This is a genomic window from Vibrio sinensis (assembly GCF_003605645.1).
Lineage (GTDB): Bacteria > Pseudomonadota > Gammaproteobacteria > Enterobacterales > Vibrionaceae > Vibrio > Vibrio sinensis.
This window is the reverse complement of sequence record NZ_QVMU01000008.1, coordinates 1-115343: the sequence shown is the minus strand read 5'-3', so window position 1 is coordinate 115343 and position 115343 is coordinate 1. Positions and strand designations below refer to the sequence as shown.

At 42.2% G+C, this 115343-nt stretch carries 95 protein-coding genes and 1 tRNA gene (1 of these 96 running past the window's edge); 45 read left to right on the top strand and 51 right to left on the bottom strand.

What is annotated here, in order from left to right; all coding sequences use genetic code 11:
- The 3 genes in view from DZ860_RS10970 to DZ860_RS10960 are tightly spaced (at most 13 nt apart) and all read left to right on the top strand, a layout consistent with a single transcriptional unit that may run on beyond the window.
- Window positions 1-726: the 3' portion of an acetyl-CoA C-acyltransferase gene (locus DZ860_RS10970; protein ID WP_120031180.1), read on the top strand. The gene continues 480 nt to the left of window position 1, outside the view; the window shows 726 of its 1206 coding nt (coding positions 481-1206); its start codon lies off the left edge, out of view; it ends in the stop codon at window positions 724-726.
- Window positions 727-737: 11 nt separating this feature from the next.
- Complete coding sequence (locus tag DZ860_RS10965; RefSeq protein WP_120031179.1) at window positions 738-1568, top strand: enoyl-CoA hydratase/isomerase family protein; 831 nt, start codon at window positions 738-740, stop codon at window positions 1566-1568.
- Between the two features lie 13 nt (window positions 1569-1581).
- A complete protein-coding gene (locus tag DZ860_RS10960; RefSeq protein WP_120031177.1) occupies window positions 1582-3225 on the top strand; it encodes an electron transfer flavoprotein-ubiquinone oxidoreductase in 1644 nt (547 codons plus the stop codon).
- 206 nt (window positions 3226-3431) lie between these two features.
- Here the strand turns inward: DZ860_RS10960 and nirD are convergent, their stop codons facing one another.
- From nirD to DZ860_RS10905, 11 genes are all read right to left on the bottom strand, one after another.
- Window positions 3432-3767, bottom strand: coding sequence for a nitrite reductase small subunit NirD (gene nirD / locus DZ860_RS10955; protein WP_120031175.1), 336 nt, complete (start codon window positions 3765-3767; stop codon window positions 3432-3434).
- Entirely contained in the window at window positions 3768-6251 is a 2484-nt protein-coding gene (gene nirB, locus DZ860_RS10950; RefSeq protein ID WP_120031173.1) for a nitrite reductase large subunit NirB, read from the bottom strand.
- A gap of 9 nt (window positions 6252-6260) precedes the next feature.
- Entirely contained in the window at window positions 6261-7109 is an 849-nt protein-coding gene (locus tag DZ860_RS10945) for an ABC transporter ATP-binding protein (protein ID WP_243641847.1), read from the bottom strand.
- Window positions 7110-7120: 11 nt separating this feature from the next.
- Window positions 7121-8086 (bottom strand): ABC transporter permease, encoded by a 966-nt coding sequence (locus tag DZ860_RS10940; protein WP_120031171.1) that lies wholly within the window; start codon window positions 8084-8086, stop codon window positions 7121-7123.
- Between the two features lie 61 nt (window positions 8087-8147).
- Window positions 8148-9512 (bottom strand): CmpA/NrtA family ABC transporter substrate-binding protein, encoded by a 1365-nt coding sequence (locus DZ860_RS10935; RefSeq protein WP_120031169.1) that lies wholly within the window; start codon window positions 9510-9512, stop codon window positions 8148-8150.
- Window positions 9513-9769: 257 nt separating this feature from the next.
- A complete protein-coding gene (locus tag DZ860_RS10930; protein WP_120031167.1) occupies window positions 9770-10369 on the bottom strand; it encodes an ANTAR domain-containing response regulator in 600 nt (199 codons plus the stop codon).
- 106 nt (window positions 10370-10475) lie between these two features.
- The gene (locus DZ860_RS10925) at window positions 10476-11429 is read right to left on the bottom strand and encodes a glycosyl transferase family protein (protein WP_120031165.1); all 954 of its coding nucleotides are present in this window, start codon (window positions 11427-11429) and stop codon (window positions 10476-10478) included.
- Window positions 11426-12340 (bottom strand): uroporphyrinogen-III C-methyltransferase, encoded by a 915-nt coding sequence (gene cobA, locus DZ860_RS10920; RefSeq protein WP_120031163.1) that lies wholly within the window; start codon window positions 12338-12340, stop codon window positions 11426-11428. The genes DZ860_RS10925 and cobA overlap by 4 nt, the downstream gene beginning before the upstream one ends.
- A gap of 88 nt (window positions 12341-12428) precedes the next feature.
- Entirely contained in the window at window positions 12429-15083 is a 2655-nt protein-coding gene (locus DZ860_RS10915; protein ID WP_120031161.1) for a nitrate reductase, read from the bottom strand.
- Between the two features lie 338 nt (window positions 15084-15421).
- A complete protein-coding gene (locus DZ860_RS10910) occupies window positions 15422-16366 on the bottom strand; it encodes an FAD:protein FMN transferase (RefSeq protein WP_120031159.1) in 945 nt (314 codons plus the stop codon).
- 93 nt (window positions 16367-16459) lie between these two features.
- A complete protein-coding gene (locus tag DZ860_RS10905) occupies window positions 16460-19474 on the bottom strand; it encodes an NADH-dependent flavin oxidoreductase (protein WP_120031157.1) in 3015 nt (1004 codons plus the stop codon).
- Between the two features lie 686 nt (window positions 19475-20160).
- Here DZ860_RS10905 and gadC point away from each other — a divergent pair.
- From gadC to DZ860_RS10880, 5 genes are all read left to right on the top strand, one after another.
- On the top strand, window positions 20161-21681 hold the full coding sequence (gene gadC, locus DZ860_RS10900) for a glutamine/gamma-aminobutyrate antiporter GadC (protein WP_120031155.1): 1521 nt from the start codon (window positions 20161-20163) through the stop codon (window positions 21679-21681).
- 16 nt (window positions 21682-21697) lie between these two features.
- Window positions 21698-22648, top strand: a complete 951-nt coding sequence (gene glsA, locus DZ860_RS10895) for a glutaminase A (RefSeq protein ID WP_120031153.1) — start codon at window positions 21698-21700, stop codon at window positions 22646-22648.
- A 15-nt stretch (window positions 22649-22663) separates the two neighbouring features.
- The gene (gad, locus tag DZ860_RS10890) at window positions 22664-24058 is read left to right on the top strand and encodes a glutamate decarboxylase (protein WP_120031151.1); all 1395 of its coding nucleotides are present in this window, start codon (window positions 22664-22666) and stop codon (window positions 24056-24058) included.
- A 193-nt stretch (window positions 24059-24251) separates the two neighbouring features.
- Window positions 24252-24866 carry a trimeric intracellular cation channel family protein gene (locus tag DZ860_RS10885; RefSeq protein WP_120031149.1) on the top strand — a complete coding sequence of 205 codons (615 nt, stop codon included), beginning with the start codon at window positions 24252-24254 and terminating at the stop codon, window positions 24864-24866.
- A 233-nt stretch (window positions 24867-25099) separates the two neighbouring features.
- On the top strand, window positions 25100-25576 hold the full coding sequence (locus tag DZ860_RS10880; RefSeq protein ID WP_120031147.1) for an outer membrane lipoprotein: 477 nt from the start codon (window positions 25100-25102) through the stop codon (window positions 25574-25576).
- A 90-nt stretch (window positions 25577-25666) separates the two neighbouring features.
- Here the strand turns inward: DZ860_RS10880 and DZ860_RS10875 are convergent, their stop codons facing one another.
- The 8 genes from DZ860_RS10875 to DZ860_RS10840 all read right to left on the bottom strand — a co-directional run bounded on the left by DZ860_RS10875 (window position 25667) and on the right by DZ860_RS10840 (window position 34607).
- A complete protein-coding gene (locus DZ860_RS10875) occupies window positions 25667-27694 on the bottom strand; it encodes an EAL domain-containing protein (protein ID WP_120031145.1) in 2028 nt (675 codons plus the stop codon).
- A gap of 363 nt (window positions 27695-28057) precedes the next feature.
- Complete coding sequence (locus DZ860_RS10870) at window positions 28058-28753, bottom strand: tRNA (adenine(22)-N(1))-methyltransferase (protein ID WP_120031143.1); 696 nt, start codon at window positions 28751-28753, stop codon at window positions 28058-28060.
- Between the two features lie 145 nt (window positions 28754-28898).
- The gene (locus DZ860_RS10865; protein ID WP_120031141.1) at window positions 28899-29669 is read right to left on the bottom strand and encodes a slipin family protein; all 771 of its coding nucleotides are present in this window, start codon (window positions 29667-29669) and stop codon (window positions 28899-28901) included.
- Window positions 29670-29680: 11 nt separating this feature from the next.
- Window positions 29681-31165: an NfeD family protein gene (locus DZ860_RS10860; RefSeq protein ID WP_120031139.1), complete on the bottom strand. Its 1485-nt coding sequence runs from the start codon at window positions 31163-31165 to the stop codon at window positions 29681-29683.
- A 101-nt stretch (window positions 31166-31266) separates the two neighbouring features.
- A complete protein-coding gene (locus DZ860_RS10855; protein WP_243641846.1) occupies window positions 31267-32181 on the bottom strand; it encodes an amino acid ABC transporter permease in 915 nt (304 codons plus the stop codon).
- A 61-nt stretch (window positions 32182-32242) separates the two neighbouring features.
- Complete coding sequence (locus DZ860_RS10850; protein ID WP_439333124.1) at window positions 32243-33082, bottom strand: transporter substrate-binding domain-containing protein; 840 nt, start codon at window positions 33080-33082, stop codon at window positions 32243-32245.
- Window positions 33083-33093: 11 nt separating this feature from the next.
- Complete coding sequence (locus DZ860_RS10845) at window positions 33094-33891, bottom strand: amino acid ABC transporter permease (protein WP_120031137.1); 798 nt, start codon at window positions 33889-33891, stop codon at window positions 33094-33096.
- Complete coding sequence (locus DZ860_RS10840) at window positions 33888-34607, bottom strand: amino acid ABC transporter ATP-binding protein (RefSeq protein ID WP_120031135.1); 720 nt, start codon at window positions 34605-34607, stop codon at window positions 33888-33890. The genes DZ860_RS10845 and DZ860_RS10840 overlap by 4 nt, the downstream gene beginning before the upstream one ends.
- Before the next feature lie 398 nt (window positions 34608-35005).
- Here DZ860_RS10840 and DZ860_RS10835 point away from each other — a divergent pair, with 398 nt between their 5' ends.
- Together DZ860_RS10835 and DZ860_RS10830 are read left to right on the top strand one after the other, a co-directional pair.
- Complete coding sequence (locus DZ860_RS10835) at window positions 35006-36193, top strand: M24 family metallopeptidase (protein ID WP_120031133.1); 1188 nt, start codon at window positions 35006-35008, stop codon at window positions 36191-36193.
- Between the two features lie 146 nt (window positions 36194-36339).
- Window positions 36340-36819, top strand: a complete 480-nt coding sequence (locus tag DZ860_RS10830) for an Lrp/AsnC family transcriptional regulator (RefSeq protein WP_120031131.1) — start codon at window positions 36340-36342, stop codon at window positions 36817-36819.
- 26 nt (window positions 36820-36845) lie between these two features.
- On the opposite strand, the gene DZ860_RS24420 is transcribed toward DZ860_RS10830, so the two are convergent.
- Window positions 36846-37010: a hypothetical protein gene (locus DZ860_RS24420; protein ID WP_165862889.1), complete on the bottom strand. Its 165-nt coding sequence runs from the start codon at window positions 37008-37010 to the stop codon at window positions 36846-36848.
- A gap of 91 nt (window positions 37011-37101) precedes the next feature.
- On the opposite strand from DZ860_RS24420, the gene DZ860_RS10820 reads away from it, so the two are divergent.
- A complete protein-coding gene (locus tag DZ860_RS10820) occupies window positions 37102-38505 on the top strand; it encodes an aspartate aminotransferase family protein (RefSeq protein WP_120031127.1) in 1404 nt (467 codons plus the stop codon).
- A gap of 128 nt (window positions 38506-38633) precedes the next feature.
- Here the strand turns inward: DZ860_RS10820 and DZ860_RS10815 are convergent, their stop codons facing one another.
- From DZ860_RS10815 to ectA, 4 genes are all read right to left on the bottom strand, one after another.
- A complete protein-coding gene (locus DZ860_RS10815; protein WP_120031125.1) occupies window positions 38634-40052 on the bottom strand; it encodes an aspartate kinase in 1419 nt (472 codons plus the stop codon).
- A gap of 126 nt (window positions 40053-40178) precedes the next feature.
- Window positions 40179-40565, bottom strand: a complete 387-nt coding sequence (locus tag DZ860_RS10810) for an ectoine synthase (protein WP_120031123.1) — start codon at window positions 40563-40565, stop codon at window positions 40179-40181.
- Between the two features lie 11 nt (window positions 40566-40576).
- The gene (ectB, locus tag DZ860_RS10805; protein WP_120031121.1) at window positions 40577-41845 is read right to left on the bottom strand and encodes a diaminobutyrate--2-oxoglutarate transaminase; all 1269 of its coding nucleotides are present in this window, start codon (window positions 41843-41845) and stop codon (window positions 40577-40579) included.
- Window positions 41846-41869: 24 nt separating this feature from the next.
- The gene (gene ectA / locus DZ860_RS10800; RefSeq protein WP_120031119.1) at window positions 41870-42412 is read right to left on the bottom strand and encodes a diaminobutyrate acetyltransferase; all 543 of its coding nucleotides are present in this window, start codon (window positions 42410-42412) and stop codon (window positions 41870-41872) included.
- A 404-nt stretch (window positions 42413-42816) separates the two neighbouring features.
- Here ectA and DZ860_RS10795 point away from each other — a divergent pair, with 404 nt between their 5' ends.
- On the top strand, window positions 42817-44811 hold the full coding sequence (locus DZ860_RS10795; protein WP_120031117.1) for a peptidase U32 family protein: 1995 nt from the start codon (window positions 42817-42819) through the stop codon (window positions 44809-44811).
- A 185-nt stretch (window positions 44812-44996) separates the two neighbouring features.
- Here DZ860_RS10795 and proX read toward each other — a convergent pair whose 3' ends face one another.
- The 6 genes from proX to DZ860_RS10765 form a co-directional block, all read right to left on the bottom strand.
- Complete coding sequence (gene proX, locus DZ860_RS10790) at window positions 44997-46004, bottom strand: glycine betaine/L-proline ABC transporter substrate-binding protein ProX (protein WP_120031115.1); 1008 nt, start codon at window positions 46002-46004, stop codon at window positions 44997-44999.
- The gene (proW, locus tag DZ860_RS10785) at window positions 46001-47080 is read right to left on the bottom strand and encodes a glycine betaine/L-proline ABC transporter permease ProW (protein ID WP_120031113.1); all 1080 of its coding nucleotides are present in this window, start codon (window positions 47078-47080) and stop codon (window positions 46001-46003) included. Before proW ends, proX begins: the two co-directional genes overlap by 4 nt.
- 4 nt (window positions 47081-47084) lie before the next feature.
- Window positions 47085-48272: a glycine betaine/L-proline ABC transporter ATP-binding protein ProV gene (gene proV, locus DZ860_RS10780; protein WP_120031111.1), complete on the bottom strand. Its 1188-nt coding sequence runs from the start codon at window positions 48270-48272 to the stop codon at window positions 47085-47087.
- A 450-nt stretch (window positions 48273-48722) separates the two neighbouring features.
- Window positions 48723-50108, bottom strand: a complete 1386-nt coding sequence (locus DZ860_RS10775) for a TRAP transporter large permease (protein WP_120031109.1) — start codon at window positions 50106-50108, stop codon at window positions 48723-48725.
- Window positions 50095-50637 carry a TRAP transporter small permease subunit gene (locus tag DZ860_RS10770; RefSeq protein WP_120031107.1) on the bottom strand — a complete coding sequence of 181 codons (543 nt, stop codon included), beginning with the start codon at window positions 50635-50637 and terminating at the stop codon, window positions 50095-50097. The genes DZ860_RS10775 and DZ860_RS10770 overlap by 14 nt, the downstream gene beginning before the upstream one ends.
- A gap of 54 nt (window positions 50638-50691) precedes the next feature.
- The gene (locus DZ860_RS10765; protein WP_120031105.1) at window positions 50692-51759 is read right to left on the bottom strand and encodes a TRAP transporter substrate-binding protein; all 1068 of its coding nucleotides are present in this window, start codon (window positions 51757-51759) and stop codon (window positions 50692-50694) included.
- A gap of 229 nt (window positions 51760-51988) precedes the next feature.
- Between DZ860_RS10765 and DZ860_RS10760 the strand changes: the two genes are divergently transcribed.
- Complete coding sequence (locus DZ860_RS10760; protein WP_120031103.1) at window positions 51989-53377, top strand: cache domain-containing protein; 1389 nt, start codon at window positions 51989-51991, stop codon at window positions 53375-53377.
- A complete protein-coding gene (locus DZ860_RS10755; protein ID WP_120031102.1) occupies window positions 53374-54003 on the top strand; it encodes a response regulator in 630 nt (209 codons plus the stop codon). The genes DZ860_RS10760 and DZ860_RS10755 overlap by 4 nt, the downstream gene beginning before the upstream one ends.
- Window positions 54004-54022: 19 nt before the next feature.
- Here DZ860_RS10755 and DZ860_RS10750 read toward each other — a convergent pair whose 3' ends face one another.
- From DZ860_RS10750 to DZ860_RS10735, 4 genes are all read right to left on the bottom strand, one after another.
- Window positions 54023-55717, bottom strand: coding sequence for a response regulator (locus DZ860_RS10750; RefSeq protein ID WP_243641845.1), 1695 nt, complete (start codon window positions 55715-55717; stop codon window positions 54023-54025).
- Between the two features lie 62 nt (window positions 55718-55779).
- Entirely contained in the window at window positions 55780-57810 is a 2031-nt protein-coding gene (locus DZ860_RS10745; protein ID WP_120031098.1) for a transporter substrate-binding domain-containing protein, read from the bottom strand.
- 249 nt (window positions 57811-58059) lie between these two features.
- Entirely contained in the window at window positions 58060-60471 is a 2412-nt protein-coding gene (locus DZ860_RS10740) for an ATP-binding protein (RefSeq protein ID WP_120031096.1), read from the bottom strand.
- A gap of 76 nt (window positions 60472-60547) precedes the next feature.
- Window positions 60548-61981, bottom strand: coding sequence for a DUF3131 domain-containing protein (locus tag DZ860_RS10735; protein ID WP_120031094.1), 1434 nt, complete (start codon window positions 61979-61981; stop codon window positions 60548-60550).
- A 209-nt stretch (window positions 61982-62190) separates the two neighbouring features.
- Here DZ860_RS10735 and DZ860_RS10730 point away from each other — a divergent pair, with 209 nt between their 5' ends.
- The 5 genes from DZ860_RS10730 to DZ860_RS10710 all read left to right on the top strand — a co-directional run bounded on the left by DZ860_RS10730 (window position 62191) and on the right by DZ860_RS10710 (window position 67427).
- On the top strand, window positions 62191-62826 hold the full coding sequence (locus DZ860_RS10730) for a hypothetical protein (protein WP_120031092.1): 636 nt from the start codon (window positions 62191-62193) through the stop codon (window positions 62824-62826).
- Window positions 62827-62912: 86 nt separating this feature from the next.
- Window positions 62913-64610 carry a type I secretion system permease/ATPase gene (locus DZ860_RS10725; protein ID WP_120031090.1) on the top strand — a complete coding sequence of 566 codons (1698 nt, stop codon included), beginning with the start codon at window positions 62913-62915 and terminating at the stop codon, window positions 64608-64610.
- Between the two features lie 11 nt (window positions 64611-64621).
- On the top strand, window positions 64622-65935 hold the full coding sequence (locus tag DZ860_RS10720; RefSeq protein ID WP_120031088.1) for an HlyD family type I secretion periplasmic adaptor subunit: 1314 nt from the start codon (window positions 64622-64624) through the stop codon (window positions 65933-65935).
- Window positions 65935-66192 (top strand): hypothetical protein, encoded by a 258-nt coding sequence (locus DZ860_RS10715; RefSeq protein WP_243641844.1) that lies wholly within the window; start codon window positions 65935-65937, stop codon window positions 66190-66192. Before DZ860_RS10720 ends, DZ860_RS10715 begins: the two co-directional genes overlap by 1 nt.
- 155 nt (window positions 66193-66347) lie before the next feature.
- Window positions 66348-67427, top strand: a complete 1080-nt coding sequence (locus DZ860_RS10710) for a type I restriction enzyme HsdR N-terminal domain-containing protein (protein ID WP_120031086.1) — start codon at window positions 66348-66350, stop codon at window positions 67425-67427.
- Window positions 67428-67561: 134 nt separating this feature from the next.
- Here DZ860_RS10710 and DZ860_RS10705 read toward each other — a convergent pair whose 3' ends face one another.
- Window positions 67562-72337, bottom strand: coding sequence for a beta strand repeat-containing protein (locus tag DZ860_RS10705; protein WP_120031084.1), 4776 nt, complete (start codon window positions 72335-72337; stop codon window positions 67562-67564).
- 118 nt (window positions 72338-72455) lie between these two features.
- Window positions 72456-73481 (bottom strand): hypothetical protein, encoded by a 1026-nt coding sequence (locus tag DZ860_RS10700; protein WP_243641843.1) that lies wholly within the window; start codon window positions 73479-73481, stop codon window positions 72456-72458.
- Between the two features lie 177 nt (window positions 73482-73658).
- Between DZ860_RS10700 and DZ860_RS10695 the strand changes: the two genes are divergently transcribed.
- The 11 genes from DZ860_RS10695 to DZ860_RS10645 all read left to right on the top strand — a co-directional run bounded on the left by DZ860_RS10695 (window position 73659) and on the right by DZ860_RS10645 (window position 86207).
- Entirely contained in the window at window positions 73659-74912 is a 1254-nt protein-coding gene (locus DZ860_RS10695) for a PP2C family protein-serine/threonine phosphatase (RefSeq protein ID WP_120031071.1), read from the top strand.
- Window positions 74864-75196, top strand: a complete 333-nt coding sequence (locus DZ860_RS10690) for an STAS domain-containing protein (RefSeq protein WP_120031069.1) — start codon at window positions 74864-74866, stop codon at window positions 75194-75196. The genes DZ860_RS10695 and DZ860_RS10690 overlap by 49 nt, the downstream gene beginning before the upstream one ends.
- 8 nt (window positions 75197-75204) lie before the next feature.
- Window positions 75205-76329, top strand: a complete 1125-nt coding sequence (locus DZ860_RS10685; RefSeq protein ID WP_120031067.1) for a nucleotidyltransferase family protein — start codon at window positions 75205-75207, stop codon at window positions 76327-76329.
- Window positions 76330-76348: 19 nt separating this feature from the next.
- Entirely contained in the window at window positions 76349-76810 is a 462-nt protein-coding gene (locus DZ860_RS10680) for an ATP-binding protein (RefSeq protein WP_120031065.1), read from the top strand.
- Window positions 76811-76906: 96 nt separating this feature from the next.
- Window positions 76907-78766 (top strand): glycosyltransferase family 2 protein, encoded by a 1860-nt coding sequence (locus DZ860_RS10675; RefSeq protein ID WP_120031063.1) that lies wholly within the window; start codon window positions 76907-76909, stop codon window positions 78764-78766.
- Complete coding sequence (locus DZ860_RS10670; protein WP_120031061.1) at window positions 78756-80075, top strand: DUF3131 domain-containing protein; 1320 nt, start codon at window positions 78756-78758, stop codon at window positions 80073-80075. Before DZ860_RS10675 ends, DZ860_RS10670 begins: the two co-directional genes overlap by 11 nt.
- Window positions 80076-80190: 115 nt before the next feature.
- Window positions 80191-81591, top strand: a complete 1401-nt coding sequence (locus DZ860_RS10665; protein ID WP_120031059.1) for a DUF3131 domain-containing protein — start codon at window positions 80191-80193, stop codon at window positions 81589-81591.
- 9 nt (window positions 81592-81600) lie between these two features.
- Window positions 81601-82983: a DUF3131 domain-containing protein gene (locus DZ860_RS10660; RefSeq protein ID WP_120031057.1), complete on the top strand. Its 1383-nt coding sequence runs from the start codon at window positions 81601-81603 to the stop codon at window positions 82981-82983.
- Window positions 82980-83864 carry a hypothetical protein gene (locus tag DZ860_RS10655; protein ID WP_120031055.1) on the top strand — a complete coding sequence of 295 codons (885 nt, stop codon included), beginning with the start codon at window positions 82980-82982 and terminating at the stop codon, window positions 83862-83864. The genes DZ860_RS10660 and DZ860_RS10655 overlap by 4 nt, the downstream gene beginning before the upstream one ends.
- Window positions 83865-83958: 94 nt before the next feature.
- The gene (locus DZ860_RS10650) at window positions 83959-84756 is read left to right on the top strand and encodes a family 16 glycosylhydrolase (protein WP_243641842.1); all 798 of its coding nucleotides are present in this window, start codon (window positions 83959-83961) and stop codon (window positions 84754-84756) included.
- Window positions 84757-84884: 128 nt separating this feature from the next.
- Window positions 84885-86207 (top strand): glycosyltransferase family protein, encoded by a 1323-nt coding sequence (locus tag DZ860_RS10645; RefSeq protein WP_120031052.1) that lies wholly within the window; start codon window positions 84885-84887, stop codon window positions 86205-86207.
- 306 nt (window positions 86208-86513) lie between these two features.
- On the opposite strand, the gene DZ860_RS10640 is transcribed toward DZ860_RS10645, so the two are convergent.
- From DZ860_RS10640 to DZ860_RS10625, 4 genes are all read right to left on the bottom strand, one after another.
- Complete coding sequence (locus DZ860_RS10640; protein ID WP_120031050.1) at window positions 86514-86840, bottom strand: Hpt domain-containing protein; 327 nt, start codon at window positions 86838-86840, stop codon at window positions 86514-86516.
- Entirely contained in the window at window positions 86837-88468 is a 1632-nt protein-coding gene (locus DZ860_RS10635; RefSeq protein ID WP_165862887.1) for a response regulator, read from the bottom strand. Before DZ860_RS10635 ends, DZ860_RS10640 begins: the two co-directional genes overlap by 4 nt.
- Window positions 88469-88756: 288 nt before the next feature.
- Entirely contained in the window at window positions 88757-89656 is a 900-nt protein-coding gene (locus DZ860_RS10630; protein WP_120031046.1) for a cation diffusion facilitator family transporter, read from the bottom strand.
- Between the two features lie 204 nt (window positions 89657-89860).
- Window positions 89861-90739, bottom strand: coding sequence for a LysR family transcriptional regulator (locus DZ860_RS10625; protein ID WP_120031044.1), 879 nt, complete (start codon window positions 90737-90739; stop codon window positions 89861-89863).
- 161 nt (window positions 90740-90900) lie between these two features.
- On the opposite strand from DZ860_RS10625, the gene DZ860_RS10620 reads away from it, so the two are divergent.
- From DZ860_RS10620 to secF, 7 genes are all read left to right on the top strand, one after another.
- Entirely contained in the window at window positions 90901-91482 is a 582-nt protein-coding gene (locus DZ860_RS10620; RefSeq protein WP_120031285.1) for a class I SAM-dependent DNA methyltransferase, read from the top strand.
- 306 nt (window positions 91483-91788) lie between these two features.
- Window positions 91789-92583, top strand: a complete 795-nt coding sequence (phhA, locus tag DZ860_RS10615) for a phenylalanine 4-monooxygenase (protein ID WP_120031042.1) — start codon at window positions 91789-91791, stop codon at window positions 92581-92583.
- Complete coding sequence (locus DZ860_RS10610; RefSeq protein WP_120031040.1) at window positions 92573-92920, top strand: 4a-hydroxytetrahydrobiopterin dehydratase; 348 nt, start codon at window positions 92573-92575, stop codon at window positions 92918-92920. The genes phhA and DZ860_RS10610 overlap by 11 nt, the downstream gene beginning before the upstream one ends.
- Before the next feature lie 279 nt (window positions 92921-93199).
- Complete coding sequence (locus DZ860_RS10605) at window positions 93200-93877, top strand: SH3 domain-containing protein (protein WP_120031039.1); 678 nt, start codon at window positions 93200-93202, stop codon at window positions 93875-93877.
- Between the two features lie 99 nt (window positions 93878-93976).
- Entirely contained in the window at window positions 93977-94456 is a 480-nt protein-coding gene (locus tag DZ860_RS10600; RefSeq protein WP_120031037.1) for a hypothetical protein, read from the top strand.
- A gap of 116 nt (window positions 94457-94572) precedes the next feature.
- On the top strand, window positions 94573-96420 hold the full coding sequence (gene secD, locus DZ860_RS10595) for a protein translocase subunit SecD (RefSeq protein ID WP_120031035.1): 1848 nt from the start codon (window positions 94573-94575) through the stop codon (window positions 96418-96420).
- Window positions 96421-96423: 3 nt separating this feature from the next.
- Window positions 96424-97326 carry a protein translocase subunit SecF gene (secF, locus tag DZ860_RS10590; RefSeq protein WP_120031033.1) on the top strand — a complete coding sequence of 301 codons (903 nt, stop codon included), beginning with the start codon at window positions 96424-96426 and terminating at the stop codon, window positions 97324-97326.
- A gap of 87 nt (window positions 97327-97413) precedes the next feature.
- On the opposite strand, the gene elbB is transcribed toward secF, so the two are convergent.
- The gene (elbB, locus tag DZ860_RS10585) at window positions 97414-98064 is read right to left on the bottom strand and encodes an isoprenoid biosynthesis glyoxalase ElbB (protein ID WP_120031031.1); all 651 of its coding nucleotides are present in this window, start codon (window positions 98062-98064) and stop codon (window positions 97414-97416) included.
- A gap of 45 nt (window positions 98065-98109) precedes the next feature.
- Window positions 98110-98277, bottom strand: coding sequence for a hypothetical protein (locus DZ860_RS24415; protein WP_165862886.1), 168 nt, complete (start codon window positions 98275-98277; stop codon window positions 98110-98112).
- Window positions 98278-98532: 255 nt separating this feature from the next.
- Between DZ860_RS24415 and yjjG the strand changes: the two genes are divergently transcribed.
- The 3 genes from yjjG (at window position 98533) to DZ860_RS10570 (ending at window position 100888) form a co-directional block, all read left to right on the top strand.
- Window positions 98533-99207 carry a pyrimidine 5'-nucleotidase gene (yjjG, locus tag DZ860_RS10580; RefSeq protein WP_120031029.1) on the top strand — a complete coding sequence of 225 codons (675 nt, stop codon included), beginning with the start codon at window positions 98533-98535 and terminating at the stop codon, window positions 99205-99207.
- A gap of 359 nt (window positions 99208-99566) precedes the next feature.
- On the top strand, window positions 99567-100103 hold the full coding sequence (locus tag DZ860_RS10575; protein WP_120031027.1) for an NUDIX domain-containing protein: 537 nt from the start codon (window positions 99567-99569) through the stop codon (window positions 100101-100103).
- Window positions 100104-100537: 434 nt separating this feature from the next.
- Window positions 100538-100888, top strand: a complete 351-nt coding sequence (locus DZ860_RS10570; RefSeq protein WP_120031025.1) for a DUF3316 domain-containing protein — start codon at window positions 100538-100540, stop codon at window positions 100886-100888.
- Window positions 100889-100966: 78 nt separating this feature from the next.
- Here DZ860_RS10570 and DZ860_RS10565 read toward each other — a convergent pair whose 3' ends face one another.
- Window positions 100967-102439, bottom strand: a complete 1473-nt coding sequence (locus DZ860_RS10565) for a peptide MFS transporter (protein WP_120031023.1) — start codon at window positions 102437-102439, stop codon at window positions 100967-100969.
- Window positions 102440-102693: 254 nt separating this feature from the next.
- A complete protein-coding gene (locus DZ860_RS10560; RefSeq protein ID WP_120031021.1) occupies window positions 102694-104064 on the bottom strand; it encodes an L-serine ammonia-lyase in 1371 nt (456 codons plus the stop codon).
- Window positions 104065-104247: 183 nt separating this feature from the next.
- Here DZ860_RS10560 and DZ860_RS10555 point away from each other — a divergent pair, with 183 nt between their 5' ends.
- Window positions 104248-105102: a YdcF family protein gene (locus tag DZ860_RS10555; protein WP_165862885.1), complete on the top strand. Its 855-nt coding sequence runs from the start codon at window positions 104248-104250 to the stop codon at window positions 105100-105102.
- Here the strand turns inward: DZ860_RS10555 and DZ860_RS10550 are convergent.
- From DZ860_RS10550 to DZ860_RS10535, 4 genes are all read right to left on the bottom strand, one after another.
- Window positions 105071-105739, bottom strand: a complete 669-nt coding sequence (locus DZ860_RS10550; RefSeq protein ID WP_120031017.1) for a hypothetical protein — start codon at window positions 105737-105739, stop codon at window positions 105071-105073. The two genes, DZ860_RS10555 and DZ860_RS10550, sit on opposite strands and share 32 nt — an antisense overlap.
- 190 nt (window positions 105740-105929) lie before the next feature.
- Window positions 105930-106193 carry a putative hemolysin gene (locus DZ860_RS10545; RefSeq protein WP_120031015.1) on the bottom strand — a complete coding sequence of 88 codons (264 nt, stop codon included), beginning with the start codon at window positions 106191-106193 and terminating at the stop codon, window positions 105930-105932.
- 97 nt (window positions 106194-106290) lie between these two features.
- On the bottom strand, window positions 106291-107307 hold the full coding sequence (locus DZ860_RS10540; protein WP_120031283.1) for a GGDEF domain-containing protein: 1017 nt from the start codon (window positions 107305-107307) through the stop codon (window positions 106291-106293).
- Window positions 107308-107530: 223 nt separating this feature from the next.
- Window positions 107531-108457 (bottom strand): chemotaxis protein, encoded by a 927-nt coding sequence (locus DZ860_RS10535; RefSeq protein WP_120031013.1) that lies wholly within the window; start codon window positions 108455-108457, stop codon window positions 107531-107533.
- Window positions 108458-108646: 189 nt separating this feature from the next.
- Here DZ860_RS10535 and DZ860_RS10530 point away from each other — a divergent pair, with 189 nt between their 5' ends.
- Entirely contained in the window at window positions 108647-108925 is a 279-nt protein-coding gene (locus tag DZ860_RS10530; RefSeq protein WP_120031011.1) for a peptidylprolyl isomerase, read from the top strand.
- Window positions 108926-109023: 98 nt separating this feature from the next.
- Here the strand turns inward: DZ860_RS10530 and DZ860_RS10525 are convergent, their stop codons facing one another.
- The 3 genes from DZ860_RS10525 to DZ860_RS10515 all read right to left on the bottom strand — a co-directional run bounded on the left by DZ860_RS10525 (window position 109024) and on the right by DZ860_RS10515 (window position 111053).
- Window positions 109024-109344: a c-type cytochrome gene (locus DZ860_RS10525; protein ID WP_120031009.1), complete on the bottom strand. Its 321-nt coding sequence runs from the start codon at window positions 109342-109344 to the stop codon at window positions 109024-109026.
- Between the two features lie 155 nt (window positions 109345-109499).
- Window positions 109500-110507: a low-specificity L-threonine aldolase gene (gene ltaE, locus DZ860_RS10520; protein WP_120031007.1), complete on the bottom strand. Its 1008-nt coding sequence runs from the start codon at window positions 110505-110507 to the stop codon at window positions 109500-109502.
- A gap of 15 nt (window positions 110508-110522) precedes the next feature.
- Complete coding sequence (locus DZ860_RS10515) at window positions 110523-111053, bottom strand: NUDIX hydrolase (protein WP_120031005.1); 531 nt, start codon at window positions 111051-111053, stop codon at window positions 110523-110525.
- A 269-nt stretch (window positions 111054-111322) separates the two neighbouring features.
- On the opposite strand from DZ860_RS10515, the gene DZ860_RS10510 reads away from it, so the two are divergent.
- From DZ860_RS10510 to DZ860_RS10500, 3 genes are all read left to right on the top strand, one after another.
- Window positions 111323-112984 (top strand): ATPase RavA domain-containing protein, encoded by a 1662-nt coding sequence (locus DZ860_RS10510; protein WP_120031004.1) that lies wholly within the window; start codon window positions 111323-111325, stop codon window positions 112982-112984.
- Between the two features lie 9 nt (window positions 112985-112993).
- Window positions 112994-114439: an ATPase RavA stimulator ViaA gene (gene viaA, locus DZ860_RS10505; RefSeq protein ID WP_120031002.1), complete on the top strand. Its 1446-nt coding sequence runs from the start codon at window positions 112994-112996 to the stop codon at window positions 114437-114439.
- A gap of 220 nt (window positions 114440-114659) precedes the next feature.
- Window positions 114660-114733: transfer RNA gene (locus DZ860_RS10500), tRNA-Cys, on the top strand.
- Window positions 114734-115343: the final 610 nt, after the last annotated feature.

Here is a 115343-nt window from a genome sequence, read left to right as displayed (position 1 = left end):
GGCATTAGTCGCCAGTTACAAGACGAATATGCATTGCAAAGTCAACAACGTACGGCAGCAGCTCAAGAGGCAGGGTTATTTGACGATGAAATCGTGCCTCTTACCGTGAATAAACTGACGTTTGACGAAAATCGTAAGCCAGCAGGGCATGTTGAAGTGTGTGCTGATAAAGACGAGTGCAATCGTCCATCGACTGATTATCAAAGCCTTGCCAATCTTAAAGCGGTTTGGAGTGGTGGTGATTACATCGAACAAGGTCAACACATTACGGCGGGTAATGCTTCTCAGTTTGCTGATGGTGCCGCTGCAACCTTGGTAATGAGTGAGGAAAAAGCCAAGGAAAATGGCCTAGATATCATGGGCGTATACAAAGGTATGGCTGTGGCTGGTTGTAAACCTGAAGAGATGGGCATTGGCCCAATCTATGCGATTCCAAAACTACTTAACCGTTTTGGATTACAGGTTGATGATATCGGTTTATGGGAAATCAATGAAGCCTTTGCCAGCCAAGTACTTTATTGTCGCGATAAGTTGGAAATCCCGAATGACAGATTGAATGTTAATGGTGGCGCGATTTCGATTGGTCATCCATTTGGTATGTCGGGTGCGAGAATGGTGGGTCATGGTCTTCGCGAGGCGAAAAGACGTGGTGTTCGCTACCTAGTCGTTGCGATGTGTATTGGTGGCGGTATGGGCGCTGCTGCCCTATTTGAAGTGACAGAATAGGAGAGCGTAACTTGTCTATTCATGAGCAAGCCTCGGCTACCAAAAAGCAGGTGTTATTCAACATACCGCTACAGATGATAGATGTTGCGATATCTGGCCCTATTTGTCAGCTAACCTTGACTAGGCCAGCATGCCTAAATGCATTCAATCAACAAATGCGTCAAGAGTTGGTCGATGTGTTGACATTGATTAACGAAGATCAGCAGATAAAAACCGTGGTTTTATTGGCGCAAGGTAATTGTTTTTCTGCGGGTGCAGATTTGTCTGAGCTTGCCAATGAATGTGACAATCTAGAAGCTCAATTATTAGAAGAATACGCACCGATATTTCATAGTATTCGTCGCTCGGACAAAATTTTTATTGCCGGTGTTAATGGCGTTGCTGCCGGTATTGGCGCTGCGCTTGCGATGAGCTGTGATTTATTAGTGATGGCGGACGATGCGCGGTTATACCCAGCGTTTATGCTATTAGGTTTGGTGCCTGATGGTGGGACGAGCTGGCAGTTTGTCAAACGTCTTGGTTATCGAAAGGCGCTAGAAGTTTGTCTTGAAGCGAAAGCTATCGATGCCAATGATTGCTTAGGTTTTGGGTTAACCAATAAAGTCGTTGAGCTCGAGCAATTGCAACCCGCAGTGAATGCATGGGCGACTAAATTAGCGCAAGGCCCATTACCGGCCCAACGTCACCTTAAGCAGTTATTACAAAAAGTCGATCAAATGACGTTTAAAGATGCTTTTGTTGCAGAGGCGCAATTGCAACAACAATGTTTTACTAGTCGCGATTTTAATGAAGGTTTACGAGCCTTCTTTGAGAAGCGTCAGCCAAATTTTTCAGGGAAATAGCCACAAGGAGTAAATGATGCGTGAATCAATGGAATTTGATGTTGTGATCGTAGGAGCTGGCCCATCAGGTTTATCTTCTGCTTGTCGACTCATGCAATTGGCGAAAGAAGCTGAGCAAGAACTGTCAGTTTGTGTCGTAGAAAAAGGTGCTGAGGTTGGGGCACACATTCTCTCAGGTGCCATTGTTGAGCCGCGAGCGCTCAATGAGCTGTTTCCCGACTGGAAAGAAAACAATGCACCATTAACATGTGGTGTTTCACAAGACCAAGTCATTATCTTAAAAGATGATGCGACTAGCGTTCAGTTGCCCAACTTTGCGATTCCTAAACCAATGCACAACGAGGGCAACTATATTGCCAGTTTAGGTAACCTTTGTCGTTGGCTTGCTCAACAAGCAGAGGCGTTGGGTGTTGAAATTTTCCCTGGCTTTGCTGCGAGTGAAGTGCTCTATCACGAAGATGGTTCAGTCAAAGGGATTGCGACAGGTGATATGGGACTGGATAAGTCAGGTGAACAAAAATCTGGCTATATGATGGGGATGGAATTACACGCGAAATATACCCTATTTAGTGAGGGCGTTCGTGGACATTTAGGTAAGCAAATCATCAATCGTTTTGAATTAAACAAAGATTGTGATCCGCAGCATTACGGCTTAGGTATCAAAGAGCAGTGGGAAATTCCTGCTGAAAAACACACTCCAGGATTAGTGGTTCATGGCGCGGGTTGGCCGCTAGGAAGTCAGGCTTCTGGTGGGTTTTTCCTCTACCATGGCGACAATAATCAAGTCTCAGTGGGTTTGATTGTGGACCTTAACTATCGCAATCCATACGTCAATATTTATGAAGAGTTTCAACGTTTTAAACATCATCCCCAAATCGCTACTCATCTTGAGAGGGGAACGCGACTAGCTTATGGAGCTCGTGCTATTTCTAAAGGTGGGTTGAATGCACTTCCATCGATGGTTTTTCCTGGCGGGCTATTAATTGGTTGTAATGCCGGCACATTGAATGTGGCGAAGATTAAAGGGACACACACTGCAATGAAGTCAGGAATGCTTGCAGCCGAAGCGGTATTCTCAGCGTGTGTGAGTGAGCAATCACTTACTTCGAATGACTTTGAATCTCGCTTAAAAGAGTCGTGGCTATATGATGAATTGTATCGTAGCCGAAACTTTGGACCAGCTTTGCATAAATTTGGTTTGTGGACTGGTGGTGCTTTCAACTATGTTGACCAAAACATGTTGAACGGTAAGGTTCCTTTCACTCTTCGAGATCAACACGCGGATCATGCGATGTTAAAACCTGCAGAGGAATTTGAACCGATTGTCTACCCGAAACCAGATGGGGTATTGAGCTTTGATAAAAACTCATCAGTATTCTTGTCCAATACTAATCACGAAGAAGATCAGCCTTGTCACCTTAAGTTGACCGATTCAGAGATCTTCATCAACACCAATCTCCCCGTCTTTGCCGAGCCAGCGCAACGTTATTGCCCGGCAGGTGTCTATGAAGTGGTTGATGATGAGCAAGGGATGCGTTTACAAATAAACGCCCAAAACTGTCTCCACTGTAAGACGTGTGATATTAAAGATCCGAGCCAAAATATTACTTGGGTTGTACCTGAGGGTGGTGGTGGCCCCGGTTATCAGAATATGTAGCTAATTCGAATATATAGTTCAAAGTAGCGTTAACAGACGTAGAGAACGATTGTTGGTTGTTATATACCCAAGCATTTTAAGATGACTTGGGTATTTTTTATTGGGTGAATAGTAGGGGAGCGAGAGCAGCCAATATGGCTGCAACTCTAGGTCGAACAGAAATTTAGGTCGAACAGAAATTTGCCCGTCGCGGTCGGAGTCGGGATTTACTCCTCTAGTATTAAACAGACATGACCATGCTTAACGGTGATAGGCCAAACTCTTAATGAGTACTTATCATCCTCAAAACAACGCCCGGTTTTGAGGCTAAAGTGCTGCTTGTAGAGCGGGGAAGCGATACATAGTTCGCCGTCAATATCACCAACAATGCCTCGGCTCATCACATAGGCTTTACCAATCGGGTCCCAATCTTGAACGGCATAGATGCCACTATTTGGAATGTAAAATAGAGCGACTTGCTCGTTATTTACTAGTGCGGTAGCTCCAACCCATGGTGTCAATTGCTCTTGTTTACAAATGATTACGTTGGTTAATAGTGTCATTTAGACCTCCTGTTTCACGGGGATACGTTGGTTACGTACTTGTTGATAGGGCAGTGATTGACTTGGTTCACTACTGTTTAGATAAGGTCTGAATCGTTGTAATTTTAGTGGATTAGTTAGTGTACTTTTCCACTCACACTGATAGGTGTCGACGACATAGGCCATCTGTTCATCTAATGCTTCACACAAGCCGAGGGAGTCATCAATGATGACTTGCTGGAGATAGGCAATGCCTCCCTCCATGTTCTCCATCCAAACGGAAGTGCGCTGTAATCGATCGGCGGTTCTGACATAAAACATTAAAACTCGGTCAATCATGGCAATGAGTTCTTGTTTGGATAAATCAGATGCAAACAGGTCCGCGTGTCTTGGTTTCATACCTCCGTTACCACACACGTATAAGTTCCAGCCATTTTCGGTAGCAATGACACCAATATCTTTGCTTTGAGCTTCGGCACATTCTCGAGTACACCCTGACACGGCAAACTTTATCTTATGGGGGGCTCGCAAGCCTTTGTAGCGATTTTCTAATTCAATGGCGAGTCCGACAGAGTCGTCGACACCATAGCGACACCAGGTTGAGCCGACACAGGATTTAACCGTGCGAAGTGATTTGCCGTAGGCGTGTCCGGTTTCAAAACCAGCATTGATTAAGGTTTGCCATATATCAGGCAACTGCGAAAGTTGTGCGCCAAACAAGTCGACTCTTTGGCCTCCTGTGATTTTGGTATACAGATCGTATTGTTTGGCAACTTGGCCTAACGCGATCAGTTTATCTGGAGTGATTTCGCCGCCAGGAATACGGGGTACAACAGAGTAAGAGCCGTCTTTTTGCAGGTTAGCCATAAAAGCGTCGTTAGAATCTTGTAGTGACTGCAATTGGGGTTCCATGATGTGTTCATTCCATAACGAGGCGAAAATGGATGCGGCTGTAGGTTTACAAATATCGCAACCATGTCCATCACCATGAGCACTTAATAAGGTGGTGAAATCCTTTATTTGTTCGACTTGGCAAATATGGAATAACTCTTGTCGGCTCAACTTGAAGTGTTGACAAAGGTGGTTATTCACTTCAAGGCCCATGGCAGAGAGTTCTGTATCTAGAACCGATTTGACCATGTTGGTACATCCGCCACAGCCCGTGCCAGCTTTTGTCTTGGATTTTAAATCAGTCAGATTGGTTGTACCGGCTTGGATCTCTGCCACTAGGTCACCTTTGGTAACATTGTGGCAAGAACAAATAATGGCTGAATCGGTGATTTCGCCTTGTAGGATTCCAGTATCGAGCAGCAGGTTAGCAGCGTGATCGGGCAAAATGGTTTTATTTAAGTAGCACTGTAATAACGCATCGTAGTCTCTATTGTCCCCAACTAAAATAGCGCCGAGTAGCTGAGTCCCACTTTGATCGACCACCAGTTTTTTGTAAACACCAGCGACTGTATCTTGCAACACCAACTCTTGCGCGCCTTCGCTAGACATTTGCGCATCACCAATGGAAGCTACATCGACGCCGAGTAATTTGAGTTTGGTACTCATATCTGCGCCGCTAAAACCGCTGCTTTCTCTGCCTGTGATTGCATCAGCGGTGACTCTTGCCATGGTGTACCCAGGAGCCACCAAACCGAAGATTTTATCTTGCCACAATGCACATTCACCAATGGCGAAGATATTCTCATCGCTTGTTTGACATTGATTATTGATGACGATCCCACCGCGTTCACCGACGTCGAGCTGTGCCAATCGAGCCAGTTCATCTTGCGGGCGAATACCGGCTGAAAAAACCACCACATCCACTTCTAAAGGCGACTTATCTTTGAACACCATCCGATGCTTGGCCGTTTCTCCATCGCAAATTCGTTCTGTCGCCGTTGAGGTATGGACGGTTAAGCCGAGAGATTCAATTTTTTCTTTTAGAACAGCACTTGCTCCATCATCGAGTTGCACTGGCATCAAACGAGGGGCAAACTCAATCACGTGCGTTTCAACACCGAGTAATTTCAGCGCATTAGCTGCTTCCAACCCGAGTAAGCCACCGCCAATCACTGCACCAGTTTTTGCGCCCTCGCAAGCGCTTTTAATTTTTGATAAGTCATCTAATGTGCGATAGACAAAGATATTGTCTCGGTTGTTTCCCTCTATCGGGGGGACAAATGGATAAGATCCGGTTGCGAGTATGAGCTGGTCATAATGCAGGGTATTATCTTTGTTTAAAATTACATGTTGCTGTTCTCTGTCGATTCCGGTGACTTGATGACCAAGAAGCAAATTAATGCTGTGCATGGCATACCAATCTTCGCTACTTAGCATCAGATCTTGTTGTGATTTTCCTGCAAATACAGAAGACAATTGAACACGATCATAAGCGATATAATCTTCAGCACCAATGACGGTAATTCTGTGTTCTAAATGCGCACTTTTTTGCACTAATTGTTCAACGAGATGGTGCCCAACCATGCCATTCCCCACGACAACGATATGATTCATTTTTTCTCCTTAGGCTATCTTTGCCGTTGTATTAGGTTTTTTAGTCTCAGACTTGTTCGGATCCGTCGTTAAACCCACTTTCGATTGTTTCTCGTAAAGGAATTTGAGTACGGATTGACGGTATTTCTGGTACTGAGGGTTGTCAGCTAATGCGACTCTTTCTCTTGGTCTTGGCAAATCAATGTTGAGGACTTCGCCGATGGTGGCAGCTGGACCATTGGTCATCATGACGATTTTGTCAGAGAGCAACACCGCTTCGTCTACATCGTGAGTAATCATGATTACGGTGTTATTGAGTTCGGCTTGAATAGCCATGAGTGAATCTTGTAAGTGGGCGCGGGTCAGGGCATCGAGCGCACCAAATGGTTCATCCATCAACAGTACTTTGGGCTGAAGGGCAAGAGCACGTGCAATGCCGACACGTTGCTTCATTCCGCCGGAGATTTCGTCTGGTTTTTTATCAGCGGCATGCTCCATTTGAATCAGCTCTAGGTAATGATGAACTTGTTTTTTTATCCATGTTTTTCCTCGACCGTTCGCAATTTGCTTTACTGCCAGTTCAACGTTTTGAAATACGGTTAACCAAGGAAGAAGTGAGTGGTTTTGAAATACTACTGCGCGATCTGAGCCGGGGCCCGCGACTTCACGACCGTCGATAATTACGCCACCATCGGTTGGTATATGTAGCCCTGCGACCAAGTTTAATACGGTTGATTTTCCGCAGCCCGAGTGGCCAATAAGGGAAATGAATTCGCCTTTTTTTATTTGTATATCGACATTTTTTAATGCGATAAACTCGCCGTCTGGGGTCGGAAATCGCATTCCGAGTCGGGTTAAATTAAGTAATGGTTTTTCCATGAGGTAATCCTTTATCTTAGCGCTTGTTGTTTATTCCATGACAACCATTTCTGCAGTTGCAACATGCCTTTATCGAGCATCAAACCAATGAATCCAATGGTGAGTACTGCAACCATAATTCGGCCTAAAGAAGCGGAACTACCGTTTTGAAACTCATCCCATACGAACTTACCTAAGCCTGGGTTTTGAGCCAGCATTTCTGCAGCAATGAGCACCATCCATGCAATACCTAAAGAGAGACGTAAACCAGTGAATATCATTGGGATTGCGGAGGGGAGAACAATGGTTCGCAAGTGTTGCCACCAGGAAAGTTGTAATACTCGGCTTACGTTGATAAGGTCTTTATCGATGTTGGTAACCCCTACAGCGGTATTGATGAGCGTTGGCCATAAGCTACAAAGGGTGACGGTCAACAAAGAGGTGACAAATGATTTAGCCACAAGAGGATCATCACTGACGTAGGTGGCACTCACGACTATGGTGACGATGGGCAGCCAAGCTAGTGGTGATACAGGTTTAAGCAGTTGAATGATTGGATTGAACGTTTGATACAAACCTTGGTTAAGACCAAGGACAATGCCAAGTGGAATCGCAATAACGGTCGCTAATAGAAAGCCCGCAGCGACGGTCACTAAACTGGTCAATACTTGGTCAAAAAAGGTGGATTTACCTGTGTAAGGGCGGATTTTTACTTTGGCGTCCGGATTTAGGCTTAGTTTTTCAGCGTTACGTTTTACCTGACGTTCGATGAACGCTTGTTCTTTGTTTCGCTCTTGCCAATGGTCGTCAATTAAATGGTTAAACTGCTGGTAGGTTTGTACCGGGCCGGGCAAGGTACCAAGAGAAGTTTTGACCTCTCTCGCAGCTAAGTGCCAAAGGCTAAGAAAGATTAAAATACCAATCACAGGTAATAATACTAATCGACTTCGGCTTGCGACGATTTTTACTGGGAAAAGTGATATCACGTTACTAGACATACGTACTCCTAATGGATTGCGTTCTACAGCTTGTTATATGTGCTGTGATGGTTATTCGGTATTAGGTTTTGTCGCTCCCTTTTAAACCGATAGTGAATTTTTCTAGATATTGATTCGGCTTATGACCGTCATAAACGACGTTGTCGATAAAGTGAGTTTGGGGAGCGCGAAAGCCATTTTCATTATCAAAATCAGGAAACGCGTTTTGACTTAACTTACCGTCTTCAATCAACGCCTTAGCTGCTTGTTGGTATATCTCAGGTCGATACACTTCTTTAGCAATATTCATATACCACTCGTCGGGTTTTGGGGTCGATATTTGTCCCCATCGACGCATTTGGGTGAGGTACCAAATGGCATCGCTGTAATATGGATAAGTTGCGTTGTGGCGAAAGAACACATTGAAATCAGGCAAGTTGCGTTTGTCGCCTTTCTCATATTCAAATGTACCTGTCATCGAGCTAGCGATGACTTCAGCATCAGCACCTACGTATTGACTGTTAGCAAGTATTTTTACTGCTTCATCTCGATTTTCATTGTCATTTTCATCGAGCCAGTGCGCGGCACGGATTAACGCTTTTACGACCCGGATATGGGTATTGGGGTATTGTTCAGCCCAATGCTTCGACACACCAAAAACTTTCTCTGGGTTGTTTTTCCAAATTTCATAATCGGTGACAACAGGAGTACCGATACCTTTGAATACAGCTTGTTGGTTCCAAGGTTCTCCAACGCAGTAACCTTGTATCGTGCCAGCTTCCATCGTTGCGGGCATTTGGGGCGGGGGGGTAACACTAAGTAGAACATCGGCATCAATCTGACCGCTATTGTCTCCTGAATCTGGAGCGTAATATCCGGGATGAATACCACCAGCTGCTAGCCAATAACGCAGCTCATAGTTGTGAGTAGAGACAGGAAAGACCATGCCCATATTGAATGGTTTGCCCTCGTCAAGGTAACTTTCTACTACGGGTTTCAGAGCATCTGCTTTAATTGGATGGACAGGTTTACCATCATCTTGTTTAGGAATGTTCGGTTTCATTCTCTCCCAAGTATCGTTAGACACTGTGATGGCATTGCCATTGAGATCCATACTAAATGCGGTGATTATCTGTGCTTTTGTTCCAATTCCTATGGTTGCCCCCAATGGTTGGCCTGCGAGCATATGTGCACCATCAAGTTCACCATCAATTACTCTATCGAGGAGTATTTTCCAGTTCGCTTGCGCTTCGAGGCTGACATAGAGGCCCTCGTCTTCAAAAAAACCTTTCTCATAAGCCACCGCAAGAGGAGCCATATCGGTCAGTTTAATAAAACCAAACTTGAGATCTTCTATTTCTGGTTCGCCCAGTTTTGCGTTCGCACTGAACACGTTCAGTATTGATATCGCAATGACCGAACTTTTTAGCAGTAAAGTCCATTTCATTGATTTTCTCCCATAAAAAAACGCTACTACTCTAAAGAGCAGTAGCGCCGTTGCTAATTGGTTCCAATTACCGTCGTTGATAATGGACTTAATTTTATTTATTCACTCAATGATTACAGCAACTACTATGCCAAGTAAATTTTAACTTTAATTACAGTGAGTTAAGCGGTTAGCTTCGTTAGGCACCCCCTAATGTGCTTAACGATAGTGCAACGCGCACCATGTTTGCGATTAGAGTGGCCCTTAAAGATTGGCTGTTATGCCAATAGTTCCAACGTTGAAATGAGATTCTTAGCGACTTGAGTTAAAGTTTGACTCGATTGCATCGCAGAGTTTCGTAGTGCTTTATATGCATGATCCTCATCGACATTGTGTACTTTCATTAGTAAGCCTTTAGCTCTTTCAACCACTTTCCGCTCTTCAATTTTTAGAGTCAGAGTCATGATCTCAGATTCCATTTGCGCCCATTTTTGACGGACTTGTTTAGCATGTTCTAGCCATGGTTTTAATGCGTTCGCATCGTGAGATGGTACTAGAACGTAGCCGGAATTATCAGGTAACTTATTGATATTATTAACTGATAAGTGCCTGAGTATGATGATCAAAGGAATAAGCTTATGGCGGCAGAAATCCGCAATAAGGCGCAGTTCAGCCGTTGCATGCTGCCAACTAACGATAACGGTGGCATTTGGGTTAAGTTGTATCTGTTGTTCTAATTGTGCGAGTTGGCAGGTAATCGTATCGTCGTTAATTTGATCTTGGCTTGTGTTGTTGCTGAGAGAATCAGCTAAGCGAGTCTGTTCGTCTCGCTTGTCACTACAAATAATGATGGGGGATTTTGATGTGGGTTTAGTCATGAACATTCCTTGTTTTTTTCTCACAGATGGTAAGAAGTACAACAAGGAATGTGCCAACAATTCACGATGAGTGATGAATGCGAAAAAATGGGCGTCGTTTACGTAGTTACAACTGACTACAATAGTCTTGCCAATATGAAAATGATCTTTCAAATGCGCTTTCACGGTCTTGAGTTTCAGCGAACAAAACGACGGTCATTGTAGCGAGAACCGTATTGGCCATTTGATTTCTGTTTTCTGGCGTAGTATCGAAAAGGCAGGACAAAGGCATAGGGAGTTCTGAAAGCATTTGCTCCGTCCAGTAGTGAGAGGTCACCCCGATGGTTTGGCTTTGCCAGATGGTTTGGCTGACTTTGGGGTTGTATTCAGACTCACCGGACTGGCCTTTAAATGACACGACGGCGTGACGAGTTTGACCGATTTCATATTCAACTTCTGCATGCAGTTGTTGGAAGCCTGGGTGGAAACTACCACGAATACCTATCGTCGCTTGGCCGGGATTTAGAGCACGAACCACGGTGTTGATTGGCGTTCTTAAACCATATCGGTTCTTCCAACCAATCATTATTTCGGCTTGTGGAGCGAATGCACTTAAAGGTAGATAAGCGATATTCTGTGTTTCGAGTATTTGCTTGGCTTCTAATGCGGATTGCGCCTTTTTTATGCCAAATTTATCAAGGTAATCCTCTGCGTGTAAACGACCGGATTGACGGTCGTGGTAACCATGCATCAGTACCTTGTGACCATTGTCGGCAAGAATTTTGGCAGCGAGCAAGTGCCAAGGAGGACCCGCGGCTTCACGTTTCCCAGCGTAACATGGCCAGTCAATATCAGCACCAATCGCAGGCATTCTTGATTGAAAGGCTTTGACGAAACCGGCGATTTCCTGCTGAGTTTCATTTTGAACTCGGATCAGCATCAACAGCATCGCCATCTGATCATCATCGCATTCGCCGTTAAGGTATTCATCCATGACTCGGCAAGCTTGGTCGAAACTAAGAGGTTTTCTGCCTCGCTCTCCACGACCTACGGTTCTAATACACTCTAAGATACTGCTCATGTTACCTCGTACTCCGTTACTGACTGTACGGTATTGATTAACTGTTCACGCAGTTTGACAACTTCTCCCATCACAATCAATGTTGGGCTGATACCTTTAAGTGTTTTCGATAACTCTTTGAGTTGATTTAGTTGCGTAATCCGGATTTGCTGCTGCGGGCTACAGCCATGTGAAATAATGGCCACTGGAAAGTCATCAGGTAGCCCCGATGTGATGAGACCTTTTTGAATTTCTGAAGATTTTTCTAGCCCCATGTAAAACACCAGCGTTTGTCCGCTTTTCATTAATTGGCTCCACGCATCAAAAGCGCCAGTAACGACTTGTCCGGTGACAAAGGTGACGCTACGGGAGATACCTCGGTGTGTTAAGGGAATAAGGCTACTGGCAGAGCAACCTATTGCTGCGGTGATCCCTGGTATCACTTCATAAGGAATAGAGTGGCGCACCAGTTCTAATGCCTCTTCACCACCCCGACCAAACACAAAAGCATCTCCGCCTTTTAATCTCACAACGCGTTTGCCTTGTTGAGCGAGTTGAACCATCAAGTGGGAGATTTCACTTTGTTTGATGCTTGTTTCACCGCAGCGTTTGCCCACATATATCCAGTCGGAAGCGGATGAAGCCAATTCAAGAATGTCTTTATTCACTAAGCGGTCATAGAGCAATACATCTGCTCGCATGATGGCTTTGACCGCTTTTATCGTCAGTAATTCTGGATCGTGAGGGCCGGCCCCTACCATTGAAACGTAACCTTTGGACGAGTTTTCTATCTGGTTGGGATTATCTTTGAAAAAAGCATTCAATTTTGATGCTTGCTGATGGTTAGAAAATCGAGCTGACTGAGTTTGCTCTTCAGTTTTCTCTTTTGTTCGGCCTGTTTTTTTGAACCAATGTTGATAGAGTGCGTCCATATGTTCACCTTAAATTCTGTCCGTATTTAAAATTCTTCGCTCTTATTGTTAATTTGTGATGTGACGGTTTGGCATTGCTGCTATTACGTTAACTTAATGAGTGTTCGGTTGATTGTTGATGAGATGTCACTATTTGTTCTATCTGAGAGATGCATGAACCGCAGTTAGTGCCGCACTTGAGTCTATTTTGTAGCGCTGAAAGCGTCGTGCAATCGTGATTTTTGATGGCATCGTTGATTTGTAAGTCGGTGACCCGAAAGCAACTGCAGATGAGTTTTCCAGCACTTTCTGATTGCACGATTGTCAGCAATTGAGAGAGTTCCATGACGTATCCAACCATGGCAGAAAGATGGCTATAATCCATTTGGATTGGCTGATTAGATACCACTAATATCGAATTGACGACGAGATTTTCTCCCATCAAATTACAATCTACGGTTAGCCATCCTTGTGGGATATCGATAGTGATACGGCGGTGGGATGTTGAAAATGTAAAACTGTGTTTTTGTATCCATTGATTGTGAGCAAACCGCCAAATTCCAACCTGCTTGTCTGACTGAAAAGCTTGGTAGAGGAAGTTATTTTTATTTAAATAGGCATCAACATTGGCATCAAATGCGGATTTAATGAATAACCCGTAAGACTTTACATCGACCGGTTCAATTTCTATGAGCGATGATTTGAATGCCGGTTGCCCGGATAAGGGGTCTGTTTCGCTGTTTACGATCGCGTTAACAGCGCTGTTGCCACCATAACGCCCAGCCCAATGCATTGACATGAAGACCTCTTGGGCCGCAAGTCCGTCATCTATCGCAATTTTGGCATAGATACAGGCTTGGTGATTAGGTTTAATTAGCCTAGTAAGTTGACCGGATTTAAGATTTTGTCGACTTGCACTGAGTTCACTAATGTATATCGTCGGTTCTATTTCTGATGCGGCTAGATGAGGAATATGACCGGTTCGCGTCATCGTGTGCCATTGGTCTCGCTGTCTCCCCGTATTGAGTGTCCAAAGCTTATTGGATTGTCGTTCGGCTCCCGAATCACTCGTGACAATAAAGCGTGCTTTGCCATCAGCGTGGGAGTACTGACCATCTGAAAATGGATGTTGATCTCCCCAGCATGTGGGCTGCCAATCTTGATATTCCTGCTCAGTTAAGTTGGCATGTTGTGAGAGATCGAGCTTCAAGCTTGAGTTGCTATTTAGCCCAGTCATGGCTGCAAATTCGCAAAAAATTTCTCTTTCACTCATATAAGCAAATCCATTACTTGTTTGTTCTAGTTGGCACAGGGTCTGTCCAACTTGGCTGATAGCCCACCAATCTGGCTTCGCTTCTCCCGGTGGGGAAACGAATTGACGTTGACGTGATACTCTTCGCTCTGAGTTGGTAACCATACCTTGTTTCTCCCCCCAACCTGCCGCGGGTAAGAGTAGATCGGCGTACTGCGCCACGTCAGAATCCGCAGTAATATCAGAAACAATCACAAACGGACAAATGTCTAATGCTTGCTTAACCAGTGCGTTATTAGGCATTGATATCACAGGATTTGTTGCCATGATCCACAATACTTTAATATCGCCTCGTTCAACAGCTTCAAATAGCTCCACTGCTTTTAAGCCAGGATTGGAAGCAATTTCTGGTGAGTTCCAAAAGTTTTGAACGAGTTGGATTGATTCGTTATCAAAACCACGATGTACTGCAAGTTGATTTGCCAGTCCGCCAACCTCTCGACCACCCATTGCATTAGGTTGCCCTGTTATTGAAAAAGGCCCACAGCCAGATTTAGCGATTTTGCCTGTTGCTAGATGGGCATTAATGATGGAATTACCTTTATCAACCCCATTTTTAGCTTGATTAACCCCTTGGCAAAATAGAGTGATGGCTGTTGGGCTTCGAGCAAACCATTGGTAGAAAGTGGTCAGTTTTTGTTGAGGGATACCTAATGATGCTGTTAATTCAGTTACGCTGTAACGTTGAGCGGTGACCTCTGCCACTAAAGCCTTAAACCCAGAGGTATGAGATTGAATGTAATCATTATCAATACATTGTTCTTCTAGGAGAAATTTAAGTAGGCCATTAAATAAAATGACATCACTATCATTTTTTATTGCAAGATGTAAGTCCGCTTGTTTTGCTGTTACTGTCTCTCTTGGATCGATCACAACCACTTTGAGGTTTGGATTTTTCTGTCTTGCTCGTTGAATACGTTGGAACAGGATAGGATGAGTCCACGCGGTGTTTGCCCCGCATATGACGAGAAGTTCGGTGTCGTCTATGTCACTGTAATTAACGGGTACCAGGTCTTCACCAAACGCTCGTATATGTGCGGCTACCGCGGACGACATGCATAAACGCGAATTGGTATCGATGTTCGCGCTACCGATATACCCTTTCATTAATTTATTGGCGACGTAGTAGTCTTCGGTGAGCAATTGACCTGATACGTACATGGCGACGGAATCTGGTCCTGTCTCTTTTTTGGCTTGGTGGAGCTTTTCAGCAATCAAGGTTGTCGCATACTGCCAATCAACTTCACGTCCATTGAGTTTTGGGTAGAGTAGCCGAGAGGGCGTTTGTAAACTCTCTTCTAAAGCGACACCTTTAACACATAACGAACCTGAGTTGGCTGGATGGGAAGCATCTCCAACAATACCGTTTGAGTTAATTTCCACCCCACATCCTACACCGCAGTAAGGACAAGTGGTTTTTGTTCCGATGGTTGTTTTGCATCCTTGCGACATTTTCACCCCTAGCTCTTCTGTTTTGTCGTTTCAAAAACAAAAATGCCTCTCCCAATCTGAGAGAGGCATCATTGCCTTACTATGTTCAGCCCATTTTCTAATGAAGTGTCCCAGCGTTTAAATTGCCGAAAAAACAAAGCAGCGTATCAAATTAACGATGGGAATCATGTTCGTTCTACGTGGAAAGTGCAAGTGGGATGCCAGAAATTAATATGTTTATAAAACAATAAATTAGGTTGCATGGATGGATGTAATATGAAAATCCCGCACCGTAAAGGTGCGACCTTGAGCTATTACAGTGCCAGGATATTGTAGGGGACTAATGGGGTTATGAGGGGTTATGAGCAGCTAATAGAGCTTCCGTTATCCCTTAAGCCTTGAGTAATATGAACGTCACCCTGTTTTGATATGGCAACCGCTTCAATACCAGTTTGCTGATCTAAGTATGAAATTGCTGCATCAATAGAGGGTAAAAAACCAGCAGTACTCCAAATTTCGCCATCAACGGATTGCTGAGAAATGATCGTTAAACTCGCTATGTCAGTTATAATTGGCATTCCTGTTTGTGCATCAAGTAGATGATGATATCGCTGCCCGTTAGCATGGAAAAAACGCTCATTAATGCCGGATGTCACCATCGACATTCCTTGCAGTGGAACAACCCGCACAACGTTACCACGATTGCCTAACGGATTTTGGATCCCCACGTTCCATGCTCGATTCGCATTCTTTGGAGAGTGTCCAATAGTTACCACGTTTCCGCCTAAACTAATAAAGCCGCATTCAACGCCTGCGTTGATCCATAATTGTTTTACTTGATCGGCAAAATATCCTTTGGCTATGGCGCCAAGATCGATCTCCATATTGGTTTTGCTTAAGAATACCGAGTGATCATCATGATTGAGAATAATATTTTTCGGATCAATCAAAGGCAGTTTAGCGGTGATCTCATCTTGGCTCGGTACTTTGGCATCTTTAAAGCCAATGCGCCAGGTTTTCACCAGTGGCCCGATGGCAATATTGAACGGATTTTTTGTCTCTTCGCTGCTTTGTTTAGCGACGTTTATCAGTTGGAAAAGATCCGGTTGAACAACAACGGGAGCAATACCCGCGTGTTGATTCACACGCATCAACTCTGAGTCTGGCTGGTTGACGGTGAATCGCTGAGCATAGCATTCAAGTTGTAAGTAGGCTTCTTTGATCAACTGTTCCCCATTAGGGTGATAGACCACTAAGTCGATAAAAGTACCCATCATTTGAAATCGTGCACGATAGTTTGTCATTGATCTTTACTTATCTAGTCTTAGTAAGGGTAGAGAAGAGGGAAGTAGTGCTTCCCTCCGATACTCGATCTAATCGGTATAAGTGGTTACCTACTAAACTAGATTTGCAGCACTTTCGCCAGCGATACGACCATAGGTGAAGATATCAATCAAGGCGTTACCACCCAATCGATTACCTGCATGGATACCACCAGTGACTTCACCTGCTGCATATAAACCAGCGATGATGTTGCCATCTTTACCGATCACTCGTGCTTGAGTATCAATCTTCAATCCACCCATTGTATGGTGAACAGATGGTTGACGAGGCGTAGCGTAAAATGGTGCCTGTTCCACTTTCAACCCGAATGCACTCTTGTTGAATTCAGGATCATGGCCTTGATCGACATACGTATTGTATTGTGCGATGGTGCGAGTCAATTCAGCCGGAGCAATACCAATCTTATCAGCCAATTCTTCTAGAGTGTCGGCCTGAACAATAATGCCCTCTTTGATTTCTCGTTCGATGGTTTCATCAGAAGTATTCGCCGCGGTTTGACGGATCTTCTCATCAGCAATCATGTAGATTAGGCCACCATTGTCAAAGAATGCATCTGAAAGTACGTCACGACTTCCACATTCATCAGTAAAGCGTTGACCTTGCTGGTTAACAAAAACAAAGTTCTCTGGTGGTACGATCAAACCGGTGAGTAGTGCTCCTGATTTAGGATCGCCGATCGGCATTAGTTGCACGAAACCCATACCAACTAACTCTGCGCCGGCTTTTTCACCAATCTCGATACCATCACCAATTAGTGCTGGAGAGTTAGTGGTTTTGATATCATCCGCGATCTCTTTCCAGTAGGTGTTGTATTTTTTGATCATCTTGGTGTTGGCACCAAAACCACCAGACGCAAGCACCACGCCGTGATTGACACGTAAAACGAGTTTTGTGCCGTTTGCTTGTGTCGCTCTGATTCCGACTACTTTACCCTCTTCAAGGATCAGATCTGTTGCGCGAGTATCCGTGATGATTCGACCATTTTGCTCTTGAATGCGTTTTTGCAGTTTGTCGACAAACTCAACACCTTTTGGACGCTTAGGTTTGTGCGCACGGCGCCACAATGCGCCAACAGGGATCTCAACCACGCTGCGATCAAAGTCGATACCTTTTTCACTCAACCAGTCAATAGACTCCATTGAATGAGAGGTTAACGTCTCCACTAAGTCATATTGGCCGTAGATGGCTTCACCGTTTAAGTCAGTACGTTTACCACCTAAATAGGTTTGGATACGGTGTAACTCAATTGAATCAAACAGATACTGTTTACCGTTTTCCATATCTGTAAAGTAACCATCAAGCTGAGATTTTAGCACTTGGAAATCAGCAAGGTACTCGCCAGCGAATTCAGATTCCGGTGTTTTGGCTAGTGTCATCAAGGTTTCTTTTTCACCAGGTAGCGCTGGGAAATCATTTTGCCATTGTGGTTCGGCCGCATTCACCCAACCACCTGTGCGTACGGTGTTACCACCAATTGCTGGAAATTTCTCTAGCAAGATAACTGACTTGCCGTTATCAAGCGCAGTTAGTGCGGCACTTAAGCCAGCGCCACCGCCGCCAACGACAACGACATCAACGGTCTCTTCGATGGTTTTTGATGACCATTCTACCGCTTCTCTTGCTTTGCAGCGTAGCGCTTCAGAGTTACCTCCAGCTAAGTCAACCGCATTTGAAACCCCATCAATCACAGCTTGACTGCTGACGGTCGCCCCTGAAATGACGTCAATATTCAAGGTTTGACCATCAAGGATCTGCTGCGGAATACGCTCAAATGCTGGGTTAGCAATACCATCTGACTCTTTGGATGAATCAACAAAAATCTCAAGGATTTTGTCGTCAGAGAAAGTCACTGTCACAGGTAAATTGCCATTGTGGCCGCGACCGTACGCCGTGTATTCACCAGAGTTAAATGTAATAGGAATGCTCTGTAGCTCTTTAATACGTTGGTGCTTCAAGGCTTCAGCCGCACTGTCGACAATCATGTAATCCATGATTTCCCATAGTGGGGTAGGGATTTGCAACGCATGTTGTTGGGCTATATCAGCAAATTCAGCGCAGGTTTCGTTATTAAAAGCTTTACTCGCCCAAGTTGGCTCAACGAGGTAGCCTTTACCTACGCTCACCATATCGTAACCTTGTTTAAGCGCTTGTTCGGCATCCGCGCGTTGGGCAATACCACCTACACCAATGACGGGCACTTTAGCGACGGCCTCAGACTGAAGTTGACGATATTTGCTGATTAATAGCTCTGAATCTTCTGGTGTGACAATGGAGTTGCGTGCCCAGTTACCCATTGAAAAATGGAAATAATCCAAACCGTGAGTGGCCAGTTTATCTAATAGATACATGGTTTCATCGAAACGAATACCTGGCTGCTCGATCTCTTCTGGAGAGAATCGGTAACCTACGATGAAATCATCTTTGTTATGCTCAAGTGCAACTTGTTTGGTTTTTTCTAAAATAGCCAGTGGGAAGCGAGTACGTTTTTCAATATTACCGCCCCATTTATCACGTCGACGGTTTGAATGAGGAGAGAAAAATTGCTGGATTAAGTAGGTGTTTGCACCGTGGATTTCAACTCCATCAAAGCCAGCTAAAATCGCACGATTAACGGCATTGCCAAAGCTTTCAATCATGGCTTCGACTTGAATTTTTGTCATTTCTAGCGGTGTTTCAGCGTTGTCACGTAGCGCAGCTACTGGGCTGGCTGAAATCGGTTGGTGACCGCCATTGAACTCTGGATTCGCCATACGACCGGCGTGGTAGATTTGCAAAATGGCTTTTGAGCCTTTTGCTTTTATCGCTTCTGCTAGTTTTTTTAAACCCACGATTTTGCTATCGGAATCTATTCCTAAAGCGCCAGGGAAAGCACGACCATAATTCTCTACGAATGCACTCTCAACAATAATGGCTCCAGCATCACCCGAACGACTGCCATAGTAGGTGATCATTTCTTGAGTCACACCGCCATCAAAAAAGGCAGATTGAATCGTCATAGGTGCCATTACGACACGATTGTTCAGTGTGGCACCGGATTGAAATACGATTTTATCGATTAACGTCGACATTAAATTTTCCTTTTTACAGATTAATTTTCATATAAAAAGTACCTAGCGTTCGGCTTATTTTGACAGCAAATAACTTTGGCAATAAGTAACTTTGATATGAAAATAGGGCTATATATTCATCCGACTTGAAGTTTCAATAATAACGATGGATTCCTACAAACCTCATTACATAGCTCATCTATATTCGGAACGGATCAGAGGCTTTGCTTGCTTATAACCCTAAGAATTATATTGATTTATATGTATGAGTAAAATGAATGGTTTACATTCACGATATGATTTTATTGCATGGTGTGAGGGCGTGATCGGTGAAATAGGTTGCTTTGACTGCTTGTCGTATTTGCATGAAAAATTGTATTTATCTTTACATCATCAACGGGGGAATGACTAAAAAGCGAGTCAAATCTTACCACTTTAATTGATGATTTTATCATTAATGCCATTGGGTTACCTCACAGTTGCTGCCATATGTTTCGGTTCCTAATCGCATGTTATTGGCTTATTAACAACCTGCATATTTGCAACTTTAATTATGCCATTTGTCAATGTTCAGCCTAATCTCATAGTGGTACTTTTTGCTTACTAGGTTTCACCTGTCTCCATATAGCGACTAGAAACGTTGCTATACGCCTGCAAGGAATACCTAACCGGCTTAAGAGCTAAATTTAAATATGAGGTTAGTGGACATGGCAAATACAGGAAATATCAATAAGGGGCGTATTAGTGTATTCGCCCTTGCAATGCTTAATATTGTTGCAGTGGTCAGTTTAAGAGGTCTTCCTGCTGAAGCTGAATACGGCCTAAGTTCTATCTTTTATTATATCTTCGCAGCAATAGTGTTTCTCATCCCTGTTTCGCTCGTTGCGGCAGAACTGGCTACGGGTTGGTCTGAAAAAGGGGGGGTGTTTCGTTGGGTTGGTGAGGCATTTGGTCCTCGACTCGCTTTAGTGGCCATGTTCATGTTGTGGATTGAAGTAACGGTTTGGTTCCCAACGGCATTAACATTCGGTTCTGTTTCTCTCGCGTTTGTTGGCCCTGATCAAACATGGGACCAAGCTCTTTCGCAAAATAAATTTTTTGTATTGGGAATAGTACTAGCCATTTATTGGTTAGCCACAATTATTGCGTTACGTGGTACTGACGCCTTTTCAAAAGTTGCCAAATGGGGGGGGTTAATCGGTACGGTTATACCAGGTATTGTACTCATCGTATTAGGTTTTTCTTATCTATTCTTCTCTGGAAATGCCCCTCAAATCGACTTGTCTTGGAGCAAGGTTATTCCTGATTTCTCCAATTTCGATAATGTAGTTCTCGCTGCCAGTATCTTCTTGTTTTATGCCGGTATGGAAATGAACGCCTTGCACGTAAAAGAAGTAGATAACGCTCCACGTAATTATCCATTAGCCATTATGATTGCAGCTGCAGGTACTGTGGGTGTGTTTGTTTTAGGTACGTTAGCGATCGCATTCATTATTCCACAACAAGATATTAGCTTAACGCAAAGCTTATTAGTGACTTACGACAAGATGTTTGCTTGGGCTGGCATTAGTTGGGCTGCTCCGGTTATGGCTGCATGTTTGGCCTTGGGTGTTCTTGCTGGGGTTGTTGGTTGGGTTGCAGGTCCATCATCAGGTTTACTTGTGGTAGCGAAAGGGGGATTCTTACCTCGCTTTTGGCAACAAACGAATAAACATGGTATGGCAACACACATCATGATGGCTCAAGCTCTTTTGGTGACCATGATCTCTACCGTTTTCGTGGTATTACCATCAGTACAAGCGGCATATCAAATCCTTAGTCAACTTACCGTTGTTCTATATCTAATCATGTACTTACTGATGTTTGCAGCAGCGATATATCTACGTTATAGCCAACCAAATCGTCCACGCCCATATAAAATTCCGGGTGGTAATATCGGTATGTGGTTGGTGGCAGGTCTAGGTTTCATCGGTTCACTGACTGCTTTCCTATTCTCGTTTATCCCACCAAGCCAAATTGCTGTGGGTAGCCCTGAAGCGTACATCGGTATTTTAGTTGCACTGACCGTCATATTTACAGCAGTACCATTTGTTGTTTACAAAGCGCGTAAACCTCACTGGAAAGATCCAGCAGTCACAGATTTTGCGCCATTCACATGGGAAATTGAAAATGTTCACCCAGGTGTAATTAATCCATCGGATAAAGTTACTCACAAATTAAATTCTTAAGCAGAGGGTTTGCATAATGTTTAATTCAACATTAAAAGGTGAGCTTACTGCTGCGATGCAGCAAGCCCTAGAGAATAGTATAAGCAACAGAGGCGGAGAGAACGCATCTTATATTCCGTTCTTGGCTTCCGTACCATCAGAATTAACCGGTTTTGCTTTTGTTTCAGTTACCGGCGAGGTGATTCAATTACAAGATGCTAATTATAAGTTTGCGATTGAATCAATCTCGAAAATTATGACACTCGGTTTGGTGCTAGAGCAGTCTGGTGCTGACGAATTACACAATAAAATTGGCGCGGAACCGACGGGTATGCCGTTCAATTCCGTGTTAGCCCTAGAGCTTCATCAAGGCAAACCATTAACGCCGCTGGTAAACGCAGGCGCAATGGCTACCGTGAGCTTAGTGAAAGCAAGCGATAGAGAAGATAGATGGCAACAAATATTGGCGTTTCAATCGGCGTTAGCCAATAGCAATATTGAGCTTTCAGATGAAGTCAATCGTTCAGAGCAAACCACAAATACGCATAACCGTGCAATTGCTTTGCTTCTCGAATCATCAGGTTGTATGTATTCCGACTCTATGGCGGCATGTGATGTGTACACCCGTCAATGTTCTACACTCTTTGATACAGTTGAACTTGCAACTGTTGGAGCCACCCTTGCTAATGGTGGTAAAAATCCTTGCTCTGGCAAGGAGCTTATTCAGCCACAGAACATTCCTCATATTTTGGCTGAGATGGCAATGGAAGGGCTTTATGATACGTCCGGTGATTGGGCGTATGATGTCGGTCTTCCAGGGAAAAGCGGGGTGGGTGGTGGCCTACTCGCTGTGATCCCAAATGTCGGAGCATTAGCAGCATTCTCTCCACGCTTAGACCAATATGGTAATAGCGTGCGCGGTCAACAAATGATCAAACAAGTCGCCCAAGCAATGGGTTGGAATTTGTTTAGTAGTCAGCAACACTAACGTAGGAAGAAAATCATGGCACTTCATCACGTATCTAGAAATAACGATCCAATTTTTGGCTCAGAAAATATTCATAGAGTTGCGGCCGCGAAAAAGCTCCCGCAAGAAGAACAATCAGCAAGCGTTGTTTATCAGATGATTCGTGACGAACTTTACCTCGACGGTAACGCTCGTCAGAACCTAGCCACTTTCTGCCAAACTTGGGAAGAAGACGAAGTTCATAAATTGATGGATCTTTCTATCGATAAAAACATGATCGATAAAGATGAGTATCCACAGTCGGCAGAAATTGAAGGACGCTGCGTGCATATGTTGGCGGATCTTTGGAAAGCACCAGATGCCGTGACTACTGTTGGTACTTCAACTACGGGTTCAAGTGAAGCCTGTATGCTGGGTGGATTGGCTGCATTGTGGCGCTGGCGTGACAAACGCCGCGCACAAGGTTTATCGACTGATAAACCAAATATGGTGTGTGGCCCGGTACAAGTATGTTGGGAAAAATTTGCCCGCTACTGGGACGTTGAAATTCGCCAGATGGATATGGAAGAAAATCATTACTTCATGCAACCAGAAGATATGCTCAGCATGGTGGATGAAAATACCATTATGGTCGTACCGACTTTTGGTCAAACCTTTACGGGTCTTTATGAGACAGTAAAACCACTTGCTGATGCATTGGATACTTACGAAAGTGAGACGGGTATTTCAATCGATATCCATGTCGATGGTGCAAGTGGTGCGATGCTCGCTCCATTCTGCGCAACAGAAATCGAGCCTTGGGATTTCCGTTTAGAACGAGTGAAATCAATCAGTACATCAGGTCATAAATTTGGTTTGTCACCACTGGGTGTGGGCTGGGTTATTTGGCGTAGTAAAGAAGATCTACCAGAAGGTTTGGTGTTCCATGTGAATTATTTAGGTGGTGATATGCCAACGTTCGCATTGAACTTCTCGCGTCCAGCAGGTCAAATTATTGCGCAATACTATAATTTCCTCCGCTTAGGTTTCGAGGGTTACCAACGTATTCATTCAGCAAGTTACGATGTGTGCGAATACCTTGTGCAAGAGCTGAACAAATTCGACCTATTTGAGTTCTTGTTTGATGGTAATAGAGAAAAAGGTATTCCGGCTATCGCGTGGCGTCTAAAACCAGGTGTAAATGTGGATTATACGCTTTATGACTTGGCTGACCGTCTACGTACTCGTGGTTGGTTAGTGCCAGCATACAGCTTGCCGGCTAATATTGAGACCATGGTCGTGCAACGTATCTTGGCAAAACAAGGTTTAACGATTGATCTCGCAGATTTATTGATTGCTGACTTCAAACGATCAATTGAGTTCTTAGAGAAAAATGGCTCAACCAAGTGTAGTGCAGAAGATACACAGTCCTTTGATCATAGTGGTCACTAGTGACGATAGTATGATTTACTGCGTATTTTAATGATCTACACGATTTGCAGATGCTGATTGGCAATAGACCACAAAGTATCATCGGGTAGACATTAGTAAAAAGGCCAATTGTATATGCAGTTGGCCTTTGTCATTTTAAGAATCTTATTTTAAAGACTTTGGTTTAAAGGTCTCGTGATAAAGTCGTAATCGTATGTTTGTTCATGTCATAGAAATCATCTGTATTTGTGCTTTTGCACTTAGTGCAGTGCTCAGTGGAGCTAATAAAGGTAAAGATATTATCAGTGTGTTGGTGCTTGGCTGGGTAACAGCATTAGGTGGCGGGACCGTGCGCGATGTTATTCTTTCTACCGATCAAGTGTTTTGGATTCAATCTCCATCTTATTTTTGGGCTGCGATTATCAGCTCATTGGTTGGTTTTCTTATGGCCCCTGATCTGAGAAAACGTAAAGTAGAGCGACTCATATTACTGCTCGATGCCATTGGTATTTCGATTTTCTCTGTATTAGTGACAAAGCGGATGATTCATCAAGATTATGCGGCTTATGTAGCGATTACAATGGGGATGATTACAGCGGTATTTGGCGGTGTAGTGCGGGATATTCTTGTTAACCGCCCAACGATGTTCAACAATACTGAGTTCTATGCGACGCCTGTCATCATGGGGTGCTCGTTGTTTGTATTACTCTCACGCTTAGGCATGAATAGCGATGTGAATACTATTATCAGTATTGTGTTTATCGCAGTATTTAGGATTTATATTGTGGTAACGAAGAAAAGTTTCCCCAAATATTTATTGCTTAGGTAATGTGTTTATTTGGTGCTTAGTTATCCGTCTGTTGCGGGCTAGAACTCTACTCAGAAATTGAGCAATAACAAGGCGCCCAACTTGATTATTATCCACAAGGTAAAGTGTTTTCATTAAGAACTGCATTAATATCAACCAATAAGAGTAAAAACTAACTTTTCATCGATTTCACAGCATGTAAAAGGTGATACATCTATACTTTTGATAGTAGATAAGCCTTTGAGGTTGGCCATATGATGAAAAAAATCAGTGTAAGTATGTTAGTTGCGCTTTCGTTTGTAACTTTGACGGGGTGTTCTTCCCCAAACCCATATGGCGATGCATATGGGGCAAGTGAAACTCGCTCTATCCAACAAGTTTACTATGGCACTATTGTTAAAGCTGAGCCGGTCACGATTGACGCTTCTGATCAAACCAATGTCATTGGGACTATCGCAGGGGCGGCTATCGGTGGGCTTTTGGGTTCTAAAGTCGGTGGCGGTACAGGTTCGGATATTGCGGCAATTGGTGGCGGTTTACTGGGTGGGTATGCTGGTAGTGAAGCCGCTGGCGCAGCTGGTCAACGTAACGGTGTAAACCTTACCATTCAACTTGAAGACGGTCAGGTGATTGCGATTGTTCAAGAAGCCAATCCGAATATGATTTTCCAACCTGGCCAACCAGTACAAGTTAATGTCGATGGTGACAATGCGAGAGTCGTACCACGTTAATTATATCTTTTAGTGTTGATTTGTGAGAGGACGGTATATAAACCGTCCTCAGTTACAAGTGGCGCTCATGTGCTAAAAGTTGTCAAAAAACTAAGCAGAGTGATATTTTTCTATGATATCGGCAAGCGGTTGAGGGCGAGCAATTAAATAGCCCTGAACGACATCAACACCACATTCAGCGATAAAATCGTATTCTTCCCGAGTTTCAACCCCCTCTGCAACCATAATACAGTTGGTGACAGAACCCAATTGTGCCACGAGATGATAAAGGTCTCTTCCCTTTGGTGTTGTTGAGCCTAGCAATAATGAGCGGTCCAGTTTCACCTTATTAAATGGGTATTTAATTAAGTGAGGAAATGACGCATAACCGGTGCCAAAGTCATCCATCGCAATCAAGATACCCTCTGATTGCAACTTCTCCATAGTGCCAAGCAGATGCATTTTATCGTTTATAATGGCTTCTTCGGTGATTTCGAGTTCCAGCCATGTCGGTGAAATCTCATAGTGTGCTAAACGTGAGAGTAAATGGTTAACGAAATCCCCTTGACCGATAGACGCTACAGAAATATTAATTGCCACGCGTTGCTCGCTCGACAGTGGTAATTTTTGCATGTCTTTTAGTACTTGTTCTATCACTGCGCGATCTAACATCGGCATTGCGTTGAGGAGTTGAAAGTCGTTAATAAATGTTGGCGGGCATAATTTCCCTGAGCCATCTTTGTAACGCAACAATGCTTCGTATGAAACGATTTTTTCCGTCGCAACTGATTGAAGCACTTGATAATGCATCACTAACTCGCCCTCATGCATCATACTTGAAAGTCGTTGCTGGGCTAGTGACTTATTCATGCTACTCGCTGTCGCGCTTCTTACATTATCTAACAAGCTCTTAAAGGTTGATTTTTCAATGCTTGAAACTTGTTCTATCGACTGTAAATGCACAGAGTATTTACCTGAAAACATGAGATAGAACGGTCGATAGATAAATATGCCAATCACAATAATAACCAACTGCAACAATGAGCCAATAATGTTGTCACCCATTGCGATATAACCGCTAAACAGAGGTGGCGTCATCCAATTCACAATACTTTCGACGGGAGGAACAAAGCCATAGGTAATTGCAAAGTAAGTTAGCACGAAACTGACTAATGGGACGAGAATAAACGGCACAATCATGATTGGGTTAAAAATGATAGGCAACCCAAACAAAAGTACTTCATTGATATTGAAAATCACGAGTGGTGTGGCGGCTAGTGCCAACATTATGTGATTACGAGAACGCGAAAATAACAAGATACATAGCAACAAACTGATGCTACCGCCTGAGCCTCCCATTGAAGTAAAGGCATCATAAAAGCCCTGACTCAACACATTTAATGACGCATCACCTGCTTGATAGGCCGCAAAGTTTGCTTGGGTTGTGGCATAGAGTTGCTGCTTAGTGGCGAACAGCATATTGTGTCCGTTGATCCCTATTGCACCTAATAGGCCCAAGATCGTTTGGTATGTTAATCCACCAAAAAAGGTTAATGGATCCGCACCATTGTTACCAATGACATCGGTAAAGAGTGCGACGATTTTTACCGTGAGTTTCGAGATAGCGAGTGCTGATATCATGAACACAAAAAAATGTGCAACGTGCTTGAATAGTCGAGAAGCAAAATCTAGCGCTTGCGGTTCTAAAAATCGCAGATTAAAGCGTGTGCAATAAAGAAAAGTCACTAAGGCACTAATTAACGCAAGAAATGGGTTATTAGGCAGGTAATAACCGGCGGATAAACTGCCATTTTCAATCGATACCAAATAAAACAGTGCAATAGAGTAGATAATAAAAACGGCACTATTGATGCTGGTTTTATGCGATAGGTAATAACCTGCCACCACACAAAATGATAATGGGTAAATATTGATCAGCATGTTAGATAGCTGAAAAAGTACCGTTGAAACTGTTGAATAATCGAGTAACCGAAATGCATGGCCGAATAAAATGGCAGTCGCATTAGCAAGCGTTAGCGGCAGCAACAATAATGCAATTGCAGAAAGATCATGCAGATAAGAATGAGAAATAGTGTTTGCGGGTAAGATTCCGCTAAAAAAACGTCGAATTAATGCCAAGTCGGTTCTACTGTCTAACGTTAGTGAAAAAACCTATTACACGTGGTTTTTTCTAATGAGAACTCTTCTACTAATTGATGAAGTTACACTTGTTCTTAGGTATCAATAAGTAAAGATTGCTTAATAATAAGTTGTATGCTGATTGTTTAAGTTACCACTCATAATATGGAATTATATTAAATAAACTCAAATACTGATAAAGAATAGCATACAAATAGTATCATAACGAAAATCAATAATTTATAGGCTATACGGTCGGCTTTCCAGTGTGTATTTTTATTGTGACGACAAAAATGCACGCTGTATTAGTCGTTAAAAAAGCTAGAGCATCTGTTGTTCGCGAGAAAGGTCTGTTGTTATCTATTATGTAGCAACGAATAATGGCGCGATATTTACCGACTGGTAGTGCTCAATAATAGCAGTTACGTTTGCTGTGTTACTTGATCCAACACGTTGGTAATGAGTCAATGTTGTAGTGAGATAGCTATGACATGTTTGATGCTGTTTAGAGCAATGGGTTTGCCAAATAGCTTCGCCAACGACACTGATCGGTTTACCTTTTATCAATTTATTACTTGCTAGAATAACCTCATAGTAACGATTGTTTTCTTCGACCAATACCTCATGCTTCAATCCAAAATTAAAAGATGCGAGTTGATGACGCAATGTGTATTGATGATGCACAGGGCAGAGTAAAAAATCGATATCTAACTTAGGATGACGTTGGTGAATGTTCGTAACGAGTTCAACCATCAAGTCGCCACCAACCCCTGCGATTATAATTAGATGTTTGCCCTGAAACTGACCAAGTGGAATTTGTGAAACATCCATGCAGTGTGTCTGCCATTGGTGAGCTGAATCAGAGAAAAATTGTTGTAACTTAGCTTCGAGTTGAGCCATTAGAGTCGGCACGATATCGACAAAGTGAATATTGGGTGCGCTGTTGCGCTTTAGTAGGGTTGCTCCCAGCAAACCATGATCACAGCAACAATCCCAAATATGTTGATAGTCATCTTCCACCATGGACGCGATTTGGGTTAGTCTTTTTCCTAGTTTCAATGCTCTGCCTACTCAATCAATGTCTATTCAGTTGAAAGCGCGCATTGTAGAGTGTTTTTACGATCCGACGAAGAAATTATTACGTTTGGTCAACTGTTCACCAGACTAACGGTTCTTTATACCCAATATAGGTAAAACACCTAGATTAAGAATTTTTATCCCGAGTTTTTTTTGCCAGTTCACTTAGGGTTTCAACGAGATTGATTGGCATAGGGAAAATAATGGTGGAAGTTTTATCTGTCGCTATCTCAGTTAGGGTTTGCATATATCTTAGTTGAAGAGCATTCGGTGCTTTGTTTAACATATCAGCGGCTTCTTTCAATTTTGCAGAGGCTTCTAGTTCACCGGTGGCATGAATCACTTTGGCGCGGCGGTTTCTTTCTGCTTCCGCTTGTCTTGCCAACGCTCGTACCATGCTTTCATTAAGATCAACATGTTTCACTTCAACGGTCGCGATTTTTATCCCCCAATCGTCAGTTTGTTGATCGAGAATACCTTGAAGATCTTTGTTAAGTCGTTCTCGTTCAGAAAGGAGTTCATCGAGTTCATGCTGGCCAAGTACTGAACGTAGGGTCGTTTGAGCTAACTGGCTTGTTGCATCGTAGTAGCTGGCAATGTTGTTGATGGCCATCTGTGGATCAATAACGCGGAAATAAACCACGGCGTTAACTCGAACAGAAACATTGTCTCGAGTGATGAGATCTTGAGTTGGTACATCAAGTACAATGGTTCTTAGATCAACCCGAACCATTTGTTGAATAAATGGAATAAGGATGATTAACCCTGGCCCTTTGATTGCTTGGAACCGACCAAGGAAGAAAACGACGCCTCGTTCATATTCGCGTAACACTTTAAATACGTTGATGAGCAGGACGACCAGTAGCACCAGCACAACGCCTGAGGTATAAATAATCATACGATGACCTCCTATTTTTGAGCGGGTAAGCCTTTAGTTCTCGCGGCTTTAGTTCTCTCTGTTTTAGTCACATTCAGTGTTAACCCTTTAATTTGTGTAATAGTGACTTTCTCACCTTGTTTGTGTGGACTATCACTGGTGGCATCCCAACGCGCACCATCTAGTAGTACGGTTCCGTGTAAGAAACCCGCTTGTTCATCGACAAAACCCTCGAGTACGACAGCTTGCTTACCGGGAAAAGCATCAATACCTGTGGTGACTTGCTTACGACGAATACGTAATAGCATCGTTAACATTAAGAAGATGATGAGCGCCGAAAAAATAGCAAATCCAAAAATCAAAGGGAGCGCTATCTGAAAGTTTGGTTCGGCATTATCCATTAAGAAAAGAGAGCCGAGTACAAACGCGACGATACCGCCTAGACCCAAGATACCAAAGCTTGGATTGAATGCTTCAGCAACCATGAGCGCAACACCTAACAAAATCAGCGCAAACCCGGCGTAATTGACGGGGAGCATTTGGAATGAGTACATGGCGACAAGCAGGCATATCCCCCCTAGGACACCGGGTAGGCCGATACCTGGGTTGTAAAATTCAAGAATCAATCCATAAATGCCAATGAGCATCAGTATGTAAGCAACATTAGGGTTAGTGATTGTGGCAAGTATTTGCGCCCGCCAGTCTGGAGCACGTTCAATTAACCTAGGTTGTTCGTTAAGAGTAAAGGTGGTGGGTTGATTTTGAATCAACAGAGTTCGTCCGACAGCTTGTTTTACTAATGAATCAGGTGAATTGGCGATAAAGTCGATAACACCTAAGGCCAAGGCTTCATTGGCATTAATGCTGGCTGCTTCACTGACGGCGGTTTCAGCCCATTCTGCGTTGCGACCATGTAAGCGTGCCAGTCCTTTAATATAAGCGCGCGCATCATTAATCACTTTCTTTTCCATCGCGGTGTTTGCAGGAACTTCAGCGTTATTTTTCTCTTTTTCGGGCTTAGCAGTATCACCTTCATTATGTCGGTTTTCTTGAGAATCCAATGTTTGAGGATGTGTCTCCTTAGATGGACTATTTTTAGCTCGTGGTTCTTCAGGCTCTTGTGAGGGGCGCTGAGTAGGTGGCCCAATACTGACTGGTGTAGCCGCCCCTAGATTCGTGGCGTCGGCCATCGCAGCGATTTGGCTTGCGAGCAATATATACGTTCCGGCACTTGCGGCTCTGGCACCCGATGGACCAACCCAAGTAGCGATGGGGATTGAAGACGAGGTAATCGCTTTAATGATATCGCGCATGGCGCTATCGAGCCCACCTGGAGTATCCATGACTAGGATAATTAATTTGATGTTATCTTCTGTGGCAAGTTCGATTTCGCGAGTGACATAATCACTGGTTGCTGGGCCTATTGCCCCTTTTATAGGAACGAGCCAAACGTCATCTGCCCACACACAAGCAGAGAACCAAAATAGAGTGGAGAGCAGTAATATACGCAGCTTCATGCGACCCCCTTATGTGACCCAATAAATAGGGTCTACATGACACTAAGTATATATAGCTAAGCCAGCTAAATACGTTGGGGTAGGGAGTCGTTGAAAATGCGTTAGGACTGTTGAAAACGAATAACGCGTTGTTCGAGTTGCCTAAAGGCAAGGGAGATAGCAAAACACAACACAAAGTAGGCCATACCGACAATGAGCCAAATCTCAAAAATTAACCCAGAAGAGTTAGCCATTTCTGTGCCAGCGAATGTCATTTCTTGGATGGAAATTAATGACACAATCGAAGTGTCTTTAACTAATGAAATAGCTTGTCCAGCCAGTGCAGGGGTGATCATCGCAAGAACTTGAGGCGCAATTACATAGCGATATTTAGTCCAAGTTGATAGGCCAAGTGAATCTGCAGCTTCCCACTGACCTTTAGGTAGGTTACTTAAGCCAGAGCGAACCACTTCTGCAACATAAGCGGCGGATAGAATTCCGACACACAAAATACCGGAAAACAGGTTTTCCCATAAGTTGGCTGGGCCAAATAGAAATGATTGTAATGGGTTTAGCTCACCGTGATGATTGCGTAGCAGCTCATCGAGTCCAAGTAGAGGGATAAGTTGACTAGATACAAAAAAATAGAAAATAAAGACAAACACCAATGGTGGAATATTACGTACCAATTGAATAAACGCATTGGCAGGAATACTCAGTAATGTCAAACGAGACTGCTTGGCTAGGCCCACCATAGTGCCTAGCCCTAGTGCGAGCAACATACCCCATAAACTGATACGGATTGTTGCAACCAAACCTTGGAAAAAGTACGGTAAGCTTCCATCAGAACGAGGAGTGAAAATGAGTTCAAACGCCTCAGCCCAGCGCCAATGGTAGTTCACACCAGCGGATGAGCGATAATAAAGCCAGCCAACGCCAATCATCAGCAATAGCAGCAAGATGACATCGAGCTTATTCAATCGCCATGGTGGTGTACTTTCCAGTTCTGCTTTGTTTAAGGCGTTCGTTTTAGTCACAGTTACTCACTTTTATGTTGTCGTACTCAAATACCCCTTAGCTTTGAGGTATCTGGCTAGATTATTGGCCAGATGCGATTTGGTCTTGCCAATCAAGCGTTGAAAACCAATATTCGTAGCGTTCATTTAGCCAGCCATCATCAGTACGTGCTTGAATCCATTGATTAAAGAATTCTTCTTTATCTTGCTCGCCTAAACGAACCGCAAAGGCTTCGTTGCCTTTTGATAGACGTTCATTAAAAGGAATAAACAATTTATCACTATGAATAATGGCTTCATGTTCTGGTTTTGGACTTGATGCGATAACCGCATGAGCATTGCCATTCAGCACTTCTTGAAATGCTTGAGCATCGTCATCAAATTGTAGGATTTTTGCTTTCGGGAATGTCTCTCGGGCTACTTGAACGGTGAAAGCACCGCGGCGAGCGGCTATTTTCACGCGACGAGAATCAAAATCGCTCAATTTCGAAAAGCCCTCAGCAAGCTCTTTATTTGCCGCTACTTGGACGCCAGAATGAGAGTAAGGAGTGGTAAAGAGTACGCTCTTTGAGCGCTCAGGCGTTACACTCATACCACCAATGATAACATCAAACTTTTGTGCCAGCAGGGCAGGAATGATGCCATCCCAAGCGGTTGGTACAAATTCAACTTTCCAGCCGGAGTCTTGAGCCAGGCGCTTAGCTACATCAATTTCAAAACCAATTAGATCGCCTTGCTTGTTACGCATTGCCCAAGGAACAAAGGTCGACATTCCGACACGCAGTGTACCTCTATCGTTAATTTTATCGAGGTTTGGAGTTTCGCTAGCCAAAGCAGGTAGAGAAATAGCCAAACTTAACAAGGCCGTGATAGCAGCTTTAAAACCAAACAAATGGCGTCTTTTTCGTCCTATATTTTTCATATTATTTCCTTTTATTTTGAGCGCCATTGAGCACCCATTTTATGTTCTAGCCAAGCTGAAAGCCCAGATAGAGATAAAGTCAGTAGCAAGTATATGCCGGCAACCGTGAACCAAATTTCAAATGGCATCGCGGTTTCAGATACGATGTTGCGTCCCTCAGTGGTGAGATCGAATATCGCCATCACGCTAACAATTGAGGAGTTCTTCACTAACGAGACAACCTCATTGGTAAGCGGTGGTAACGTGCGTTGGAGGAGCTGTGGAAGAATCACATCGTAGTAGCAGTAAAATGGGCTAAGACCTAATGAGCGTGAGGCTTCAAATTGACCTTTATCTATGCTGTTTAATCCACCGCGGAAAATTTCTGCTGTGTATGCACCTTGGAAGAGCGATAATGCTAAAACAGCGGTGGTAAAACGGTCAAGGCCAATGATAGGGCCAAAAACAAAGTAGAGTAGGTAGATCTGAACTAACAGTGGCGTATTACGAATCAGTTCAATATAAATATTGGCTATAGTTCGGCCAACGATTGACTTAGAAAGTTTAAGAAGTGCGGTCACTAAGCCAATAAGTAACGTAAAAATAAGGCTGATGCCTGAAATCTTTATCGTCACCCACAAGCCGTCGAGCAATTCTGCTGGCCACCATTCGCCATCTTCATAAAATGCAATGAAGTCAGGTACACGCTCCCATTGCCATTGATACCCCATCGCTTTCGCGCCGGAGTCTAGCAGCCACCATAGGCCAATAGTTAATATCACTATTTGTACCAGTGCTGACGCTGCAGGTTTAATTATTTTCTTGATCATTGATGGCTTAATATCTGCTGCAAAAATTGTTGAGTACGCGGATGTTCTGGCGCATTAAAGATTTGTTCAGGTGTAGCCATTTCGAGAATTTCGCCTTGATCCATAAAGATGACTCGGTCGGCAACTTTGCGAGCAAATCCCATTTCGTGAGTCACACACATCATGGTTATGCCATCTTGAGCAAGATCGATCATCACATCGAGTACTTCTTGAATGGTTTCTGGGTCAAGGGCTGAAGTGGGCTCATCAAAGAGTAATATATCGGGCTGCATACATAAGGAACGCGCAATCGCGACACGCTGTTGTTGTCCTCCGGAAAGTTGTACCGGATATTTATCGGCTTGCTCGGCAATATTGACCCGTTTTAGAAAGTGCATTGCGCGCTCGTTAGCTTGTTGCTTAGACAGTTTCAAAGTACGAATAGGGGACAGTGTGAGATTTTCTAACACTGTCAGATGTGGAAATAGATTGAAGTGCTGAAAAACCATACCGACGGTTCCAGCTTTAAGTTGTTCAACAGACCCATCAAATACTTGGATTTCCCCATGAGAGATCTCCTCTAACCCATTGACTGTACGTATAAGAGTTGATTTCCCTGAACCTGATGGCCCACATACAACAAGAATTTCACCTTTCAAAACACTGAGATTGATGTTTTTTAAAGCGTGATAGGAACCGAACCATTTATTGACGTCGGAAAATTCAATGGCGTTCATGCCTGTCTCTACTTTTTCTTATTATTTTATTAGTACCTTAACAACATCATAACGATATTGCATCTGATAGCGTAATACTCTGTGTTTAGTTGTTCAGATTATATGAAGAATGTAGAAAAAATAAGCGGAATGTGACCGAGCTACGCTAGTTTTTATACGACTTCTCCCATCTAAGTTGTTTAAAGTTGAGAGTTCGAATCACTATCGATATGTGTTTTTTTGTTTAATTTGCAAAAAAATGGCGTTGAAGTTTGGCGCTCTGCCATTTCCTGAATCAGACTGAAGAGACCTAAGTAATTCGATTTCTGAGTTTATAACCAGATTGGTGATGCTTCTGGCTATCGTGAAAACGATACCTCTTGTTGTGAGTAAAATGAATAATCGGCAAGGAGAACAGCATGAACAAAGTGGCACTGCCTTTCGGCTTAGAGGAATACCATTTACGGCTAGCTAAAGTTCGACAAGTTATGGAACAAAAGGAGCTGGACTTGTTAATTGTCCATGACCCATCAAATATGGCGTGGTTAACAGGCTACGATGGTTGGTCTTTCTATGTTCCTCAATGCGTCGTAATCGGCAGCTCTGGAGAGCCGATTTGGTTTGGACGCTGCCAAGATGCCAATGGTGCACTTCGAACCGTTTATATGTCTCGTGAAAGTGTGACAGATTATCCTGACTATTATGTGATGAACCCACCTTTGCACCCAATGAGTTACTTAGTGGAATCAGTGCTAAGGCCAAGGTTATGGGATCGTGGGCGAATTGGTCTAGAAAACGACAACTATTACTTTAGCTCTGCCGCCTTTGAATGTTTGCGCGCCGATCTGCCTTTCGCTCAGTTAGTTGACTCGACAGGTTTAGTGAATTGGTGTCGAGCGATTAAGTCACCACAAGAGCTCATCTATATGCACAGGGCAGCGCGTACGGTGGAGAAAATGCACCGCTTAGCTTTTGAAATTATTGAGCCGGGTTTGCCTAAACACCATCTTGTTGCTGAACTGCATCGGCAATCTATTCTAGGTGATGGTATTCACTATGGGGATTACACTGCTATTGTGCCTTTGCTCTCATCGGGCAGTGATGCCGCTGCACCTCACTTAACTTGGGATGACCGACCGTTTTGTCATGGAGAAGGGACTTTTCTGGAACTGTCGGGCGCACATCGGCATTACCATTGCCCTCTATCAAGAACGATTTTCTTAGGTGAGCCGGATGATAAGTTTAAACGTGCGGATGAAGCTTTGATGCGAGGGATAGAAGCGGGTTTAGCGGTAGCAAAACCGGGGAATACTTGTGCCGACGTTGCTCGCGCTCTAACTGATGTGATGGATAAAGCTGGCTTTCATCGTAATGGTGCTCGCTGCGGTTATTCCATTGGCCTGAGTTATCCCCCTGACTGGGGAGAGCGAACAATGAGTTTACGCGATAGTGACTTGACTGTTTTGGAAGAGGGGATGACGTTTCATTTTATGCCAGGCTTGTGGTTAGAGGACTGGGGTTTGGAAACGACCGAAAGTATTGTGATTGATACAGAGGGAGCTCGCCCCTTGTGTGACCTGCCTCGTCAGCTATTTGTAAAACATTAGTTTTAATCAGGCATTAGTGTTTATAGGACATTGGTCTTTATTCGGTATAGTTTTTTGAATATATGCTTTTGGTAAAACGAAAGATAGCGATAGAAAATCAACTGAGAAATGAAAGCCAAATCAGGGAGAGGAATAAAGGATGGAGCATGCGATTAGACAGTTATGATCTGCAGATACTTAAAATTTTGCAACACAATGGCCGCATAACGAAGTCGCAATTGGCAGAAACGATTAATTTGTCGATCAGCCCTTGTTGGGAGCGGGTTCGAAAGCTTGAATTGGCAGGGGTCATTCAAGGTTATGGCGCAAAAATTAATGCAGATGTCCTCTTTAAGTACACTCCGGTTTTAGTTGAAGTCATCTTAAAGGAACACAGTGCTTTGGCATTTAAGCGTTTTGAATCGACTATATTAGCGACTCCGGAAGTGTCCGAGTGCTATGCAACAGGAGGTGGAGTTGACTATATCCTTACCGTTCAAGCCCAAGGAATAAACCAATACCAACAAATCATTGATCACTGGTTAGATTCTGAGATCGGTATTGAGCGTTATTATACGTATGTCGTGACAAAAACCGTGAAGAAAGAGCAAGCTAATCAGCTAGTTTTTCTAAGTTCTCAAGAATAAGTATTACCAATAGCCACCCAAGTTAATTATGTCACTGTTCCGTCAATGGCTTGACGAAAACGCTCTCGACCAAAAATAATCATATTTTCTCCGCTGTAAACAGAAATTACCCAATCAAAAATCGTTATTTTCAGAAAAAACAAACCTGATTTTTCACATAAAGTTAAACGTAACTCAGTGATTTTTCTCATTTCGAAAACCCAGTTTGGAGTTGTCGTTGTTAGCAAAGAGATACTGTTCACAAAGAGATATTGATAGCAAAGGGATAGTGAGGGGTAAAGCATGGATCAAAAAACAAAACAGATACTAGAGTCAGATAGATACAATGTATTTCACGCTTCGACGCATCTTAAACAATATGCGAGTGGTGAATTGAGTGGGCGAGTGGTCACTGGTGCTAGTGGTATTCGTATTCATGATTCATTAGGAAATGAGTTGTTGGATGGCTTTGCCGGGCTTTATTGCGTCAATATTGGTTATGGACGCAAAGAAATGGCAGAGGCTATTTATGAGCAGGCCAAACAACTGGCTTATTACCACACCTATGTTGGGCATACTAATGAACCTCTCGTTACGCTCTCAGAACGCATTATTAATATGGCTCCCTCTGGCATGAGTAAAATTTACTATGGCATGTCTGGCAGTGATGCGAATGAAACACAGCTTAAGCTTGTCTGGTATTACAATAATGTCCGTGGTTTGCCAAATAAAAAGAAAATTATCTCCCGCGATAGAGGCTACCATGGTTCAAGTATTGCAGCGGGCTCAATGACTGGACTTGCTCTCTTTCATGCTCACTTTGATTTGCCATTAGAAAGAATCAAACACACGGTTTCCCCTTACTATTACCGCCGTTCAGACAGTGATATGTCGGAGTTGGAGTTTTCCGCCTATTGTGCTCAACAACTAGAAGCGATGATTTTGGCCGAGGGGCCAGATACTGTCGCAGCGATGATTGCGGAACCTGTGCTGGGGACTGGCGGAATTGTCCCTCCACCTCAAGGATATTGGCAAGCTATCCGAGCAGTATTGGAGAAATACGATGTGCTTTTGATTGCCGATGAAGTGGTATGTGGGTTTGGTCGCTTAGGGGTAAATTTTGGCTCTCAATATTACGACATGAAACCAGATTTGATCACGATTGCAAAGGGGCTAACATCGGCTTATCAACCTTTGTCAGGTGTGATAGTTGGTGATCGTGTGTGGAGTGTTCTTGAAAATGGTACTGATGAATGGGGACCATTTGGTCATGGTTATACCTATTCAGGACATCCGATTGCTGCAGCTGCAGCTAATTGTAATTTAGATATTATTGAGCGTGAGGGTTTGGTTGAGAATGCCCAGACCGTTGGTGCCTACTTACAACAAAAAATGATCAGCCAGTTTGCGGAACATCCTTTAGTAGGAGATTCCAGAGGGGTTGGTTTGTTGCATGCTTTAGAGTTTTCACCCGATAAACAGAGCCGGGCGCAATTTGATCCGAACTTAAAAGTTGGCCCTCAGGTCGCAGCGGCCTGTTTAGAGCAAGGTTTGATAGCAAGAGCAATGCCTCATGGGGATATCCTTGGGCTAGCCCCCGCGTTAGTGACGACGAAAAATGACGTAGATGTCATTGTTACTAAGGTCGATAAGGCCCTCAATAAAGTGATGGATAATCTTGTGACATCGAATGTTTGGCGTGGTTAATCGTTATAGATATACAAAAAAGAGCCATTTCACATGAAAATGCGAAATGGCTCTTTTGTTATCTATCATGATGAGATACCAAGAATGGCTAAGGCCAATGAATCTAGGGTTAATACAACCTAAACAAACTAAGCAACACTCACTTGTTTTGTTGGTATTAATTCGAAAAACTCATTGTGTAATGCTCGAATAGCATCATCATATTCTTTATCTTTGACCACAAACTGCACGTTAACGTTGCGCATTGAAGAGTGCAAAGCAATCGGGGCTATACCATTATTCATGAGAGCCAGAACACCTTGACTTAAGGTGGTATTGGTATCGATTTGTGAGCCAATAATGGAAATTAGAGCCACCATTCGACCTTTAATTGAGGCGTGAGGATAACGTTTTTCAGCCTTGTATAAGACTTTATTGAAGTTATCTTCTTTACCACTGAGGTAATAGGTAATGGAATTCGCGTTCATTTCTTTACCAACTAAAGAAACGCTCGCTTCAGTAATGAGCTCCATAAGTTCATAGCTGACATTATCAACTTGACCAACCATGGCTTGATCAAATAAGTGCAGGGCAAACACCTTGTTTCTTCCTGCGATAATTTCAGCTTTGTTCGCTGTTGGTTGGTAGCTGGTGGAAATCAATGTACCGGGATGCTCTGGTTCAAAAGTGTTTTTAATCTGCAACTCAATCGTTTGTTCACGCAACCCTGCCGCAGCATTAGGGTGAATCGCTTCCATGCCGAGGTTTGCGAGTTGATCGGCAACATCGTAGTTGGTGTGACCAATTGTCGATACTTTATCGCAACCCACGACACGAGGATCGGCAGAGCTCAGATGGTATTCCTTGTGGATAATAGCTTGCTTGGCTTGAGTTAAACAGGCCACTCGGCTGAATGTCATTTCACTATAACCGCGGTCGTAGGTTTTCATTAACCCTTCTTTGCAGTAAGCATAACCAGTAACAATCGGTAGCTCTGTGGAAAGGTCGATCTTCTCAAATGCTTGGCTAATGGTTTCGTCCAGCGTTAACGGTTCGGTGATGTTCCATCCGGATAGGTCGACAAACTTAGCGTTAATCGACAAAGTTTTTAATTTGAGAACCGTATTGTAGGCACTATGCGCTTCACCTATCGAAGAAAGAAACTCTCGAATTTGAGGTAGATAGTGGCGCAGGGTAAATTGACCATATTGGCAGGTTTGAAGAATGTTGGTGATGCAATTTTTCGCATCACCAATGCGAGCTCGGATAAAATTATCGGCTCGTAAACGATTGATCGGATCTGCAAACATGTTCTCGTTGACCATCAACATGCGTTGCTCTACATTTTCAAATGCTTGTTGCCATTGCTCATCGCGTTTAGCGATCAGTTGATAAACCCCAGGGTTCCCTGTGCGCTTACATTCAAGTAACGCATCGGTCATACCACCGTAAGCAGAAACAACAAAAATGCGTTGATATTTTTGTTCAGGCAATAGCAGTATATTATCTAAAACAGCATCAAAAGCAGTCATCGAGGTACCGCCGATTTTCTCTACGGTATGTGTCATACAAAATCCTTTTTTATTGGTAACCGTAGCTTGGGAGTATTTCAGCTTTTAGCGCTGTGCTTGTCCCGAGATCTGGTTGGATAAAGAAAAGGTGAGGTTATTACACCTCACCTTTGGTGGTTCTCATTAATCAATTAATGGATAGACACCATTTTCGTCATGGGTTTCCGCACCAGTGATTGGTGGGTTGAAGACGCAAGCCATGATCATTTCTTTATCTTTGTATGCTCGTAGATAATGCTCATCATGTTTATCAAGAATATATAGAGTGCCGGGTTTTATTGGGTATGTTTCTCCACCGACAACTTCAATTTCACCCTCACCACTCATGCAGTAAACTGACTCCAAGTGATTTTGGTAATGGATGTGTGTTTCGGTATTTTCAAAGATCGTCGTAATATGGAAAGAGAAGCCCATTTTGTCATCTTTTAGCAACATACGGACGCTTTCCCATGTTTCTGACGCAACACGACGTTCGCTGTTTTTGCATTCTTCTAGAGTTCTAACAATCATGGTTCTTTCCCTTATGACGCTTTCTTAATTGTTTGTTGTGCGATGTCTTCAACAGCTGCTTCAAAGATGTTAAGACCGTTTTCTAATTCAGTTTCTGTAATCGTGAGTGGACAGAAAAACTTCACGACTTCATCATTCGGTCCTGCGGTTTCAATGATCATGCCTCTTTCAAAGCAGCGGCGAGCTATTTGCGTTGCAATTTCTCCGTTTGAGCATTCAATACCTATCATTAACCCACGCCCTTTGCTTTGAGAGAATAGGCTAGGAAAACGGTGAAGAACCTTATTGATTACTTGAGAAACTTGCTGTGAGCGCTCACTGATGTGTTGCTCAAACAACGGCGTTGACCAGTAGATCTCAATTGCTTTCGCAGCGGTTACAAATGCGTGGTTATTGCCTCGGAATGTTCCGTTGTGCTCACCTGGTTGCCATTTGTCTAGCTCGGGTTTTAGCAACACAATTGCCATTGGCAAACCATATCCACCGATTGATTTTGATAGGGTGACCATGTCAGGGACGATTCCAGATGGCTCAAAGCTAAAGAAAGTACCGGTTCGACCGCAACCTGCTTGAATGTCATCAACAATCAATAGGATGTCATTTTGGCGACAGATTTTGCTGAGCTTTTGTAGCCATTCATTTGATGCGACATTCAGGCCGCCTTCACCTTGTACTGTTTCAACCAGCACTGCTGCGGGTTTATCCATACCTGCGGAATTGTCATTAAGCATAGTTTCAAAGAAAACCAGACCATCGACGCCATCAGCATAATTTTCATAAGGAATTCGCGTAATACCATTGAGTGGGGTACCAGCACCGCCTCTGTGGTGTTTGTTTCCGGTTGCTGCTAATGCGCCGGCAGTACATCCATGAAAGCCATTAGTGAATGCGACAATATTCGTTCTACCAGTCACTTTTCGGGCTAGTTTAAGGGCTGCTTCAACTGCATTCGTGCCTGTTGGACCGGTAAATTGCACTTTGTAGTCAAGTTCTCTTGGCTTAAGAATGTGATTGGTTAATGCAGTTAGGAAGTTTGCTTTGGCTTCTGAATGCATGTCGAGGCCATGAGTGATGCCATCTTGAGAGATGTAGTCGACAAGCGCTTCTTTCAATTGAGGGTTATTGTGACCGTAGTTAAGGGAGCCAGCACCAGCAAGGAAATCAAGGTAACGTTTTCCCTCTCCGGTTTCTAGCCAGCAACCTTTGGCGCTTTGAAATACAACAGGGAAGCTATTTGAGTATGAACGTACATTTGATTCTTGCTTTTTAAAGATATCCATGTGGGAGCCGTTTTTAAATCCTTTCTATTGTGATTTTTTCAAAGGGATACGATAAAGATATTCCGTATCATGCTTGCCTTTGAAGTGTTTGTCTTCATCAAGAAATGTCGACGTTTGACCTTGGTTTTCATGAAGGCTATCGAGCTTCTTGAATAACTTCCAAGATCCTTGATTTGATTCAGTAATGGTCGTTTCCAGCCAGTTCACATCGCGGAGTTCGTCACGCATAAGGAGCTCTTGCAACATGTGATAAGCAAGCCCTTTACCTCTGTATTTTGGAGATACCGCGACTTGCCATACGAAAAGCTCGTCAGCACAGCCTGGCTTCAAATAAGCAGAGATAAAGCCCGCGATTTCGCCATTGCACTCTGCAAGTACGCAGGTTTGGCTGAAATGGAAAGACTGGAGGAAATTACAGTATGAGGAGTTCACATCGAGTGGTGGGCAGGCTGCTATCAATTGATAGATGTCGTCACCATCCATTTTCGTTGGTGAACGAAAAACCCACTTGGTCTCACTCGCTTGCATAATTTCTGGATACGCTATCCAGGGAGCTGAAGTAATCATTGTTGGCCGCATAATCCTTTAGTGCTCTAAATGAATTTCAGTTATAAATGCTACAGTTATTATTACATAAATCAAGTAAAAATTCGTTTTCATCACGCTTTTCAGGGTTTCTTAGATGTTTTAGTCTGCATTTTCAATGAAAAATGTTTCGACCGCTAATGAATTTTCTTTTATTGTGCAAGGGCGGTGATAAGTAAGTTTAATTGCATTTGTCGACCTTTATTTAGACAACGTGGCATAAAAATGTGATCAGCATTGGGTTGAGGCGCATTTAGGTTTTCATTCAATAACACTACTACTTCGCACAAGCTCACATATAAAAGAAAAAATTTCTCTAGATTACCGAGTTGAAACCCGTAAGATACGTGCCAAATTTTGCGATAATTTTGATTAGAGATAAGTTAGTGACACGAGATCAATTTGAACTTTTAGCACCGGGCGGCGATTTGGATTCGATTAAAGCGGCGATTGCTGCTGGAGCGGATGCTATCTACTGTGGTCTCGATCGCTTTAATGCGAGAAACCGAGCAACGAACCTTACGCTAGATAACCTTAATGGGGTGCTAGAGTTAGCGCATCAGCATAATTGTAAAATTTTTCTGACCCTCAATGTCCTTATCTTAGAAAGCGAAATTCCGGCCATTGTGCGATTATTAAGCCAGCTTAATCATACTATGGTTGATGGTGTGATTATTCAGGATCTCGGTCTGGGTTATATTCTTAAGCACCACTTTCCTATGTTGGATGTGCACGCATCGACACAGCTTAATACTCACAATGAAGGCCAAATTTTATTCCTGAATCAAATTGGTGTCAGTCGAGTTAACCTTTCTCGAGAATTGAATATTCACGAGATAAAACATTTAGCTCAGTTTGGGCGTCAACATGATGTGTTGATGGAAGTGTTTGTTCATGGTTCTTACTGCATCGGTTTTTCTGGTTTGTGTTATATAAGTTCGGCACGAAATGGCGCATCAGGTAATAGAGGCCGTTGTAGCCAACCTTGTCGAGAGCAATACGAAACAACCTCAACGGGCAATCAATACCCATTGAATATGAAAGATAATTCGGCATTCAATGACTTGGAAGCACTTGTTGATGCTGGTGTCTATTCATTGAAAGTTGAGGGACGAATTAAGAAATCTCATTATGTTTATACGGTGATCGATAATTGGCGTAAGCAAATTGATAAGTTGTGTAGTGGGCAAGAATTATCACAAGATACTAAAGAGCTTTATACCGTTTTTAACCGTGACTTTACTAATGGCTTTCTCCAAGGTGAAATCGGTAAGAATATGTATATCGATAACCCTCGTGACCATGCTGTGACACACTTCTCGAAAGTCTATCAATGTACGTCAGTTGATGATGTAACTGCGGTTAAAAAGAAGTTATATGATGATAAAACAGCGATTATTGAGCGAGTTCAACAAGCGACAGAATCGTTTGATGTAACGGCTGTAGCGAATGGTTCACGTTTAAAAGGTGCGGTTGATGTACCCGTTATGCCGACGTTAACCTCTGCGCCTGTCACTGGAAGCAAATCGCTGGCGGTATTAATTTCTTCGATTGAAGATGTCACGCTTTGTACCGATGAGAATATTGATCTCTACTTTGAATTACCAATGGGATTAGATGGAGAGTGTGATGCGCTCATCGAGTTGTTTATCTCAAATCCAACGTTGAAACCGTGGTTCCAAGCGATTTGTATCGGAGATGATTATCGTGCCGCAGAGAAATTCTTAACCCAAGTTCGCCCATCTCAAATAGTGACCAATAATTTTGGTGTTGGCTATCTTGCGCAATCTTTAGGTATTGATTGGATAGCGGGGCCGCAGATGAACTCGGCTAACTCTTACGCGCTCCATAGCTTACAACAAGAGTATGCAGCGAGTGGTGCGTTCATCTCCAATGAACTGAACTTTAAACAGATTCGTCATTTGAAAAGACCTGAGGGTTTTAAGACGTTCTACAGTATTTATCACCCTAATACTCTGCTAACCAGTCGACAATGTTTGTTCCAGCAAACAGAAGGTTGTAAGAAGATAAAAATTAATAAGGGTTGCTTAAAGCGTTGTAGTAAACGTACCTCCATTATTAACTTGAAAGATAACCCATACATTATTCAAAAGCAGAAAGGTAGTCATAACAGTATCTACAGTGAGCATAATGTGCTCAATTTGGATATTCTAAAGCAACTGCCTGAACTATTAACTGATGTGCTGGTTGATTTACGTGATATTAAGACTGAGACGCGTCAGTCGGTCACTAAAAAGGAGTTAGTCGCGTTGTTTTTAAGCGCACTCAATCAAACCGATAACGAGCGTGATGCGGCTTTGGATTTGATCACGCAAGTGGTGACTCCTACGGCTAATAAACAGTATCTAAAAGGTTTGTAACGTAGATGCTCTTTAGATAGTCAAAATTCGTCCTCAATGCGTAAATCCATTTCAGGTGAGATAATTTGAATACATAAAAAAGCTCGCTAAATCAGCGAGCTTTTTCGTTTTATCTATGGAGCTCACATTGCGCCACTTTTCATTATTTATTGATTAATGAAAAGTGTGTCATGGGGCTTTGATATTTATAGTGCGGCTTGTTTCGCTTCAGCAACCCAAGAATCAAAAGTTGCTTGGTTGGCTTTAATCCAACCATTCACGTGCGCTTCAATATCTGACGCTGAATTTTTACCCTCACTCATCATCATGTTCTGAGCACTTACCGCATTGATATCAAGTTTGATGATTTCGAACAGTTTGGCTGCGGCAGGATTAGATTCTGCGAATTTTTTATTTGCAACGATGCGCATAGAGTTCATTTCAAAGCCATAGTTTTTACCGTTTGCCAGTGTTGTATCTACGCCCTTACGCTCACCCGGTAGGGCAGAGAATGGTACTTCTAACCAGACAACATCTTTACCTGGGACCAATACTCCACTAACCCAATACGGCGTCCAAGTGTAGTAAATCACAGGGTCGCCCTTTTTATAGCGAGAAATTGTATCAGCAATGATTGCAGCATAATTACCTTGGTTATGCTCTACAGTATCTCGTAATTTATAGGCATCTAGCTGTTCTTCAATAACCAATTCACAACCCCAGCCAGGATTACAACCTGTTAAGTCAGCTTTACCATCACCATCTGCGTCAAAGAGTGCTGCTACCTTCGGATCACTTAGTTGACTGATATTTGTGATGCCATATTTATCGGCAGTTTTTTTATCAATCAAGTAACCCTGAGCAGCGCCGCTAACGTATTGGCCTTTACGATAGAACTTCTCATCACCACCAGACATTGTGTATTTGTCTGCGTGCAAAGGGAACCAACCTACGGTTAGGAAAGTCGCATCACCTTCTGCAATTGAGGTATAAGCGACGTTGTAGTCTACTTCTTTCGTATCTTGTACATCATAACCGAGCGCTTCAAGTGCACGGTTTACGATAAGGGTTTGGAATGTTTCTTCTGCAACCGTTGATTGAACTGGTTGAACAGACACACCTTCACCAGGGAGCTTTTCTGCCCATACTGAAGTTGAAACCGCTGTACTAGCAATGGCCGCTGTTAGAACGGCTTTCTTCCATGAAAGGGTCATTTGTTTTCTCCTAACCTATTAAGTGACTTTGATTGGGTCTTTTTCAGTTTGACCAGCAGAGATACGGGACCCGTATGATACCAACGCTGTTTATTGTCGCGAGAATTCGCGCCAAGTGATTGAGTGATACGGTCGAGTAAGATGGCAAGAATAACGATGCCTAACCCGCCAACTGCGGCAAGCCCCATATCGAGGCGACCAATACCACGCAAAACCATTTGTCCTAAGCCACCAACAGCAATCATTGAAGCAATGACCACCATTGATAGCGAAAGCATAAGAGTTTGATTTACCCCAGCCATGATAGTTGGCATCGCGAGAGGCAATTGAATTCGATAAAGCATTTGGCGTGAACTTGCACCAAAGGAATGACCGGCTTCGATGAGCTCTTCAGGGACTTGTTGAATACCCAAAATAGTTAAGCGCACTACAGGCGGTAAAGCAAAGATGATGGTGACCACGACGCCTGGGACATTACCAATACCAAATAGCATAACAATCGGTACAAGGTAGACAAAAGCCGGAGTCGTTTGCATCGCATCTAAAATTGGGCGAACAAATTTGGCTGCAGTATTATTTCTTGCTAGCCATATCCCCATGGGAAGCCCGATTAATAAGCAGAAGAACACAGATGTCATCACCAGTGACAGTGTAGTCATCGCTTCCGACCAAGCGCCGATCAAACCGATTACGGAGAGAGAAATTAGTGTTGTAATCCCCATTTTTAAACCAGCGAATTGCCATGCCAGCATAAATAGAATACCTAGCATTAAAGTTGCAGGTGTATTGACGAGAGTTGACTCAAAAGAGGTGAGAATAAAATCGATAGGAACACGAATTGCTTGGAATATAGGACGCCCATGTTCAACTAACCAGTTCAGTCCAGTCTCGACCCACTGATCAAAGGGGATCACTGCTTTGTCAAATGGATTCAAAATATCAAAACTGCTGCTCTGTTCGACCGGTTCACTTAGCCAAGCATTATCGCTGGTTGATGGTGTCTCTGCTCCCCAAGGGTCTGAAGCGGTTGTTTCTGTTTGACTCCAAGGATCGGAGCTTTGAGTTTCTTGTGACATGTTATTACTCCCTATCCAACGTTTGTAGCAGGCGTGATTTGCTTATCACGCCAATGTAGGCATTATTCTCATCCACAACCGGAATAGAATATGGCGCATTGGCAACGGCACCGATTAATTCACCGACAGAAGTGTCGGGTGAAAGTGTCACGACATTATCGACAAAAGCGGTTGTGAGACATCGGTGTTCATTGTGGGCATGTTGGAGAGTTTCTAAAGAAACGATGCCAGCAAATTGATTGGTTTTATTAACCACAACACCAAATTCGCGGTCGTTGTCCATTAGTATTTGCATGGCAGAAGCCGGTCCATCGTGCTCTGATTTCTTAATCAAAGCGGCTGGGTTTTTACGTGCGATATCTTTTGCCGAGAAAACGGTCGATACATTCACACCACGGAAAAATGACCGGACATACTCATTCGCAGGATTGTGAAGAATCTCATCTGGAGTACCTACTTGAACGACTTCGCCATTTTGCATAATCGCGATTCGATCGCCAATACGCATGGCTTCATCTAAATCATGGGAAATGAAGACAATGGTGCGTTTGTCATCGTTTTGTAGGCGAATTAACTCATCTTGCATCTCTGTTCGAATTAATGGATCAAGAGCCGAAAAAGCTTCGTCCATTAACAAAATATCTGGGTCACATGCAAGTGCTCTTGCTAATCCTACTCGTTGCTTCATACCTCCAGAAAGTTCATCCGGGTATGAGTTAACATGACTTTCTAGTCCTACACGCTCTAAGGCTTCTTTTGCGCTGCTGTGGCGTTTGTCGTTTTCAACACCCGCAAGTTCTAAACCAAATGCGGCGTTTTCCAGTACCGTCATATGGGGCATGAGTGCGAAGTTTTGAAAGACCATTGAAATGTTATTTCTGCGTACTTCACGAAGTTCATCTTCAGAAATGCTCGCTATGTCACGACCTTTCAGAAGAACATGGCCACGAGTTGGTTCAATTAAACGGTTGAGCAGACGAACCAAGGTGGATTTCCCTGATCCTGATAACCCCATGATAACGAAAATCTCGCCCTCATTGATGTTTAAGGAAACATCTTTAACGCCAACAGTCAGGCCTGTTTTCTCAAAAATAATGTCCTTATCATGGCCCTGTTCAATAAGGGTAAATGCTTGTTCAGGTTTCTCGCCAAAGACTTTGTAGAGCCCTTGGACTTCCAGTATGGAAGACATCTTCACATCCTTATGTCTGGTCATTTTTTAACAAATATCCGTTCGTACTCTAAACAAATATTCAAGCTAAATCAAATTTGAGAAGGTTTTAAGATAACCAAAGTATGGTGATAAACCCTATTTGGCTCTTTAAAAACAATGGCTTTATTGGGTAATAAGAAGATATCTTTGATATTGCGTGTCTGGCATAAAATGATAAATAGTTCGATGTCGAAATATTTTGTTATGTAAGTGAAATCATCATTCATTAATACTAGGTTAGCCGTTTAATAGCAGGGCCTGATGACTTGTTTGTATGCGATTTAACGTATGTTGCAACTTAGAGCTATCGACGGCACTTTTATCGGACGTTTTTTATTGGCGGGAAGCCCATCATGACGATGGGCTTTGTGGTTATTAACGGTGAAATAAATAGGCTATGTTGAAGAGCTAATCATAACGAGATCATGTTTAACCATACGCTACGCTAGGGAACCACAGAACCAATTGAGGCCACACAATTAGACAGATTAAGGCAGTTAGCTGGATTAAAATAAATGGAATTACACCACGATAGATATCCGTTAGCGTCACACCCTCTGGGCAGACTCCTTTTAGATAGAACAGCGCAAAACCGACCGGTGGAGTGAGAAAGCTCGTTTGCAATGCCATTGCAACTAACATCACAAACCAGACCAAACTTGGGTTATCGACGACGCCGTGGCCATCAAGTTCGATACCTAAGCTGGCAATGACTGGGGCGAGCAATGGTAGTGCAATTAATGTAATTTCAATCCAATCGAGGAAGAACCCTAGCAGAAACACAATCATCAAAATGAACGCGATGATGCCATAAGGTCCAAACGGTAAACCGCTTAAGAAAGACTCAATGAGTTCATCACCACCAAGTTCACGCAACACCAATGCAAAGCATGATGCACCAAGGAAAATCATAAAGATGTAAGCCGTGGTTCCATAAGATGACAACAAGACTTCTTTAAGCACCTTTACATTGAGCTTGTTATTGTAGGCCGCCAATAGTGTGGCACCTAAAGCTCCGATTCCAGAGGCTTCAGTGGGGGTCGCAATACCGGCAAAAATAGAACCTAACACCATTAAAATTAGAGAGAATGTCGGCAGAATATCCTTAAACACCTGCAAGATGAGTCTCCAGTCGACGGGTTGTACATCATCGGGAACAGGGGCACTGGTTGGTGACATTTTACCGACGATTAAAATATAGATAATGTACAAAGAACCAAGCAATAGTCCTGGAATGATAGCTCCCATAAAGAGATCTCCCACAGAGAGCCCGAGCTGATCAGCCATGATCACTAACATGATCGATGGAGGTAACAAAATGCCGAGTGTTCCGGCTGATGCCACTGTTCCGAGTGCAAGAGGTAAGTGGTAGCCTTGTCTCATCATCGTTGGTAATGACATCACTGTGAGTAACACCACCGAAGCCCCAATAATTCCGGTCGAGGCGGCGAGAATAATCCCAATCGACATGACGGTAATCGCTAAACCACCATGGACTTTACCAAACAGTTGCTGCATAGATGCCATCAGCTTTTCAGCAATACCTGACTTATCAAGCATGTTACCCATAAAAATAAACATGGGTAGCGCAACCAAAATCCAGTTATCCATGATCTTGAAGATGCGATTCACAACTAAGCCTAGGCTGGTATAGTCGAGACCGGTAAATGTGTCTAGATAGATATCGGAAAGGTAGCCAACGCCAGCAAAGAATACTCCGATACCGCCTAAGACATAGGCAACTGGAATGCCGGTAAACAGTAAAACTATGAAAGAGCCAAACATGGCGATCACAATCCATTCATTCGCTTCCATTTTTAGCTCCTTTAAATAAAGTTTCTAGGCTTCTTAGTATGCGAGCAAGCATTGAAAGTAGTAGTAAGATGAAACTCAGTGGAATGACACTCTTAATTAACCAGCGATAGGGCAAGCCTGCTGGAGACGAAGAGGATTCGTTGACCCGCCACGATTCATAAGCGAAATCATAAGAATGCAAGATGACCACTACCACGAAAGGAATCGCGAGAAATAAAAGTCCGATCAAATCGACTAACGCACGTTTGCGTTCACTGAATTTGTGATAAAACAAATCGACGCGGACATGGAGGTTGTTGACTTGGGCATAAGCGGTGCCAAACATGACAGCCGTAGCGTACAAATGCCATTGGAGTTCTTCTAAGGAAATTTGTCCGTTTGCGAAGACTTTACGCATTATCACTTGAACAATGATTACGCCGATTAGGGCCAGATTGATCCAAGCGAATGTTTTACTAATTGATATGATACCCCTTTCTAACGTTAAGTAGAGAGGGATGGTTGGAGTGGATGTCATTACCTTACTCATCGGTACGTCCTTGCTAAAAAGCCAGCCGCAAGGGCTGGCGTTAATCAGAGCTTATTATTTCTGTGTTTCGCGAGGTAAGAATGCATTAGCTTCCCAAAGCGCATAGCCTTTACGGAATTGACTTAAGTCTTGCCATACTTTGTTGAAGAATGGGTCAGCGCTGGTTTTTTCATCGACAACCTCTAGCCATGTTGTTTCAAAGAGACCGAGCATTTCATCATTCCAGTAGCGGATTTCAACGCCATTCTCTTTTGCTTTTTGCATTGCACTGTATTGCATCGACTCACCCTCGGCGATGGAGTAGGTCATGGTTGCCATACAGGTGGTTTCGACCGCAGCTTGCTGCATGTCGTCCATCTTGTTCCAAGTATCTTTGTTGATCAGCAATTCAAAAACAGTGGATTGTTGGTGCCAGCCAGGGAAATAGTTGTACTTAACTATTTTGTGAAAACCTAAACGTTCATCAATGGCTGGTTGAGAAAACTCTGACGCATCAATTGCCCCTTTCTCTAGCGCACCAAATATTTCACCACCGGGTAGTTGAACCGTCCCGACACCAAGTTTCTCCATCACAGAAGCACCTAAACCAAAGAAGCGCATATTAAGCCCTTGAAGATCTTCCGGTTTTTCAATGGGCTTTTTGAACCAGCCTGATGTTTCAGGGGAGATGATTGCGCAAGGTAAAACTTTGACGTTGTAACCGCCTTGGTCGTACATCTCTTGATACAACTTAAGGCCATTGCCGAAATAGAGCCACGCCATGTATTCACCCGCTTCTGGGCCAAACGGTACGGCAGAAAATAGTGCTGATGCCGGCAACTTCCCTTGCCAATAGCCTGCCGTTGCATAGCCAGAATTGACCTTACCCGTTGAAACCGCATCGAGGATTTCAGTAGGGTTCACCAGCTTTCCTGGTTCATAGATCTTCATCTTGATAGTACCGCCAGAAGTTTTGGTTATATGATCGGCATACCATTTGATTGGCGTACCAAGTGCCGGTAGGTGGCTACCAAACGCGATAGGGGTTTTAAGTAGAATTTTATCGGCTGCTTGTGCTGTTAGTGCGATACCACTAGCAGAAAGGGTTAATGCTGTCGCGATGGCGATTTTAGTGAACTTCATTGCAAACTCCTGTAGGGAAGCATTCCTTTAGTAATCTAAATTAGGACAAGAAATGTGAACATTGCGCGGTTATCGGTGTTAACGTAATGTTACATTTGCAACCAGTCTAGGGATGTGGCTTGGAGTTATCTATTGGGGAAACTGCGCAAATTGATTCGGTAATTTGTGCAAACTTAGCTGAGCTTATCCGTATTACTACGTACAAAATTGGATAGAAAGAAAGGGAGAAATGGAAACAGTGAATAGTCGAAAGCTCACTAGGCACATCATAATGCTCTCTATTATTCCGCTTATTTTAGTCGTGGTTATCGTCGCGGGAATTTTATTTAGTCAAGCAAAACAATTGGTTAATGACGAGATGCTACTAACCCGTAGTAATGTCATGGCGGCTAAAAAACAAGAATTGGAACAGTACGTAGAACTGGCAATTAAAAGCATTGAGCCGTATTACCAAGATCCTAATCTCAGTGAAGAGGACGCTAAACAAATTGTGGCCAAAAAATTGAGTCAGCTCACGTATGGAAGCGATGGTTATTTTTTTGCTTACACGTGGGATGGGGAAGCAACGGTGCTGCCTTACCAACCAAACCGTGTGGGTAAAAATTGGTGGGAGGTTGAAGATTCTCATGGAAAAAAGTTACTGCAAGAACTGATTCGAGTTGCTCGTGAGGGGGGCGGATTTGTCGATTATTTTTGGCATAAACCCTCTGCTAAAGAGCCATTACCTAAATTAAGCTATGCGGTATCACTGGATAAATGGCAGTGGATGGTTGGTAGTGGTGTCTACTTAGATGATATTGAGCGGCAAATGCTGCATATGCAAAGCGGCTTTGATGACAACGTTGGGAAAAGTGCCTCGGCGCTTTTTGTTGTGGTTTTCGTCGCAGTGTCGGCCATTGCTGGGTTAGGGGCCTCGCTAAACTTGAACATGCGTAAACTCGCCAATGAACAACTGAGTATTTTGAATCAGCAAATTTTAGACTCCCAAGAGAATGAGCGAAAGCGGGTATCGCGTGAACTACATGATGGTGTTAATCAGCTTTTGGTTGCTGCTAAATATCGAATGGACAATTCCCAACAGGAACATGATGAAATTCAACGCCAGCGCGAACTGAATGCAAGTAAAGATGCAATGGAGCACGCTATTGTTGAATTGAGACGGATCTCAAGAGATCTACGCCCCCCCCAACTGGATGACTTAGGGCTGGTGGCTGGAATAGAAGCATATATAAATGACTTACAATCACGAACCAACTTAGAACTGCTTTTTGAGCATGATATTGATGCTATCAAGATGGCGGCTGAAGTGGAAACAACACTATACCGCGTCGTCCAAGAAGCTTTGCATAATGTGGAAAAGCATGCTCAAGCGCAGGGGGCGGACGTCATTATTCAGCGTGAAGGACATCTACTTATTTTGACTATCAGTGATGATGGTAAAGGGATTGCGTATGAGTACCTTAAACCTAAGCGGAAGTCTTCACCGTTCGTCGATGATCATATGGGGTTACAGAATATGAAAGAGCGGGTTCAAGCTATCGGTGGAACCTTATTGGTATCGAGCGTTGAGGGGCAAGGAACGGAAGTGCGAGTTAATTTAGAAATGGAGTTCATATGATTACTTTAGTATTAGCGGATGACCATAGGCTAGTCCAAGACGGCCTTAAATCTCGCCTAGAGCGTGAAGATAACTTAGCTATTTTAGAGTGTGTGGGTACCGGAGTTGAGGCATTAAAATCGGTCCAGTCACTTAAGCCGGATATCTTGTTGTTGGATATTAATATGCCTGAGATGACAGGAATAGAAGTGTTAGAACGATTAAGCCAAAGTCTTAATTCGACTGCGGTGATCATTCTTTCTATGCATGATAGTAAAGATTATGTTGTACGTGCGGTTAAGTCAGGGGCAAAAGGATACGTGCTGAAAGACGTTGGCTCTGAAGAACTGATAATGGCTATTAATCAAGTGGCACAAGGGCGCTCTTACCTTAGCCCCCAAGCATCTGACAAGTTACTCGAGCAGTTCAATGAGGTGCCGGAACCTAGAGATGATACATTGTCTAAGCGTGAATCAGACGTTCTTAACGCAATTGTTAGCGGCTGCTGTAATAAAGAGATTGCTGAAAACTTACATATTAGCGTTAGAACGGTGGAAACACACCGTTTACGTATTAAGAAAAAACTGGGAGCATCCTCGACTGCGTCACTGGTTAAGTTAGCGTTAGATAAAGGCTTGGTTCAGTAAATATAGTGTTGTTCAGTGGCTAATGTATCGGTATTACAGTCTCTTCTATTTGGATTGTATTGGTTAGTTTTTCGTAGATTGCATTATAGTTTTGTTGTTGGAGCTCTTTTTCATCCATTAACTGGCGAATAACTTTGTCACACTTATCAATAAGTTCAAGAACCTGCTCATGCTCCATATTATTCGGCCATTTCTTGGCTAAGATTTTTACGATCTTGATCGAAACAGTGCGTAAAAAAGGGCAACGCTGATTGATTTCAATATAGATATCAAGCAATGAACCTAGGTCGATACTATTGGCATGAATGTACTTATAATGTTGTTCTAACCAGTTTAACTTATCGATATTGGTTTCATGTAAGCGTTCAACCATGTTGACTTGGCTGGCGTATATTTGTTCACTATCCTTACTCCAAATACTCGTACTACACTTATAAACCATTTTTGAAAACTCACTGTCAAAATTCATTAGGTTTAATAGCCATGAAAAATGATATAAGCCATAGAAATGAGAAAGGTTCCCACGTTTATGAACTTCATTTAACTTTGCTGTAGTAATAGAGTAGTGGCCCTCTTCAAGCGCAATATGTGCAATAATCAGTTCAATTTCATCATGCAGTTGTCCAGATTCATTAGAATCAACAATTTGACTTAATAGGGATTTTACTTCTTTAAGCCAAATACCTTTTGCTTTTACTCCTGTATTATGACAAGCGTAAAGTAGAATTCGAATTAAATTTATTTTTGAATAAATATTATTGCGAAAAGTATCTTTGTTGAATAATAAATAGGCCCGATAGCGCTCAAGCGCATTAAGGTTATCACCTACAGATAGACATAGATTGACGATCACAAGTTCACGTTCTGAATTTCCTGGTACCAGATTGCTAGCAAGATCTAAATGTCGAATCGCATCAGGGATATCTTTGTTCATTAAACTAATGCTCGCAGCTGCAACGCGAGCGGTTACATTACGAGAGGACTGTTTAAGCATGCTTGAGATAATGCGGTCTGCATCCTGGATTTTACCTAGATTGGCCAAGGAGTTTGCAAGACCAACTTTGGCCCAGTCATACATTTTACGAGAGAGTATATTTTGGTAAACAACTTTTGATTGTTCAAAATATTTTAGTTTACTTAAAAATTCAGCTTTGAATTTCTGAATTACAAAATAGTATTGAGGGTAAAAAGGTAATAGCTCATCACAAAGCTTAAGACCATCATGTATATCTTGAGTTCTCTCAGCCGTATACAGTTGATGTAATGCACGCTTTCTATTTACAGTGTAAGATATTCTCTCTCTCAGTCTTAATATATTGAATGGTTTTAGTAAATAATCATCTGGTTTTAATTCAATAATAGAATGCACAACGACCGAAGAATTGTCACCAGTAATTAAAATGAATACTGATTCGTCTTTTAGTAATTGATGATGTTTTAACTCTTCAAATATCTGTTTACCGTTGAGCTTATTACCAAAGTTATAATCACAAACAATAATATCAAAAAGCTCTTGCTTAGCGATAGCAATAGCTTTTTTGGGATTGGTCGTATATGTGACATTTCTATCATTGAAACCCAGTTTCAATAACATAGTCTTGAGTGTCACGATAACGATGGGAGCATCATCGATAATAAGTACTTTGAGATCTGAGAATGCCTGCATGGGATTGTTCGGTGAAAGAGTCCAACTAAAAGTGTGAAAAGGTGTCATTCTAGCAACTCGACCTCAAGCTGTAGGGTCGAGCTGTCTAGACGTCTAATTGTACCCTATGTTTAACATGGCACGTTTAATGGTGTTTGGGGCGTTAAATTGGTGGATTGTTCGTTGCTATTCTCATTTTCAGCGACTAGACCGTGAGCAATATCAGTTGTAATGTCTACCACCTCAGCAACAATCATGAAGTGTACGCCGTCTAGTTCATCATAATCAATGGATTTTTTGGTTAAGCGTAATTGTTGATTCATTAAGCCACAATCCAAATCCGCTAAAGAGATTATTTGAGTCGATGGCACACTCATTGTTCGGACAATGTCTAAAATCTGACACTCGGTATCCTTGCAACATAACTGTAGTTCTTCACAGAACATCATCTGTTCTTGTACTTTACGGTTAGCAAATACTAATATTCCGTCTTGATTAGTGATGAAGACAGAGTTTGGTAAGCTGTTGATAAGGTTAGACAGCATCGATACTTCTTTTTGAGACAAGTGATGACTATTTTTCATTTTGTTTAATAGGTTGGAAAGTTTGCTCACAGAGAGCGCGGCACCTAACAAGAACAGGATGAAAATAGAGATAGCAACTAGGGTATAGTGAATGACAATGTCTTTGTTGTAGCCGTAATTTACTAATATTTGGCTATGCTGATTCCTTAAGGTCCGGATTTCATTTTTTGTCGTTAAGGAAAGGCCACTCGATAGTACTTTGTAGAGCAACTCTGAGCTTGGGCGCACCTGCATCGTTAAACGAGTATCTATATTGTATCGTTCTGGAAGCGGCAATACCTTAAAAACACTCCCTTGGTTTAGATAGATATGGTTATCAATAACATCAAGATCAAGCACACCATGACTTATATCACCTTTTAGTAACCCTTCTAATAGATCGGGTGCTTGGTTAAAAAACGTGATGCCTCGAATCGGTAACTGACTAAGATATTTTTGCGTGAACTGACCTGTTCGGTCGAGGATACCTAAATTCTTTTCACCATAGGGCTGTCGAGTTTCGACGTAGCCTAGAGAAATAGTTGTATATGGATTGGTTGAACGAAATTGGTTATTTTTATTAACAATAAAGCGTGCAGGAAGTAAGTCGACAACGCCACTGCTTAGCATTTCATCTAAGCTTTTACCTTTAGCTGGAACATATTCAAATTTGAGCAAAGTTTTACGTTCTAATAGATCGAGAATGTCATGAACGTAACCAGAGATTTCCTGAGTAGTTGGATCAATGTAAGAAAGAGGAAAAATATCGTCTTCGATAGTATAACGAACCGTAGTACTGTCTTTGCTTTCTCGCGCGAGTAACCAGTTACTTTCACCGTTAAGCATATGAGCATTGTTTATCTGTAGTTTACTTTTTGCTGTGCAGACTGTGACGTATTTATTCACAATATTGCTTAGTATTGACGAACTTTTCGGCATAACAAAGCCAACGGGAATGCGCCCAAGACGCTGATCCCAGATAATCTCACCTTCAGAATTAACAGGATCGTCAATAAATTGATTCAGTTCTAGAAGGGTAGTGATAGTTGCATCCGCGCTGTTATGTTTTAACAGTTTTGCCGTCGTTCGCAAACTATCCGCTTTTAGAATACTCTGATACCCGGCAGTCTTAAGGAGGTCGCAGTCAATACTATTGTCTAAACAGACCCAAGACCAATTATTATGTGGTACGGCCTTCATTAATTTGTTTCTTAGCCAAACTATTTTATGCGCCATATAAAGAGGACGAGTTTCAGCAAGGTCTTGGCAAGCTTTCTCGGTACATGGTATGCCAGTAGCGATATCAATTTGACCTTGCTCGAGGGCTCTAATTATAGCATTTCGATTTTCAAACCCTTTATACTCAAGCGTCAAGCCTGCACGTCCAGCAAGCTCTGAGAAATATTGATGATGAATGCCTGATGGTGTCGAAATGCCACCCCAGTAAGGTAACCATTCGTAGTTCAAAACTCCGGCAACGAGGACTTTTTTATTTTTCAGATAAGTCATTTCACTTTCAGAAAATTCTACATTTGCATTGGAGTAGAAAGATCCTAACAGTGCAAAGATAAGTACAAGGTATTTCAAGTTAAGCCACATTTTTATAGTTTTCTTTTATAGGCCTACTTTACCACCGGAATAGCATGTGGTTAACTGTTTTTATGTGTCTTATTTCATTTAAAAACAGTAAGTTACAGTAATTTAACACTAACTCTACAAGTTTATATTGTTATTTTCTCATTTAACGAGAATCTTAATTTGAAGACTCATTAATAAAAGGAACGCCCGCAGGCGATTCCGACTTATAATATAGATGAACGTAGCTGTTTTTTATTGAAATGTATAGATTTAGTAGTATTTCTTCACCATTTCATAAAGTTTTTCTTTCTTTAGTGGTTTTGCTAAATAATCATCCATTCCAACATCGAAGCATTTTTTTATATCTTGATCTAGGACGCTTGCTGTAAGAGCAACAATGGGTGTTGCTGGGAGGCTATTATCACGCTCATATTTCCTTATTTCTTTTGTCGCAGTAAATCCATCCATTTCTGGCATCATGCAATCCATCAGCATTAGCTGATACTTGGCACCCTGTTGAATTTTTGTTAATGCTTCTAGACCATTATTAGCGATATCATATTCGTAGTTTCCTTTCTTTAGAAATAACGAGACAACTTGTTGGTTTACACGGTTATCTTCGACGATGAGTACTCGTTCTTTAATTATCTCTATTTGTATTGCTTGTTTATCATCAGCACTCTTTCCATCATGTAATCGACGTTCATGCATCGCTTCTTTTGATTGTTCCATGCAAGTGATTAAGCGAGAACCCAAAATAGGGAACTTGATAAATCCGTCAACTTGGTCCTTAAAATCTATATCCAGTGTAGCAAAATCTTGAATAATGATGACGGGCGTTGTGCCTGCAAGATGGTGTAGTTGTTCTAAAATTTGATGGGTATTGGAATGTTCATCATGCAAAAGAAAAACAATGTTAGATTGAACTAAGTGATGCAAGTCTTGCAAAATAGTAATGGTATTTACGCCATAGAATGCTAAGTTTTGTTTTAGGGATAGAGTGATGAGATTTTCTTCCCCTATGATACTAATATGCTCAGCGATATGGGTTTTACTTGGAACTTGTTTGATGATTTCAGTAGGTAATGTGAAATAAAATTCGCTTCCTTGGTCTTTAACGGAATTCAATTTCAATTCCCCTCCCATCATTGATACCAATTGAGAACTGATACTTAAACCAAGTCCTGTTCCACCAAATTGTCGAGTGATTGACGCATCTTCTTGTTGAAACGGTTCAAAAATAGAGTCTTGCTTGGCTTTATCAATACCAATCCCAGTATCTATGACAGAGAATGTTAGCCATGCTTGGCCTTGGTCTAACTTCGCTTTTACTTGTAAAGTAACACTTCCAGATTGGGTAAATTTGACAGCGTTTGATACTAAGTTCATTAATATTTGACGAAGTCGATGTTCATCCATTTTTACTTCATGAGGAAGCTGAGCATCAATGTCAATATAAAGTGATAGATCTTGTTCTTTTACTTTTCCCGAGATCATTGATGCTGTATCAAATATGGCATCACGAACATGGGATGGGTAAGGCGTTATTTCGAGGTGCCCAGATTCAATTTTTGACAAGTCGAGGATATCATTAATGAGCATTAATAGTGTTTGGGATGATGTATCTATTGCGTGTAAATATTCTCTCTGATTAGGTGTTAATCGGGTGTCTGCAATAATTTGTGCCATACCAATAATCCCATTGAGTGGTGTGCGGATCTCATGAGACATATTGGCAAGGAATGCACTTTTAGCTTTATTTGAGGTTGTTGCTAGTGACTCTGAACGCTTCATACGACGCTCTAAACGAGTAATAGACCAAGTTGAAAACCCTAATGTTATAGCAAGAGCTATAGCAAGGATGCCGAGACTCAAGTGACTATCATGGTCAATGCTTTCAAGTTTTGAATTAATTATTTGTGGGACTTCATTGTGAAGAATATTAAGGGATCGCTCAAATGAATGAATGTTTCGCCTTAACTCACCGTGTAGGCCTGTATGGTGGGTATATCCCAGAATTTGATATGCATTTTGTAGATCGAGAAAAATATTTCGATATTCCTCGAGTGCGCTTTGAACTTCCTCATGACCAGATGGAATTTTGGTGGACACTTTGAATATGCCATTGTGAACATTTTGAAGAGATTCACTACTAAATGTTCTCAAAAAATAGTACATGCTCTCTTGTAGAGTAAGTAATTCTTTCATTACTTCGGTACTACCACTTTCAATCGAGCGTTTACTTAAGTTAAACCAAGAGTTTTTAAGTTTTTCTATTAACCCTGTTTTATTCGTACCCTCTATAAAAATTTTTTGTTGTGCAAGTTGATCAAAAGTTGCTTGATATGCATTTATATCTTTATTGAGCTCAGATGTAGAGTAATTATTATTGAAATCATACTCATTAAAATACGCCTGAATATTGTGAACTTTACTTTTTAATGCGGCAATATCAGCATGGAGATTTTCAACATATTTTGGGTCGACACGGCTCATAAAATCTTTTTCATGCCGGCGTATTTTTAGTAGATTTACTTTCGAATCTGAAATGGCATTTTGTAAATTGTGTAACTCCATTTCCATATCTTTGTAATGGAAATGTGTGAGTGTAAAAGTAGCAACTAGAGAAAAAATGATGCCACTGGCAATCATAATTTGTAATTTTATTGAACGTTGAATCATAGCCGTATGACCTTTGACTTTAGAATGAACTAACTATAGTCAACAGATTGCACTTTATGTTTGATTTTCTTCACGTTCAAAGATCTAGGATCGCTTTTTTACCTGAAGCCTTATACCAAAGTGCGACTAAGATAAGTGAATTGGTGTTGATATTGAAAGCAGTATTGATTCCTCCATTTGCGTATTCACCGGTAGGAATTGTGCGAAAATGAAGACTATTTTTTAATACTTTCTCAGCAAGGACATCACTAAATGAGTCAGAAAAAATAGCGCTAAAGCCAAATCCAGCTTTGTGGCTGAATATTTGTGGGTTTTCGATAACTTTTCCCGATGGACTGACGCTCGTCCATGCTTTTCCGTAATAGTAGAGGTTGTTATAGGCAAACCAGGGATTTTTGTTCATCGCGTCTTCGGCATAACTCGTTAAGAGTCCCTTTTTTTGCCAAAGGTTCTGGTGCAGTTGATAAATAGTATCGAGTTGTGACCAATCCTGTTGATAGCCAAACTCAATGTGGGCCAGGATATACGGGTCACTGGTGAAAAAAGGCACGTTACGAGAATCTATATTGACCGTTTTTCCATCCAATCGAACATTAGTGAGGTATTGAGGTAAGTTTGGTAGTGGTACGGAGTAGCCAAACAACCTAAAACCGTTCGTTGCATATTCTAAATAGCCATGACGCCCTTCTTGGCGATAGTACTCAGTCCCTCGAATTCGTTTGGTTCCATATAAAGTGCCCTCATGAATAGCTCTATTTAACTGCCATCTATTGATTATCTTATCGATCATTGGTTTGAAACTTGGATGGCGTTGTTGCGTTATTTTAAGCCAGATGAGTAAACGGCCAATATCCAGTGCTGACCACCCATTACCATTACTTATTGTCTCACTGAGACGCCCACTCGGTTTTGCAGATTTTGTACTGTACTCCCTATTAGGTAATTCGTTTTGATAGAGAGATAATGAGGCTAATGTGGAAAGTGTTTTTTGGAGTTCATAACGTGCTTCTTCACGGGATTTGAGTTCCAAGGCCTCTAATGCCAGTGTCGCAGCGATACCACTGGCGATGTCCCACATGGTGGCATGAGGATAACCTTGTACAGAATCCCATAGGCCGGTTGCTTCACGACGATTTACGGTGAAATAGTACTGGGCTTTCTTAGCAAGCAACTTTTCATTTCTAGATAAAATGTAGCCTGTTAAAGGTGCGGTATTTTCTTGGTCAGCTCGGCCTAGTCCCATTAACGCAGTCGGTGGATGAGACTTGGACTTTTGGGGCATGTTATGTTTCTGAATCGGTTGCTGTGGGATCGGTGGTGCGATTACTCGTCGATGATATTCAACGGGGGATGGTGTTTCTGATATTGGCAATGATATAGCTTCTTTGGTGACGCTTCTTTTTCCATAAAAGCTAACGTCCTCTTCACCAAATACCGGAAACACAACTATGACCCACAACCAAAGCGCGCAGGTAATTGGAATCCAAGCATTAGTGGCGAGTAACCTCAATTCGTATCATCACATCCATTTATAACTAACTTAATGATAATACAAGATTTGCTAACTTCTAGTCGAGGTTAAGATTGAATGGTGAAATTGACGCATGTTAAAAAGCAGCAAGTTGTATTTAGGCTGTTAAACTTATTCATTATGGATGTTGTTGATTGGTGGGTGAAGCAAGGCCCGTTAGGTGAAAACTTTGTTGTCGGGAGGTGCAAATGCATCATTTTTATCGGTTTATCGAGTCGATAGGCTATGAGCCAGCGGCGAGCTTGCCAAGTCAAAAACATCCTCAGTTGAGTTATCAATATCACCATGATACCTATTTACTTGAAGAAAAAGCAAAATTACGTTTGCAGCAATATTTGATGACAGGGATCTTATTTAGAGAAGACTTTGGGGGACCGCAAGATGCTGACGTCGCGATAGCATTTTCGTTTGGTGACAGTCTAGAAGTGAATCGACATCTTGCGCAGATCGTAAGGGAAGTGAATTATTTTTTTCCGGATATTGAATTATATCTTCAGAATGAGATTGCAGCAGTTGTACAAGCACGCGGTAGTCATTGTATCCAGAATAACCAATATCAAACTACTTATGATGTTGCTCATTTTGTTGCTGAGCGAGAGCATCGAAAGAATATACTTATTATCGCACAAGCATGGCATGCACAGAGATGTATTGAAACCTGTGAACAATTGGGTTTTGTGGTTCGTTCTTTACGTGTTGTAAATGCATTTCCTATTAATGATCCTCAACCTTGGGTCAGGAACCCAATCAATTGGGTCATTAAAGAGAGCCATCGAGCAGTGGCTTCTGGCTATGAAATCAGTAAACGCTATCAGCTTGATTAAATAGCAAAATAATCCATCAAGTCTAAAATTTAGCCACTATACTTATAAAAACCTATTAATAATTATATGCAATAAGGTTGTTATTTATGGCTAGGGCAAATACAGATGCATTCACTGCGGTGCGCCGTGAATGGTGGGCGGCGATGCTATTTAGTGTCGGCGTTAATTTGTTGGTTTTATCGGTACCGATTTACAGCTTACAGTTATTCGACCGAGTGATGGGGAGCGCCAGTATTGAAACCTTACTGGCATTACTTGCTATCACACTTTTTTTAGTTTCAGCCCAAGCCATTCTAGAATACATTCGAACCTTGTTACTTCAACGCTCCGCACTAAAGCTTGATACAAGACTGAGTGGAACTCTATTAGCTAAGAGTATTGCGCACTCTTCTCGAGCTAACCGAATCGAAAAGCAGTCTTTACAAGATTTAACCTTATTGCGGAACTTTTTGGTTTCACCGTCTACTGCCTCTCTTCTCGATTTACCGTTTACACCCTTTTTTTTATTGCTTTTGTTTTTGCTACATCCATACATTGGCATAGTTGCACTCACGGGTGTCATTATTTTTTGTCTATTGACAGTCGTTATGCTGATGGGAGGACGAAAAATAAGTCGAGATATGCATGATGCGACTGCAAAAACCAGTATGGAGTTGAATGATTTCTTGCGTAACGCACCTACTTTAAAAGCGATGGGAATGAGTGAGAGTATCGGAAAAGTATGGGAAGAAAAGAATAATTATGTTTTGAGCTTACAGTGGAAAGTGAACGCAAGAGCGGGGTTGTTGTTGGCGATAAGCCGATATTCGAGAACCTTGTTACAAGTCGTTGTATTGACGTTTGGTGTGTATTTGGCGTTAAACCAACAAATCGGTATCGGAACTGTCATCGCGAGCTCGATACTTATTGGGCGCGTATTGAGTCCGTTTGAAAGTGCGGTGAGCGGTTGGAAGTCTTGGTACAGCGCTTATCAAGCATGGCAACGTCTGAAGCAAAGTAACGCGCAAAGTATGTTAGCACCATTAACACTGTTGCCAAAGCCAAAAGGTGAAATTGAATTTAATAATGTCAGCTTAAAGCTACCTAATATGCGTAACCCGTTAATTCAAGGTGTTAGCTTCAAGTTGGGCTCGGGAAATGCGCTTGCTGTGATGGGTAATTCTGGATCGGGTAAATCGACATTAGCGGCTCTACTTATGGGAATTCATCAGCCGAGTATGGGTGAAATTAAAATCGATGGTGCATCAATTGAGAAGTGGGATTTGAATCAATTTGGACAGTACATCGGTTATTTACCTCAACATGTGGGCTTATTGGCAGGTACTGTAAAACAAAACATTTCTCGCTTTAGTGATACAGACGATGAGGCAGTGGTTAGTGCGGCAAAACTGGCCTGTATTCATGAGCTAATAATGAGCCTACCAGAGGGCTATGACACTTATATTGGAGAGGGGGGAGTATTGCTTTCTGGTGGACAAAAACAGCGTATTGGTTTGGCTCGAGCCGTCTACTCCAATCCACGTGTTCTTGTCTTAGATGAGCCTAATTCTAATTTAGACCCTGAGGGTGAAACGGCATTAGCCATTGTGCTTCAGTATTGTAAAGAACATCAAATTACAGTGATGATGATCAGCCATCGCCCTGGTTTTTTGCGCCAGATGGATTGGGTGATTCAATTAAAAGATGGGCGAGTCGAAAAAGCAGGGCGTTGCGATCAGTTTTTGGGTTTGCATCTTGAATCTGAAGATGTACCTAGCAAAAATAAAAAAATACAATCGGCATAAGGAGATGAGTAATGGAAACTCAATTTAGTACCACTAAGCTGATTGTTGTTGGTACCTGTGTTTTGGTGTTTACATTAGGTGGTTTCTTGTATTGGGCGATGACGGTTTCGTTAAGCTCTGCGTCTGTAGCTCCGGGGAACCTTGTTGTAGAAAGTAAAAGGAAACAAATACAGCACCTACAAGGGGGGTGGGTAAAGCAAGTCTTTGTGAAAGAAGGAGAACTAGTATCTCAAGGACAACTTTTGGCTGAGTTATCAGATACGAAAGCAGAAGCTGATTATCAGCGCTACCGTTACCGTGGTTACTCACTTATGGCGAAAAAAGCACGTTTGACCGCTATTATTGAGCACCAAAACAACGTCCAATGGCCATCTGAACTGACGAGAGAAGATATTGAGCTTGCTACAGTAACGCCGATTCTAAATGGTGAGCTAGTGCAATTTGAGCAGACTAGATTACGCAAGCAGCTAATTGATTCTCGCTATGAACAGCAGGTTGCTTTGTATACAGAAAAAGCGCAAGGCAGCGAATTTCAGCGTAAGGCAATAGCTACTCAGCGCGAGCTTGTGCGACAAGAAATTATGATGACACAAGGGCTTGTTGCTAAAGGTTATGTCTCTAAAACTCGGATGCTGGAATTAAAGCGCCACCATGCACGAGTTGATGCCGAGCTAGCTGAGATCAATATGTCGATTGAAGTCACAAAACGAGAGCTAATCACCTTAAGCCAAACTCATCAAACGCAATTGTTAGACATGGAGCGAGAGTTCTCATTAGAACTGAGCAATATCAATAATGAACTGCGTGATATTCAGCAGTTAATGCGAGCGGCCCAAGATGTTCGGGCTCGAATTCAAATTCGTAGTGAGTTTGAAGGGCGTGTTGTTGGACTTAATATTTCAAGTTTAGGGGGGGTGGTTCGTCCAGGTCAAGTGCTGATGGAGATTGTTCCCAATAGCGATGAGTTGATAGTTGAGGCTATTGTTTCCCCAAAAGATATTGATATTGTGCGTCCTGGTCAGCAAGCTCGTGTGAGGCTAACCGCATATAGTGCACGAAAAACTCCACCAGTATTGGGTGAGGTGATACATGTTTCAGCAGATAGAGTGATACAGGGTGGTGAGGCATCTAATTCAGATCAAGGTTATTTGGTGACAGTGCGCTTTAATCGTCAAAACTTACTTGATATTCAACGTGAGCAAGGGATTGAATTGTACCCTGGTATGATAACAGAAGTGCTGATCTTAGTTGAAGAACGTACATTATGGGACTATTTAGTGAGCCCTTTGTTCAGCGGAGTTTCTCGTGCTATGAGGGAAGTGTAGTGATATCAGACAATATGGTTTTCTGGCTGAGTTTCTATCTGTTTTTTATGGTAGTAACGACTTTGGTCGGTTATTGGAAGAACAATTTAGTAGCGGGAATATTACTGGGTTATGTATTGGGACCCATTGGGTTGATTTTACTATTATGCAGCCAAGATCGTCGTCATGGTCATTGCCCTCATTGTGCCGCTCTGGTCAATAACAATGCTTACTACTGCCCTAAATGCATGCAGAAGTGTTACAAGCAACTTGTGTAGCGGCTGAATTTCCCGCATCGCTATTTTTAGTTTTTCTATTCTCAGCATTTGCGATTAACGTTCCTTAAAGTTTTAACTTAACAACACTTTGTTCTGTTACTCGGATATATAATCCATTCATTGGACTGCTTGTCATTGGTTATGGTGGATTAATTATGGATTTTATAGAACGTCTTCAAGCTCTCTCGAAAAAGCTAGCACAAGTTTCAGCAAATTTGGCCACGGAAGAGGCAACAAAGAATGCTTTGGTCATGCCATTCCTACATTCAGTATTAGGTTATGATGTTTTTGATCCTAATGAGGTAATCCCTGAGTTTACAGCGGATACCGGGATTAAAAAGGGGGAGAAAGTCGATTACGCACTGATTAAGGATAGCGAAGTTCAGATCTTAATCGAGTGCAAGAAGTATGGTGAAGCGTTATCAACAAAACATGCTAATCAACTCTTTAGATATTTTTCTGTCACTAATGCGCGAATTGCTATTTTAACTAATGGTGCTCAATATCAGTTTTATACTGATTTAGATGTGCCGAATAAAATGGATGATAAGCCATTTTTAACGCTCGATCTTGAAAATTTAGACGAGCATATCGGCCCTGAAATCAAGAAGTTAACTAAGTCTTCTTTTGATGTTGATTCGGTGGTTGGTGCTGCGGGGGAACTGAAATATTTGAACCAAGTGAAAAAAGTCTTATCAGATCAGTTTCAGGCACCTGATGAGGAATTTGTTAAGTTCTTTACTTCGAAAGTATATGACGGCGTTCAAACGACAAAAGTTAAAAATCAATTTCTTGAAATTACCACTAAAGCACTGCAACAGTTTTTGAATGACAGCATTAATGCGCGTTTAAAATCAGCAATAGGCAATGATGTCAAAGAGCTGGTGCGAGCTGAAGTCGATAATAAAGAAACCGTAAATTTAGAAGAAAAACCAGAGAAAACTAAGATTCAAACAACAGAAGAAGAAATTGAAGGTTTTAATATCGTTAGGGCGATTCTCAGACAAAAAGTGGATGTACAACGTTTATATTCCAGAGATACCCAAAGTTACTTTGGCATTCTTTTAGATGACAATAACCGTAAGCCACTATGTCGTTTGTGGTTCAATACGAAGCAGAAGTACATTGGTATTTTCGATGCATCTAAAAACGAAGTTCGCTACTCGATAGAAAGCGTGGATGATATTTTCAGTTTGTCAGAGCAACTGCAACAAACGCTCGCATTATACGAATAGTATAAGCGATTTGTTCAAATAGAGACTTAAGTTTCTATCTGAAGATAAAAGAGTAAAGCTGATTTAAACAAATAAAGTTCGAATCAGCTTTTTATTTAGATCTTTACTTAGTAAAGCAATTAATGAATTAGCCTCTAAACGTCGTTACTGTCAGGGAATTGGATATCCTGACTATCTAAGTCGCTCCAGAGCACTACTTCTTGGCCTGCATCGTTTTCGAAACGATAGCCATACAGTGAGCCGGTATCAATGTCGCTGGCTTGATAGATATCTTTTAATGATGAACTCATTTCAACATGACTTTCAGTTAACTGCCAACCCCAGCCAGAAAGGTCAATATTGCTCGCACCAGTACAGACAAATTGGCCTGTTGTATCGCCAGCCGTGTTGTTGGCGGCAATCTTATCGAGAGCTAAGGCAAGTTCAGTATCACTATTATTGATTTTAACCCCTTCCAGTTCTTGGAAAGTAGTCTGACGCATGTCAATCATTTCAGTTTGAGCATCACTATTGACCAACAAAACATCGAAATCTGCACCGCCGCTAAAGTGAACGACATTAGACTCACCGCTCTCGATTTCGTTAGCGTCAAACACTAATGTATCGTTACCCTCTCCGCCAAAAAGGAGATCAATACCCTCACCACCATCGAGGAGGTCATTTCCGGTTTGACCATAAAGCATATCGTCACCAGCGTCGCCAGATAGGTTGTCATCTCCTAGACCACCATCGAGCGTATCGGCATTGTTATTGCCGCTTAAGGTGTCGTTACCGTCACCGCCGGAGACAAAATCTTCACCATCGCCACCACTAAGGGTGTCATTACCGCTGTCGCCAAAAAGCATGTCATTTCCTCCGTTGCCTGACAAATTGTCGTTGCCGACCTCGCCATAGAGCATGTCTGTACCGCCGCCGCCCTGCAAGGTATCATTGCCATCTCCACCCCAAAGTTCGTCATTGCCACTGTCACCTTTGAGCTTATCGTTACCCGTGTCGCCTTTTAGGATGTCATTGCCCGAACCGCCAGATAAGTAGTCATCGCCTATGCCACCGGAGAGGCTGTCGTTGTTATTTTGCCCATAAAGTTTGTCGTTACCGCTGTCTCCTTTGAGGACATCGTCACCCGATCCACCATACAGTTTATCGGCATCATCTCCTCCCTCGAGCCTATCGTTACCTGAACCAGCATTGAGAGTATCTGTGCCAGATAGGCCTAATAAAATATCAGCGCCTGAGCCAGTGGTTACAATGTCGTTGCCAGCACCAGCATCGATGGTATTGTTACCAGATACAGCTACAACCGTATCGTCGCCGAGACCCGCATCAATTTGATTATTGCCCGCATCAATAGAAATATTGTCATTTCCGTCACCTGCGCTAATTTGATTCGATCCTGTGCCCGATATTGCTATGGTGTCATCTCCCGAGCCACCAAATACTTGGTTATTGTCACCAGAGAGTTTAATGTGATCATTACCGTCACCACCATCAATGAGATTGTTATTGGAGTCGTCTTCGATGTAATCACTCCCGGTACCGCCGAGTAGGGTATCAGCACCAATGCCACCCAGTAATGTATCATCACCATCATCACCGGAGAGGGTGTTATTACCTCCCTCTGCAACCAGTTTATCTTCGCCATCACCGCCGGATAATGTGTCATCTCCGATTCCAGAGTAGAGCTGGTCATTGCCGCTTTCGCCTAAGATAGTATCGTTACCTGCCCCACCAAACAGTAAGTCATTGGCGTCACCACCCGAGAGCGTGTCATCGCCATCACCAGCATCAATTAGATCTTCACCTTGATTGCCACTGAGCTGATCATTGCCAGTTCCACCATAAAGCGTGTCGCTTCCAAGCCCACCAGACACGATATCTGATCCAGTACCACCGTAAAGCGTATCGTCACCAACATCGAGGTTTATGGTATTGGTTCCTGCTTCGCCATAAACAGTGTCGTTACCAGAACCGGCATTAATGGTATCTTTACCATCACCAGCAAATAGTTTATCGTCGCCGGCACCTGCATTAATGGTGTCATCATCAGAGCCGCCATAAAGGGTGTCAGCCTGCTCACTACCGATCAGGGTATCATCACCCTCACCACCGTATATTTGGTGACTACCGGTTGCTGCGGCTATGAGAGTATCATTACCTTGTTCGCCGAGAATGGTATCTTGACCATCATCCTCAATTAGGTCGTCACCAGCACCACCGGCAATGAAGTCGTAACCCGTACCCCCAATGATTTCATCATTCCCATCGCCACCAAAAAGAGCATCGTTACCCTCACCACCATAAATAAGGTCGGCGCCAGCCCCCGCATCTATGTGGTCATCACCGGTACCAGCATCGATGATATCGTCCCCATCTCCGGAGAATGCTTGGTCATTTCCATCCCCAAGCGTGATATTGTCATTATTGATGCCACCGTAGACAATATCATCTCCAATGCTGGTCTGAATGGTATTGCTGCCTGATTGCCCGTAAACGGTATCGTTGCCCTCGCCAGTTTGTACTACATCGGTACCAGAACCAGCAAATACAGTGTCATTGCCGGCTCCTGAGGTGATCGTATCATTGCCATCACCACCAGATAGGTAGTCGGCTTCGTCAGCACTAATGATGATGTCATCGCCACTTTCGCCATAAATTTCGCTGTAGCCACTTCCCCCATCTAAGTGATCGTGACCACTACCACCAATTAGTAGATCATCCCCCTCATCACCAAACAAGGAGTCATTGCCGGCATCACCCATTAATGTATCATTGCCTAAACCTCCTGAAATGGAGTCGTTACCATCACCACCTGAGGCAATATCATGACCCTCACCAGAGAAAAGATTATCATTGCCGGCGTTGCCCTCTAAAAGATCATCTCCAAAGCCTGCTGTAATCGTATCTTGGTCTGCGCCACCATACAGATGGTCATTTTCATTCGAACCAAGCAAGGTATCGTTACCACTACCACCAAATAATTGACTAGCATTGAGACCTGCGTTTAACGAATCATCGCCCGCCTCGCCGAAGAGTTGATTGTTACCTTGTTCACCGTGAACCTCATCATTTCCACTGCCTGCGTATATTTTGTCATCGCCGTCACCTGCAAAAATGGCATCATTGTTACCCCCGGTATAGGTTTTATCGTCCCCAGAGCCAAGGTATACATGATCTTGGCCTGAACCAGAATAAACCGTATCATTTCCAGTTCCGGACGTTATTTGATTATCCCCATCTCCGGCGAAGATAGTGTCATTACCACTGCCTGATTCGATGAGATCATCGCCATTTCCGCTATATAATAGGTCATCACCATCTCCGGATTGAATCGTGTTTTTACCATCTCCGACGTAAACGGTATCACTACCTGTACCTGTTGTGATGACATTATTCCCAGAGTCAGCGTAGACAAGATCATCGCCTGTACCCGTATCAATTTGGTTGTTACCGGATTCACCAAAAACGGTATCATCGCCGGCACCAGTCGTAATAACATCATTACCATCACCGGCAAATACTTGGTCATTACCTAGACCTGTCGCTATGGTGTCTTCTCCTTCATTAGCATGAATCACATCATCGCCATCACCCGCGTCGAAAGTATCGTTGCCCTTACCACCAAATAGCTGATCGTGACCTAATCCACCGAAGAGAATATCTTCACCACTATCCCCATAAAGCGTATCATTACCATCTCCGCCATAAAGGGTATCATCACCGAGTTCGCCAACGAGAGTATCATCACCAGTATTACCCTCTAGTGAATCATCGCCATCACCACCAAGCAGAAGATCGTTATCTTTGCCTCCAGTGATCACGTCATGACCAATGCCTCCAAGGATGAAGTCTTCGCCATCACCACCGGATAGGTTATCGTCACCCTCATCACCATGAATTTCATCATTACTAGCATCGCCATAAATATAGTCATTGCTTTTGCCACCAAATAGTTTGTCGTGGCCGTCACCGCCGTGGAGGGTATCTTGCCCATCGTCTCCAATTAAAGTGTCGTTACCCTCGCCACCATAGATTAGATCATCGCCAATTTCCCCCATGAGCAGATCGTCACCATCTCCACCATGAATAACATCGTCACCATCGGAACCGAGTAGGGTATCGTTACCCTCATCACCGTGTAGAATATCGTCTCCGTTTCCCCCAACGAGAACATCATCGCCTACGCCACCGTATAAGGTGTCGTTATTAATATCTCCATCGAGAAAGTCGTTACCGCTTCCACCATAAATGGTGTCATTACCTTGTTGGCCTTTTAAAATGTCATCGCCAGCACCACCTTCAATCGTATCGTCAAAGATATTTCGTATATCAATAGTGATGTCAGTGGCTGTTGTGATTGGCACGTTAGATTCGTCTACAAAAGAAAATGCAAGTGGGGAGTCGGTAGTGGAGTTTGACGTTGGGATATCAAGGTCTAGGCTGAACTCACCATTTTCATCGGTCTGAATGGTTTTGGTGAGAACGATATTATTATTTTCATCTTTAATTTGGATGGTCACCGTTTGGTGGCTTGCTAATCCACTGGCACTGGTAGTCGTTTGAATTAATTGGTTTACGGCGTAGCTATCCAACTTAACCGAATGTGAGATTTGCTCCGTCGGGGTGCTGTTTTGATATTGATAAACAGTTTGAGCATTACCCCAACTATCGTCGTTATTCTCGTTATTCTCATTACTATTGGTCGGTGGTTCTGAGCCTGTGTGAACTTCGTATTCAACGTCTCCTAATACAGTATCATCACCATCTCCTGCGCTGATCGTGTCACTCCCTTCCCCAGCAGTGATAAAATCATCTCCGGCGAGTGACTGTATATCATCATTTCCCGCGCCACTATTTACGTTATCTTTATCGGATGTCCCGATTATAACATCATCGAATTTAGTCCCTTCCATTTAAGCTCTCCTCAACCTAGCACTGTTGCGTCTTTATAGTTATTAATCAAGATGCATACCAACTTTATTCCTAAGTTTAGACTAGTTATCTTAAATTGGTTCTCATGATGAAAAGTGTTTAAAAAGCAAAGCTATAGGCGAGGGTGATGGCCCCATCTTTGAATCGACCTGTATCCTCCCCTCGGGTGGATGAATTCCAGCGATTCCCAGAATAATTGTTATATTGCAAAGTTATCGTGCCTGGGCGCCAGTCAAAATAACCAAAACCGTAGGTGAAGTCAGGGTTCCAAGGCTGTTGTTGGGCTTTGTCAAAATAGTAAAAAGCTGTGCCGTTAACATACCAGTTACCCACAATAGAGTATTTACATCCAAGGCTGACTGTCTGATGGTGATTTTCATAAGTGGTGGAAGCAAGGTTGAAATACTCGGGCGTATAGTTGTAGTTAAACTGGCACCCGATAGCACCATCATCAGTGAATGTTAGCCAGCGATTTACGGGGTCAACGATTGGAAACTTCCAGCCTAAAGACCAAGTGCCTTGGTTAAATTCTGTGATCTTTTGTTGCTCTGATGGATTAAACCGATTTCCTCCATAATTAGCGTACACCAAGCTTAATGTATAAGGACGCCAATCACTGTATCCGAAAACGTAGGTGAAATCAGGGTTCCAATCTTGCTGCTGCTCTTTGTCCCAATAGTAATAAACCGTCCCTGAAACAAACCAGTTACCCGCGACTGTATATTTGAGAGAGAGAGTTGAAGTGACATTATGGGTACTTGGGCCTTGGGTACTCCCTGGCGGTAAACTAGCAGCTTCGGTTTGCGTTAAAGGTTGGTGATATCCGATATTTCCACTAAGCCCATCAAGAAAATGTTTGTTTTTCCATTCTTGGTATGGAAAGACAAAAGAGGAGCTAACCCCATTCCATATTAAATCCAACTCATCGTTTTCATTGGCTGTTGACGTTGTTTGATCTGATAGATGTTGCTCGGTTAGTACATGAGAACTTGGGTTGGTCGCCAGTGGACTAGTGTTGGACAGATATTCATCAGCGTAAGTTACTTGGACAACTATCTTACTCCAAATGAAAAGCCATATGAGGAGTTGGAACAAGAAATACATTGCTGGGCGATTTTTAATCATACTTAGATAACAAAATTCACATAAGGTTAGGAAAATTATAGGAAACAATTTGCAAAGCGATGATTAAAGTCTAACCTAAATCAGTAGAGCTTGCGAAGTAAAGCCCCTTAATGGGTGAAGAAATATGCAGACTCATGTCAAACGTCAGCATTATAAAAAATTTATGACGGGCTAGGGATGAAAAAAATTTTATTAGTAGATGACAGCCGTACTGTGCTGTTATTCATGCGTTCTGTGCTAGAAAAACGTGGCTATCAAGTTATCACAGCTAATGGTGGCCAAGCAGCATTAGAGATACTTGCTGAAAGCCAAGATATTCAGTTCGTGCTAAGTGATTGGATGATGCCGGGTATGAGCGGTATCGAGCTTTGTCGTACGTTAAAATCATGCGATTACCATCGTTATATCTTTTTTGTTCTCCTTTCTTCTAAAAATGACCAAGAGTCTATCATCAATGGTATTGATGCCGGTGCGGATGATTTTGTCGATAAAAAAACGGCTGTTGATGAATTGGATGCCAGAATTCGAGCTGGCTTTAGAACGCTCGGTCTTCATAACGAATTAACAGAAAAAAATGATCGTTTGGATGAAGCGTATGAAACGATTAAGCGTGATTTAGATTCAGCTGGCGATCTGATTCGCCATATTCTGCCAAAAGTACATTCATTACCACGTGTTGAGCTAAGTTATGTCTCTATACCTAGTGCTCAAATTGGTGGTGATATGCTGGGATATATGCAGTTAGATTCAAACCATATTGCTTTTTATTTGTTTGATGTTGCCGGGCACGGAGTATCGTCAGCTTTGATGTCATTCTCTGTTCAACAGAGTTTGATGGTCGGTAATGCGCCGAATTCGATTGTTCAACGTGACAATGCTGGTGAAATGGAAATTTGCTCACCAGAAGAAGTCGTTGAAAGTTTAAATAAAAATTATCAAAGCGGCTCAGATAACATGCTGTATTTCACCATGATTTATGCCGTACTCAATACCCAAACAGGCCTAATGTCATTTTGTTGTGCCGGGCATCCGCCTTTAGTTTGGTACCACAGCAAGCAAGGAGCGGCAGAATTGATCGGGCACGATAATTTTGTTGTTGGGGCGTTTGATGATGTTGAATATCAGTCATCGATTGTTCAGTTAGAGCCGGGTGACAAGGTTTGGTTTTATTCAGATGGTTTGACCGAAGCGGAAAATAATGCACAGCAGTTTAGCGAAGCTGCTTTGTGTAACACGATCGAAAATCTCAACGATTACCCTATGCATCAACAAACGGAACTCGTTGTAAAAGCGGTCAAGGATTGGCAAAACTCTGAGAGTTTTGACGATGACGTAAGTGTGTTAGCAGCAGAATGGAAAGGTCCGATTGAAGGAGCAGAAAAATGCGATATGAGATTAGTAAACAGGGCAACAGCACAATTCTTCAAATAAATGAAGAACGCTTTGATGCTAAATTAGCGCCAGCATTTCGTAATCATGTTGAAGCAATTCAGCAAGAGTTAGGTGACTACATTGTGCTTGATATACAAAATGTGAAGTTTATGGATAGCAGTGGTTTAGGTGCTTTGATGGCGATCTATAAATTACTGAAAGACAAAAATATTGCAGTAGCGAACGCACAGTCACCAGTATTGAGTCTATTTAAATTAACGCGCATGGATCGATTAATCAAAACGTTTGATAGTGTCGATGCAGCTTTAGAAACAGCGGTTTAGGTGACGTTATGAAAGGAATGATACTCGCCGCAGGAAAAGGTACACGCGTAAGACCGATCACTCAGTCTATTCCTAAACCTATGATTCCGATTCTTGGTAAACCGGTGATGGAATCGATGATTGAATTGTTTGCTCAACACAATATTAGCAAGATAGTAATTAATACTAGTCATCTTGCCGAAGTTATTGAGGGCTATTTTGGTGATGGACACCATTTTGACGTGCAGCTTTCTTACTCCTATGAGGGGGAGATGCGAGATGGACAATACGTTAGTAAAGCGCTTGGTTCTGCGGGTGGTATGAAAAAAATCCAGGAATTTTCAGGTTTTTTTGATGAAACATTCGTCGTGGTTTGTGGTGATGCTTGGGTTGATTTGGATTTAACAGAGGCTGTTCGTCAGCATAAGAAAAACGGTGGAATTGCCACAATAATCACAAAGCAGGTTATGTTGGACGAAGTAGAAAAGTACGGTGTCGTTGTCACTAATAACATCGGACAGGTAACCAGCTTTCAGGAAAAACCCGCTAAAGAGGAAGCTCTTTCGACACAAATTAATGCGGGTATTTATATTTTCGAGCCTGCTATTTTTGATTATATCCCTCGGGGAATGGAATACGATATTGGTAGCGATCTTTTCCCGACACTGGTGGAACAACATGTCCCATTTTATGCGGTTGATATGAACTTCCAATGGCTAGATGTCGGTAATATCACGGATATTTGGGGAGTTACTCGAGATATTTTGGATGGAAAAGTACCGGGATACAGAGTGCCTGGCACTCAGATCAAAGCCGGAGTTTGGCTTGGCATCAATACCGTGGTGGATCTAGAAAAGTGCCATGTCCAACCCCCAGTTGTGATTGGTAGTGGCTGTAAAATTGAGGATGGAGCGACAATTACTGGGCCGGCTTTAATAGGTGCTAACTGCGTCATAGATGCCCAGAGTAGTGTACAGGAATCGCTGATTTTTGATTATATTCATGTACATGCTGGAACTCACGTGAATGGCCAAACAATTTTCGGAAATTACTGTATTGGCCATGATGGAAACACCAACAATGATTTAAGTTGGAGCCATTTACGTACCCATCCTATTCATAACCGCGTAACGGATATGCTTAAAGGTATGTAAGACGATTAAGGGTCAGAACATGAAACAACTAGAAACCTCGACGTTCAACCATGTGTATTTGAGTTCTCTAGATGCGTCACGCTTGGCATCTGATGATATTTCCGATTACTGGCGAAAGCTTGGTTTGACTGATGAGATCTCACAGCAAGTTGAATTGTGCGTTGTTGAAATGGTCAATAATGCCTTTATTCATGCCTATGACTCACAAGAGGGACTACCAATCGAGTTGTCATGTGATTTGGATGAACAAAAACAACAGCTACATGTCCGAATTACGGATCAAGGTAGTGTGATGACACCACAGCAGTTTAAACAGGCGCTTGCTAATGAGTTTATTGAGCCAGATCCAAGTGATGATGAAACATGGACAACATCAGGGCGAGGTTTCGTTATCGTATCCAGTTTGATGGATAGGGTAGAACTCAGCACGATGGATGACAAAAATACTTATTTGATGGTTAAGCAATTAGATCCGTCATAAGTCTTTCTAAGCCGGTTAAAAAACGGCATGTCTCCAAATAAATACAGTCAGTCGATAGGGTGAGTCGAGGCTTAGCCAAAGAGGGAGAATACTAGGATGGATCATTATTTTAAGAATTTTGAACATCGAGTCCCACCAGAACCTGTACCTCATAGCATTCCAAGAGAGCTGCTTTATCAGTATCTTGCGACATGCAATTTGACATTAGGATTATGGTATTTGTGGTGGCGATGGAGCTTTGCGTTAAATTATGATGCCTTGTGGTTTTCTCTACCATTAGCATTTGCTGAATCCTGTGCATTTATCGGTTCGATACTTTTTACTGTCAATTTATGGAAAGTAAAAGATGAGCCTAAACGTCCAGCGCCTTATAAATTGGCCGAATGTGTAGAAGAGACAACGGAAGATAGGCAGCTTCGGGTTGATGTGTTTTTTCCTAGTTATGATGAAGAACCTGAATTAGTAAAGCTGAGCATCCTTGATGCTAAGAACATTCGATATCCACATGCCATTGATATCAATATCTATATTCTAGATGACGGTAATCGTCCAGAAATGAAAGCTATGGCTGATGAAATGGGTATTGGTTACATCACACGTGATGGAAATATCGGTTTCAAAGCTGGCAACTTGCGTAACGCCATGGAGCAGACCAGTGGCGATTTTGTTGTTATTTGTGATGCTGACACGCGGCCTTTCCCATCTATTTTGGAAAATACCTTAGGTTACTTCCGTGATCCCAAAGTCGCTTGGGTTCAAACACCACAGTGGTTCTTTGACTTACCTGAGGGTGAGCGCTTACCTCAATATTTATCACGTAGATTGGGCAAGTGGTCAGCACCTATAGGTCGAGGTATCGAGCGGTTTTATGGGCCTGTTACATTAGGAGAAGATCCGTTCGTCAATGATCCTCAAATGTTTTATGACGTGATTCAGCGTCGTCGTAACTGGGCTAATGCATCATTTTGTTGTGGTGCTGGTTCAATCCACCGACGAGAAGCAGTGATGGAAGCGGCCCTTAGAGCGTATGTTGAACAAATTACCCAAGAGCAAGAGGAAGTCGAAAAACAGATACGATTATTGACCAAAGAACACAAGGTCGATGATAGCGTCTCTGAAAACCTGCGTAATGAGATTTTATTCGATACGGAATTTACCCCGTATAAATTCCATGTATCGGAAGATTTATATACGTCAATTGTTTTGCATTCCGATCAAGAACGTGGATGGCGTTCTGTCATGCACCCCAATGTTGAAAGTAAAATGCTTTCTCCTCAAGATTTACAAACATGGACAGTGCAGCGCTTTAAATATTCAGGGGGGTCAATTGATATTTTTATGAATGATAACCCGATATTGCGTAAAGGATTAAGTTTCAAACAGAAATTGATGTATGGGGCTAGTTTTTGGTCAAACCTTTCGGCAATTTGGAACATTATTTTTCTAGCGTGCCCTATTATCTATTTCTTAACGTCAATTGCGCCTGTCACGGCATATGATGTCACTTTCTATCTGCATTTTTTACCTTATGTATTGACTGCTGAAATTGCCATGATGATTGGAACATGGGGCGTTGCTGGATATAAAGGGAAAACCAACTTCCTCTCCTTTTTTCCTGTTAACTTTCGCGCGCTCTGGACAGTGCTGCGAGGACGAAAAATTAGTTTTCCAACCACACCAAAAGAGCGGCAGACTGGTCGATTTATCGGGTTGGTGATACCTCAATTAGTGGTGTTTTTATTGAGTTTGTTCAGCTTGATTTTCGCATGGGTTGGTCACTCAACACAAAGCTGGGGAAGCTATTCCATTGGTGGGCTAGTTTTAAATACTTTTTGGATCATTAATAACATGATGGCGATGTGGGGCATGATCGCGGCAGCCTTTTGGTCGCCTCCGCCCTCGGAGTTAGACGAAGAAGAAGCGAGTAACACGGAGGAAGTGAAATATGGAGTTTAAACAAGCGTTAGTGAATGCTCGTCATCATATTGTTTTTATCTTAGGTTTGATTACCGCGTTGGTAATTGCTTTTAGCATTGAAAGCCGCGAGCCAGAACGAGTACTTGGTAATATTCGTTTCGAATCAACGCAAGCGATCCCATATAGAGAGAGCCGAGTGTTAACTCAACAAGAGTTCGAATGGGCCAATATTGCGTGGCAATATTTTGAAAACAATTATCAAGAAAACACAGGGCTCGTTAACTCAGTTGATGGATACCCATCTACGACGATGTGGGATACCGCGTCCTATTTGATGGGGCTTATTTCAGCAGAAAAACTCAACGTGATAACCAATCAGCAATTTGAGATCCGTATGGACAAAGCGTTAGGTACCTTAGCCAAAATACCACTTGTCGATGGCAAGCTGCCGAATAAAGCGTACAACACCGAAACGCTCGAAATGGTGGATTATGAAAATAACCCTCAGCCAAATGGAATTGGTTGGTCAGCAATCGATATTGGACGAATTCTAGTCCCGTTAAATCTATTAGTTTGGCAATACCCAATGTTCAACACTCAAGTGAACGATGTACTTGATCATTGGCAGATAGAAACCATGCTGCAAGATGGATATTTGTATGGAGCCAGACCAAGCCATGATCCTAGTGTGATGGAAATGGTTCAAGAGGGAAGAATCGGCTATGAAGAATACGCGTCTAAGTCATTAGCGTTAATGGGCCGAGATGTTTTCAATTCAATGAAATATATTGATTACCTAAAGATGATCGATGTCTATGGTATCGAAATCCCAACCGATAGAAGAGATCCTGCGGAATATCATGCTCATAACTACGTGGTAAGTGAATCTTATATTCTAGATGGTATAGAGTTTGGCGCCGATAGTGTATCGAAAGTGTTTGCTCATCGAGTCTACTTAGCGCAAAAAGCAAGATTTGAACAAACGGGTATCGTTACTGCAGTCAGTGAGGACAACGTTGATGAAGCACCTTACTTTGTCTACAACACGGTGTTCTCTGACGGTAAAAAGTGGAATGCTATTTCTGATGATGGTAAAGATCAATCGCACTTAAAAAGCTTGTCGACAAAAGCGGCGTTTGGTTGGTATGCACTTTATGACACGGATTATAGTGATTTACTCATTAAAGAAGCGTCCGACTTATATTCAAAAGAAGAGGGTTGGTATTCAGGGAAATATGAAGTGGATGGACGTACAAATAAAGCTGTGACAGCGAACACAAATGGAATTGTATTGGAGTCTTTAGCTTATCTTGAAATTGGCCCATTGCTAAGCGTTGGTGCTAAATAGCGATATTATTAAGTATTTTGTCGATAATAGCGATGTCGACGAAAACAATATTGATAAGAATATTTATCGAAAGAATAACGTTAACAAGAACAGTAAGAATTAAGAAGGAACAGCTATGCGCGGATTTACTGTTTGTTTGATTGCGGTTGCGATTGCTGGATGTGGGAATAAATATAGCCAGTTCTCGGAAGATATTATTGACCGGAAGAATCACTGGGTAACGCCTCAACCTCGCCAAGGGGAGTTGACGGAAAAGGAGATGGAGATGGCGCGAATTGCATGGCGCTATTTTGAAAATAATTACCAAGAGTCAACAGGGTTGGTTAATGCGGTTAATAATTATCCATCAGTGACTTGGTGGGATGCATCTTCTTATTTAGCTGGGATGGTCAGTGCCTATGAACTCGGCATTATTGATAAAGCAGAATTTGACCGTCGCCTTATGCGTTTTGTCACGACTTTGAACAAACTTGATCTGTTTAGAGGTGAGTTACCCAATAAGGCTTACAATACACAAACTGCCGCAAAGGTGGACTATGGAAATCAACCTGGTGAGATTGGTTATTCAGCCCTCGATCTAGGACGTTTAATGATATGGTTATATATCATTAAGCAACGGTATCCTGAGTTTGCAACTGCCATTGATTCAGCCGTTCTTCGCTGGAATTACTGTAATATCATCGATGAAAATGGAACCATGTTTGGGGCATTATTAGAACCAGGCAAAGATGTGCAGTATCTACAGGAAGGTCGCCTAGGCTATGAAGAATATGCTGCGAAAGGGTTTGAATTATGGGGCTTTAAAACAGAACAAGCCGCATTAGCAGAACCTTACGCGACAATAAATCTTTTTGGCTATGATATCCCTTATGACACTCGTGATCCTCGTAAGTTGAAAGCTCACAGTTACGTTGTAACGGAAAGCTATGTTCTAGATGGTATTGAACTCGGTTGGGATCATGTCTCAGATCGCTCACCCCATGATGCAAATTATTCCCATGAATGGATGGCAGACTTCGCGCTGCAGATCTATCGTGTTCAAGAAGAGCGTTATAAACAGACGGGGATCATTACTGCACGAACCGAGCATCAACTTGACGGTGCACCCTATTTTGTTTACGACACAATTTACACAGATGGATTTGCGTGGAATACGATTTCAGAAGTCGGCGAGTTTCTCCCTCAATATTCTGCTGTAGCGATTAAAGGAGCAATGGGAATGTGGGTATTATGGGACACGCCATACACCAACCTTCTTTTTGATCATGTCTCTACTGCTTATGATAAAGAAAAAGGGTTTTATGAGGGGATTTTTGAGAATGGTACTGGGCTGATCAACACATTTACGTCCAACAACAATGGTATTACACTCGAAATCCTCTTGTTTAAGAAACAAGGTAAGTTATTAACTTATAAAGATAATCCGGCACCGAGTTTATGGGAGAAAGCGCTCGAGTCTCCATTTGGTTATGAGGGGCAGTGTTTACCGCGTAAAAAGAAACCACTTGTGAACTAGAGGCGTTGAATGCTAAAAAAATGGGTTGTATTAGCGTTTACGTTGGTCGTGACTTCCTGCGGTGTGGTGTACCGTGGTGTAACCGATGGGATTGAAGCGGTTAATCAATCCCAACTGATCCGCCAAGGCCGCCATGGTGAATTGACCGAAGAAGAGTTGGCATGGGCAATGACGGCATGGAAATATGTTGAAAATAATACGCAACTTGCTACGGGGTTAGTTAATGGTATTGATAATTATCCGACTACCAATATGTCAGGAGTGGCCGACTATCTGATTTCATTACTTGCGGCGAAAGAGTTCAATTTTATTTCTAACAAGCAATATGATGAGCGATTGTCATTGGTTTTACGGTTCCTTAATAAAATGGACCTTAGCCAAGGCCAAGTGCCAAATAAAGTTTATAGCACTCAAACTGGCGGAATGGTTAATTATGGTAATCAATATCAAGACATGGGTTGGTCTTCTCTCGATGTGGGGCGTTTACTGATCGTTTTAGCGATAGTGAAGCAAACGTCGCCGGAGTTTTCTGAGTACATTGATAAAGCTGTTTTACGTTGGAATTTTTGTGAACTGATTGGCAGTGATGGTGAACTGTATGGCGCTGTCGTAAATGGCAATCAAGTCACTCGATACAAAGAAGGCCGACTAGGAACAGAAGAATATACCTCTTATGGTTATCTTGACTGGCAGGTTGTTCCAAAAAAAGCCATGAACCTTGAACCTTACGACGTGGCAACTATTTACGATGTAGACTTGCTTTTCGATGGTCGAGACCCCCGAATATTTAATGTTCTTCGCCCTGTTTATAGCACCCCTTACTTATGGTTAGGTCTTGAATTTAATTGGGATGAGGTTTCAGATAGCCAATCATCAGATGCAACGCATTCTAATTCGGCTTTGTCTGCGATGGCCGATGCTATTTATTTAGTGCAGGAGCGCCGTTGGGATAATGAAAAAATCTATACAGCCAGAGGTGAGCATGTCGTTTCTGATGAGCCTCATTTTGTTTACGATGCGATTTATGGCTTAGGGACTCCTTGGATTACCCTCGCTGAAGATGGCAGCTCTTACGATCATCTTGCTTTGGTATCAACTCGGGTTGCGTTTCAAATGTGGGCGTTGTGGAAAACAGAATATACCGATAGTTTGGTTGTCCTCGTAAGAGAGCTGTACGACCCACAGAGAGGATGGTACGAGGGTCGATATGAGATGACCGGCGAGTATGAAAAAAGTATTAGTCTAAAAACCAATGCTGGAGTGTTAGAAGCATTACTCTATAAGCAAAATGGGAAACTGTATCAAGGAGAGAAACAGCGAGAATATCGCGACGTTAAATTTGATTCTCGGTTTGACCATCCTGGTAAATGTTTGGTGGAGACATTCCGATGAGGTACTTTATTTTAATCGCGATTTTCTTCTCAGTATCATCTTGGGCAGTCAATAAACAAGTGAGCGACGCATTAATGTCGCCAACCTTGTTACTTAATCAAAATCGTTATGCACAAGCGGCTAATACCTTTCATGTTCAAACCAATCGAATGTTGACGTTAGAAAGCCAATTAGGCGCGAAGAAAATGTGGCAGGCTGCAGGGTTAGCGGAGGTTTTAGCAGCTAGTTCCGCTGAAAAAAATGGTGATCCAATAGCCTATGAATATTGGGCTAATAGTGTCCGTTATTTCTTAATGGGTGGTAGTTCTTGGCAACAAATGCAGTCGCAGTTACACCAACAATTTGAGCAAGCGAATACGCAATTGAATGTCAATATGACTCAAGGAGGGGTGGGGGCAAATGTGGATAATGATTGGTTGCAATTGTTAAGTTTGCTAGAAGTATGGGACAACAAACTTGGATTTTTTAGTTATCAATCCCCGTCATCTGAACTTGCTAGTAAGGTTGTACAACCGCAATTAGCCCCCCAAAATAGTACTCAACCCACTCGTTCGGGTGAGCAACTAAAGCAGTACCAACCAACGAAGAAATTACAGATAACATCAGGTTTTCGTCATACTCAGACATTTACGCCTCAAGTTGTGCCGGAAAATAGTGAAAATAAGAGGGAAGAAACGCTGGGTAAAAACATTAAACACATTGATTCTACAGTAATTTCAGAACCTATTAGTTTGGTTGAAGATATAGATGCACAAGAAACCGATGTAAACCAGACAAGCAGTACTCCAATAACTAGAGGCAATCTTCTTGGAGCCCGCAGTGCGCAAGGTGTAGAGGCTACACAGCGGCGCAGTTTTGCTCCCATTCAAGATGAAAATTGATCGCTGAACCGCAACGAAAATATGGCAACAAAAAAAACAGCAAAGTGCGATAGGTTGATTACTATTAAATAAACATCCAACGCCTGATTGCATAATGATGAAATTTTTGATGCCTTTGATTGCCGTTTCTTTTTCTGCTGGCTTATATACGCCAACAGTTGTTGCAGATAGTGTGAACGATCCTTTAACTGAACTGGATCCACAGATGTGGTGGTTGTCGGATGGATGGGAAAATGGTTTTCCATTTCTAAGTCGTTGGGAAGCCAGTGCAGTCAGTTTTGGCCAACGAGGAATGAAGATAAAGTTAAAAAGAGACAGAGTAAAAAGAGATCAGCCTGCGACATTTTATTCTGGTGAGTTACGTAGTCAACATTACTACTCATATGGTTGTTATGAAATTGATATGAAGCCGATCAGTGAACCAGGGGTTGTCTCTTCATTTTTCTTGTTTGCCGGTCCTTATGATACGCCGGAAGGAGGTAATGGTAAGCACAATGAGATAGATATTGAGTTTTTGGGTAGCAATACCAATATGGTGCAGCTTAATTTTTGGACTGATGATGATGGCTACACTAATACCCATGAATCGCTTGTTTTCTTAGATTTTGATGCTTCACAGTCTTTCCATCGTTACGGTATTTATTGGTCAAAATCAGGTATCGAATGGTTTATTGATGGAAAGTCTATATTCAAAGTGAGAAATAACCCAGTCGACCCCACTCCCAGTGCAGACAGTTCGAAACTACGGGTGATGGCCAATGTGTGGGCGACCAACCCAGATATAGCCAATTGGGCAGGGGAGTTTGATATCAGTAAACGCGAAACCTATCGAGCTAAGTATAGAAATTTCAGTTTTACTCCTGACACTTCTTGTATCAACAAGCCTTTATGAGATGTCATGGTTCAAGGAACAATAATGAAAGTATATGTAAAGTGAATTATATATGAGATAACTTGTATAAAGCGAGTTGCATACTAACCTTATCCTAGTTCTATAAAAATAATGGCTAGGGAGAGTGTATGATGAATTCAAGATCTAAGGCGCTGAGTTTACTTAAATCAGCCAACCCCAAATTTGATTTAACCAACCAACGACACCAAGAACAATTGCTCGATTTATCCGATGACATACTTATTCTTGATGACCTATCTGTTGAAGATCTTCAACAACTCAGTCACCAATATGATGCTCCATTGGCTTTCCAACTAGCGATAAAGTTGGTTGAATCTCGTCGATATTTACTTTCTATAACACAACAGCTCAAGCTTGCAGTCGTATTTGCTATGTGGGGAGAGCACAATCGGTTAGAACCGAAAGACGCTAATAACCCCAATGGTGAAGACTCATTGAGAACTAAAGTAACCCAACTTGAGTGGGCGACAAAAGACACTAAAGTTGAATGGTCTCTGTATGCAGTCGATGATGGTTGCCCTCATAATAGTGCCCAAATTGCTCGTGAGATTGCGAATGGAATGGATTATGAGCTCGAAAATGCATTACTACCCTATTCACAATGTTCTCTGGTAGAGCGATTACATATATTGGAACTTAGCGATGCGCTTCCTACAAAGTCTGGACCTTTGGCAAATTTGGCTAATGCCAATGACTCCAGAAAAGGTGGAGCAATCATCTTAGGTTGTCAGAGTGCCCTCGATAATGGTGCTGATGCGGTCGTATATACTGACGCAGATAACTCGGTTCATTTAGGTCAACTCGGGTTAATTTTGCAACCGTATGTAGAGCAGGGTAAGTCAGTTGTATTGGGTAATAGAAAACATAAAAACTCGATTTTGGTAAAGCAAGAAGAGCGCTGGGGGGCGGGGATTAAAACGCTTCGGCACATGCAACGAATGATCGGCTCTCCGATATTCGAGCACGGTATAAAAGACACGCAAGCCGCGTTTAAATTGTATGATCGAAATGTGTTGAAAGAGATACTCAAAAAACCAACCGTGTATGACTTTTCATTTGATACAGATTGGATTCTCGCTGCGATGGAGATAAACCAGCCAATTGATACTATTCCATTCGCTTTTATTGACTCAGTTGCTGAGTCGGCTTCTATCGTACAAGGACCAATGACAACTTGGTACGTTTTACTTGATGGATTAGTGAAAGCTGCTCAAGCTCGTAAAGCAGATTATAGTAAGGAAATGGCCGATGTATTCAATAAAGAAATTAAATCTCATGAAGATTTGGAGCTAATTATTGATGTGGTCCCACCAGAGCTTGTACGTGCGTCTGATTCAGATTTAGGTGATCCGAAAATAATGTCTCCTCAATCAGTACGAAATTGGATTTTGAGCGCAAAAATGTTGCAGGCTCAGATCGACACAGCATGATTTTGAGAGCGTCGGTTGATTTTTGGTGAATTGTAAGTTTAAAACTACCGCCACCAGGCGGTAGTTATGCCGAGGTGGTTATTAGACTCAAAAGTTAGGAAAGGATGTTCGCACTTTGATCCACATAAGACCTTTGTACATTTTTTCTGATTGTTATTTGCAAATTCTGACCACTTACTTATCTGGATTGGTATCATATCTAGATACACATTATTTCCTCAGGAGTTTGTCGTGAGCTAGCTTTATCGAGTTAAGCGGTATCGAGTTAAAAAAGATGAGGATTACCATGATAACCCCCTCAACTTTTTAACTGACATACTCTTCGATTTGCTGGTTGATCTTATTGATTTCGATAGTGATCAGATCTATATCTTCTTGTGCCGGATGTTCCTGCTGTTTGCTGCAAAATTCCACTCGCTCAAGAACGGGAGTGATCGTTGTTTCACCAAAGCTCGACAGAACGCCTTTTAATGTATGGACATTAAGTCCCAGCGCTTGCCAATCTTTAGCGTTGAGCTGCTTCGTAAATTCAGCATTGAAATCGTGGTGATCTTCTAAATAGGCCACTAATACTGCTTCAATAATATCAGTATCGTGTTCTAAGTACTTTGTGAGCAGGTCAAAATTAATCATGAAGTACTCCTTTCTTTGGTGAGTATAAATGGAGCCGGTGGCGGTGTACTGAATTTATGTTGTTTAGCGAGAATTACCCAATGTTGCCATAATGGAGGAAGGTCAAGAGTATCAAGTTCCGTAAGATATCGAACAATCGTATTGCGATCCCCTTGTTGCTGGACATAAGTGCTATGTAGGTACTTGATTTTTGATTCACTAGCGTGCGGGTGGCGCTTTATCATCGTTTGATATTCGTTCACGTCTAGGAGTGTATTTTCCAAAGAAAATGGTGAAAAATCTTGTGATTCATCATCCGTTTCTAACCTAAACAGGCGCTTTGGTAAGTAATGAGGGTTAAAGCTATGGTTGCGTGTTGCGATAACTGCAACTAAACAGCGATAGATCTCAAGTTCACCAAAATAGAGTAATGCAGGTAAGAACTCCGTTAATAACGTTGTTGGACAAGTGAACAACTCGTCATAGTAGGGAGAAAGTCCAGCTAGTAGTTTTTTATGGGCCAATTCGTCATTCCCCTCGTGAATCAGAATATGGCATTGGAAAAGTTGCTTAAGCGCATGTAATGAAGTCACTCGCTTCCCAAGAAGTTTCTTTGACGCTATCACAACAAATGTATTCACATGGTTAACTAGTGCAGTCTTTGCAGCGATATTTTGAGTGTTGAGATAAACGTATTCAACATCATAAAAATGGTGTGTGATGAAAGAAAACCAATGAGAGTCCACTACAGATAGATGATTCGCGTAGCTACTACCAATTTTAATTAATTTCTCAGCCTCTCTTCTCTGGGCTGTATATTGGCTAGCACGGAGTGCTCTATCGCCGATACTCGGCGTTAACTCAAAGACTTTCATTGCCCAAAACTGAGCGTTTGAAGTTTGATTGGCTTCACTATAAGTCATTGCTAGGCAGTCCATTGCTTTTTGACAGAGCGGATTTTCGTCAATAAAAGCATGTAGTCTGTGAATTGCCTCTGGCCAATCATTATTAATGCAATCTAGATGAGCTAGGGCGCAGACTTTAGCGGTGTTCATTGTTGTTTGTGATAAGTTGAGATATTCCTGTAATATTTGCCATGATTCGCGTGACATCAGAAAATCAATCAAAATGGATTCAAGAGTGATCACATGCCCTGAATGAGTAACCTGATCAAGAAAGAGCGAAGCGGTTGCGTTGGAGTGTGATTTTAGATAATGATTAAATTGTGCTATTGCATTATTTTCAGAACAAATCGTTAGGATCTTATTTTTTAAATTGTTGGTGGCGATAGGCTTCGTAATATAGTGTCGGACTTTACCTGATAGGGCAGTCAAAACGGTTTCTTGGCTTGAATCACCGGAAACAAATAAAACACCACAAGAGTCCGTGATCAATCGATTACGATAGAGAAGCATCGCAAGTTCATAACCTGTTAGATATTGTTCGAGATGATAATCCACAATTAAAATATCGAACTTATGAGACTCAATTATTTTTACCGCATCTTGATAGCGTTCAACAATAACAATCCGATCATAGTCACTCCCCAGGCTGATCAGTTGCTGACGAATTAGCATAGCCGAGGTGGTTGAATCTTCGACGATAAGAAATTGTAGATTGCTAATTGAACGTAATGAATTCTTGTTCAAGGTACTCTCCATGTTAACGTGAACGAGAAACAGTAAATTATTTTAGAATAATAGACTACCGATTGCATATTGACCATATAGATAGAAGATAGAATCAATGGAGATGCTGCTGTCTTTTTAGCTAGAGTATTAAAAGTTGATTTGTGGTTAACCCATAGATGATGAAGCACTCGGAGCGAGATAGTATCTTAACAATACATGGATTTAGTTGATGAGAGGTTATATTTGAAAATGAGGGGTAGCGCGTAGAAAAAGCAAAGTCTACACGCGTAGACTTTGCTTTAAAAGTTAACTAGCAATGTTCATTGTTAACTGAAGATCCAATGATAAAGATGAAAGTTTGTGTTTTAAAATACGACGCGCTTTTATCACATCAGCAACCTGGACTTGTGTCTGGTTTGGGTATACATCGATGTTGATTCTTAATTCTTGACCGATTTTTGTTACCCCAGCTAATTCCAGTTCCATACTATCTGAAACTTGGTGTTCCAGAGCTAGGATTTCTTTATCAACCGCAGCGTAAATATTTTCGTTTGGTTTCATCATCAATAGTTCGCGTAAAGCATTACGAATCATATCAAATGGGACTTTAATGAAGTAAAACGACATTAAAATCATCATCGCAGGATCGGCGAACTGAGCATAATGTGCATATGGCGTTTTAGAGACAATCCAAGCTGCAATAAAACCGATGGTGATAGCCACACTTAATAATGTATCCATCTGCCACTGCTTCACTTCTGCACCAATAAGACCAGAACTAAAACGTTTTGATTTCTGCGCGATAAACCACCAAGCATAACCACAGCCAATAACGTTTATAGCACCAAATAATGTAGCGATTGATGGGTTAACTTCACGACCACCAGTAAACATGGCTAATACAGCAGAATGCAGTGAATAGAGCACTACTGTAAGAATAACAATGCCTTTAACGGCGATAACTAGTGGTTCTAGTACGGCTTTACCAAACGGAAAGCGGCTAACTGATGGACCTTGAATGTAACGTGAGACAGCCAGTGACAATAAAGTTAACAGCAAGCTGACTAAAGAATAAACACCATCAAAAACAATGACCAGAGAACCAACTAATAGACCTAAGACTAAACCTCCTCCTGCAAAACCTGACGCTAAAAGGGCTGAAAAGGTTAGAACTCGTTTTTCGTTTAAGCTTGTCCGGGCACACATATAGATTACTCAATTAGAATGTACCTATATTGTTCTCGGTCTGAGAGGTTTAGACAAATGGAATCTTGAGAATTCCCTTGGTAAACTGGTTGATTAAAATAATTACCCAGTAAATACATGGGGTTACATCTCTTCACTGGTGTCAGTAAAATTGACACTGACTGATTTTTGTTCGTCACAAAATTAAAAATCAATAATGAATACTTAGAAATCGAATAAATATTCGTTGAGTTTATCTGCTAGCCATGTCATTCCCGGATGCTCAGCTTTTCCCGATGAAGTGAACATACAATAGTCTTCTTGGGTCAAACCATAAGTATGTTTTATTACTGCTAGAGATTGTTGACGAAGGTGATGTCGGATCAAAGGCTCCGGTAATACGCCCCAAGCATCTTCACTTAAAATGGTAGTGAGGATGTAGTCAAAACTCGAAAAACCAATGTGACGCAGCGAGAATGGTTTCAATTCAGGGTTGTCTTTTTCGTTGAGGTAGACCATCACGGCTTGCATGGAGTTTCTTAATTCTTCATTTGAAACTCGGCGTAACTTGCTTAGTGGATGGTTTGCTTTACATACCGACATCATGCGAATTTTACCTAATGGTTGATAGGTAATATGTGGGTCATCAATGCGTTCATAATCGACACCAAATGCAAAATCGACTTGGCCGGTAGCAACCAAGTTGGCTAAATCGCCACATGATGCGAGTACGATATTAAATGCGGTAGCTGGAAATCGATGATTCAAACGGTGAGCAAAAGCCTGCCATTTTTCATCGGGTAAGGAGTCATCACGAGCTATCCAGATTTCGGCATTGAACTCCCCTGAGGCTTGTAAACAAGTTTGGCGAATACGCGCTTCAGTAACCAACAGACTTTGGCCATCTTTGTAAATGGCTTTACCAGCTTCAGATAACGTCAGTTGATTTCCGCTGCGGATAAATAATTCAATATCGAGATCTTTCTCTAGGGCTTTAATCGCCATACTCAGTTTGGTGCGGTTACAATCGAGTTGTCGTGCGGCTTCTGAAACAGAGCCAGTATCGGCTATGGTAATAAAGGCTTGGATCTGAGATAAGTTCATCGCTATTCACAAAGAGTTAACATTACCGGTCCATTATATACTCATGTACAAGAATTGGGGCTAGTTAAATCACTGTTTTCATGCAAAGTTACTATGAAAAGTAGGGCGTTTTGGTTTACTCTTGGACAATGCCTGATGAATGAAGTTAAAGGGAGATCATGGTGGCAATAAACTGGGATGAACATGCTGCGAATTGGGAAAGTAGTGAAGCAACAGCAACCTACGCCAATCAAGCATTTGAATCACTACAGCAGCTCGTCAATTTACATGGAAAGCACGTTCTTGATTTTGGTTGTGGTACTGGCTTATTAAGCCAAAGATTGTCTCCTATCGTTAAAGACATTGTTGCTTTGGACTCATCTGAGGCCATGATTGAGCAACTTGACGATAAGCAGCTTGAAAATGTGGAGCCCGTCGTTGATTTGTTGACGCGTGGCTTAGTTGCAATCCACCCTGCCTTTCGCAATCAGTTTGAACTGGTTGTCGCTTCTTCTGTTTGTGGCTTTATCTCAAATTACGCTGACGTCTGCGATATCATTTATACCATTTTAGATGATGGTGGTTATTTTGTGCATTGGGATTGGCTCGTCACTGATGATGCAGAAAGCAGCGGTATCTCTTTTATTCATGCAGAACAAGTACTAACAAGCGTCGGCTTCAGTGAAGTGTCTGTGTCAGTACCATTTTCAATTACAACGCCTGAAGGGGAACTTGATGTTCTAATGGCGGTTGCCAAGAAATAATCGGCGACAGATAATCGTATAAAGAGAATTAGTTGAATCATTAGAGAGCCCAAGTTTATGACTTGGGCTTTTTTATTGCCGTCTAAATCTAACTTAGTCATACACGATTTAAATCAAAACAGCCCATTCTAAAGTTGCTTGACCTGAGGCGCTGGATTTAAAGCGATTTGTTTTTACGCTGTCTCGACTCTTTAATGTAAATTATTTGTTACACAAATGAGGCGAAATTAAGCAAGGGTCGATATTGTCACCTGCGGGAGGAAAGAAGTAGGCTTAAATAAATGGAATAGCGTAAGAGGTGCGAAGATGACTCAATATCATTCTAAGCCAGTGAACGATAAAGGAATGGTCGATTGGACGTCTGATGAAGATGCTATCTGGAGAGATTTGATTACTCGTCAACTTGAAGTCGTAGAGACTCGTGCGTGCAGTGAATACTTACATGGTCTCGATTTGTTAAACCTCCCGGTAGAACGAGTTCCGCAGTTATTTGAAATCAACACTATTCTAGAACGAGAGACAGGATGGCAGGTTGTTCCCGTTCCTGCCTTAATAAACTTCGATCGATTTTTTACGCTACTGGAAAATAAACAATTTCCAGTTGCTACATTCTTACGCAGTCGCGAAGAGTTCGACTATTTACAAGAACCTGATTTTTTTCATGAGATCTTTGGGCATTGTGCGATGCTCACTAATCCAGCCTTTGCTCAGTTTACTCAGAATTACGGTCAGCTTGGAAAAGATGCGACACCTCAAGAGCGGGTATACCTCGCTAGGTTGTATTGGTTTACGGTTGAGTTTGGATTAGTCAAAGAGGCCGACCAACTGAAAATATATGGCGGTGGAATCCTTTCTTCACCAGGAGAAACCCTATACGCATTGGAATCAGATACCCCTCAAAGAGCCTCTTTCGATACACATACCGTGCTGAGAACCCCTTATCGTATTGATATTATGCAGCCAATTTACTTTGTGTTGGATGATATACAACAGCTTTATCAATTGAGCAAAATGGACTTGATGGAATATACACGCCGCGCAATGCAAGCGGGGCTTTTACCACCTCTTTTCGAACCAAAGGAATCAATAAATGTTGGATGATCTACGTTGTGAAGCTTGTCATAGTGATGCCACTGCCTTGGACGCAGAGCAGCAGAGAGCACTATTAACCGAACTCACGGATTGGGCGTTAGTGGAACGTGATGGTATTCCTCAATTAGAGAAAGTATACCGATTTAAAAATTTCAAATTGGCGTGGGATTTTTCCAATCAAGTGGCCCAAATTGCGGAAGAGCAATTTCACCATCCGACTATCGTATTGGAGTGGGGCAAAGTAACGATTACATGGTGGAGCCATTCGATAAAAGGGTTGCATCAAAATGATTTCATCTGCGCTGCGAAGTGTGACAAAGCGTTAGAGCTTGACGTGTGTAGCTAAGCCAATCAGCAGAGATCTAATCTAAATTTATCCACCCATACTTGAAGTTGCAGTGTTGTTGGCTATGTTGGTACATCCCAATGACATCGCTCCCCCAATGTTAAAGGGATTAACTTATTACCCATCTGCTTTTTCAAGTGTTTCGGTTAACGCTTTTGGCTATATTTTTTTGGCACAAAGGATTTATCAATAAATGATAGGGAATACCCAGTAGAGGTAAAGTTTTAGAATGACACGCCGATAAAGGCAAAGGAAGTATTACCCCCGAGTATTGATAGAATGAAAAAGACCTTAATGTTAGTGCTGTTGGTGCTGGGGTTAGCCTGCGCCGCCGGCGGTTACTACATTTTCTATTTGAAACCAATGCAAGACGCAGAAGAAGCGGCAATGCAGGCAAAAAACAAAGTGGCGCCCGTCGCTCCAGCACCACAGGTATCGATGCCAATTTCCCCCTCTAAAGATGTAAAACCTGTCACCGATTACTATGTTAGTAGCGAACGTTTAGGTGTGCGGGAGGCCCCTGATAGCGACGCGTTTGTGGAAACGATCGTGTATCGAGGTGATAAATTATATGTTTTGGAGAAAAAAGAGGGATGGGGCCGCATTTCTCCTTATTACGTTTATAAAGAGGGTGGCCCAGAAGTTGCTGAATGGGTACCCATGGATGCGTTGCTCGAAGTTCCACCCACGATTACCAAACAGGAACGTTTAGAAACCGTTAGTAGTTATATTGAGGGTTCAGATGACTTTAAGCAACATTTTGAGATGTTTATCAAAACAACGGATAGCTTGTTAAAAGATGGAACCTGCGTTCCCCCTGACTTTGAAGAGCTAAAGGGCTGGGTTCGCTCCCGAACGTATTCTGAGCAAGCTGTTTATTTTGTCTATTGTGGTGGTTTAAAACAGGCCAATAAGATCTACTTAAATGTAGAAAACGGCGAGATTTTTTACCGTTAGATTTGAAAAGTTAGGTTTTAGAACTTTTTAGTTGTTGTCATAGCTTAAGCGCACTATCATGCAAGCTTGTTAAATATCCTTATTTCATACGATAAATTAATGACGCAACGCGTGTTTCGATTTTTATGGTTATCAATTCTTGCGATGGTTTTACCCTCGCAGGCTTTGGCATATCTATCGCAAACTGAACAAGAACTTAATACACGCTTTGCTAATGGTCACGCCAGTAAATTTAGTGCGATTGAATTGGATGGGTTGTTTACTCAGTTAAACAACCCGACAGAAAATTCCACAGCACCCTCAACAGAGTCTGAATCTAGCTCTTTTTCATTGGGCATTCTTAATCTCCAACGCAATTTCTGGTTTAGTCGCAACATTGAAGATGAAGAGCCGCCAGCAGGCGATAGCTTAAGTCAGTTTGTCGATGTTGCTGCTCAGTATTACCTCTACCAACCTACTAATAGTAATTTAAATTACTGGGTTGGTAATCGCCTCACTCAAACTCACCGTATCTCAGGTTGGAAAGAGAGTAACGCCCTTTACGTTGCGCTTAATAGCCAGTTTCCTTTTTCTTCGTAATTTCAATTGAGTTAACTATTGGATGGTTTTGTCTGCCGATTTGTCACTAGATAGGCAGGAGTAACCGTTTCTATAATTCTTTTTACTTGGCGTTTATGCCGAGGGAATATTTATATATGAAGAAAAAATCTACGAAATCAGCGGCGAGTGCACGTCTGCTGAATCGCTACTCCGCATGGAAATATGTGGTGATGGTTGTGACGATCGTTGTCCTCACTTTAAGTGCGATACCAACTTGGTATGGTGAACTACCTTCGATTCAAGTGACTAGCTCTAGCAAAGATGGCTCAAATGCCACTATGTCAGTCACTCAACTGAATCAATTTTTGGAACAACGAGATATCACAGCAAAAAGCATCACTCAAAAGGGCGATGTGATGACTATCGTTTTCGATAGTGAAACTGAGCAAACACACGCTCGCGAAGTGTTAGATAAACACCTATCGAAAGATGACAGTATTACGTTTTCGTACGTATCAGCCGCGCCAGTTTGGTTGGGTGATATGGGTTTCAACCCAATCAAGTTGGGCTTGGACTTACGTGGTGGCGTACAATTTCTATTGAATGTAGATGTTGATAAAGCCTTTGAAGAACAACGCAATACACTTATTGACGAAGTACGCGATAACTTGCGCCAAGAGCGTATTCGTGGCGTTAAATTTAGTCATGCAGGCGTTGACGGTTTCGATATTGAATCACGTACGCCTGGCGCGTTAACGAATATTTCTGATTACTTAGAGCAGAATTATCCAAACTGGAAAGTGACCGCAACTTCTGGTGAGTTGAATGTACAACCGACAGAACAAAGTAAATCAGAGTTTAGAACCGTCACCTTACAGCAAAACTTAAAGATCATGCGTGATCGTATTGAAGAACTTGGGATCACTGAAGCATTAGTACAGCGTCAAGGTGAACATAGTATTCGAATTGAGCTACCAGGTATCCAAGATCCAGCTCAAGCGAAAAACGTTATTGGTGCAACGGCGACACTTGCATTTCATGAAGTGAAATCAGCATCAGAGGGTATGACTGGCAACCAGATTGTGCTTCGTGATGAACATAATCAACCAGTTGTATTAGCTAAACGCCCAGCATTAACCGGTGAACATATCATCAACGCTCGTGCTGGTGTGGATAAAATGGGCTTCTCTGAAGTGAATATCTCTCTAGATCATGCTGGTGGCAAGATCATGAGTGACTTCTCTGGAAAACATATCGGTAAGCCAATGGCGACGGTATATCGTGAATACACTACAAACTCTCGTGGTGAAACTGAGCGAAGCGAACGTGTTATTAGCGTGGCAACAATTCAAACTCAGTTAGGCAGTCAATTCCGTATTACTGGTGCTGGTACTCAACAAGAAGCTCAAGATTTAGCGTTATTGCTTCGTGCAGGCTCGCTAACGGCGCCAGTAACAATCGTCGAAGAACGTACCATTGGTGCTTCGTTAGGTGCAGAAAACATTCACAACGGTTTCGCTGCTCTAGCGCTTGGTATGGCGATGACGTTGACATTTATGGCCTTGTGGTACCGTCGTTTGGGTTGGGTCGCCAACTTAGCTTTGATCATCAACATGCTTAGTCTTGTGGGTATTATTGCGCTATTACCAGGGGCTGTGCTCACCTTGCCGGGTATTGCTGGCTTAGTACTAACCGTTGGTATGGCAGTTGATACTAACGTGCTGATATTTGAACGTATTAAAGACAAACTTGCTGAAGGCCGCACCTTAGCTCAATCGATCGATTTGGGTTTTGGTAGTGCACTAAGTACCATTTTGGATGCCAACATCACGACCATGATCACCGCAGTAGTGCTTTATTCGATCGGTAACGGTCCAATTCAGGGCTTTGCGTTAACGTTAGGTTTAGGCCTATTAACCAGCTTATTCAGTGGTGTATTTGTATCTCGTGGTCTAATTAATATTGGTTGGGGCCGCGATGCCCGCCGTAATGTGAGAGTGTAAGTCATGGTCGAATATTTAAAAGCTCATATCCGCCGTATTCGTTATATTACGGGCGTAGCATCGGTGATCTTGATGGTTCTTTCTGGAATCGCATTGGGTGCTAAAGGGTTGAATTTAGGTTTAGATTTTACTGGTGGTATGGTTACCGAAGTACAGGTCGACAACCAAATTAGTCATAATCAATTAGTTAAACTGTTAACGCCAGAACTCGGTGAGCGAGTCAGTGTGCGTCAGTCTAACGAAGAAGGTCGTTGGGTTATCAGTTATGCAATTCCACCACAAGGTGAAACTGCACCAAATATCCCTCAAATATTGTCTAAAGTATCGCATCAAGTTGATGTTGTTAGTACCAGCATGGTGGGATCTCAAGTTGGACAAGATCTCGTGGATCAAGGTGGCTTAGCTCTTTTGATCTCAATGTTGAGTATTCTTGCTTATTTGTGTTTCCGATTCGAGTGGCGTTTAGCAAGTGGCTCACTGTTGGCATTAGCACACGATGTGATTCTGGTACTTGGTTTTTTCGCTGCGACACAAATGGAGTTTAACTTAACGGTATTTGCAGCAATCTTGGCGATACTAGGTTATTCATTGAACGATTCTATCATCATCGCTGACCGTATTCGTGAATTGCTCGTGGCGAAACAACGTTGTTCCACACCGGAAATTAATGACCAAGCGGTAATTTCAACATTCTCCCGAACCATGGTGACATCAGGTACGACATTGCTGACGATTTCAGCATTATGGATTATGGGTGGGGATGCGTTACAAGGTTTCGCGGCAGCGATGTTCATTGGCGTATTATCAGGTACATGGTCATCAATTTCAATTGGTACCGTATTGCCAGAATGGTTACATTTGGAAGCTAAACACTATTTGCCTGTTGAGATAGACACTGCGCCTTAGGCCAGTGATAGTAATGATTTACATTGTAAAATGCGTAAGAAAAACAGCCTCGATATGAGGCTGTTTCTATGGTAAGTACATTATAAATTAGGCTAGGGCAACCAACTTAGCGACTACTTTGTTTATACCAGAAGCGGCTTGTGAAATAGTGCTGGCCAGCATATAAGCAGGGGTGGACAATACATTGTGTTGACTGTCGTAAACATACTCATCAACGGCACATTCAACGTGATCCCCTCCGAGTTGTTCAAATGCAGAAGCTGTCCCTTGATCGTTGCCTACGGTACCTTTAACGCCATCTTGGTAGATAAGTGGGATAATGGTAGGAGCAATGCACAGATAGGCAGCTGGTTTTCCAGCATCGGCAAACGCACGACAAGCAGTGGCGACGTGAGTATTAATACTGCATTGCGCCCCATTAATGGCAAAGTCAGTGAGGTTTTTTGCTGCGCCAAAACCACCGGGTAACAGCAGGCCATCGAAATCTTCAACCTTGAGTGTTGCGACATCCGAGATATTGCCACGTGCTATTCTGGCTGATTCTATTAGGACGTTGCGTGTTTCATTCATCTCTTCACCGGTGCGGTGATTGATAACATGATATTGGTTGATATCGGGAGCAAAGCAATGCCATGTCGCTCCATTTTGTTCAATCGCAAGCAGTGCTAATACTGATTCATGGATTTCTGCGCCATCAAAAACGCCAGAACCACTTAATATCACAGCAATTTTCTTCATGTGTTTTGTCCTTTTGAGATGAGTTGAATTCAAGCCTGTTTAAAGTTATACGTGGAAGTCGAGTGCGCTATCGTACTTGGCTTGATCTAAAGGTTCTGGCTTAGTTATCGGTTCTTGAAGTTGTGTGTCATCATCTTGTTGTTGGGCATCATTATCGTAGTATTTAACGACAAATGGCGTCAACATTACAGAAGATGGGAGGAATCGCTTCATAAAAAAGCTCCTTGATGAATGATGTTTCTGTCAAAAATTGTCCTACGGAACAGAAGTTAATAGCTTGTTCTAAATCATAACAATAGTGGTTTAGGTATAAGTCGTAGAATTGCTCAAATATCAGTGTAAACATGGATTAACAGAATAGTGTTAAGAAAGAAGAAAAGATTTTTGGAGAGACAAACAGAGAAAGATTGGGTTTGCTTTAATACAGAATCTCTCTAAAATCGCCTCGACCATATCGAGGAGAGAGTTATGAAGTACGATTGGATCCTATTTGATGCTGACGAAACCTTATTTCATTTTGATGCCTTAAAAGGTATGCAATTGATGTTTTCCCGTAAAGGAATAGATTTTACTGAACAAGATTTTGCACACTATCAAACCGTGAATAAGCCTTTGTGGGTGGACTATCAAAATGGTGACATAACCGCTGCGGATCTAAAGCATATCCGCTTTAAACAATGGGCGGAAAAACTAAATACTACAACATCAGAACTCAACTCTGCATTTTTAGATGCGATGGCTGAAATCTGCACTTTACTTCCTGGTGCAAAAGAGTTGATGGATGCGATTAATGGCCAAGCAAAAATGGGCATTATTACCAATGGTTTTGTTGATCTTCAAGCTATTCGCTTGGAACGTACAGGAATGACGGACTATTTTGATCATGTCATCATCTCAGAGGAAGTGGGGATCGCTAAGCCTGATGTGGGTATATTTCATCATGCTTTAGATAAAATGGGTATGCCATGTAAAACTCGAGTTTTGATGGTTGGTGATAACCCACATTCAGATATCCTTGGTGGCATCAATGTTGGTATTGATACCTGTTGGCTGAATGTAGATAACCATCCTCAAATTGACGGTATTAGCCCAAGCTATACCGTAACCTCGCTGAATGAGTTACAAAGCATCTTAATTGCTTAATGCTCTTCTTATAACGTATTGATCCCTTGTCAATATATCGAGCGAGATAGACGCGAAAGTGTGTTGTCTCGCTTGTTTCACTTTTTATCACTGCTAGCCAGTTCGCAGCGTCTCTTTCCCTTAGACATTTACCTCGCTAGATGATCACGATCTTGAATAATACCGACTCGATAGAATTATCGCTGTCTTAATACACGAAAAATCTAATCCTCAGGCGAGTAGTTTCATTTTATACAGGCTAGATTTAATTAAAGTGCGTTCGAGATATCATCTTATCCATTGATATTTTGGGGAGTTAATGAATATTATTATCGACTTAGGTAGTTATGAATTCCAGCCCATTCTTAATAGGATCAAAGATGGACATTAAGCAGTTAGCAAGCAAGGTCGTGTACCAAAATAAGTGGATGACAGTCCGAGAAGACAAAATTATACGCCCTAGTGGTGCTGAGGGAATTTATGGTGTTGTAGATAAGCCTGATTGTGCGGTAATTATTGCGATTGATGATGGTGTGATTCATTTAGTGCAACAATATCGCTATACCGTTCAGCAACGCTGTTGGGAGTTGCCTCAAGGAGCATGGGAATCCAATCCTGATGCGGACCACTGTGACTTAGCTAAAGGTGAACTACGAGAAGAGACTGGTCTTCTTGCTGAGAGAATGGAGTATGTTGGCCCTCAATTTATTGCTTATGGCTTTCTTAATCAAACATGTCACGTTTATCTTGCAACTCAATTGACCGCAGTTGAACGTCAACTAGATAGTGAAGAAGAGGATTTGATCACACGTTCATTCTCGCTTGAAGAATTCGAACGCATGTTAATTGAAGCCAAGATCAAAGATTGTGTGACTATAGCGGCTTATGGACTTGCGAAATTAAAAGGTATGCTTTGATTGTGATCTGGTTTGTTAGATCGCCGATAAAAGAGTGTTCGCTGAATTTTGACTATTACATGAGTTTCTTATAAATGCTACTTGACGGCATTAAGCAATAATTTGCGCTGAAATGATATCGTTTGGGACGATATTTTTATAATTTATACTTATATCTATATGAAAATTTACTCTAAACATGAGCTTCAGCTAGGAAACGTTTGTAGTACCTTTCATACTTTTAAGTGACTGAGGTCACATTGCTTTCAGTGCCCTGCATAACTTGAGCCAAATTTACAGTGTTTTATACTTTAAGGCCTATTATGCAACTATTTCGAAAATATTGAATAACTAGTGCAAGAAATTTTAAGTCATAAAGGTCTTTTGTTACGTACCATTTAGATATTCGAGCGAGGAATTACAGCTCGATTTTATAGGTAACAAAGGAGTTAGTTATGAGAAAAGCACTGTTATTACCATTACTATTAGTAAGTTCAGCCGCACTGGCCAGCGGTACTGGACACTTTCTAAATGCTTCAAACGCGACTGTATTCAGTGGTGCCCCAACCAATTCAAAACAAGCAGCATATGAAATGGGTTATGAAGCGATGAGCGATTTGAACTCACAATCTTCATGGGAGCTGAGTTCCTCGATGCCAACAGGTTTAGAGCGTGTTGATCCACATTCGTTTGAAATTTTAAATTCAAGAGTGACGGTCAGTGAATATCTCACCGATAATGGCCAATTGGTTTACCAACCAATGGTTCATGTCAGTTACATGTACAGAGTTTATGATCAAGATTGATCACCGTCTCGCTAGCATATAAAACAAAAACCCAAGCATTGCTTGGGTTTTTTATGATGTTTAATACATCAGATGAATCTACGCTTGAACAGATTCGTTTTCACATTCTTCTTTGCGGGCAGCAGCCAGCATCTTGCGAATGATAACTGAAGATGCAAACGCAATCGCCACCATAACAAATGCAAGTACTGTTAGGAGCATAAAGTAGTCACCGTAAACAGTTTGTACAATCTCTTGTGTTATGGCTTGACCTTTCTCAAGAGCAATAGAGGTCGAGAACACCGCACCGATAATGCCGCTCAATGCCATCGCTATATAAAATAAACTCACAGAGAAGTTTTCAATATGCTTTGGTGCCACAGAAAGAATAAAGGCAACCACTAGACTACCCACAATAACTTCAGCAAATGCTTGGAAGAAGTGAATAACAAAGAAGACTTCTGGACGAATAATGACATCCGCACCCACATTCATTACCGCAAAGGTCAAAATGCCGAACGCAATCGCAGTAAAAATAAAGGCGAAACCAATCTTAGTCGCAGTTGAAAACACAATGCCTTTCTTCTCTAAATGAGAGAAGAACACTGAAATGGCTGGACCAGCAACAATACACCAAAGTGGGTTCATTGCCATTGATGCTTCAGGAGCAATAGGAATGAAGCCAAACAGGTCACCACGCATGGTATTGATAGTCACCATTGTCATTGATGTCATCATTTGGCCATAGTAAACGAAGAAGCAAGTCGTAAGTACGGTCATGATGAGGATTGTCCCCATCTTTAATGCATCAGATTTACCGGACTTAAACATCAATGAGATGAAGTACAGAATAGCCGCTGAGCCAATGGCATAAACAATGTTCTGACCGATATCCATGTTTGAGAACATGAAGAACACAAGGCCAACCATGCCGATAGAAAGCGTAATGAAAGCGATCCAGTTCTTAGTTGAAACGGGTTTTTGGTCAATATCAGCAGCAACGCCCACTAGTTTTTTATTGAAGACAATTAATGTTACTAGAGCAAAAGAGGCCATAACGGCAGAAAGCATGAAGCTACCGTGAAAACCGATCACCAATACAAACATTGGGAATAGGTATTGACCAAGTAATGCGCCAATATTGTTTACCGAATAGTTAACTGGGTAGCCATTTTCAAAATCTTCTTCGCTCTTAAAGGTGCGTTTATAAAGACTTGGATACGCTGGAGACATCAGCCCTCGAGCATAACTAGCTAATGCGATACCAACCAAAGCCATAGGGATATTGGTAGTTGATGCACCAAAGACCAACAGCGCATAGCCAGTGGTAAATGCACCATAAGAGATCGTTAATGAACGATAAGCACCGAGGAATTTGTCAGCAATGAAGCCACCAGCAATGGCAAACAGGGGACCAATTGAAGAGAACGCACCGACAACCATCATGGTATCAGCTTCACTGTATCCTAAGTCTTCTAGGAAAAATCGGGTCAGAATGACCATTACGCCATAGAATGATAAACCAAACATCATTTGGCAGAACATCATCGACTTGTTGAGCTTATTCCACATAATCTTCTCTTTACTGACTTTAACATGGAAGTAACAACTGGAATTGTTACCTATGCTGGTGTTTAAAAAAGTCGGAGGATTATGGCAGAAATTTGATTTGATGCACGTTTTTTCCCCTGAAAATGACCATTTTTTATAATTCAGTGGATGCAAAACGTTTGCGTTGATGCTTCTTTGTTCTATTGGTTGTATAAAAAAGCAGCAATTGTGCGTATCTGTTCACTAGTATCTGAAACGTGACTTTAACGATTTAGTTACTCACAAGGTGGCGATAGATGGATTAGTGCTAACCCGCCTTGAGATGTTTCTCGATATTTTGCGTTCATATCTTTTCCGGTTCGATACATGGTGTCGATGACTTTATCCAGAGAGATAATACACTTGCTGGTGCGCTTTAAAGCCATTCGTGAAGCATTTATCGCCTTAATTGCGCCCATTGCATTTCGCTCAATACAAGGGACTTGTACAAGACCGCCAATAGGATCACATGTCATTCCAAGGGAATGTTCCATTGCGATTTCTGCAGCAATACAGATTTGTTCGTTACTGCCACCAAGTAATGCGGTTAACCCTGCTGCTGCCATTGATGACGAAACGCCTATTTCTCCTTGGCATCCCACTTCAGCCCCTGAAATCGAGGCATTGGTTTTATATAAGATTCCAATAGCTCCAGCGACGGCGAGAAAGTCGGTCAGGGGTTTTATTTCGAGAGGTTTGATGAATTTATGGTAATACATCAGTACCGCTGGAATGACGCCTGCAGCGCCATTGGTTGGTGATGTTACCACTTGTCCACCTGCTGCATTTTCTTCACTGATAGCAAAAGCGAATAGATTGACCCAATCCATGACAATGAAAGGATCACTGTCATGTGAGGGGGTGGCTTCAAGTTTTTTCAGTAATTGTGGCGCACGACGAGTAACGTTTAACCCTCCCTCTAATATTCCTTCGGTATTAAAACCTTGTTCCATACATTGATGCATGACATGCCATATTTTATTGGCTTTATCTTCTATCTTTGATTGAGTGATATGATGACGTTCGTTCTCAAGGACCAAGGTACCAATACTATAACCATGTTGATCCGCGAGCTTTAATAGCATATCAGCTGATTTGAAAGGGTAAGGGACTTCTCGATGGTTTTCGCCTAAACCTTGTTCAAGCTCTTTCGCCGTAGCGATGAATCCACCACCAATGGAATAGTAGGTTTCGAAAGCGAGGCAATGACCTTGTTGGTCAGTTGCGGTGATCGTCATACCATTTTCGTGAAGTGGCAAAGCTTCAGAGTGGAATATCATGTCTCTTTGGTAGTCAAATTCGATAATATGCTGGTTTGATAGCGGTATTTCGTTGTCTGCAAATAAGCGCTCAAGTGCCAGTTTAGCCTGTGCAATATCAATTACGTCAGGTGTATTACCCATAAGGCCGAGTAAAGCGGCTCTGTCGGTATGATGGCCTTTACCCGTTAAGGAAAGTGACCCATACAAATCTACATGAACTCGATGGATTTGGTTGATTTTGGATTCAATTAATTGAGTGAAATGAAACCCTGCTAGCATAGGGCCGTTGGTATGGGAGCTGGACGGGCCAACACCTATTTTAAAAATATCGAAGATCGACAGCATAACAATCACTCAAATTGCACGGTAAGGTCTCATTATTATAGTCAATCAGTTAGGGTGCTTTTGTAAATAACTAAGAATAAGGTCAATAGTGTGAAGTCACGGCTAAGTTCGATATCTTTTACAATCAACAATCAACAATCAACAATCAACAATTAACCATCAAACCAAGCTATTGAGGTCCCTTTGATTCAACAAATCGTCGTAGTTTTAGGTAAGCGCTTAGTCAATAGCCAACTCACCGCGGAGGGAGTGTCACGAGTCGAGATGCTGGCCGATGTCTTTGAACAATACGATCCCCAAACGACAGTGTTGGTATTTTGTGGTGGTATCACGACGGGTCAGGAGATGAGTGAAGCTGAGGTGATGTATGATTATTTTTCTCAGCATTTTCCGAAGTTAGTTGCATTGATGCCATCCCAACAGATAGTGCTGGAATCGACTTCCACTAATACCATCGAGAATATAGTCAATACGGCTCGAATATTGTGTGAATCTTCACTGTGTTTTTCTAATGAGCCAATCCGTATGACGTTAGTATCAAACGATTATCATTTGGAAAGGTTATTTGAAATTGAACATTCAATGAAAGGGCAGGGGCTTTTGAGTCGCATTTGTCATGAGTGCCAACGAGAAGGTTTGTTGATTTCTATGGAATACGCTGCTTCAGCACATCACTTGGCTAGTTATCCTTACCAGACGATACAGGGTAAGGTGTTTAAATACATTGATCGATTAACGATTTATCGTGTTTATCTAGAGGGCGCGTATTATGGCTCATTTGAACGACCTCTTGTTGAAGTTCACCACAAGCCCTTTTCGATAGCAAAACAGACTCTCCGAGATCTTAATCAAATGTCGTTGCCGAGCGAAATTGAACACAAGCTATCTGTGATTGCATCCGCAATTGCACAGACTCATCCTGACGAGGGTATGAGTGGCGTAACCCAATGGTTGCCACTCATGCATCAGCAATTAACGCAATTGAATCGCTTGGTCGATCCTGAAACTAATGGCGAATCATCGAATATTTGGTTTTAAAAGCACCAAGAGCGATAAGGCTATAGCTTAATAATTCGATCGCTTCTTCAGATATGTTTTTGACACCGCGGAGATAGTTATCTTGCATGACATGTTCCCAGAAACTGCTCATCCCATAAAGGCGACTAAAAACCAGTAACAACACGGTAGCACAAACCAACATGACCATACCTGGCTTTGCGAGAATTGTTGCCATTTCATTGACCGTATTCTTTCCACCGCGGTAAGCGTAAAAACAAGCCGATATCGCTACAATGATTGCAGGAATAACCCAAGAACCATGCGCTACAACATCCAGCCATACGTCCATTTCACGAATGAACAGCACAAGGAAAAAACCACCAATAAGGATTGCAGCATGGCGGACTTGCTTTATTTTTTGAGCAAGGGAGAAAAAGTTGTAAGTGGTCGCCAGCAGCATAATAGCTTGAAGCGTTTCAGTGAGTGATGTTTCACCCAGATCTCGATGAAGAATAAGGACATCAACGCGTAATGAGATAATCACCAACAAACTGATCGCTAAGACACATAATATGTTTAGGCTTTGTCTATAGATGATTCTCTTAGTTCGAGGTGTGATTTCGTCTTGTTTGTCCATGGTAAGATCAGTGTAGATCGATGTTTGAGGTTTCACCATTGTCACCATTCACTGGGTTGGATTTATGTAAGACGGCATATTCTAAAACTCAGAGAATGGTGATTGTCATAGAAGTGTAATAATAAAACGGTGTGCAATTAAGCAGCTGACTTGTATGAAGAAACTAACTAGTCTAATAGACCGTGGGTCTATTAGTTGGCTATGGCTTAGTTGCTATGCCTTAGTTGGTCTAGTAAGTAGTGTCGTTATTTTGGTGGTTATTTCGATAGTATTCCCACTGTTCAATACGCTCTTGTTCAGGAAGCAGACAGTAGGTTACGCGCTGTGCGTTTTCATCTATCGTTTCCAATTTGCCTCCTTGCTGTACGCAATAAACAGAGGCAGGATTGGATATCGAGGTATATTCTTGTTTCTCGTAACGTTCCATCGTGTCAGCGCAGCCAAATAGTAACGAAACCGAGCCTAATGCTATCAGTAATTGTCCGCTTTTCATTCTAAACCTCCATATTTTCTTTCGGTATAGTAACCATTTGGTATGGCCACCTTGCGGTATAGGAATAGAATAGCTGACTTTCTGAAATTTTCCGTTTTTAGAGTGGCATAACGCGATTTCGACCGAGTTGTTTTGCTTCATAAAGCAGTGAGTCTGCACGATCTAGAACATCATTAAGCGTATCGCCCTCTCTAAATTCAGCAACACCGAAAGAAGCCGTAATATTGCCCACTTGTTCACCACTACGACGATCTTTAATTGAGAGCTTTTCAATGGCACGACGTAAACTGTCAGCAAATTGGCGGGCAATACGAATATTTCGATTTGGGATCACAATGGCGAACTCTTCTCCACCAATACGATAAGCAGTACACCCCTCTCGGCAGCTATTCATTAAGCGTCGAGCTAGCCCTTTGATAATCGAATCACCAAATAAATGACCATAAGTGTCATTGTAAGATTTGAAATGATCAATATCTGCAATAATCAAACAGAAAGCCTGATTACTTCGACACAGCGTATTAACGTCTGCATCAAATGAGCGGCGGTTGTATAGGCCGGAAAGGCTATCGAAGAGCGCGTCTTTTTGTACGTCGGCTAATTCGGATTTAAGTTTGCCTATTTCATCGCTGGCTTTAGTTAACTGATTAGTCAAAAATTGGGTTGAATGACGAATTTCTCGTGATTCTGATACCAGTTGACGAACGACGCCCATCACATCATCCAGTGACATTGTCTCACCTTCAACACGTTCTAAAGAATCAAAGGTTTTGTCGATCATGGCAGAGAATTTTGAGGTACCGGTAATAGTATCGCTCATCGAATTGGCGACTTCATTAACCAAAACTTCGACACTGGCTTTTAATTCGCTCAGTTTGGTTTCATTTCGGCTAGCAAGGTGTGTGTTGTAGAGTTGGTCACTGGCACTTGGTGGACAAATACCATAACTGTTGATAACGCCATCAAGCTCTTTATTAAGCTTAGGAATAGTATTGTCAACATAGGTATACCAAAGAGCGTAGTTAGCAGGAGTCGCTGCAACGTGATTCTTCATCATCAATGGGACGGCTTTTTTTAGGTTAGCCGTCGACTTTTTAAAATCATCGTCTGTCATGTTTACGATAAACTTCACTGGGTAACAAAGTATGATTAAGTGAATAAAATCAAGTTCACACAATGGCATTATTATTAATACCATTAACCTAATCCAAAAGAATGCTTAACGTATAGCTAAAATGAATCTTTGAATTTAGTTTTGTGATCGTTACCCATAAGTCATAGAGGGATCAAACATCTGATTTAGTCGTTATTAAATAGATGTGCCTGATCATTGGCTGTTATTGCATTGTATTATTGAGGGGCGTGGTGTCTGAGAGTTGTTTTGCTCCTCTCAACATCGCTTTGATCAAATCCCCCGCATTGAATTTTTCAAGTGCTTCATGTGCCCCAACTTGTTGTGCTCGGTTTACGCAAATTTCACTCGATAGAGACGTGTGTAGAATGATGTAAGCATGACGTAAAGTACTGTCGCTTTGAGTTTCAAAGGCCAATTCGTAACCGTCTAATCCGGGCATTTCGATATCGCTGACTAAAATATCAATTGGCCGGCCAAGCTGCGCTTCCTCTCTTAGAACTTGTAAAGCTTCAATACCATTGTTGCGCATCTGGAAACTGATACTTGTGCTGTGCAATGCGTCCGCTAATTGTTTACGCGCAATACTTGAATCATCAACCACCAAAATGTTGAGAGCTTTGAGTCGTTCACGTTCTACGTCGGTCAGAATTGGGATATTGGCGGAATCGTTGGATGGATAAATTTTAGAAAGAAGTAGCTCAACATCCAGCATCTGAATGATTCTTTCTTCGTAACGTGTAATTCCAGTCACGAAAACATTACTGCCAGCCGATTTAGGTGAGGGTTCAATTGTTTTCCAATCACACTCAATAATTTTCTCAATGCTTCGCACCATAAAAGCGACAACGGTTCTAAGGCAGTCTGTCACGATAAGAAAACAAGAGTCGAATTCTTCTTTTTGTATCGGGCGAAAGCCAATGGCAGCAGGCATATCGATTACCGGAACTGTGAGACCTCGAATTGAGACGGTACCAATAACATGTGGATGAGAGTAAGGAATTTGTGTCGTCGGTGAATAAGGAACAATCTCTCTTACTTTTAAGGTTCCGATAGCAAAGCTATGCTGGTTCATGTTTAGTTTAAATAACAACATGCCTTGAGACTGATTCGCTTTATTCATTTTCGGCATACTAGTTCCTAAGTACTGCAAGGGAGAACATTGCATAGTAACGTTTCAATAACATAATTCAGTGAGGTTGATCTAAAATTTGTTTAAACAAGATGGCATTTTAATCGGATAGAAAAGGATTGATGAAGATCTCAAAAATTTTGCTACAATCCCACGATTAGTAAGACGATACCATTAAGAGAATTCATCATGGCAAACACCGCAGCAGCACTTCATATTTTGGTGAAGCATAAAGAGCAAGCTGAAGACATTATCAAACAGCTAAAAAAAGGCGCGAAATTTCAAGTTTTAGCAAAGAAATATTCAAGCTGTCCATCAGGTAAAAATGGTGGTGATTTGGGTGAGTTTCGTAAAGGCCAAATGGTGCCACAATTTGATAAAGTATGTTTTACAGGTGAAACACTTGTTCCGCACTTGGTGAAAACTAAATTTGGATGGCATGTTGTAAAAGTGTTGTACCGCACATAGGCGGAATTCTCGAGAATTTTATTAAGCCCTCGCAAGTTGCGGGGGCTTTTTTATATTCTTAAAACAATGGATTACACGGCTAAAGCTGTAATATGAGCTTAAGGTTGTTCGGCATAAAAAGCAGCGACGTCTTTTAAGTCTTGATCGTCAAGTTGTCTTAATTGCGCTGCCATCATTTGTGCAAGAGGAGTTGTACGAGTGCCTTGTTGGTAATCTTTCATTGCTTGGTACAGATAAGGCGCATTTTGGCCATTTAAGTTAGGATAACTAGAGTTAGCCGCAATACCCGTTTGTCCATGACAGAAAACACAACTTGGTGATTTTATTTTTCCTAATTTAGCATCACCAAAACTTGATGCTGATACAGTAGAAGAGGCTAGGACGGTAAATAATAGCGTGTAAAACGTTCGGATGAGCATGATCTAATAATAGAAAATTGAAGAAATTTATGCTGTCAGGATAAGGCTTACCCTAGGGGGAAGCTCAAGACATTTATTTGGGGGTATTTTACTTTTGAAAATAGGTATAAGAATCCCGGTTCAAAGCGATTTCTAAACCGGGAAAGAAGAGCGTTTTAAGCAACAAATTCGTTAATTTTCGCTAGAAGTGTGGTGATTGCGTTGGCATCAACGTCTTTATGAGTAACAAAACGTAGCGGATTTCCTGGTGTAATCGTAATACCGTCTTGTGCTAACTTACTAGCGAGTTGTTGAGTATCAATATCATCATCAACTTTAACGAAAACGATATTGGTTTGAACAAATTCAGCATTAACATGGAAACCGTCGATTTGACTTAGCCCCTCAGCCAGTGTTTTTGCATTGGCGTGATCAACACTCAGTTGAGCGACTTGTTCTGTCAGTGCGAGTTTTCCTGCGGCGGCAAGAATCCCAGCTTGACGCATACCACCACCAAGCATCTTTCGAATGCGGCGTGCGCGATCAATGAAAGCTTTGTCACCGAGTAGTAGTGAGCCGATTGGTGCAGATAGACCTTTTGATAAACATACCGTCATTGAGTCGAAATGTTTGGCAATTTCGATAACATCAACGTTAAGTGCAACCGCTGCATTATAGACTCGAGCACCATCTAGGTGTAATTGCAGGCCGTGGGTGTCTACAAACTGACGAGCTTGCGCTAGGTAATCGAGAGGGAGAACCTTACCATTGATGGTGTTTTCCAAACTGAGTAATCGCGTGCGAGCAAAGTGAGAATCGTCCGGTTTAATTGCCGCTTTTAGCTTATCAAAATCCAATGTGCCGTCAGGGTTATTTTCTATCGGCTGAGGCTGAATTGAGCCAAGAACAGCCGCTCCGCCTGCTTCATAGCGATAGTTGTGCGCTTGCTGGCCACATAAGTACTCGTCGCCACGCTGACAATGGGCCATTAAGCCTAATAAATTGGCTTGAGTTCCTGAAGTAGTAAAAAGTGCAGCTTCAAAGCCATGTCGCTGAGCAGCCCACTGCTCTAAATCATTGACCGTCGGGTCATCCCCATAGACATCATCCCCAACAATAGCGTCAGCCATCGCAGTACGCATAGCTTGGGTAGGTTTTGTGACCGTATCAGAGCGAAAATCCATAAATTAAATTCCTACTTATATGTATCCACATAGTTTGGCTTTGCTTAAGCAAGCGATTGTTTTAGCGTCACTAATTTCACCAGTAATGATGAGTTGTTCTAGTTGATGGATGGTCAAAGTAACCACTTCAATAATTTCATCATCATCGCAAGTATATCGTGATGGTCGGGTTAAGTCTTTTGCAACAAACAAGTATTGAATTTCATCACAAAAGCCCGCTAAGGGGGTGACTTGTCCTAGTGAAATCATTTCATGTGCAAAATACCCAGTCTCTTCCTCTAGCTCACGTTGCGCGCAATGTTCAATCGCTTCATCGTGCTCAATGGTGCCAGCAGGGAGTTCTAGTAACCACTTTTTTAGTGATGGGCGATATTGATTAATGAGAATGACGTTACCGTCTTGGTCGATCGGTAATATTACGGCAGCACCGGGATGAGCAATGGTGGTATGAATAATTTCTTTACCATTTGGAAGTTGAATTGTCTCCTCGACTAGCGAGATACGTTTCCATGTGTGCAGCACTTTTGATGCGGGTTTATTAGTCATTGTTGGCAACTGTAGGGGGTAAGCTTTCGATACATTAACGACAATCTTACCGGATTTAAAGTGAGAATCTCTGGTACATAATACGAATTGAATATCATATCAGTGATGTAGATCTCAAAATTGTAAACAGTGATTGCGGTCGATGATCACAAAAGCGCTTCTGTTATAAAGAAATATCGTTTATTGTGAATGTTAATGTAACAAATTGATAACAAAGCAGTAAGGTTGCCGTTATATTTAAATTTGATTCAAAAAGAAGGAGAACAGCAATGATCAACCCAACTCAGGTTCCTCATGCAAATCGAGCGTTGCTGTCGGAGCGGATCAATAAGCTCGCAAAAGCACTATCTGATGGCGTTTATGAACGTGAAGACACAATAAAGCTCTGTTTATTAGCCGCTCTTTCTGGAGAGAGTGTGTTTTTACTCGGCCCTCCAGGTATTGCGAAAAGTTTAATCGCTAAACGTTTGATTCAAGCATTCGATAATTCTTCTTACTTTGAATATCTAATGACGCGCTTTTCTACTCCAGAAGAGGTGTTTGGTCCGCTCAGTATCCAAGAGCTTAAAGATAATGGTCGCTATTTACGTTTGACCGACGGTTATCTACCCACAGCGCAGGTTGTTTTCCTCGATGAAATTTGGAAAGCGGGTCCGGCAATACTGAATACACTACTCACCGTTGTAAACGAAAAAACCTTTAAAAATGGCAGTGAGATAGAACGTGTTCCAATGCGGTTATTGGTTTCTGCCTCTAATGAACTTCCGGATGAAGATAGTGGCTTAGAAGCACTGTATGACCGAATGCTTGTTCGTGTATTCGTCAACCGCATTCAAAATAAACAGAATTTTAAATCCATGTTGACTGTGGGCACGCCTCAAGAAGCCCAAATTCCTCCAGGCTTGGCGATCACCGATGCAGAATATCATCAATGGCAAGCTGAATTAGAAACACTCACTTTATCGGATTCGGTATTTGAAAAACTCTATGAGCTTAAGAGTTTGTTAGAAGAAAAAGCAAAAAGTGCGAGTTCTGCTTCTATTGATAGTGACTTATATGTATCAGATCGACGCTGGAAAAAGGCGGTTAGATTACTTAAAGCGAGTGCGTTTTTCAGTGGTCGCGATGAAATTAATCCACTTGATCTATTGCTGCTACAAGATTGCTTATGGAACACACCTGAAACGCGAGATATTGTTCGAGCCGTGATCCATGAGTTTGCTTTGCAGCATGCTTTTGATCAGCAAGAAGTTGAACAGCAAATTTTGTTATGCCGTGAAGAGCTGAGTGATATCCAAGATGAACTCGAAGCTGAGTTTGGAATGGAACTTGCCATGGAATCTTCGACTGGGCTAATTAAGAAACACGTCCACCACTATGATAGTTCTGATGCCAAGATTTATCGTGTAGGTAATGCGAGTGATCTGGTTAAGTTAGTGCTGCTTCAAAGCAATATGTCCGTTTCTGAATCGGAGAAAGGGGATAGCCGATGGGTGTATGTCGCTCGTCATGATCTTGAGAATGTGATTAAAGAGGGTAAGGGAGACGTTTATGGTTATGTAAACCAAAACACTAATTTGTGCCGCTTACGTTTTGAACTCGATGCAGGTAATCACCTCGTTGTAAAAGATATTGCTAATCGAGCTGTGCTGGTGGCGTTGGTGACAAGACGTGGTCTCGATAATAATTTGTATCAAGAGTGGTCGAAAAAAGCCGATCAAGCGATGGTGCAATTTGAACACGCAGAACATCATCTACGAAAAGTACGCTCGAACTTCCATGGTGCGTTACCCCATAACTTTGTCGATCCTGAATTACCACGCGCAATGGAGAGCAGCCTGCAGAAGTTGCAACAAACGCTAGATTCGGTGCGTACCGAATGTGAACGGACGATTTTTCGTTTCAAGAATCTTGAGCAGTATTTTTCATAGGAGGTCGCCATGTTAGGTGCAGATGGTTTGAACTTAGCCTTAATGATTGCAGATTCTGGCATTATAGATTCGGCGATGAATGATTTGGTTGCTCGTTCTCAAGTGATGGCGATGGCAGAAAATCGAGGTATTAAAAATACGGTCAAAAACCACTTGGTTAAATGGCGTGGTGGGGTAAAAAAACGCATCACGAAAGTGTGCGAAACCGATCGCTTCCACCAAGAGCTTGCGCTTTATCAAGAGGTGATTTATTGGGATGAAAGCCAGTTCTTCTCCGAAATTCAAACTGTGGTTAAAAAGCTCGAATGGCATTCTGCTTTTTATATGCAAGCGCGACGTCTACTTGAAAAAAACAAAGGGGTGAATAACCCTATGTTTCCTCATTATTTTTGCGACCAGTGGTATCAAAGTCTTTGTGAAGCGATTCGCCAAGCACAGTTGACAGAGCTGGAAGCGAATAAAGAAAAAGTTCTCAAAGACCTTTATCAGCGTATGGAAACCATGAAGAACATGGATAAAATCACAACAGAGGGAGATGAGGAGAGTGTAGGGCGATTATGGGACATGGCTTCGGCTAAACTGAGTAAAACCGATCTCACTGTCATGAAACGTCATGCTGAGCTGTTACAAAAACATAAAGGCTTACAGGAGATTGCTGAGAAGTTAGGTCGGATGGCAAGCGATGTAAATGATCCTGACTTGAATAAAGCGCCAACGGAAGAGTTACAAATGGTTGAGGAGAAATCGGATGAAGCCACTGACGATATTGTCGGTATTCATGAAAGTGATGACCTCAACAAACTGCTCCCAAATGAAACCATGTTTCTGGCTTATCCAGAATTGGAAGTAGTGTTTTACAAACACTTGGCGGATAAACGTCTAATGAACTATCGCGTCCAAGGAAAGTCACGAACCTTAAGAAAAGTAAAAGCCCATAAGCCCGATAATGCACAGGTCGACATTGAAAAGGGGCCATTTATTGTTTGTATTGATGCATCAGGCTCAATGTCCGGTTTTCCCGAACAGTGTGCTAAAGCGATGGCATATGCATTAATGCAGATAGCCTTAGCTGAAGATCGTGAATGTTACGTGATCTTATTTTCGACAGAGCAGATTACCTACGAGCTAACTCGACAAGATGGTTTGCGAGAAGCGAGCGATTTTCTTAGTTATTCTTTCCATGGTGGTACGGATTTAGAACCCGTATTGATGAAATCGATAGAGTTAATGAGCTCAGGGACTTATAAAAACGCAGACATGGTTGTGGTTTCCGATTTTATAGCGCCAAAACAATCAGAAGAGATGCTGACGAAAGTGGAGAGCTTAAAACAGAACAAAAACCGTTTTCACGCGATTAGCTTATCAAAGTATGGTAATCCTGAATTAATGTCGATGTTTGATCATTGTTGGTCTTATCACCCGACATTGGTCGGACGAATGATGAGAAAGTGGTGAATGTGAGTGATTTTCAAGGGTTGCGTTGGCGGCGATGCATTCCACAAGATAGAGTTTGAGTTAGAGTAGAAATTAAGCCAAGTGCTCGAACGTTACTCTAAGTGACGTAATAGTCAGCAAGTAGTGCGTTAGATCACAAAATTTGTTTGACACTTTGATGTCAATCCGTAAAGTGTGCGGCGGACGCAGCGGTGGGTAATCGAACGCGTTTAGAGAGTAAGGCGCCTTGGCAGAGTGGCTATGCAGCGGATTGCAAATCCGTGGACCTCGGTTCGACTCCGGGAGGCGCCTCCATTCTCGACTTTTCTAAATATTCTCATCTATGCTTATCTCGTTTTTCCATTTTGATTCTTAATATTTTATCCTGATTTTCTATATATCCCTTATTGCAATATCCCCAATACTTGTCTTTATTTAAGCTCCTAAGCACAGTGCTATTTTCTCTCTTTGCTGGGCATTTATCGTTATCCCTCACGATTCATTGTTATGTATTGGTGAGTGACGTCATACTCTCAATAAGATAGGGTGACGTTCTGACCGTTCGAGGATATTCATTTGAAAAGGCCTTTTTTTGTCGCTAGTTGTTGTGGCTAACACACAATGTATTGATGTCGCTGGTGGAATAATCTCTTTGAAAACAAAAACAAAGTTGATGCAATAGTGATCATCTTGCTGTTTCTTTCTTCTCTGGTGCGGGTAAAGTGAGCAGTCAGAACAGTTCGGCACATTTTTTGTTGACCTAGCCACTCAATAGGTTAAAGTACGTCTCGTTCCCAAGGCAAAAGCCAAAAGGAACGGTGGTGTCTTCATCGCAATTGCGTTGCCCTGGTGGTGGAATTGGTAGACACAAGGGATTTAAAATCCCTCGGCGTTCGCGCTGTGCCGGTTCAAGTCCGGCCCGGGG

Coding starts and splice junctions, on each gene's coding strand:
- DZ860_RS10600 (WP_120031037.1), top strand. CDS start 93,977: ATGACGCAACGCGTGTTTCGATTTTTATGGTTATCAATTCTTGCGATG.
- DZ860_RS10630 (WP_120031046.1), bottom strand. CDS start 89,656: ATGTGTGCCCGGACAAGCTTAAACGAAAAACGAGTTCTAACCTTTTCA.
- DZ860_RS10695 (WP_120031071.1), top strand. CDS start 73,659: ATGAAAAAAATTTTATTAGTAGATGACAGCCGTACTGTGCTGTTATTC.
- yjjG (WP_120031029.1), top strand. CDS start 98,533: ATGAAGTACGATTGGATCCTATTTGATGCTGACGAAACCTTATTTCAT.
- DZ860_RS10660 (WP_120031057.1), top strand. CDS start 81,601: ATGCTAAAAAAATGGGTTGTATTAGCGTTTACGTTGGTCGTGACTTCC.
- DZ860_RS10670 (WP_120031061.1), top strand. CDS start 78,756: ATGGAGTTTAAACAAGCGTTAGTGAATGCTCGTCATCATATTGTTTTT.
- DZ860_RS10575 (WP_120031027.1), top strand. CDS start 99,567: ATGGACATTAAGCAGTTAGCAAGCAAGGTCGTGTACCAAAATAAGTGG.
- ectA (WP_120031119.1), bottom strand. CDS start 42,412: ATGATTACTTCAGCTCCCTGGATAGCGTATCCAGAAATTATGCAAGCG.
- proV (WP_120031111.1), bottom strand. CDS start 48,272: ATGTCTTCCATACTGGAAGTCCAAGGGCTCTACAAAGTCTTTGGCGAG.
- DZ860_RS10745 (WP_120031098.1), bottom strand. CDS start 57,810: ATGTGGCTTAACTTGAAATACCTTGTACTTATCTTTGCACTGTTAGGA.
- DZ860_RS10810 (WP_120031123.1), bottom strand. CDS start 40,565: ATGATTGTTAGAACTCTAGAAGAATGCAAAAACAGCGAACGTCGTGTT.
- DZ860_RS10610 (WP_120031040.1), top strand. CDS start 92,573: ATGTTGGATGATCTACGTTGTGAAGCTTGTCATAGTGATGCCACTGCC.
- nirD (WP_120031175.1), bottom strand. CDS start 3,767: ATGACACTATTAACCAACGTAATCATTTGTAAACAAGAGCAATTGACA.
- DZ860_RS10705 (WP_120031084.1), bottom strand. CDS start 72,337: ATGGAAGGGACTAAATTCGATGATGTTATAATCGGGACATCCGATAAA.
- DZ860_RS10700 (WP_243641843.1), bottom strand. CDS start 73,481: ATGATTAAAAATCGCCCAGCAATGTATTTCTTGTTCCAACTCCTCATA.
- DZ860_RS10525 (WP_120031009.1), bottom strand. CDS start 109,344: ATGCTCATCCGAACGTTTTACACGCTATTATTTACCGTCCTAGCCTCT.
- glsA (WP_120031153.1), top strand. CDS start 21,698: ATGTTTAATTCAACATTAAAAGGTGAGCTTACTGCTGCGATGCAGCAA.
- DZ860_RS10725 (WP_120031090.1), top strand. CDS start 62,913: ATGGCTAGGGCAAATACAGATGCATTCACTGCGGTGCGCCGTGAATGG.
- DZ860_RS10685 (WP_120031067.1), top strand. CDS start 75,205: ATGAAAGGAATGATACTCGCCGCAGGAAAAGGTACACGCGTAAGACCG.
- DZ860_RS10750 (WP_243641845.1), bottom strand. CDS start 55,717: ATGACACCTTTTCACACTTTTAGTTGGACTCTTTCACCGAACAATCCC.
- proW (WP_120031113.1), bottom strand. CDS start 47,080: ATGTCACAAGAAACTCAAAGCTCCGATCCTTGGAGTCAAACAGAAACA.
- DZ860_RS10690 (WP_120031069.1), top strand. CDS start 74,864: ATGCGATATGAGATTAGTAAACAGGGCAACAGCACAATTCTTCAAATA.
- ectB (WP_120031121.1), bottom strand. CDS start 41,845: ATGGATATCTTTAAAAAGCAAGAATCAAATGTACGTTCATACTCAAAT.
- DZ860_RS10940 (WP_120031171.1), bottom strand. CDS start 8,086: ATGTCTAGTAACGTGATATCACTTTTCCCAGTAAAAATCGTCGCAAGC.
- gad (WP_120031151.1), top strand. CDS start 22,664: ATGGCACTTCATCACGTATCTAGAAATAACGATCCAATTTTTGGCTCA.
- DZ860_RS10560 (WP_120031021.1), bottom strand. CDS start 104,064: ATGCTGTCGATCTTCGATATTTTTAAAATAGGTGTTGGCCCGTCCAGC.
- DZ860_RS10710 (WP_120031086.1), top strand. CDS start 66,348: ATGGATTTTATAGAACGTCTTCAAGCTCTCTCGAAAAAGCTAGCACAA.
- gadC (WP_120031155.1), top strand. CDS start 20,161: ATGGCAAATACAGGAAATATCAATAAGGGGCGTATTAGTGTATTCGCC.
- DZ860_RS10565 (WP_120031023.1), bottom strand. CDS start 102,439: ATGTGGAATAAGCTCAACAAGTCGATGATGTTCTGCCAAATGATGTTT.
- DZ860_RS10830 (WP_120031131.1), top strand. CDS start 36,340: ATGCGATTAGACAGTTATGATCTGCAGATACTTAAAATTTTGCAACAC.
- DZ860_RS10925 (WP_120031165.1), bottom strand. CDS start 11,429: ATGAGCAGTATCTTAGAGTGTATTAGAACCGTAGGTCGTGGAGAGCGA.
- DZ860_RS10760 (WP_120031103.1), top strand. CDS start 51,989: ATGGAAACAGTGAATAGTCGAAAGCTCACTAGGCACATCATAATGCTC.
- DZ860_RS10605 (WP_120031039.1), top strand. CDS start 93,200: ATGAAAAAGACCTTAATGTTAGTGCTGTTGGTGCTGGGGTTAGCCTGC.
- DZ860_RS10755 (WP_120031102.1), top strand. CDS start 53,374: ATGATTACTTTAGTATTAGCGGATGACCATAGGCTAGTCCAAGACGGC.
- DZ860_RS10645 (WP_120031052.1), top strand. CDS start 84,885: ATGATGAATTCAAGATCTAAGGCGCTGAGTTTACTTAAATCAGCCAAC.
- DZ860_RS10530 (WP_120031011.1), top strand. CDS start 108,647: ATGGCAAACACCGCAGCAGCACTTCATATTTTGGTGAAGCATAAAGAG.
- DZ860_RS10850 (WP_439333124.1), bottom strand. CDS start 33,082: ATGAAAAATATAGGACGAAAAAGACGCCATTTGTTTGGTTTTAAAGCT.
- DZ860_RS10960 (WP_120031177.1), top strand. CDS start 1,582: ATGATGCGTGAATCAATGGAATTTGATGTTGTGATCGTAGGAGCTGGC.
- DZ860_RS10905 (WP_120031157.1), bottom strand. CDS start 19,474: ATGTCGACGTTAATCGATAAAATCGTATTTCAATCCGGTGCCACACTG.
- secD (WP_120031035.1), top strand. CDS start 94,573: ATGAAGAAAAAATCTACGAAATCAGCGGCGAGTGCACGTCTGCTGAAT.
- DZ860_RS10550 (WP_120031017.1), bottom strand. CDS start 105,739: ATGGTGAAACCTCAAACATCGATCTACACTGATCTTACCATGGACAAA.
- elbB (WP_120031031.1), bottom strand. CDS start 98,064: ATGAAGAAAATTGCTGTGATATTAAGTGGTTCTGGCGTTTTTGATGGC.
- DZ860_RS10775 (WP_120031109.1), bottom strand. CDS start 50,108: ATGGAAGCGAATGAATGGATTGTGATCGCCATGTTTGGCTCTTTCATA.
- DZ860_RS10840 (WP_120031135.1), bottom strand. CDS start 34,607: ATGAACGCCATTGAATTTTCCGACGTCAATAAATGGTTCGGTTCCTAT.
- cobA (WP_120031163.1), bottom strand. CDS start 12,340: ATGGACGCACTCTATCAACATTGGTTCAAAAAAACAGGCCGAACAAAA.
- DZ860_RS10510 (WP_120031004.1), top strand. CDS start 111,323: ATGATCAACCCAACTCAGGTTCCTCATGCAAATCGAGCGTTGCTGTCG.
- DZ860_RS10570 (WP_120031025.1), top strand. CDS start 100,538: ATGAGAAAAGCACTGTTATTACCATTACTATTAGTAAGTTCAGCCGCA.
- DZ860_RS10515 (WP_120031005.1), bottom strand. CDS start 111,053: ATGACTAATAAACCCGCATCAAAAGTGCTGCACACATGGAAACGTATC.
- DZ860_RS10820 (WP_120031127.1), top strand. CDS start 37,102: ATGGATCAAAAAACAAAACAGATACTAGAGTCAGATAGATACAATGTA.
- DZ860_RS10740 (WP_120031096.1), bottom strand. CDS start 60,471: ATGATTCAACGTTCAATAAAATTACAAATTATGATTGCCAGTGGCATC.
- phhA (WP_120031042.1), top strand. CDS start 91,789: ATGACTCAATATCATTCTAAGCCAGTGAACGATAAAGGAATGGTCGAT.
- DZ860_RS10885 (WP_120031149.1), top strand. CDS start 24,252: ATGTTTGTTCATGTCATAGAAATCATCTGTATTTGTGCTTTTGCACTT.
- DZ860_RS10640 (WP_120031050.1), bottom strand. CDS start 86,840: ATGATTAATTTTGACCTGCTCACAAAGTACTTAGAACACGATACTGAT.
- ltaE (WP_120031007.1), bottom strand. CDS start 110,507: ATGGATTTTCGCTCTGATACGGTCACAAAACCTACCCAAGCTATGCGT.
- DZ860_RS24420 (WP_165862889.1), bottom strand. CDS start 37,010: ATGAGAAAAATCACTGAGTTACGTTTAACTTTATGTGAAAAATCAGGT.
- DZ860_RS10945 (WP_243641847.1), bottom strand. CDS start 7,109: ATGGAAAAACCATTACTTAATTTAACCCGACTCGGAATGCGATTTCCG.
- DZ860_RS10915 (WP_120031161.1), bottom strand. CDS start 15,083: ATGTCGCAAGGATGCAAAACAACCATCGGAACAAAAACCACTTGTCCT.
- DZ860_RS10675 (WP_120031063.1), top strand. CDS start 76,907: ATGGATCATTATTTTAAGAATTTTGAACATCGAGTCCCACCAGAACCT.
- DZ860_RS10845 (WP_120031137.1), bottom strand. CDS start 33,891: ATGATCAAGAAAATAATTAAACCTGCAGCGTCAGCACTGGTACAAATA.
- DZ860_RS10935 (WP_120031169.1), bottom strand. CDS start 9,512: ATGAAATGGACTTTACTGCTAAAAAGTTCGGTCATTGCGATATCAATA.
- DZ860_RS24415 (WP_165862886.1), bottom strand. CDS start 98,277: ATGAAGCGATTCCTCCCATCTTCTGTAATGTTGACGCCATTTGTCGTT.
- DZ860_RS10765 (WP_120031105.1), bottom strand. CDS start 51,759: ATGAAGTTCACTAAAATCGCCATCGCGACAGCATTAACCCTTTCTGCT.
- DZ860_RS10815 (WP_120031125.1), bottom strand. CDS start 40,052: ATGACACATACCGTAGAGAAAATCGGCGGTACCTCGATGACTGCTTTT.
- nirB (WP_120031173.1), bottom strand. CDS start 6,251: ATGAATCATATCGTTGTCGTGGGGAATGGCATGGTTGGGCACCATCTC.
- DZ860_RS10650 (WP_243641842.1), top strand. CDS start 83,959: ATGATGAAATTTTTGATGCCTTTGATTGCCGTTTCTTTTTCTGCTGGC.
- DZ860_RS10770 (WP_120031107.1), bottom strand. CDS start 50,637: ATGAGTAAGGTAATGACATCCACTCCAACCATCCCTCTCTACTTAACG.
- viaA (WP_120031002.1), top strand. CDS start 112,994: ATGTTAGGTGCAGATGGTTTGAACTTAGCCTTAATGATTGCAGATTCT.
- DZ860_RS10835 (WP_120031133.1), top strand. CDS start 35,006: ATGAACAAAGTGGCACTGCCTTTCGGCTTAGAGGAATACCATTTACGG.
- DZ860_RS10865 (WP_120031141.1), bottom strand. CDS start 29,669: ATGATTATTTATACCTCAGGCGTTGTGCTGGTGCTACTGGTCGTCCTG.
- DZ860_RS10655 (WP_120031055.1), top strand. CDS start 82,980: ATGAGGTACTTTATTTTAATCGCGATTTTCTTCTCAGTATCATCTTGG.
- DZ860_RS10910 (WP_120031159.1), bottom strand. CDS start 16,366: ATGACAAACTATCGTGCACGATTTCAAATGATGGGTACTTTTATCGAC.
- DZ860_RS10625 (WP_120031044.1), bottom strand. CDS start 90,739: ATGAACTTATCTCAGATCCAAGCCTTTATTACCATAGCCGATACTGGC.
- DZ860_RS10720 (WP_120031088.1), top strand. CDS start 64,622: ATGGAAACTCAATTTAGTACCACTAAGCTGATTGTTGTTGGTACCTGT.
- secF (WP_120031033.1), top strand. CDS start 96,424: ATGGTCGAATATTTAAAAGCTCATATCCGCCGTATTCGTTATATTACG.
- DZ860_RS10540 (WP_120031283.1), bottom strand. CDS start 107,307: ATGACAGACGATGATTTTAAAAAGTCGACGGCTAACCTAAAAAAAGCC.
- DZ860_RS10665 (WP_120031059.1), top strand. CDS start 80,191: ATGCGCGGATTTACTGTTTGTTTGATTGCGGTTGCGATTGCTGGATGT.
- DZ860_RS10680 (WP_120031065.1), top strand. CDS start 76,349: ATGAAACAACTAGAAACCTCGACGTTCAACCATGTGTATTTGAGTTCT.
- DZ860_RS10730 (WP_120031092.1), top strand. CDS start 62,191: ATGCATCATTTTTATCGGTTTATCGAGTCGATAGGCTATGAGCCAGCG.
- DZ860_RS10930 (WP_120031167.1), bottom strand. CDS start 10,369: ATGACTAAACCCACATCAAAATCCCCCATCATTATTTGTAGTGACAAG.
- DZ860_RS10860 (WP_120031139.1), bottom strand. CDS start 31,165: ATGAAGCTGCGTATATTACTGCTCTCCACTCTATTTTGGTTCTCTGCT.
- DZ860_RS10880 (WP_120031147.1), top strand. CDS start 25,100: ATGATGAAAAAAATCAGTGTAAGTATGTTAGTTGCGCTTTCGTTTGTA.
- DZ860_RS10545 (WP_120031015.1), bottom strand. CDS start 106,193: ATGAAAAGCGGACAATTACTGATAGCATTAGGCTCGGTTTCGTTACTA.
- proX (WP_120031115.1), bottom strand. CDS start 46,004: ATGACCCTTTCATGGAAGAAAGCCGTTCTAACAGCGGCCATTGCTAGT.
- DZ860_RS10535 (WP_120031013.1), bottom strand. CDS start 108,457: ATGCCGAAAATGAATAAAGCGAATCAGTCTCAAGGCATGTTGTTATTT.